Source organism: Streptomyces sp. AK08-02 (assembly GCF_033795085.1).
Lineage (GTDB): Bacteria > Actinomycetota > Actinomycetes > Streptomycetales > Streptomycetaceae > Streptomyces > Streptomyces echiniscabiei.
The window spans coordinates 57,672-173,014 of record NZ_JARAZV010000018.1 but is presented as its reverse complement, the minus strand read 5'-3'; the positions used below and the strand labels follow the sequence as shown (position 1 = coordinate 173,014).

Genomic DNA, 115,343 nt, shown 5'->3' with positions numbered 1-115,343 from the left:
GACCCGGCCCAGCCGCGCCGACTTCACTCTGATCACGTCGGTGACGGCGGTGGAGCCGCAGCCGGACGGGCCCACGCGCCCGCAGCCCGAGCACGCCCGGATCCTGCGGCTGTGCGCGCGGCCCGTCGTGGTGGCGGAACTCGCGGCCCATCTGGACCTGCCGGTGAGCGTGGTCGTCATCATGCTGTGCGACCTGCTGGAGGCCGGCCGGATCACCGCCCGGTCCCCGAGGCAGATCTCGCGCACCACGGACATGGACCTGCTCAAGAAAGTGAGGGACGGCCTTGGCCGGCTCTGACCCGACCCTGAACGGGACCTCGGCGCCCGACACGGTCAAGATCCTGATCGCCGGCGGGTTCGGCGTGGGCAAGACGACGATGGTCGGCTCGGTCAGCGAGATCGTGCCCCTGCGCACCGAGGAACCGCTCACGGCGGCCGGACTCGGTATCGACGACCTCGACGGTATCGAACAGAAGAGGGCCACCACCGTGGCTCTCGACTTCGGCCGGATCACCCTCAGCCACGAACTGATCCTGTACCTCTTCGGTACGCCGGGGCAGCAGCGGTTCTGGTTCATGTGGAACGACCTGGCCATCGGCGCGCTGGGGGCCGTGGTCCTCATCGACGTGCGCCGTCCGGAGTCGAGCTTCGCGGCGATCGACTTCTTCGAGCGCCGGGACATCCCGTTCGTCGTCGGGGTGAACGGCTTCCACGGGGAACATCCGTACGAGCCGGACGAGATCCGGGAGTCGCTGGCGCTGCCGGAGCACACTCCGGTCCTGCTGTGCGACGCCCGGGACCGGGACTCGTGCCGGGATGTGCTGATAGCGCTGATCGACCAGTTGATAGCGTCCGCGACCCCGGGCGGCGGCAACGCGCACACGGCCTGAAGTCACGTGTCAACGAGGCATGTGTCAGTGGGCTCCTGTGGGCAGGCTGTGAGTTCTCTGATTCTCATTCGTCGCTCAGAGTCGCCTCAGGGTCGCCCCAGATACGGCCCCGATCGTCACTGGCATGAACGAAACGAACGCGAGGGGCGTCCGGCAGCGTTCGGTCGAGATCGTGGTGCCGGTGTACAACGAGGCGCACGTACTCGCCGACAGCGTCGGCCGTCTCCACGCCTACCTCGAAGCCTCCTTCCCGTTCCCGTTCCGGATCACGGTCGCGGACAACGCCAGCACTGACACCACCTGGCGGGCGGCGACCGAGCTGACGCTCCGCCTCCCCCATGTCCACGCCGTCCATCTGGACGCCAAGGGCCGGGGCCGCGCCCTGAAGCACGTGTGGAGCCGCTCCACGGCCGACGTGGTCGCCTACATGGACGTCGACCTGTCGACGGGCCTGGCGGGCTTCCTCCCGCTCGTGGCCCCCCTTCTCTCCGGCCACAGCGACGTCGCCATCGGCAGCCGGCTGCACCGTCAGGCCGACGTGGTGCGCGGCCCGAAGCGCGAGTTCGTCTCCCGCTCGTACAACGCCCTGCTGAGGTTCGGCCTAGCGGCCCGGTTCTCGGACGCCCAGTGCGGCTTCAAGGCCGTCCGCACCGAGGTCTTCCGGTGCCTGGAGCCGCATATCCAGGACAACTCCTGGTTCTTCGACACCGAGTTGCTGGTCCTGGCCCAGCGCAACGGTCTGCGCATCCACGAAGTACCGGTCGACTGGGTCGACGACCCCGACAGCCGGGTCGACATCGTCCGCACCGCTCTGGACGACCTCAGGGGCGTACGCCGGATGCTGCGCGCCGGTCTCACCGGCCGCTCCCGGATCCCCGTACCGCGCCGCGTGCCCGCAACCCGGAGCCAGAGCCCCATCAGCGCACCTCAGCACATCAGCAGCCCTGCCCCCAGCTTGGAGTACGCGTCATGACGACCCTCGCCCCGCCGCCGACCCGCGAGAGCGGGCCCCACCACAGTCACCGGGCCGAGCCCCCGGCCTCCGACGGTGGTCTCGCGGGCCGCGCCCGGCGCCTGTTCACCGGAGCGCCGGAGGACCCGAGCTGGACCCGCCCGACCCTGTGGGCCGTCCTCGTCCTGGCGACGGCCCTCTACGCCTGGAACCTCTCCTCCATCACCGGCAACACCTTCTACGACGCGGCCGTGTACAGCGGCACGAAGAGCTGGAAGGCGTTCTTCTTCGGGGCGTTGGACTCCGGAAGCTTCATCACCGTCGACAAACCCCCCTTCGCCCTCTGGGTGATGGGCCTGTCGGCCCGTGTGTTCGGTTACGGCACCTGGCAGTTGATGCTGCCGATGGTCGCGGTGGGCACGGGCTCGGTCGCGTTGCTGCACCGTATGGTCAAGCGCGACTTCGGCCCGGTGGCGGCGACGGTCGCGGCGCTCGCGCTCACCCTGACGCCCATCACGGTGGCGATCACCCGGGACACCAACCCGGACCCGATCCTCGTCTTCCTGATGCTGCTGGGCGCGGCGGCCCTGATGAAGGCGGTGCGCACGGGCCGGCTGATGCCGCTGGTGTGGTCGGCGGTCGCGATCGGCTTCGCCTTCAACACCAAGATGATGCAGGCGTACGTCGTCCTGCCGGTCTTCTTCCTGGTCTACCTCTGGGCGGCGAACGCGGGCCTGGGCAGGCGCCTTCGCAACCTGACAGTGGCCACGGTGGCGCTGGTCGTCTCCTCCGCCTGGTGGATGGTGGTCGTCGACCTGATCCCGGCCTCCTCCCGCCCCTACATCGGTGGTTCGACCGACAACACGGTCTGGGACCTGGTGATCGGCTACAACGGCTTCGGCCGTATCTTCGGGGCGAGTTCGTCGGTGGGCTCGGCCGGCAACGGCGCGAGCTTCGGCGGCAGTTCGGGTATCTACCGGATGTTCAACGAGATCATGGGCGGCCAGATCTCCTGGCTGATCCCGTTCGCCCTGATCGCCCTGGTCGCGGGCCTGATCCTGCGCGGCCGGGCCCCCCGTACGGATGCCAGGCGGGCGGCGCTGATGCTGTGGGGCGGCTGGTTCGTCCTGCACTATCTGACCTTCGCCCTCGCCGAGGGCACCTTCCACCCCTACTACGTCACGGCCATGGCCCCGGGCATCGCGGCCCTGGCGGGCGCCGGCGGCGTCATGCTCTACCGCGCCTTCCGTGAGGGTTCCGCCGCCAAGTGGGCCTGGGTCCTGCCGGCTGCGGTCGCGGCCAGCGCTGTCTGGGCGGTCGTCCTGCTCCAGCGGGTCTCCGGCTCCGGCACCCTGTACACGGTCGCGGAGATCGTGGTGGCCGTGGCGGCCACTGTCTCGGTCGCCGGTCTGCTGGCCGGGCGGTTCATGAAGCGGCAGCGCCTGCTGGGCATCGCGGCCCTGGCGGCGGTCGTCGCCCTCCTGGCGGGCCCGGCGGCCTACTCCGCCTCGGCGGCCACCAGCTCCACCAACGGCACGAACCCGACGGCCGGCCCCAGCACGGGCGGCGGTATGGGCGGAGGCATGGGCGGCGGTGGCGGTGCTCCGCAGGGCTCCACGGGTACGAGTGGCAGCACTGGTACGAGCGACGGTGGCAGCCGGTCCATGGGGCAGCCTCCGTCCGGCAACGCCTCTTCCACCAGCGGCGGTTCGGCGGATACGGCAGCCGAGTCGGGCACCCGTCCGAGCGGCGGCGGAATGGGCGGCGGCACCCAGGTGTCCTCCGACATGATCACGTACCTCAAGAAGCACCAGGACGGCGCGACCTGGCTACTGGCGGTGGCCACCGACCAGACGGCGTCCTCGATCATTCTGGAGTCGGGCCAGCCAGTCATCTCCATGGGCGGCTGGTCGGGCAGCGACAACGCGATGACCCTGGCCAAGCTCAAGAGCCTGGTGAAGTCGGGCAAGCTGCACTACATCATCGTGAGCAGCGACACCGGCCAGGGCACGAACTCGGAGATCGCCACCTGGGTGAAGAAGCACGGCACGGCGGTCAACTCCTCCGCCTACAGCTCCACTTCGACGACCAGCTCGTCGACCTCCACATCCACGTCGACCAGCAGCGGCCTGTACCGCCTGGACGCGTCCGACGTCGACTGACCGACCTGCTCCGTACAGCCTCGCGGGCGGGCCCCCGGAATCACTCCGGGGGCCCGCCCGCCGACGTCTGCCGGGAGCCGCCTCGGCAACTCAGGTCACAGGCGGTTGAATTCCACTCACAGACCGTTCACAGGCAGTACCGGACCAGCCACTCGTCCGCGTTGTACGTGTCCTTCGCCGGATCCGGCGCGGACGCCGGCTGCGCCGCCACCATGTCCTCCACGCGGATCCGCTCCGGCAGCTGTCCGAAGCGTGCCTGGCGGACCGCCTCGGCGGTCTCCGGGGCCCGTGCTTCGAGCCTCGCTTCGGCCTTCGCCCCGGTCTTCGCTTCGACCTTCACCTCGTACGTCATCCCGATCCCCGTTCGCCTGGAGCCGACCGTGGTTCCAGCGTACGTGGGCGCCCGCCTATTCCGCGTATGCCATCAGCAGCCCCGCGAGGAGCGCGGTACGGGCGGGCACGTGGGCCAGCAGGACATGTTCGTCCCGGGCGTGCGCACCCCCGCCCACCGGGCCCAGGCCGTCCAGCACCGGGCGTCGCAGCGCGGAGACGAAGTTGCCGTCGCTCGCCCCGCCCACGCCCGTCCCACGGATCGGCAGGCCCAGCTCGGCGGCCACCGACCGCGCCCGTTCGAGGACGAGTTCGGAGGCGGGCGTCGGTACCATCGCCGGGCGGTTCCAGCCGCCGGAGACGGACACCCGTACCCGGGGATCAGAGGCTGTGAGGGCGGCCAGTTCGGTGTCGACGCGGGCCGCCTCGGCCGGGTCGGCGATGCGTACGTCGACACCGCAGCGGGCGTGTCCGGCGATGACGTTGCGTCCCGTACCGCCGCTGATCACCCCGACGTTGACCGTCGTACCGTGCTCCCGTGAGCCCAACTCCGCTATGCGGGTGACCAGTTCGGCGAGGGCGTGCACGGCGCTCGCGCCGCCGTACGGGTCGAGGCCGGCGTGTGCCTCCACCCCCTCCACCGCCACCTCGAAGAGGCCGACGCCCTTGCGGGCCGTCTTCAGGTCCCCGTCGGGACCCGCCGCCGGCTCGCACACCAGGGTGGCCGCCGCCTGCTCGCTGAGCCGCTCGATGTGGGGCCGGGAGAAGGGGCTGCCGATCTCCTCGTCCCCGTTGAGGAGCAGGCGGACCGTGGGACGCGGCAGACCGCGTTCACGCAGCAGACGCAGCGCCCAGATCGCCTGCACCAGGCCGCACTTCATGTCGAAGGCACCCGGCGCGCTCACCCGGCCGTCGTCGGTCACGGTGAACGGCCACGCGGTGAGGGTGCCGGCCGGCCACACGGTGTCGTAGTGGGCGAGCAGCAGCACCGTGGTCTCGGAGGTGCCCCGGTAGAGAAGTTCCAGCACGTCCCCGTGTTCGCCGGCGTCGTGGCGCACGGCCTCGTCCGGCGGGCCGAGCCGCCGAAGCGCCCGGTCCTCGATGGCGGCGAGCCCGGCGCTCAGCAGTTCCCTGTCGTCGCTGGGGGTCTCGCACTCGACCAGTGTCCGCAGGTCGTCGATCATCTCGGGCAGGGCGGTACGGGCCAGGGACTCGATGTCGCGCGGTGACACGGGCAGCTCCTCGGACGGTGCGGGACGACGCGGGACCACGCCAGGCGGCATGGCAAACCCGGTAGCTACCCAGAAACCCGGCAGATCATGAACGCCCGAGGCCGGTGCGGACCACCGCTGCCGCGCGCCGTGCGGACCCCGAAAGTTTCACGGAGATTGCGCGAACCCTTGACGCGCCCAGCCCGAGTGCGTAGATATGACTGCGCAGTCATGACAGCGCAGTCAGAAATCCGGCGAGCGTTGTCCTACCCTCAGTCCACGGCAGCCACCGTCATCCTCCGGCCACCGTGGGCACCGGCCACCGGGAGTCACCGTGACACGACAGACAGGACGGGGCGCGACCTCGTCGACACCCCGCAGTGTCGACGTGGCGCGACTCGCGGGGGTCTCCCAGAAGACCGTGTCCAGGGTCTTCAACAGCGAGCCCTACGTCTCCGAGGACGTACGGCGCCGTGTTCTCCAGGCCGCCGAGGACCTCGGCTACCGGATGAACAACGCCGCCCGGGCACTCGCCTCCGGGCGGACCAGATCCATCGGCGTGGTCACGCTGGGCACCGCCCTGTACGGGCCCGCCTCGCTGCTCATGGGTATCGAGCGCGCCGTCCGGGACACCGGATACGCGCTGCGCGTCGTCAACACGATGGAGGGCGACCCCTCGGGCATCGCCGGCGCCGTCGGCTCACTCCTCGAACAGGGAGTGGACGGCATCGTCGTCTCCGAACCGATCGACGAGGGTACGAGCGCGGCGGGACTCTCCGTCGACGTGCCGGTCCTGGTCATCGGCGCACCGACCCCCTTCGCCACCTCCCGCCCGGTCACCTCGGGCGGCGGTGCGGACCTGCTGACCCGGGCCGCGACCCAACACCTGCTGGATCTGGGTCATGTGACGGTCCATCACCTGTCGGGACCGCCGCGCTGGTACGCGGCAAGGGACCGGCTCACCGCCTGGCGGGCCGCCCTCGCGGCCCACGGGGCACCCGAACCGCCCGTCGTCGTCGGTGACTGGTCGGCCGCCTCCGGATACGCGGCGGGCCGCCAACTCGCCGCCGACCGGACGGTGACCGCCGTCTTCGCCGCCAACGACGACATGGCCATCGGGCTGATCCGGGCCCTGACGGAGGCCGGCCGGCGCGTGCCGGACGACGTCAGCGTGGTCGGGTTCGACGACATCCCGGTCGCCGCCTACATCAGCCCGCCGCTCACCACCGTGCGCCAGCCCTTCGACGCCGTGGCGCAGGAAGGCCTCAAACGGCTCCTGCACGCCATCGAGAACCCGGACGCGGATCCCCTGCCGCCGAGCGACCCACCGGTCGACCTCGTCGTACGGTCCTCCACCGCACCCCCGCCCCACCGGTAGCCGCACCGCACCGACAAAGGCCGGTCAGCCCCACCTGCGGCCCCTCCCCGCTTCTCCGTCTTCCCTTCCCTCTCTCCACTCCCTTCGCCCCGGCCGGAGTTCACCATGCGCAAAAACATCGCCTCTCCCTCTGCCATCAGCCGTCGCCTCCTCCTCACCGCGGCCGGCGCCGCCTCGCTCGGCGCGGCCCTGACCGCCTGCGGCGGGGGCGGCTCCGGCAGCGGATCGTCCTCGTCGAAGCCGGTCAGCCAGGCCGACATCGACAAGGCGATGAAGACCCCGACCGAGCTGACGTTCTGGACGTGGGTCCCGGAGATCGCGCAGGAGATCGCCCTCTTCGAGAAGAAGTACCCGGCGATCAAGATCAAGGCCGTCAACGCCGGCCAGGGCACCCCGGAGTACACCAAGCTGCGGACCGCCCTCAAGGCCGGCAGCGGGGCCCCGGACATGGTCCAGATCGAGTACCAGGCCATCCCGACCTTCACGATCACCGACAGCCTCCTCGACCTGCGGCCGTACGGCGCCTCCGCCCTCAAGTCGCAGTTCGTCGACTGGACCTGGAGCCAGGTCAGCGGCAGCGGCGGCGAGGTGTGGGCGGTCCCGCAGGACACCGGCCCGATGGGCATGCTGTACCGGCAGGACATCTTCGACAAGCACGGCATCGAAGTCCCCAAGACCTGGGACGAGTTCGCCGCGGCCGCGCGCAAGCTGCACAAGGCCGACCCGGACGTCTACCTGACCAACCTCGCCGCCAACCAGGTCGCCGCGTGGCACGGGCTGCTGTGGCAGGCGGGCGGCAAGCCGTACGTCACCTCCGGCAAGAGCGACATCGCGATCAGCGTCGACGACGCGGTGTCCAAGAAGCTCGGCGCGTTCTGGGGCGGCCTCGCGCAGGAGGGGGTCATCGGTGTCGAGCCGGACTTCACGGACTCCTGGTACGCCGCGCTCAACAAGGGCAAGTACGCCACCTGGATCGTCGGCGCCTGGGGCCCGGCCTTCCTCTCCGGCTCGGCCAAGGACACCGCGGGCAAGTGGCGGGCGGCGCCGCTGCCGCAGTGGGACGCGGCCAAGCCGAGCGCCGGCAACTGGGGCGGCTCGACGACCGCCGTGATCCGTTCCACCAAGAACCCCATAGCGGCGGCCGAGTTCGCCAAGTTCCTCAACAGCGACCCCGAGAGCGCGAAGATGTTCGCGACGAAGCAGTTCTTCTTCCCGGCCACCAAGGCGCTGCTGGCGGACGCGAGTTTCAGCGGCGCCACCCCCGCCTTCTACGGCGGCCAGAAGGTCAACGAGGTCTTCGCCGGCATCAGCGACCAGGTCGACCCCGCGTTCCAGTGGCCGCCGTTCCTCGACCAGGTGGCCACCGACTGGACGGAGACCGTCGGCCGTTCGCTGGCCAGAAAGACCGACACGGTCGCCGCGCTCGCCGGCTGGCAGACGCGGATCACCACCTTCGCCAAGAGCCAGGGCTTCACCGTGAAGGCGGCACCCTGACATGGCCAGGCCTCTCGCACGGACGCGGTCGGCGGGCCCGCTGTTCATCGCCCCCTTCATGGTCCTGTTCCTCCTCCTCTTCCTCGCCCCGCTCGGCTACGCGGCCTATCTGAGCCTGTTCCAGGAGAAGTTGGTCGGCGGCACGTCGTTCGTCGGCCTGGACAACTACCTCACCGCCGTCAAGGACCCGCAACTGCGCGACGGCGTCATCCGGGTGGCGACCTTCTTCGTGATCCAGGTCCCGGTGATGCTGCTGCTGGCCCTGCTCTTCGCCCTCGCCCTGGACAGCGGCCTGCTGCGGCTGTCCAAGGTGATCCGGCTGGGCATCTTCGTGCCGTACGCCGTCCCGAGCGTGGTCGCCACCCTGATGTGGGGCTACCTCTACGGCCCGGACTTCGGCCCGTTCGCCCAGCTCAGCGACAAACTGAGCCTGCCCGCCCCGCACTTCCTGACCGACAGCTGGATGCTCGGCAGCCTGGCGAACATCGTCACCTGGGAGTTCGTCGGCTACAACATGATCATCCTGTACGCGGCCCTGCGGACCATTCCGACGGACCTGTACGAGGCCGCCGCCCTGGACGGGGCGGGGGCCTGGCGGATCGCCTGGTCCATCAAACTCCCGGCGCTGCGGCCCGCGTTGACGCTCACCCTGCTGTTCTCGGTGATCGGCAGCTTCCAGCTCTTCAACGAACCCAACCTGTTGATGAAGATCGTCCCGGACGTCATCGACAGCTCGTACACCGCCAACCTGTACGCCTACACGCTCGCCTTCACCAGCCAGCAGATCAACTACGCGGCGGCCGTCTCCTTCCTCCTAGGCCTGCTGATCGTGATCATCTCGTACGCCTTCCTGCTCACCGCGAACCGCAGGAGGCCCGCGTGACCACCACAACTCCCCCCGCGACCGGCCTGGTTCGTACGCCGGACCGGGCGCCCAAAGCCCCGAAGCAGCGGCGCGGGCGGCGCTCCGGCCGTCGCAGCACACCCCTGACGATCGCCATGCTGGCGGTGCTCGCCTACTTCCTCCTCCCGCTCCTCTGGCTGCTGATCGCCTCCACCAAGAGCACCCGTGATCTGATCAACAGCTTCGGTCTGTGGTTCTCCGACGCCCCGCAACTGCTGACGAACATCCGCGACACCTTCACCCAGGACGACGGCGTCTTCCTGCACTGGCTGCTCAACACCCTGCTGTACGCCGGTGTCAGCGCCGTCGGCGCCGCGATCCTGGCGGCCGCGGCGGGGTACGGGTTCGCCAAGTTCCGCTTCCGCGGGAACGGCGCCGCCTTCAACCTCGTGCTCGGCGCGGTCATGGTGCCGGCGACGGCCCTGGCCATTCCGACGTACCTGCTGTTCGCCAAGGTGGGCCTGGTGAACACGCCGTGGGCGATCATCCTGCCCTCGCTGGTGAGTCCCTTCGGGCTGTATCTGATGCGGGTGTACGCGCAGGACGCGGTGCCCGACAGCATCCTGGAGGCCGCCCGGATGGACGGGGCCGGCGAGTTCCGGATCTTCGGCCAGATCGTGCTGCGGCTGCTGGCGCCAGGCCTGGTGACAGTGCTGCTGTTCACGCTCGTGGCGACCTGGAACAACTACTTCCTCCCGCTGATCATGCTCAACGACCCGGACCTGTACCCGATCACGGTCGGCCTCTCCTCCTGGGCCGCCCAGGCGCAGAACGGCGGGGCGGGCGCCAGCAGCGACATGCTCGCGCTGGTCGTGACGGGGTCGATGATCTCCGTGGTCCCGCTCGTCGTGGCCTTCGTACTGCTCCAGCGGTACTGGCAGAGCGGCCTGGCCACCGGCGGTGTCAAGCAGTAACTCCCGTCCCAGCCAGACCAGTTGCCCACTTCCCCTTCCCCCACTGGAGGTTGACTTCATGGCGGTCCTGCCCGCCCGCGTCCTCTTCGGCGCCGCGTACTACCACGAATACGAGCCCACCCACGGTCCCGAGTACCGTCCCGGTCAGCAGCTCAAGACCGACCTCGACCTGATGGCGGACGCCCGCTTCACCGTGATCCGGGTCGGCGAGTCGGTCTGGTCGACCTGGGAGCCGGAGAACGGGAGCTTCGACCTCGACTGGCTGGAGCCGGTGCTCGACGGTGCCCATGAGCGCGGTATCGCCGTGGTCCTCGGCACACCGACGTACGCCGTGCCGCCGTGGCTGGCCCGCCAGTACCCGGAGATCACCGGCGAGCGGGCCACCGGGGAGCGGATCGGCTGGGGCGCCCGGCAGGAGGTCGACTTCACGCACCCCGCGTTCCGGTTCCACGCCGAGCGGGTGATCCGGAAGATCGTCGCCCGGTACGCCGACCACCCGGCGGTCATCGGCTTCCAGGTCGACAACGAACCCGGCAACGAACTCCTGCACAACCGGGGCGTGTTCGAGCGCTTTGTCGACCATCTCCGGGCGAAGTACGGGGACATCGAGACCCTGAACCGCGAATGGGGCCTCGTCTACTGGTCGCACCGCCTGTCCACCTGGGCCGACCTGTGGACCCCGGACGGCAACGTACAGCCCCAATATGACGTCGCCTGGCGGGAGTTCCAGGCCCGGCAGGTCACCGAGTTCATCGGCTGGCAGGCCGACATCGTCCGCGAGTACGCGAAGGCGGACCAGTTCGTCACCACCTGCATCTCGTACACCCGCCCGGCGGTGCAGGACGACGAGCTGACCGACCGGCTCGACATCGCGTCGGGCAACCCGTACTACGACATGCAGGACGGCCTCGCGCTCCCCGACCGTACGCCGGACGAGCACGCGCAGCGCTGGAGGACGACGGGCGTGTGGTCGCTCTACCAGACCGCCGACTGGATGTTCTCCTCCAAGCAGGCCCCGTTCCTGGTCACCGAGACGAACGCCTCGTCCATCGGCGAGCCGTGGCACAACCGCCCCGCCTTCGACGGCCAGTGGCGCCAGGCCGCCTGGGCGCTGGTCGGGCGCGGGGCCAGGATGGTCGAGTACTGGCACTGGCACACCCTGCACTTCGGCGCCGAGACGTACTGGGGCGGCGTCCTTCCGCACAGCGGCCGGCCCGGGCGTACCTACGCCGAACTGGCCACCCTGGGCGCCGAGTTGGACACGGCGGGCGCGCTGGTCGCCGGGCTCGAACCGGATGCCGACATCACGATGGTCTACTCGACGCCCAGCAAGTGGCTGATGCAGAAGTACCCGCCGCTCGCGACGGCCGAAGGCGACCCGGACGACACCGCGTACCACCGGATCTTCGACCCGTTCTACCGGGGCGCCTTCGACGCCGGCCGCCAGGTGCGGATCGTCCACGCCCGCCAGCTCCACGACCCGAGCGGTGACCGGGAGAGCCTGACCCCCGAGGAGGCGGTGAGCCGTCACCCGGTCCTGGTCGTCCCGGCGCTGTACGTCGTCGACGACACGACCCTCGACTGGTTCGCCGCGTACGCCCACGCCGGCGGCCACCTGGTCCTCGGCCCGCGCACGGCGTACGCCGACCACGAGGCGCGGGCCCGCCACGAACTCGCCCCCGGGCGCCTGGTGGACGCGGCGGGCGTCAGTTACGACGAGTTCAGCAACCTGACCGCCGGGATCCCCGTCCGTGCCGTACCCGGCGGTCCGTTCCGGCTGCCGGACAGCGCGACGGCGTCGCACTGGGTCGACGGTCTCACCGTCACCGACGCCGAGCCGCTGGTGACGTACGACCACCCGCACTTCGGCCGCTGGCCTGCGGTCACCACCCGCCGCCACGGCGCGGGCCGGGTGACGTACGTCGGGACGGTGCCCGGCCGCGACCTGGCCCGGGAGCTGGCCTCCTGGCTGACTCCCACCGCCCGCAGTGTCTGGGGCGGCCTCCCGGCCTCGGTCACGGCGACCACCGGTACGGCCGAGGACGGGCGGCGGGTGCACATCGTCCACAACTGGAGCTGGGAGCCGGCGCGGATCACGGCACCGGCCGACCTGACGGACGTACTGAAGGACAGCCCGGTCCCCGGGGGCACCGAGCTGGAGCTCGGCGCCTGGGACGTCCGGGTGTTCAGCACGGAGGCCTGAAGGCACTCCGAGCACCGTCCGACCACCGAAGGGCCTGCTGTCGTCACCCGACGACAGCAGGCCCTTCGGTGTCGTCACGGCACGAACGGCGGGCTGTCGGCGGGCGCGTGGTGTAGCGGGCTACACCACGCATCCGGGAGAACGGTCCCTCGTGGCGGCGAGCGCGCGCGGGGATCGTTGTCGGCAGAGACCGGCCCCACTCGTACCTGCCGAAGGAAAGTCCGTGAAGTCGCTGCTCGCCGCCATGAAGTCGTTCCTCACCAATCTCCTGCTGTGGTCGTCCTTCGCGGGCGGCCTCGCCGCGAGCACCGCGTCCGGCACCGTCCTCGACGGCACGGCGAAGAGCGTCGCCACCTACGCCGGTATCGCCGTCTCACTGCTGGCGGGCTCACGGATCGCCAGGAAGCCGAAGATCAAGGCGTTCCTGTCGAAGCCGTCCACACTCTGGTTCCTGTTCCTCTTCAACGGCGGCGTGGCCGCGTTCAGCTACTTCGCCATGGACGGCGTGAAGGGGATCGCCACCGCCGCCGGAATGGGCCTGGTCTCGCTGGGCGCGGCGGGCGGGCTGGTCTCGGGCCGGAAGCCCCGGAAGACACGGACGGCCCCCGCGCCGGTGGAGCAGCGGTCCTGGGCCTGACCCGCCCGAGCACCGAAGTCCTGGTCGGCCCATAAGCGAACCCATAAGTGAACCCATAAGTGAAGGGACCCCTTGACCATGTTTTCGAACCGCCGCCATGGCCGTCGCGGCACCGCTGTCGCCGTCGCCGTCGCCGCCGTCACCCTGACCGCCGGACTGCTGACCGGCTGCGAGGACCTCGACAACTCCCTGGACTGCCTCGGCAACGCCGACACGATCTCGGACAGCGTCAAGGCGATCCACGAGGCCGGCTGGGACGCGGTGAAGGATCCGTCGAAGACCGACGAGTCCATCGACACCATCGACAAGAACCTGGACAAGATCAACAAGGAGACGGACGACAGCGAGGTCGACAAGGCGGCCGACGATCTGGACAAGGCGATAGACGACTACAACAAGTCGATCCTGAACGGCGACACGACCCCGGACTCCAGCAGGATCGACGCGGCCGCCGACCGGCTGAAGGACGTCTGCACGTCATAGGAAGGTCGTGGGAAGGTCGCGGGAAACGCGTCTGGGGCCCTGCCGCCGTACGGCGGCAGGGCCCCAGACGCTTCTCGCTTCCCGGCACTCAGCTCTCTTGGGGCGCCAGCCGCAAGGAGATGCTGTTGATGCAGTACCGCTGATCGGTCGGGGTCGGATACCCCTCACCCTCGAACACGTGTCCGAGATGCGATCCGCACCGAGCGCACCGCACCTCGGTCCGCACCATGCCGTGAGTCCGGTCCGACAGCAGTTCGACCGCGTCGGTGTCCTTCGGGTCGAAGAAGCTCGGCCAGCCGCAGTGCGACTCGAACTTCGTGTCCGAGGTGAACAGTTCGGCCCCGCAGGCCCGACAGGAGTAGACGCCCGTCGTCTTGGTGTCCGTGTACTCACCCACGAAGGCGGGCTCCGTGCCGGCCTGACGCAGGACCGCGTACTCGGCCGGCGTCAGCTCCGCGCGCCACTGCTCGTCCGGCTTTTCGACGTCGTACGACATGAAGCTCAGCCCCTTACTGCGAAAGTCACCGCGAATGTCACCGCGAGAGTCACTGCGGAACCGTGGACGTCACCGCTCCAGGCGGTCCAGGATCCGCGGGCCCAGGTCCGTCACATCACCCGCGCCCATGGTGAGAACGAGATCACCGGGCTTCGCCATTCCCGCGATCGTCTCGGGCACCTCGGCCTTGTCGGACACGGCCGTCACGTCGGCGCCCGCGGCCCGCGCGGCGTCGATGATCAGCGCGCTCGTCACACCGGGGACCGGGTCCTCACGGGCCGGGTAGATGTCGAGGACGACCGACGCGTCCGCGAGCGCCAGCGCCTGCCCCATCTCCTTGCCCAGCTCCTGGGTACGGGAGAAGAGGTGCGGCTGGAAGACCACCAGGATGCGCGCGTCGCCGACCGCGGCCCGCATCGCCTCCAGGTCCGCCGTCATCTCGGTCGGGTGGTGCGCGTACGAGTCGACGACCTGGACGCCCGCCGCCTCGCCCTTCAGCTGGAGGCGCCTCTTCACGCCCGTGTACGCCGCCAGGGCGGGGGCCAGCTCGCCCGCGGGCACGCCCAGCGCGACGCCCGCCGCCAGCGCGGCCACCGCGTTGTGCGCGTAGTGCCGGCCGGGGACGGAGACGGTGAAGGTGAGCTCCTCGCCGCCCAGCAGGACGGTCACCTCGCTCTTCAGCCCCTGCGCCACGACGGACAGCACCCGCACGTCCGCGTCGGCCGCCTCCCCGTACGTCACCACCCGCACGGAGTCCGGCAGGCGCCGCGTCAGCTCACGGGCGCCCTCCTGGTCGGCGGCGATCACCAGCGTCCCACCGGGCACGATCCGGCCCGCGAACGTCTCGAAGGACTCGTAGATCTCGTCCATGGAGGCGTAGTTGGCGTGGTGGTCGAGTTCGACGTTGAGGACGATCGCGACCTCGGGCGCGTACTTGTGGAAGCTGCGGTCCGATTCGTCCGCCTCGGCCACGAAGATGTCGCCGTCGCCGTGCAGGGCGTTCGAGCCGGGCGCGTCCAGGTCGCCGCCGATCGCGTACGACGGGTTCAGCCCCAGCTCGCCGAGCGACACCGCCAGCATGGACGTCGTGGTCGTCTTGCCGTGGGTGCCCGCGACCGCGATCGGCCGCAGACCGTCCATCAGCCGGGCGAGCGCGTCCGAACGGTGGACCACCGGGATCCCCAGCTCCGCCGCGCGCGCCAGCTCCGGGTTGTCCGCGCGGATCGCGGAGGAGACCACGACACAGGTGGCGTCGACGGCCAGATGCCCGGCCGCGTGCCCGATGTGCACGGTCGCGCCCAGCGCCCGCAGCGCCGCCGCGGTCTCGGACTCCCTGGCGTCGCTGCCGGCCACCACGGCACCGCGCTGCGCGAGGATCTTCGCGATCCCCGACATCCCGGCGCCTCCGATGCCGATGAAGTGCGGTCGGTCCATGGCGGCAGGAAGGCCGGGTGCCATGTGTCTCTCCCAGTGCGTGGTACGTACGGCGAACGTTCGAGGAGCCAGCCTATTGCCTCCGAAATGAGGGCGCCCGCATCTCCCCGAGGGTCACACCTTGCTGTGCGAGAACAGCTTCAGCACAGGCACCCCCACCTTGTGCCGGGCCCGGGAGGCCCAGTCCCGGTGGAAGAACTCCTCCACGTAGTGGGGATCGGTCAGCACGATGACCTCGTCCGCCTCGATCTCGTCGACCAGAGCCCGCAACGCGTCGAGCGGATGGTCCTCGACGATCCGCCCCTCCGCCTCGTGGCCGGCCGCTCGCAGCGCCGCCAGCGACACCTCCAGCGCCTGCTCCCCCATCGCCGCCGCGTCCTTGCCCTCGGGGGTCTCCCGCTCGTGCGCCGCCTCGTCGAGCTCGCCCAGCGCGATGTCGTCGATGGCCCGCAGCAGTCGGTCGGCCTGGTCGCCCCGGGGCTGGAGCAGCACGTGGAAGGCCACGTCCTCATCGCCGTGCAAGGTGGTGACGAACTCCACGTCGGCGGACGTCAGGGCCTTTTCGATCATCAGTACGCTTGTGAACACGACAGGCGCCCTTCTCGTCCTTGGGCCGTTCGTAGGCCCCTGCTGAAACCATCCTGCCCCGTGATCGCACGGGGACTGCGAAATTTAGTGTGCCCAGCGAAAGACAAACGGAACGACAGATTCCGCATCGTGTCGGGGCGAGCGTGCCCCGGCGCGTCAGGAGCGTTGATAGCGGCTGAACAGGAAGCCGGACTCCTCCAGCAAGGACACCAGTTCGAAGCGGCGGGGCACCGGCACCGCGGGCCCGCCCGAGATCCGCTGGGCGTCCCCCACGGTGAGCATCGGGGAGATCGTCAGGCACAGCTCGTCGAGCACCTCGGCCGCCACCAACTGCCCCAGCAGCCGTGGCCCGCCCTCGGCCAGCAGCCGGGTGTGCCCGAGGTCGGCGAGGGCCCGCACGGCACGCGCCGGGTCGACGCCCATGCCGTCACCGGCGACTACCACCCGGGCGCCCGCCTTCTCCGCGGCCGCGACGCGGTCGGGGGCGGCGGCCGCGCCCGTGAGGATCAGGGTGGGCACCAGGGGCGAGGTGAACAGCGGGAGCGCGTAGTCCAGCTCCAGGCTCGCGCTGACGATCGCGATCGCCGCGGCCTGCGCCTGTCCGGCCGCCTCGCGGGCCGCGGCGAACTCCGCACGCGCGCGTGCCGGGCGGTACCCCTCCTGGCGTACCGTTTCCGCACCGACCAGGACCACGTCCGCCAGTGCCCGCAGGGTGCCGAAGATCCGCATGTCACAGGCGGAGGAGATGGGCTGGGACCGGCCGTCGTGCTGGGCGGCACCGTCGAGCGTGGACACCATGTTGGCGCGCAGCCAGGCTTCCCGGCGCTCGTTCGTCCGCTCGGGGTAGGCGTACGCGGCGGCCAGCTCGTCCAGGCTCCACTCCCGGTCGACCGCCCTGCCGCCGCCGGGCGGATCACCGGTACCACCGGCCCGCGCGGCCCCTCCGGAGGCGTCGGCCACTGTCTCTTCGGTCACAGGGAACAGGCGTCGCATGCCAGGCAGTCTGGCACGGGGCCCGGTGCCTGTCCGGCGGGCCGGGCCGGTGAGCGAGCGGGGGCCACGGGGCGCACCACGCCCAACTGCGGCGTTGCCGTCGCAGGTCGGTGTTCCGCGGCCCGGCCCTCCGCCACCTCACGGCCGTACGCGGCACACTCCACCCGCGCGCACGGCGGCGCCCCGCGGATCCGGGCCCACCGGGTCCCCCGGGCAGGCTTTAGCATGGTGAACCGTGCATACCACCCCCGCCGCCTCCGGTTTCGGTCCGATAGCCGACGCGGTCCCGCTGTCCCTGTGCGTCCGTGAGCCGCATGTCCCCGCGGACCGGCTCGTCGCCGAGATGGTGCCGCCGCCCCGGTTCGACTCGGTGCGCTTCGGGACGTACGACCCGGACCCGAACCAGCCGAGCCAGACCGAGGCCGTGCGGGTCCTCGACGGCTTCGCGGGCGGGCTCGGCGGGGCGCACGCCGTGGGAGGCGGCAGGCGGGGGTTCTTCGGGTTCGGGAAGGTCAGGCCCGCCAAGGTGCCGGCCGGCCCCCGGGGCGTCTACCTCGACGGCGGCTACGGCGTCGGCAAGACCCACCTCCTCGCCTCCCTCTGGCACGCCACCCCGGCGGAGCCCGCGCTCAAGGCCTTCGGCACCTTCGTGGAGCTGACGAACCTGGTCGGCGCCCTCGGCTTCCAGAAGACCGTCCAGACCCTGTCCGGTCACCGGCTGCTCTGCATCGACGAGTTCGAACTGGACGACCCGGGCGACACCGTCCTCGTCTCGACCCTGCTCGGCAAGCTCGTCGACGCGGGTGTGGCGCTCGCCGCCACCTCGAACACCCTGCCGGGCAAGCTCGGTGAGGGGCGGTTCGCGTCGGCCGACTTCCTGCGCGAGATCCAGGGCCTGTCCGCCCACTTCCGCGCGCTGCGCATCGACGGCGAGGACTACCGCCACCGGGGGCTGCCCCAGGCCCCGGCGCCCTACTCCGAGGAGCAGGTGACCAAGGCCGCGTACGCCACCGAGGGCGCCTCGCTCGACGACTTCCCGCAGCTCCTCGCCCACCTCGCCCGGGTGCACCCCAGCCGGTACGGCGCCCTCACGGACGGCCTGAAGGCCGTGTGCCTCACCGAGGTGCGGCCGGTTCCGGACCAGTCGACGGCGCTGCGGCTCGTCGTGCTCGCCGACCGGCTGTACGACCGCGAGGTGCCGGTGCTCGCGTCCGGTCTGCCCTTCGACCAGTTGTTCAGCGAGGAGATGCTGAACGGCGGTTACCGCAAGAAGTACTTCCGCGCGATCTCCCGCCTGACCGCGCTGGCCCGCGACGCCAAGGGCCTCGTAGAACCCTCGTGACGCCCCGAGAGGCGCGCGGCCCTGATCCGCGGATCATGTGAACTTCCGCAGGTCAACGATCAGTTCACGTCATCCCACTACCGCTTTTCAGGCTCTCTTCAGCCTGAAACGTTAAGTTAACCCTGCAAACAACTTCGCAGGGTTAACGTGTTTCTTGACCCGCGGTTGACCAATCGTTGACGTGCGCAAGAGATCGCCGAACGCCTGAAGGGGGGCATGTGTTCCGAGGTACCACGGCCCGGAGCGTGATCGCCCTCCTCGTCGCCGCCCTGCTGACACTCCAGTTCTTCGCTCCCTCGGCGTCCTTCGCATCCGCGCACACAGCTCGTCACGCCGAGGCCAAGAGCGAGCCCAGAAACAAACCCAGGGTGACATCCCAGCGCGACGAGTACGTCACCTGCGGTGACGGCGGTCGGCATCACGACCCGAGCCTGCCGCTGCGCACCCGCGACCGGCACCGTGTCGTCGACTCGGGACCCCAGGTGCCCGAACGTCCGCTTCTCTCGGTGGACCCCGCGGCCCCGGCCGGTCCGGACAGACGTGTCGCGTCCCGCCATCAGGAACCCAGATCGCCGGCCGCGCACACCCCGGCGGCGCTCCAGGTGTTCCGCTGCTGACAGTCGGACGTCCCCCCACTCCCTGTCAGCACGTCCGACTGTCATGTACGTCCGACGCGCCTTCGAGGCGCGCCAGGAGGAGTCACCACATGCAGCCCCTCATCGAGAACGCCCGCACCTTCGGTCAGCGCCCCGAGGAGTTCGCGAAGCTCGCCGAAGGCCAGTCCCCCCAGGTCCTGTTCATCACCTGCTCCGATTCCAGGGTCGTCCCGGCCCTGATCACAGGCGCCAGGCCGGGTGAGCTCTTCGAGCTGCGCACCGCGGGCAACATCGTCCCCCCGTACGCCTCTGCCCGCCCCACCGGCGAGGCGGCCACCATCGAGTACGCCGTGGAGGTCCTCGGCGTCAGCGACATCGTGGTCTGCGGTCACTCGCACTGCGGCGCCGTCGGCGCCCTGGTGCGCGGCGACGACCTCACCGCCGTACCCGCCGTACGCGACTGGCTCGCGCACGCGGCCGACGCCCCCGGGGCCACGGCCCCGTCCGACACCGACGACCCGACGGTCGCCTCGGCCGTCCAGAACCACGTCCTGACACAGCTGTTGCGACTGCGCTCCTACCCCTGTGTGGAACAACGCCTCGCCAAGGGCCGACTGCGGTTGCGCGGCTGGTACTACGAGGTCCACACCGGGTCCGTGCGCGAACACCGCGCCGCCACCGACGCGTTCGAAGCGCTGTGAGGGCCGCCATGAACATACGTACCGTGTCAGCCAAGGTCCCTCATCTGCGGCAGGACTTCGCCGCCTCACTCGTCGTGTTCCTGGTCGCCCTGCCGCTGTGCGTGGGCGTCGCCGTCGCCTCGGGTGTGCCGGCCGAACTCGGGCTGGTCACCGGCATCGTGGGCGGCATCGTCGCCGGACTCCTGCCGGGCAGCAGCCTCCAGGTGTCCGGGCCCGCCGCCGGCCTCACCGTGCTGGTCTTCGAGGCCGTACGGGAGCACGGGCTGCCCGCGCTCGGGGTGATCGTGCTCGCCGCCGGGCTGCTGCAACTCGCCATGGGCGCCCTGAAACTGGGGCGTTGGTTCCGGGCCATATCGGTGTCCGTCGTCGAGGGCATGCTGGCCGGGATCGGCCTCGTGATCATCGCCGGGCAGCTGTACGCGGCGGCCGGGCTGAAGGCTCCGGCCGCCGGTCTGGACAAGATCACCGGGCTGCCCGAGGCCGCCGCGAAGGCGGCGGGGAGCTCCGGCGCGCTGGCCTCGCTCGCGGTGGGCGCGGGCACGATCGCCGTGATCGTGCTCTGGCAGCGGCTGCCCAGGAAGGTGCGGGCGGTGCCCGGCGCGCTCGCCGCGGTGGTCCTGGCGACCGTCGTCACCCTTGTCCTCAGCCTGCCGGTGGCGACCGTCGAGGTGAAGGGCCTGCTGGACGCCGTCCAGCTGCCCGGGCTCGGCGCCTTCGGCGAACTCGGCAGTCTGAGCGTGCTCGGCACGGTCGTGGCGTTCACCCTGATCGCCTCCGCCGAGAGCCTGTTCAGCGCCGCCGCCGTGGACCGGCTGCACGACGGTCCGCGTACCCAGTACGACAAGGAACTGATGGCGCAGGGCGCCGGCAACACCGTGTGCGGGCTGCTGGGCGCGCTGCCGATGACCGCGGTGATCGTGCGCAGCTCGGCGAACGTCCAGGCGGGGGCGCGGACCAAGGCGTCCCGGGTCATGCACGGCGTGTGGCTGCTGCTGTTCGCTGCGCTGCTGCCCGGCGCGCTGGCACTCATCCCGCTGCCCGCGCTGGCGGGCATACTCGTCCACGCGGGCTGGAAGCTCATACCGCTGCGCGGGATCGCCTCGCTCTGGCGGGAACACCGGGGTGAGGCACTGATCCTGGTGGTCACAGCCGTGTCGATCGTGGCCGTGAACATGTTCGAGGGTGTGCTGATCGGTCTCGCCCTGTCGGTGGCCAAGACCGCCTGGGAGGCCTCGCACCTCAAGCTGGAGGTCATCGACAAGGGCGCCGGGCCCGTCCAGGCGTATCTGTCGGGCAACGCGACCTTCCTGCGGTTGCCGAAGATCCTCGACAGCCTGGAGGCGCTGCCCGAGGACCGGCCGATAGAGCTGGACCTGTCGGGCCTGCACCATCTGGACCACGCCTGCCGTACGGCCCTGGAGAGCTGGGCGGAGCGGCACAGCGCGGTCGGCACCGAGCCGGTCAGGATGATGACGCCGGTGCCGTAGCCTCCGCGTCTCTCGTCTGCCGGGCTGCCCGGTACGGGGCTCGACCCGAGCCCCGTACCGGGCATATCTTTTATTGAGGGTGCCTGTCGGCACCTACGGGACGACTGCGAGAGGTCGTCGTCATGCTTGAGGAACTGCTGGCCGCAGGCGCCGCCGCCGCAGGCGCGGGGCTGGTCTACGTCGGGGCCGCCGCACGGGTCGTCAAGCAGTACGAACGCGGCGTCGTGTTCCGGCTCGGCCGTCTCACCGGAGAGGTGCGGCCGCCCGGCTTCACGTTGGTGGTCCCGTTCGTGGACCGCCTGCACAAGGTCAACATGCAGATCGTCACCCTGCCGGTCCCGGCTCAGGAGGGCATCACCCGGGACAACGTGACCGTGCGCGTGGACGCCGTCGTCTACTTCAAGGTCGTCGACGCGGCGAACGCGATCGTCCAGGTGGAGGACTACCGGTTCGCCGTCTCACAGATGGCGCAGACCTCGCTGCGCTCCATCATCGGCAAGAGCGACCTCGACGATCTGCTGTCCAACCGGGAGCAGCTCAACCAGGGGCTGGAACTGATGATCGACAGCCCGGCCATGGGCTGGGGCGTCCAGATCGACCGGGTCGAGATCAAGGACGTCTCCCTGCCGGACACCATGAAGCGCTCGATGGCCCGCCAGGCCGAGGCCGACCGGGAACGCCGGGCGCGGATCATCAACGCGGACGCCGAGCTGCAGGCCTCGAAGAAGCTCGCGGAGGCCGCCGAAGTGATGTCCGAGCAGCCCGCCGCACTCCAACTCCGGCTGCTCCAGACGGTGGTGGCGGTCGCGGCCGAGAAGAACTCCACGCTCGTCCTGCCCTTCCCGGTGGAACTGCTCCGCTTCCTCGAACGGGCGCAGACCCAGCAGCCCCCGCCAGGTGGGTCACCCGGCTGAGGCGCGCTTCGCGCGTGGTTCCCGAGGCCCGCACGGCGTGATACACACGGCAAGGTCACAGTCCTGTCCGCCAGCAGGAAGGTCGCCCCCATGTCCGCATTCGGCACGCCCGAACTCGACGGCCCCTCAACAGACGCTCCCAGCAAGGCCGTTGACGTCTCCTCCACCTCCCGGCGCCAGATCCTCGCCCGCACCGGCGCCCTGGGGGTCGGTATCGCCTTCACCGGAGCCCTCTCCGAACTCTTCGCCGGTACGGCCGCCGCCCAGGAACTGGGCCACTCCGGCTACGGCCCCCTGATCCCCGACCCGAAGCGCCTGCTCGACCTGCCGAAAGGTTTCCGCTATCGGGTCCTGTCCCGCGAGGGCGACCCCCTGCGCTCCGGTGAGGGCCCCGTTCCCTCCAACCACGACGGAATGGCCGCCTTCGCGGGCCGCCACGGCCGGGTCCACCTGGTCCGCAACCACGAGAACCGCGTCACCGCCAGAACTCCGGTCCCGACCGTCAAGGGCCTCACCTACGACCCGATGGGCAAGGGCGGCTGTACGTCCCTCACCCTCGACCGGGACGGCGACGTCCTCGACGAGCGGGTCGCCATCGCCGGTACGGCCGTCAACTGCGCGGGTGGGCCCACCCCTTGGGGCACCTGGCTGACCTGTGAGGAGACCGAGGACAAGGCCGGGACCAACGGCTACACCAAGGACCACGGCTTCATCTTCGAGGTCGACGGGGCCGACCCGCACCGCACCGGCGCCGTCCCGCTCACCGCGATGGGCCGCTTCCAGCACGAGGCGATCGCCGTCGACCCGAAGAGCGGCATCGTCTACGAGACCGAGGACGCCTTCCTCAAGCCCTTCGGCCTCTTCTACCGCTTCCTGCCCAAGAGGCCGCTGGGCGGGGTGGGTTCACTGCGCGCGGGCGGCCGGCTCCAGGCGATGCGGGTGCCGGGCGTACCCGACCTCTCCTCGATCCAGGAGCCGGGTGCCTGCTTCGACGGCGTCGAGTGGGTGGACGTACCGGACCCGCTGGCCGCCCAGACCCCCGTCCGGCTCCAGGACTTCGGCCGCAAGGGCATCACACACGCGCAGAAGCTGGAGGGCTGCTACTGGGGCGGCCGGTGCGTGTACTTCGTGTCGTCGTTCGCCCACGCGAGCGACGGCTCGGCGGCGACCCACTTCGGCCAGATCTGGCGCTACGACCCGGCCGCGCGCCGCCTCACCCTGGTCATCGTCTTCGGCCCGGACACGGACGTCCAGCTGCCCGGCGAGTCACCGGACAACATCTGTCTCGCCCCGAGCGGCGGCCTGATGGTCTGCGAGGACGGGGACGGCGCCCAGCACGTGTACGGCGTGACGCGCGGGGGCGAGGTGTACGCGATGGCCCGCGGCGCCCAGAACATCGGCACCGAAAGCGCCCCCGAGTGGGGCGAGTTCGCGGGCGTCACCTTCTCTCCCGACGGCGGGACGATGTACGTCAACTGCTACACGCCGGGGACGACCTTCGCGGTGCGGGGTCCCTGGAAGCGATAGCGGGTGCCCCCTGAACGGGACATGGCGGGCAGGCCATTAACCTGTCCGCCATGAACGTACCGGGGGACGTGGTCGACGGCAGGTTCGAGCTGCTGGAGCGGCTCGGCAGTGGCGGAATGGGCACGGTGTGGCGGGCCCGCGACGCTGTGCTGCACCGCGAGGTCGCGCTGAAGGCGGTACGGGTCATGCACGACCCGGCGACGTCCGACATCGTGCGGGAGCGGGTGATGCGCGAGGCTCGGGCGCTCGCCCGGCTCAGCCACCCGCAGGTCGTCACGGTCCACCAGATCATCGACGCGGACCCGCAGCCCTGGATCGTCATGGAGCTGGTGCCCGGCGTCTCGCTCGACAGGCGCCTGGAAGCGGGCCCGCTGACGCCGGTGGAGGCGGCGCGGATCGGCGGCCAGGTGCTGGAGGCGCTGCGCGCCGCGCACGCGGCGGGCGTCCAGCACCGGGACGTGAAACCGGCGAACATCCTCCTGCGCGAGGACGGGAGCGCGGTCCTCACCGACTTCGGGATCGCCGCACTCCAGGGCGCGACGGCCCTGACGATGACCGGCGAGCTCATCGGCTCCCCCGAGTACATCGCCCCGGAACGCATCCGTGGCCCCTCGGACGACCCGGCCGCCGACCTGTGGTCCCTGGGAATCGTGCTGTACGTGTGCGTGGAGGGCGTGAGCCCACTGCGCCGCGAGACCTCGCTCACGACCCTGGCCGCCGTCCTGGAGTCCGAGGTCCCGCCGCCGTCCCGCGCCGGTGCGCTGGCCCCCGTACTCGAAGCGCTGCTCGACCGGGACCCGGCGGCACGTCCCGACGCGGGCCGGCTGGCGGAGATGCTGGGGCGGGTGGCGGCGGGCGGAACCCCGAGGTCCCTTCAGCGGACGCCGACGGCGCCCTCGCCTGTGCCTTCGGGGCACGTACCGGAATCCGGTGGGACCGCTCAGTACTCCGCGACCATGGCGACCGACGCGGGCCGGCGCGAGGACGGCCGGGGCCTCGGGCTGTCGCCGCGCCGCCGTAAGCGGATCGCCGTGTCCGCCGTGCTCGCGGTCGCCGTCGCCGCCGCCGCTGCCTTTCTCGCCCCGCGTCTCCTCGACGAGAACGGCTCGGACGGGGCGTCCGGTCCGAAACCCTCGCCCTCCGCCTCGGCCACCGGGCGCACCGTGTCCGAGCGCTGGATCGCCCAGCTCCACTCCGAGCCGGTCGACTCCGGGACCGGCGCCCGGGACGCCCAGCTCGCCAGGGTCAGGAAGTCGGTGCCGGAGGCGGTGTACGTGCGCAGCGACGCGTACGCCTCCCTGCGGCCGGGTTACTGGGTGATCTACGCCCCCGGCCCGTTCACCGACGGCAGGGCCGCGCTGTCCTTCTGCGACGAACGCGGCCTGACGACGGCGGACGCCTGCGTGGGCCGTTACCTGAGCACCAGCGCCACCGACTTCGCCGACCTGTGCCGCCCGCCCGCCGACCGGCCCACGGGGCGCTGCACACGCGACTAGAAGGCCCGCACGCCCCGCTTACGCTGGTGCCATGGCCGACGAACACGAGAGCGACCCCGGCGGGCCGCCGTACGCGGAGTGTGTGCTGTGCCGGGAGCCGACCGAGTACCCGAGGGCGCGGAAGGGCATCACGCTCTGCCCGGTGTGCGAATGGCAGGAGGCGCAGCGGTCGGCCTGCTCAGGGTGAGCGGCGTGAGGTGAGCACGCAGGCCACTGCCGTCGCCGTCACCGCGAGCAGCGCCGCGCCGGCCGGCGGCAGCAGGGGGACGGGGACCGTGCCCGAGCGCGAGCCGGTCACCAGTGAGGTGATCGCCGCCTTGGCCGGGGAGCCGGTCACCACCATCGCCAGCAGCGCGCCGAGCATCATCGCCGGCACCGCCCGACCCGGCGAGCGAAGCAGCGGCCAGGTCGTGAGCGCGCCGACGGCCGTGCCGAGCAGGGCGCACGCCAGGGCGGCGAGCAGCCCGGCTCCACCGGCCGTGAGGGGATCCACCCTGACCTGGTGGTCGACGCTCGTATGGTCGCTGATCAGGGTCACCACAAGGGTCGCGGCCGTGCCGAGCGCCGCCGAGGCGGCCAGCGCCACCAGGAGACAGGCGAGGTGTGCCCGTGCCGGGCCTGCTGCCGCGGCCACGGCGGCCCGTGCGGCGGGCGGCTCGTTGGCCGCGCAGATCCGCACCAGCCAGGCGGCCACCGGCAGGACGGCCGCCGCGGCATAGCCGAGCGAGTCCAGCACCGGCTGCCCGCCCTGCACCCCGACGGCCAGGAACACCGCGTACAGGATGAACGGCGGCAGCCAGCGCTGCGAGCGCACGAGCAGGGCCGCTTGGTAACGCAGCAGGGCGGTCATCGGCGGCTCTCGTCGGTGGCGAGCGGTGCCGGTCCGTCGGTGCCGGCGGGTGTTGTGGTCCTGTCGGCGGTCTCCGGTTCGACGCTCACCACGTGCCAGGGCGGGCGGGCCGTGAGCAGGGCGCGCAGGACGATGTCCGAGTGGGTCCCGGGGACGCCGATCCGGTGGTGGCCGGCCGCACCCGTCTCCGCGCTCGACGTCGCCCAGCGCAGGGCCTCGGCGGGGGGCTGTGCGCCCGGCGGTCCTTGCGCCTCGACGACCAGGTGCGGGCCGGGGTGATCCGTCGAACCGGCTTGTGCCGTACGGAGTTCGAGGCCGCCGTCGATCACGGTGTACGTCGCGTCGGGCGCCCCCGCGAGGCGGCCCGGGTCGTGGTCGACGAACACCACCGAGGCGCCGGAGGCGGTGCGTTCGGCGACGACCCGCTCCAACTCGCCCCGGGCTGCGGCGTCGAGGCCCGTCCAGGCCTCGTCGAGGACGAGCAGGTCCGGGTCGGCGAGGAGGGCCTGCGCGACGGCGACCTTCTGGCTGCTGCCCTTCGACAGCTGCGCCATGGGCGTGCGGGCGTACGCGTCGGCGCCGAGCCGCTCCAGCCACTCGTCGGCGGCACCGGCGGCGGCCGTACGGGAGAGTCCGTGCACGGCGCCGAGATGCGTGAGGTAGCCGTGCGCCGTGAAGGGGAGCGCCGAGGGGAACCGTTCGGGGACGTAGGCGGTGCGGGGGCGGCCTGTGATCCTGCCCTCGGTGGGGGCGTCGATGCCGGCGAGCACGCGCAGGAGGGTGGACTTGCCGGTGCCGTTGGCGCCGTCGACGCGGGTGAGGGTGCCGGGGGCCAGGTCCAGGTCCACACCGCGCAGGACCCAGGGGCCGCGGATGCCGTAGCGGCGGCCCACACCGTCCAGCCGAAGCGTGTGTCGCATGCGGTCCCCGTTCCTCTCCCCCGGAAGAGCCGATCTTCCGCCTGGCAGACTGAAGGACGTGACCAATGACCCGGCCGTTCCCGGCGACAGCCCTTTTCGCTCCGAGCGCTCACCTCGCGACGAGGCCCCGCAGTTCGTTCTCCCCCTCGTCGCCCGGATCGAGAAGGCCTCGCCGCCCGCTCGTACGGACGCGCTGGAGACCGCCGCGCGAGCCGTTCTCGTGATCCTCGGCGACGAGCGGTCGGCCGGGGACGGGGAGTGGGCGCAGGCCATGCTGGACTGGCAGGACGCCCGGATCCGCAAGGTCGTGCGGCGGGCGCGCGGGGCCGAGTGGCGGCGGGCCGAGGCGCTGCCCGGTATCACGGTCACCGGCAAGTCGGCCGAGGTACGGGTCTTCCCGCCCGTGCCGCTGGACGGCTGGCCCAAGGATCTGGCCCGGCTCCAGGTCTCCGGCACCGACCTGGACGATCCGGAGCCGCCGCTCCCCCCGGACCCGGCCGTACCCGTCCTCTGGCTGAACCCGGAGCTGGACATGTCGGCGGGCAAGGCGATGGCCCAGACAGGACACGGCGCCCAACTGGCCTGGTGGGAACTGTCGGACGAGGCCCGCGTGGCCTGGCGCGACGCCGGTTTCCCACTCGCCGTCCGCACGGCGGAGCCGGACCGGTGGCGCGAACTGACCTCCGGCGACCTCCCATTGGTCCGTGATGCCGGTTTCACGGAGATCGCGCCCGGCTCGGCGACGGTGGTCGCGGACCACCGCCCCCTGGGTCGCACAGGGTTCAAACATCTTCGTTGAACATCCCCGGGTCGCCGCCCGTACCTTCAGTCGCTGGCCACGTAACACCTGCCCAACGACCAGTTGGTTTCTCCGGGAGGCTCCCTTGCCGCGCTTCAACCACTCGGCCCTCGTCATCGCGGCCCTGACCACGACGATCGCCGCGCTCTCGTTTCCGGTGTGGTCCTACGCCGACCGTTCCGGCACCGGAGTGGCGAACACGGCCGCCGGCACGGTGAACACCCAGTGGGGGCCGCTGACCGCCTCGGACCGCAACCTGATCGTGCGCGTCCGGCTGGCCGGACTGTGGGAAGCGCCCGCCGGAGAGAAGGCGATGGACAAGTCCAGCAGCGCCTCTGTCAAGGCGGCGGCAGACCACCTGCTGGTGGGCCACAGCGACCTGGACGAGCGGGTGCGGAAGGTCGCCGCCCAGCTCAATGTCGAGCTGCCCAACCAGCCGAACGAGGCGCAGCAGGGCTTCCTGGCCCAGATGGACGCCGCCCAGGGCAAGGAGTTCGACCGGGTCTGGGCGAGCCTCCTGCGGAAGGCACACGGCACGATCTTCCCGGACATCGCGACGATCCGGAACCAGACCCAGAACTCGCTGGTGCGTCAACTGGCGACGGACACCAACCAGACCGTGCTCGACCACATCACGATGCTGGAGAAGACCGGAGCGGTCGACTTCGACGCCATCGCCAACGGCACGATCTGACTCGTGTACACGTGACGGCGACCCAGGCCCGTTCGGTGTCCTGACCGCTTCTCACGTACGTCCCCCACCAGCCACGTATCAGTCCCCAACGACCAGTTGGGTTCCCCCGGGAGGCTCCCTTGCCCCGCAAGAACGGCACGTTCCTCGTCGGCCTGGCCATCGCAGGCACCATCGGCGCGCTCGCGTACCCCGTGTTCTACTCGTACCCGCACCGCAACGACGCCGCGAAGGCCGCCGCGGTCACCGGAACCGGAGACACGGTGAACACCCAGTGGGGGCCGCTGACCCCCCTGGACCGCGAACTCATCGTGCGTGTCCGGCTGGCCGGACTGTGGGAGATGCCCGCGGGACAGCAGGCGATGACGAAGTCCAGCAATCCCGCAGTCAGGGAGGCGGCCCAGCACCTGATCACGGGCCACACCGACCTCGACAAGCGGGCACGGAGCATCTCCCAACAGCTCGGCGTCCCGATCCCCAACCAGCCGAACGCACAGCAGCAGGGCTTCCTGGACCAGATGACGGCGGCCTCGGCCGCTGACTACGACAAGGTCTGGGCGAACCTCCTGCGGCAGGCGCACGGCAACATCCTTCCGGTCATCGCGACGGTGCGGAACCAGACCCGCAACACTCTCGTGCGTCAGCTGGCCTCGGACACCAACCAGACGGTGCTCGACCACATCACGATCCTGGAGAAGACCGGCCAGATCGACTTCCAGAAGATCGCCGAGAAGGCCGCCGGGCCCAGCGCCAGTCCGACCGGTCCGCCGCCGCCGGTCCCGGGAGTGGTGCCGCCCGTCCCGCCCGCGGTGGAGCCGACCGGCAACCCCGTACTGTCCTCGAAGCCGTCGCCGCCGGCATCCGGCACGATCAACACCATCCGGCCGGAGGCCCCGGACCCCAACAAGGTCGCCCAGGGCCAGTAGGCGGACGGGAACGGGCGGGCGCAAGCTCAAATGTTGCTCTGAAGGTCGCCCGGGAGGGGTTCGAACCCGGGGACCCGGGCCATCACTCCGTGGACCGAGAGGTCGCAGAAGGGGAGAGGGAGGCGGACGATGAGGCGAGCGGGGCAGCCGGGACAGCTGGGCACGGGCATCGGGTGGCGGCCGGAGATCGCGGACGCCGTGGAGGCCATGCCGGGCATCGACTGGGTCGAGGCCGTGGCCGAGAACCTCTGCCCCGGCCATCTCCCCGAGTCGCTGCTGCGGCTGCGTGAGCGCGGCGTGACGGTCGTCCCGCACGGTGTCTCCCTCGGTCTAGGCGGCGCCGACCGGCCCGCCGAGGACCGGCTCACGGCGCTCGCCGAGCGGGCCGGGGCACTGGGCTCACCCCTGGTCACCGAGCACATCGCGTTCGTCCGGGCCGGAGGTCCGCTGACCGCGTCCCCGCTGCTGGAGGCCGGGCACCTGCTGCCCGTGCCCCGTACCCGGGACGCGCTCGACGTGCTGTGCGAGAACGTCCGTATCGCGCAGGCCGCGCTGCCGGTGCCCCTCGCGGTCGAGAACATCGCCGCGCTCATCGCCTGGCCCGACGACGAGCTGACGGAGGGCCAGTTCCTGTACGAGCTGGCGGACCGGACCGGCGTACGCCTCCTCGTCGACGTCGCCAACCTGCACACGAACCACGTCAACCGGGCCGAGGACCCGGCGAAGGCCCTGGCCGAACTGCCCGTCGAGGCCATCGCGTACGTCCATGTCGCGGGCGGCTTCGAACGGGACGGCGTCTGGCACGACAGCCACGCCCACCCGGTCCCGGACGCCGTTCTCGACATCCTCGCCGATCTGGCCTCCCGGGTCGCGCCGCCCGGGGTGCTGCTGGAGCGGGACGACAACTTCCCCGACCCGGGCGAGCTGGAGCGGGAACTGGACGTGATCCGGCGCACGCTGAAGCGGGCCGGCACGACGGAGTCGGCCGGTGTACGCCGGACCGCTTCCGTGACCACGCCGACGGCGACACCGGCAGCGGCGACGGCGACGGCGACGGCGACGGCGACGGCGGAAGTGCCCGTGGCTGAGGACCTTCCCGACTCCGCCCCGGCCCGCCAGCGCGTCGCCCTCGCGCAGGCCGCGCTGCTCTCCGCGCTCGTCGCGGGGACGCCCGTGCCGGAGGGGTTCGACCGGGTGCGGCTCGGGGTGCAGTCGCGGGCGCTCGGGGCCAAGCGGGCCGATGTCGTGGCGAAGGTCGCGCCGGAGCTGCCCGAGATCCTCGGGGCGGAGTACCGGCCCGCCTTCCTCGCGTACGCGCACGGGCACCCCATGTCCGACGGTTACCGGCGTGACGCGCTGGACTTCGCCGCGCACCTGCTGCTCGGCGGGCAGCCCGAGACACCCGGGAGCACGGAGAGCCGACGGCTGCTGCGCGAGTGGTGGCTCGACCGCTCGGGCCCGGCCCCACGCTCCCAGCGCCCCACGGCCCGGCTGGCCCGGGCCACCCGCCGCGTACTCCTGCGCCGCTGACGCACGGGGGCACCGAGCGACGAACGTCACTCCCCCCGCGTACGCCGTCCCACCTGCCGCCGCCGGGCGGGCACCTCCGCCTCAATCCCCGCAAACTGTGCGGGGGTTAACAGGACCGCCCAATGCGTGGCACTTCGCCGTACGACTTGATGGCATTCGCCCATGTATGTGTAAGGCCGACGCTCCGTCATCAGACGTCCGCGCCCTCCTCCGCAGCCGTCTTCGCTCGTACCGCAGTCGGCGTAGAGGTCGCAGTACGATGCCAACTCCGTGCCCGAAGCGCATTAGCGTGCGGTGCCGCGACAGGAGGCAAGGCACCATGCGATCCACCCAACGTTCCGGTCTCGGCGGTACCGGGCTCATCGTCGCGGGGCTGGCGGCGACCCTCGTAGCACTGATCTTCCCGGTCTGGTCGTACACCGACCGTTCCGGTACCGGCGTGGACGTGCTCAACGCGCAGACCGTGTCGACGCGGTTCGGTCCGCTGTCGGCGCTCGACCGCGACTTCCTCACCAAGGTCCGGCTGGCGGGGCTGTGGGAACAGCCCGCCGGTCAGCAGGCGCAGTTCCGCGGCACCACCGAGGCCGTACGGATCGCGGGCCGGCGCCTGGTCGAGGGCCACACGTTTCTCGACGCGCGGGTCCGGGACGTAGCGTCACGGCTCGGGCTCGCGCTGCCCGACCAGCCGAACGATCAGCAGCGCGAATGGCTCAGCATCATGAACGCGGCCCAGGGCGAGGACTTCGACCGCGAGTTCGCCAATCTGCTGCGGATGGCGCACGGCAAGGTGTTCTCCGTCGTCGCGCAGGTCCGCGCGAGCACCCGCAACTCCCTGGTCCGCGCTCTCGCCGACGACGCGAACAGGACGGTGCTCGACCACATCCAGGTCCTGGAGGCCACCGGGTACGTCGACTTCGACGCCCTCGCGAACGGGATGGCAGCCGCGAGCACCCCGCCGCTCACGTACTCCCCGGCCCCGCCCGGCCCGACGTCCGCACCCGCGCCGGCCGTGCCGGTGACGCCGTCGCCGGTCGCGACCTATCCGCTGCCGCCTCCGGCGACGAGCCCGCCGGCGGAGGTCGGCGAGGTGGTGGAGTTCACGGAGCCCGCGGAGCCTTCCGAGGAGCCCTGAATCGGCCACCGCCCATACGTCTCGTACCGGCCATACCTCGTCCATATCCTGAAAGCCCATGGCGTTTCAGGCACCCTTCGCATAGAACAACGGCATGTTCTGGTCCTTCCTCCTGCTGCTGGCCTGGATCGCCGCCGGTACGGCGTGCGTCCGGCTGTGTCTTGCCGCCGTGCACGCGGCTGCCGCCGACCCGGACGCGGGCCCCGGCGGACGCGGGCGTGACCTGACGCTGTACGAGGCCGCGTTCCTGTCCGGCGGGCCGGCGCGGGTCGCCGATCTCACGCTGGTGTCGATGGCCCGGCAACGGCGGCTGCTGCTCGCCCACACCGGCTGGGCGACCGTCGTGGATCCGAGCGGGCGCGACGAGATGGAGCGGTCGGTGATCGGCGCGATCGGGCCGGAGGGGCAGTCGCGCATCGCCCCGGTACGGACGGCCGCCGCGGGCACGGAGGCCGTACGGGGACTCGCGGACCGGCTTGTCGCGGCGGGCCTGGCCGTGCCCGACGGCGCCCGGCGCGGGGTCGCGTTCGCCGTCCGTCAGGTGCGGGCCGCGGCGCTGGCCGTCGCGGTCCTGGGCGCGGTGGCGCTGGTGCTGCCGGGGCGGGGCAGCGTGCCGCGCGACCTGGTCGCCCTCTGGTTCGCGCTCCCCCTGGTCCTCGCCCTGAGCTGTCTCGCCGTCGCCCGGATCGAGGTCCACCCGTACTCGCGCTGGGCGTCACCGGCCGGGCAACGCCTCCTCACCGCACTGACCCGCCGGACCAGGAGCACCGCTCCGTACGGCGCCGGCGACGAACACACGTACCTCACCTCGGTCGCCGTACTCGGGGTCCGCGCGGTCGACGAGCCCGATCTGCGCGCCGCCTTCGCGCACCGGGAGCCCCAGGACATCCTGCGCGAACGGCTGCGCTGACCCGGCTGCCGCACTGTCTCCGGCGCCCCAGGGGTGAGCGGGGGGCGCACAGGAGTGCTCGTGGCGACACCGGGCGGCCGGTGCTTGCCTTCGTCGACCACCGCCCGAAACATCCCTTCTGTTGCCACCGAAGGGATACGCGATGCGAGCTGCCGCCCTCTACTCGGCTGCCGGGTCCTTGCTGCTGACCACTCTGGCCGCCGCCCCGGCGGACAGCGCCCCGGGCCTGCCCGGCCGCCCGGGAGGCCCCGGGTCGGCGGAGTTCCGGGGTTCCGTGCTGGCCGCCGCGCGCGCCGAGGCGGCCGGGATCCGCTTCGGCGAGTGCCCGGCGGAGGAGGAACTCCCGGACAGCGTGCGCTGCGGCACCGTCACCGTGCCGCTGGACTACGCGCACCCCGACGGCAAGCAGATCAGACTCACCGTCAGCCGGACGGAGGCGACCGGCAGGAACCCGCGCGACCCCGAGCACCGGGTGGAGCGCCAGGGCGCCCTCGTCTACAACCCGGGCGGCCCCGGCGCCTCCGGGATGTTCTTCCCCATGATCGGCGTCATCCCCGAGTGGAAGCGCATCGCGGGCGCGTACGACCTGGTCGGGTACGCCCCGCGCGGGGTGGCCCGGTCGGCGCCGCTGTCCTGCAAGGACCCCGAGCACTTCTTCAAGGGGCCCACGCAGGCACCGGTGCATCCCTCGGAGTCGTACAAGAGGGAGCGCGTCGCCGAGGCGAAGGCGTACGCGCGCGGGTGCGCCGAACGCTCGGGGAGCGCGCTGCGCCACTATCACTCCCTCAACAACGCCCGCGACCTGGACGTCCTGCGGGCCGCGCTCGGCGAGGACCGGCTGACGTTCATGGGCGCCTCGTACGGCACCTACTTCGGGGCGCTGTACGCGACGCTGTTCCCCTCGCACGTACGCCGGATGGTGTTCGACTCGGTGGTGAACCCCGACCCGGGCCAGATCTGGTACCGCAACAACCTCGACCAGTCGACCGCGTTCGAGAGCCGCTGGGCGGACTTCCGGGCCTGGGCCGCCCGGCACGACGACGTGTACGGGCTGGGCGCCACGCCGGCGGCGGTGCTGCGGAGCTACGAGAAGGCGGCGGCGCGACTCGCCGCCGAGCCGGCCGGCGGGAAGGTGGGGCCGGGACAGTTGCAGGGCGCGTTCCTGCAGGCCGGGTACTACGACGACTACTGGCCGCACCGCGCCCACGCCCTGTCCGCCTACCTCAAGGGTGATCCGCAGCCGCTGATCGACCAGGCGGCGCCGGTGACGGAGGCGGCCGTCGAGGCGGAGAACGGCAACGCGGTCTACACGGCCGTCGAGTGCAACGACGCGCCCTGGCCGACGAGTTGGCGGGTCTGGGACCGGGACAACACCCGGCTCGCGCGCACGGCGCCGTTCGAGACCTGGGACAACGCGTGGATGAACCTGCCGTGCGCCTACTGGCCGGCGCCCCGGCAGACGCCCCTCGATGTGCGGACCGGGCCGGGTGACCTGCCACCGGTGCTGATCCTGGCGGCCGAGCGGGACGCGGCGACGCCGTACGCGGGCGCCCTCGAACTGCGGCGCCGGCTGCCCGGTTCGGCCCTGGTGACCGAGCGGGGCGCGGGCACGCACGGCATCGCGGGCGGCCCGAACCGGTGCGTCAACGACTACCTGGACGCCTATCTGCTGGCGGGCCGGCTGCCCGGCCGGAGCGCGGAGTGCGCCCCGCATCCGGAGCCACGGCCGACGGCCTCGGTGGGCCGCTCCCAGAAGGCACCCAGCGGGAACAGGACGGCCGCGCGCGGCGCGTGAAGGGGTCGCCCGTCGACGAGACGGGCGACCGGCCGACCGACGGCCTCTCGACAGCCGGATGCCGCGTCCCCGGGGACGCGGCATCCGGCTGTCGCCGCCCCGCGGCGGGCCCGGTTCCCGGCCGACCGCGGCGTACGGCCTCCGGTCAGGCGAGACCGGCGATCAGCTCGCCGATGTCCTTTCGGCGGCCCGTGTAGAACGGGACCTCTTCACGGACGTGCATGCGGGCCTCGGAGGCGCGCAGGTGACGCATGAGGTCGACGATGCGGTACAGCTCGTCGGCCTCGAAGGCCAGCAGCCACTCGTAGTCGCCGAGGGAGAACGAGGCGACCGTGTTGGCGCGCACGTCCGGGAATCCGCGGGCCATCTTGCCGTGGTCGGCGAGCATCCGGCGGCGGTCCTCGTCGGGCAGCAGGTACCAGTCGTAGGAGCGCACGAACGGGTAGACGCTGATGTAGTTCCGGGGCGTCTCGTCGGCCAGGAACGCGGGGATGTGCGAGCGGTTGAACTCGGCGGGGCGGTGCAGCGCCATGTTCGACCAGACCGGCTCCAGTGCACGCCCCAGCCTGGTGCGGCGGAAGAGGTTGTACGCCTCCTGGAGCTGGTCCGCGGTCTCGGCGTGCCACCAGATCATCAGGTCGGCGTCGGCGCGCAGCCCCGAGACGTCGTACGTGCCACGGACGGTCACGTCCTTCGCGGCGAGCTGGTCGAAGAGCTCCTGGACCTCGTCGCCGTAGCCCGTGCGGTCCTCGGGCAGGACGTCCTTCAGCTTGAAGACGGACCACAGGGTGTAGCGGATGACCTCGTTGAGGTCCTTGGCCAGCTTGCCCTTGTTCGGGATGCGGGCCGCGTCGGTGGTGGGGGCGTCGTCACTCATGTGCCTATTCTCCCGCTCCGCCGGGCGCGCTTCGCACCGGGCCCGTCTCCAGGGCGTCCACCGCCGCGTACGCGCTCGCGATGCAGGCGGGGATGCCGACCCCGTCGTACGCCGCGCCGCACACGGCGAGGCCCGGGAGCTTGGCGATGTGTTCGCGGATACGGTCCACGCGAGCGTGGTGGCCGACGGGGTACTGGGGCAGGCCGTCGTCCCAGCGGGTGACCCGGGTCTCGACGGGGGCCGCGGTCAGTCCGGTCGCCTCCCTGAGGTCGTGACGGGAGACGTCCACCAGATCGGCGTCGGGGCGCTGGAGGATCGCCGTCTCGGCGTACCGCCCCACGGAGGTCCGCAGGACCAGCAGGTCCGGGTTCTCCTCGTCGATCCAGCCCCACTTCCGGGAGGCGAACGTCGATGCCTTGATGGTGCGGCCGTCGACGGGCGGGACGAGGAAGCCGCTGCCTTCGGGGAGGGTGATGTCGGCGCGTCGGTAGGCCAGGGTGATCAGGGCCATCGACGCGTACTCCACGCCGGCGAGTTCGGCCGCGGCGGCCGGTGCCTCGGCGCGCAACAGCCCGGCGGCCACGGGGGTCGGTACGGCCACCACCACCCCGTCGGCGTCGATGACGCGCTCCCCGGCGACGACCCGCCACCCCGTCCCTGTCCCGTCTGTCCCGGCCGTCCGGCGCAGCTCGGTCACGGGTGCTCCGGTGACGATCTCGCCGCCCCGCGCGCGGACCGACTCCGCGACGGCGAGCGGCAGTTGGCCCACGCCTCCCCGGATGCCCATGAAGACCGGCCCGCCCTGCTGGGGGGCGGCGGCCATCCTGGCCTGGATCTCGCGCACGCCCTCGGTCAGGGACGCGTGCCGCCTGGCCGCCTCGAAGAGCTGCGGTACGGCCGAGCGCATCGAGATGCGGTACGCGTCGCCCGCGTAGACCCCACCCAGCAGTGGTTCGACCAGCCGGTCGACGACCTCGCGGCCGAGGCGGGCAGCGACGAACTCCCCCACCGCCACGTCGTCGCCGACCTCCGTGCGCGGCAGGTCGGCGTCGCGCCCGATCCGGGCCAGCCCCTCGTCGGAGAGGACACCGGCCAGGGCGGAGGCATTGCCGGGAACGCCCATGACGTGCCCCTTGGGAAACGGCCGCAGGGCGCCCCTGGTCCAGATCGAGGCGGTGGAGGTGGCGGGCGGCTGGAGGCGGTCGTCGAGGCCCACCTCGCGGGCCAGCGCGACGGCTTCCGGTCTGCGCGCGAGCATCGACTCGGCGCCGAGATCGACCCGCGCGCCCGCGATCTCGCCGGGCAGCAGCTTGCCGCCGACGCGGTCGGACGCCTCCAGGACCGTGACTCTCGCGCCCCGGTCCAGCAGCCGGTGGGCGGCGGCCAGACCCGCGATCCCGCCCCCGATGACGACGACATGCCCGGCACCCGCACGGGCCTCCACTGCGCTCATGCGTCAACCCTGCCAGACCGCACTGACAGTCCCGTCGGCGGACGGCGGTCCCCTTGTCCGGCGCGAGTCCCGACCGTGACCACTTCGGGACCGTGACAGGCCAACGTCCCGGCCCCTTCGGGCGTCGAAGGAGCGTCAGTCGTGCACCACGACGGCCCAACGACAGCCCTCGGGGGGAATCACCAATATGAACACCGCGCGCACACGCCGTACACGTCCCGTTCAGGCCCTGGCGGGCATCCTTCTCGCCGCGTCCCTCGCGCTCACCGGTTGCAGCGGCGGCGCCAACGACTCCAGCGCGACCAGTGACTCGGGCGCCGTCGCGAAGGGAGCGGCCCCCGGCGCCCTGGAGGACCAGGCCGGGTCCGACAGCAGGGCCGGCGGCAAGGGCAGCGGCGCCCAGGCCAGTACGGCGCCCCAGACGGCCACCGGCCCGCACATCATCCGTACCGTGTCCGTCTCCGTCCAGGTCAAGAACGTACCGAAGGCCTTGGCCAAGGTTCGTGCCACCGCGGAGAACGCCGGCGGTTTCGTCGGCAGCGAGATGACGACTCTCGACGAGGAGGAGGGCGGCGAGAGCACCGACGTCGTCCTGCGGGTGCCCGTCGGCGAGTACGAGCGGGTGCTCGACGCCCTGGAAGGCACCGGCAAGCTGCTGCACCGGGAGGCGGAGGCGAAGGACGTCACCGACCAGGTCGTCGACGTGGAGAGCCGCATCACCACTCAGCGCGCCAGTGTGAACCGCATCCGGGAGCTGATGGACAGGGCCACCAAACTCTCCGACGTGGTCACCCTGGAGGGCGAGTTGAGCCGCCGTCAGGCAGATCTGGAGTCGCTGCTCGCCCGCCAGGCGTCCCTGAAGGACCGCACCTCCCTGGCCACGATCAACCTCTCCCTGTCGGAGAACCCGGCCAAGGAGTCCGACGAGGACGACGACCCGGGCGTCCTGGACGCCCTCGCGGGCGGCTGGAGCGCGTTCGTGTCGATGCTGCGCTGGATCGTGGTCGCCCTCGCCGCGGTGCTGCCGTTCGCCGCGGTGGCGGCCCTGCTGGTGTTCGCCTGGCTGCGTCTGACCCGAGCCCGCAGGCAGCGTCCCGCCCCGGCGACGGCCACGGGCCCCGCACCGGCGACCTCCCTGCCGACCGCTCCCCCGGCACAGCCCGACGGACCGGACCGGCACTGACCGTTGACCGGTCCTTCCCAGGAGTGAAACGCGGGGTACCCGTAGCGTGTTCGTATGAGTATGAGCGAGGGCCGTACGAACGACACGAAGCGTGGAACCGAGCGTCTGATGGTGATCGGCGGCGACGCGGCGGGCATGTCCGCCGCGTCGCAGGCGCGTCGGCTGAGGACGCCCGAGGAGCTGGAGATCGTCGCGTTCGAGCGCGGCAACTTCACCTCCTACTCGGCGTGCGGCATCCCCTACTGGGTGAGCGGCGACGTCCCGGAGCGGGACCGGCTGATCGCCCGCTCGGCAAAGGAGCACCGGGCCCGCGACATCGACCTGCGCATGCGTACGGAGGTCGTGGAGATCGATGTCCCGGGCCGCCGGGTACGCGCGCGTGACCTGGAAACAGGCGCCGAGTCGTGGACGTCGTACGACAAACTGGTGATCGCCACCGGCGCCCGTCCGATCCGCCCCTCACTGCCGGGTGTCGACGCCCCCGGGGTGCACGGCGTACAGACCCTGGACGACGGCCAGGCGCTCCTGGACACCCTGACCACCACCGGGGGCCGGCGCGCGGTCGTGGTCGGCGCGGGCTACATCGGTGTGGAGATGGCCGAGGCGCTCATCAAGCGCGGCTACGAGGTGACGGTCGTCAACCGCAGCCCGGAGCCCATGTCCACGCTCGACCCCGACATGGGCCGCCTGGTGCACGAGGCGATGGAGGGCCTGGGCATCACCATGGTGAACGACGCCGAGGTCACGAAGCTGCTCACCGGCGACGACGGCCGGGTCCGCGCGGTCGCCACCGAGGACGCCGAGTACCCGGCGGACGTGGTGGTGCTGGGCATCGGCGTCCGCCCCGAGACGACGCTCGCACGGGCGGCGGGGCTCCCCGTGGGCGACCACGGCGGGCTCCTCACCGACCTGGCGATGCGGGTGCGCGGCCACGGGAACATCTGGGCGGGCGGCGACTGTGTCGAGGTCCTGGACCTCGTCTCCGGCCGGCAACGGCACATCCCCCTCGGCACGCACGCCAACAAGCACGGCCAGGTCATCGGCGCGAACGCCGGTGGCGGCTATGCCACGTTCCCCGGTGTCGTCGGCACCGCCGTGAGCAAGGTCTGCGACCTGGAGATCGCCCGCACCGGCCTGCTCGAGAAGGACGCGCGCCAGGCCGGTTTCCGGTTCGCGTCGGTCACCATCGAGTCGACGAGCCGGGCGGGCTACTACCCGGGCGCGGCCCTGATGACGGTGAAGATGCTCGCCGAGCACCGCACGGGCCGTCTTCTCGGCGTGCAGATCGTCGGCCGCGAGGGCGCGGCGAAGCGGGTCGACATCGCCGCGGTTGCCCTCACAGCAGGCATGACGGTGGAACAGATGACAGCCCTGGACCTGGGCTACGCCCCGCCGTTCTCCCCGGTCTGGGACCCGGTCCTGGTGGCGGCCAGGAAGGCGAGCACGGCGGTACGCGAGGGCACTTCTTGACCAACGTGCAGCCGGCCGGCCCAGGGGCGCGGGGAACTGCGCGACCAGCCACGGCGGACCCGCACCCGGCAGCTCACAGCACCCCCAAGGGGCTACGCCGTCCCGTTGATCCGATCAATGGCCTGCCGGGCCTGCTCCCCCGGCGGCCGGGACGGCAGAGCCGACACGGACGCGGACGTCGAAACCGCCGGAGGCTGCTGCGCCGGCTTGGCGTGGGCACCCAGCCCACTGGACCTCAGCCGATGGCTCACCGCCTCGTCGAGCGACACCGGCCGCTGCATCTGCGTGGCCAGCCGCCCAGCCTCCTGGCCGAGGCGGGCCACGTCCTCCCAGGGCAGGTGGACCACCAGTGCGAGTTCGGCCTCTCCGTTCGGCAGAGCCTGTACCGACTGCAGCGGAGGAGTAACTCGGTCGTTCATCGCCTGTTCCTCACGTCGTCCCCGCGACCCGCCTTCGTCGTGTCGCGGACGTTGAGGACAGATACGGACACACGGACAGCCGCGTTCACCGATTCACGAGACGCATCGCGGGCAGTACTTCCTTGTGGTCATCCCCGTCCATGACGTGAACCCCGCGAGTCGCACCCCCTGGGTCACGTACGCGCTGATCGCCGCCAACGTCCTGGTGTTCCTCTCCATGCCCGGTACAGCGGGCTCGGTGACGGGCGAGAGCGGCCTGGCACAGCTGTGCCATCTGCAGGCCTTCCTGGACCACTACGCGGCCGTCCCCCAGGAGCTGATCCACCATCGGCTGCCGCGCCTCGTCCCGACGGGCGAGGCCGGGATCGGCAGCGGCGGGCCGGGCTGTGTGATCGGCCCGCCCGGCTACGACAAGTCCCCCGCGCTCTCCGTGTTCACGGCGATGTTCCTGCACGGCGGCTGGCTGCACCTGCTGGGCAACATGCTGTTCCTGCTGATCTTCGGCAACAACATCGAGGACCGGATGGGTCACGTCCGCTTCGCGCTCTTCTACGTCGCCTGCGGGTACGCGGCGTCCTACGGGTTCGCCCTCGCGAACTCCGATTCGAGCGACCCCCTGATCGGCGCCTCCGGGGCCATCGCCGGTGTCCTGGGCGCCTATCTGGTGCTGTATCCGAAGGCCCGGGTGTGGGTCCTCGTACCGTTCCTGGTCTTCCTGCCGCTACGGCTGCCGGCCTGGCTGGTGCTGGGCTTCTGGTTCGCGCTGCAGGCGGTGTACTCGTCCGGCGAGGGCGTCACCGAGGCCGGCACCGTCGCGTACGCCGCCCATGTCGTCGGCTTCCTCGCGGGCATGCTGCTCGCCTGGCCGCTCAGGGCAGGCACCCCGCCACCGCCGGAACCACGCGGCCTCCTCTGGGGCAGACGGGCACGGCCGGGCCTGTAGGCACGGCCGGGCCTACAGGCTGGGGGTCCTCCCGGACGGGATCCCTCGCGGGAGCCGGTCAGTTCCGCGGGTCAACGGGTCGCCCGGACTGCCGGATTCCCGGCCCCCCTCCCCTGTCCCTACCCCTGCCGCACCCTCAACTCGCTCAGCGCCCGCAGCGGAAACACCGGCCGGTGCCGTGGGGGGAGCCCCGGTGCCAGAGTCAGATCGGGCATCCTGGCGGCGACGGCCTGGATCGCGATCTCCAGTTCTGCGCGGGCGAATCCGGCTCCGAGGCAGAAGTGGATGCCGTGCCCGAACGCGAGATGCGTGGCCGACCGGCTGCCCGGACTGAACGCGGCCGGACACGCGTGGGAGCGACTGTCCCGGCCGGCCGCTCCGTAGAGCAGAAGCAGCCGGCTCCCCTGGGCCAGGTGGACGCCGCCGACCGCTACGTCACGGACCGCGGTCCGGTACATGCCGGCCAGCGGACTGTCGAACCGCAGCCCCTCCTCGACGAGGTCCCGGGTGGAGATCGTCCCGTCGACGACCTCGGCCCAGCCGCCGGGTGACCGGAGCTGCTGGAAGAGGATCGTGCCGAGCGCCTCGGCACAGGTCATGTGACCCGCGAAGATCAGTGTGGGGACCTGGACGGAGACCTCGTCGGCGGTGAGTGTGTTGCCCGCCCTGCCCTCGTGGAGCAACTCGCTGATCAGGTCGTCCTGCGGTGAGGCGAGTCGCTCCCGCACGAGTGAACGGGCGAACGCTCCGAACTCCATCAGCCCACTGGCGTGTTCACGCAGCTGGTCGGGATCGGTGTCGCCCCGCAACATCATGAGTTCGATGCGTTGCTCGGACCAGGTGCGGCAGCGGGCGAGGTACTCGTCCGGGATCCCGAGCCGCCGGCAGATCACCTCAAGAGCGTACGGAACGGCGAACGCCGAGATGAAGTCGAACTCCGGCGCGACCGCGGCACGCTCGACGAGGTCGGCGGCGATCGCACGGATCGTGGGTTCGAACGCTCTGACCCTGGCCGGTGTGAACCCGGCGTTGAGCACTTCCCTGATCCTGGCGTGCTCGGGAGGGTCGAGTGAGCCGACGGCCACCGCGTCGGCGCCTCGCCAGGTGCGGAACATCCGGCTCACGTCCTCGGGCAGCTCGACCGCGGGGCGGGGGTTGTGGTCGCGCGCCGAGAAGCTTCGGTCGTCCCGCAGCACGGCGACCATGTCCTCGCGCCGGGTGACGCACCACGCGTCGAGCAGAGGAGCGTAGAAGACGGGCTCCGCGTCTCCGATGTCGGCCAGGAAGGAGTACAGGTCGTCGCGATGTGCGCCATACGGGTCGAACGGCCTGCCCTCGTGCAGCTGCTCAGAATCGGCCGTTATAGCCATTTCACCTCGCCAGGTATTTATCTGCCATTGAATACCGGCTCAATAGCCGGACCAGCAGCCACTGCCATTCCACAGGATAGTCCAGTACCGGACTCGCGCCGTTTTCTTTGGGGTTTTTCCTAAAGTCGGAAACGATCACGCCACGCCGTTGACACGGCCGAAGGCGGTCGTTCAGGATGGCGGTCGGAACGATCACGCTTATTCCGGGGCCATTCCGGGGCTGGGAAGACAATTACGGAAAACATCCAATGCGATGCCGATTTTCCGGTGGTTCAATTCGCGAAACGCCATGTGCGCAGGTCCGATTCCGAGCAGGAATCGGGAAGACCTGCGACCGGAGGGGAATCCCGATGAGCACACTCGACACCTCGCCGCCCGGGCTCCGAGCCCTTCTGTCACCGGGGACGGTGCGGTCCACGGTATTGCCCGTCATGCGGCAGCAGGTTTCCACGCTGGAACCGACCCTGGCCCGGATCTGCTCCTACCACCTCGGCTTCGTCGACGAACACGGAGACCCCAGCGGTGCGGGGGGCAAGATGACCCGCGCCGCCCTCCTGACGGCGGCGGCCGACGGAGTCGGCCTGCGGCCGACGGATGTGCGGTCCCAGGCGGCGGCATTGGAGTTGCTGCACAACGCGACCCTGATCCACGACGACATCATCGACGGGGACGAGCTGCGTCGCGGACGCCCAGCCGCATGGAAGCTGTTCGGCACCAGTGCGGCCATCCTGGCCGGGGACGCGATGCAGACCCTTGGGCTGCGGATGGTCGTCGACGACCCAGGCCCCGGCCGTGCGGAGATCGCCGGCGTGTTCACCGAGGCCTTCGGTCTGGTGCTCGCGGGCCAGGCTCGCGAACTCACCGCCCGGCTGGATTCGGGCACCGGCGTCGCGGAGTACGACCGAATCGTGGCGGAGAAGACGTCCGCGCTGCTGGAGTGCGCACTGGTGACGCCCGCGCTGCGGGCGGGCAGCCCGAAGCACGTCCTGACCGCTCTGCGCGGCGCGGGCAGGCATCTGGGTCTGGCCTTCCAGATCCTCAACGACGTCGAGGACATCTGGGGTGACCCCACGGTGACCGGGAAGCCCGTCCGGAGCGACATCCTGCGGCGCAACCCGTCCCTTCCGGTGCTGGTGGCCCTGTCCGCCGACAGCCCGGCCGGCGAGCGCCTGCGCCGGCTGTGGCACTCCGACAGCACCACGGTGGCGCACCTGCGGGAGATGGCCGACCTCACCGAGGAGGCCGGCGGCCGGCGCACGGCCGAGCAACTGTCCCGCGGCCATCTGGACTCGGCCCTGGAGCACCTCGGACGAGCCGAGCTGTCCCCGGCCGCGGCCACCGAACTGACCGGCCTGTTCGACCGCATCGTCCATCGCACGGCATGACCCTCGACTCCCCGACAAGGTGGTCCGAACCTCGACTCCGGCGGAGGCCGTCAGTGAGTACCCCAGCTCAACTGCCTTTCGAACAGACGAATGTGCTGCGCCTCGCGCCAGGGCTGCGCGCGCTCCAGGCCCAAGGAACGGTCCATCGGGTGCGTACCGTCGAGGGCCACGGGGCGTGGCTGGTCACCGGTCACAGCCAGGTGGCGCGGTTGCTCGACGACGACCGGCTCAGTCGCTCCCACCCCGATCCGGAGGCCGCGGCCAAGGACCGCGGGGCGGCTCTTCTCGCCGGCCTGCTCGGCGGCTTCGCCACCGACCACGCCCGGTTGCGGGCGCTGCTGGAGCCGCACTTCTCACCCGAGCGGATGCTGGCGCTGCGGCCCTACGTCGAGAAACTGACCGGGCGGCTCCTGGACGGACTGGCCGAGCGGAAGCCGCCGGTGGACCTGCGCGAGGCGTTGGCGCTGTCGCTGCCGATCCAGGTGATGTGCGAGTGGCTGGGCGTGCCCCAGGAGGACAAGGACCGGTTCGGCGGCTGGACCCAGGACGCCGCCAACGTCGGTGACCCGGTCAGGTCCAGGCAGGGACTGGGCGGGTTGTTCGGCTACTGCCGCCAACTCGTCGCCGACAAGCGGCGGAATCCTGGCGACGACGTGATCTCCAGGATCTGCGCGACCGAGGGGATCAGCGACGACGAGGTCCTCGGGCTGACGGCGTTGCTGCTGTTCGGCGGTTACGAGACCACGGTGGCCCGGATCGGCACCTGTGTGCTGCTGCTGTTGTCCGACCCCGAGCAGTGGCAGGCGTTGCTGGACGACCCGGGCCTCGTCCCCGGCGCGGTCGAGGAAACCCTGCGGAGGTCGATGCCGAACCCGCACAACGGCGGCATGCCCCGTTACGCGGTGACGGACTTCGAGATCGGCGGGGTCACCATCCGGACCGGCGACTTCGTGCTGCTGAACATCATCGCGGCCAACCACGACGAGACCGTCTTCGTCCACCCCGACCGGGTCGACGTCACACGCGACACCTCGGGCAGCCTCGCGTTCGGGTACGGCGCCCACACCTGCGTGGGTGCGGCGCTGGCGCGGATGCAGCTGCAGGTGGTGCTCACTCAGCTCGTCGCACGCTTTCCGACCATGCGTCCGGCTGTCGATGTGGAGGAGCTGAGGCTGCGCCACGACACGCTGATCGGCGGATTGGTCCAACTTCCGGTGACATGGTGAGGGGGATCCCGGTGCTGCACAAGATATCCGTGGGCGCGGTGACGAAGAGCCCGGATTCGGTCCGGGCGTATCTCCTTCTGATGCGACTGGACAGGCCCACGGGGTACGTCCTCTACCTGCTTCCAGGTCTGTGGGCCGTCTTCCTCGCCTCCGGGCGACGACCGGACCTGCTGACGGTGGTGGTGGTCGCTGTCGCCGCGGTGCTGGTGCGCGGCGCGGCATGCGCGGTCAACGACGTGGTCGACAAGGACGTCGACGCCAGAGTCGCCCGCACCGTCTCGCGTCCTGTCGCGTCGGGGACGATCAGCGTCGGCAACGCGCTGCTGTTCGCCGCCGCGCAGGCCGTGGTCGCACTGCTGGTCCTGGCGGTGGCGAACGTGGAGACAGCGCTGGTCGTCGGGGCCTCGTACCCGTTGATCGTCGCGTACCCCTATATGAAGCGCGTGTTCTTCTGGCCCTCGGCGTTCCTCGCGTTGGTGATGAGTGTCTATGTGCTGATCGGCTGGACGTCGGTGACCGGGAGCGCCGACTATCCGCTCGCGGTGTTCGGCCTGTACGCCTGTGGGGCCTTCTGGACCCTGATTCACGACGCCATCTACTCCCATCAGGACAAGGAATACGACCGGAAAATCGGTGTCAGGTCTTCCGCCCTGCTGTTCGGCAAGGCCACCAAGGCGTGGCTGGCGGTTTTCATCGTGCTCAGCGTGAGTGGCGTCTTGTGGGCCGGTTCCCGGACAGAAATGGGGCCGGCGTTCTATCCGATCGTCGCGTGCGCGGGAATTTTTCTTTCCTATCTGGTCGTACGGGTTGACCTGGATGATCCGAAATCGTGCTGGGACACCTTTGTCGCCAACAGTTTCTACGGCTGGATCATTCTCGCGGCAGTGATCGCCGGGCAGTTCACATGAGAGGAGGAGCGCGTGTGACGGATTCGATGTGGCAAGGAACCGACGTCGACCTGGACGCCTATCTGTCCCGCGTGGGACACCGGGCCGACGTGGCCCCGGATCTCGCCACGCTACGGGGCCTGCACGCCGCCCACGTCGACGCCATCGCCTTCGAGAACCTCGACGCGGTGCTCGGGAGGCCGACGGTGTCGTTGGACCTGGCCGACATCCAGGAGAAGATCGTGCGGCACGGCCGCGGCGGCTGGTGCCTGGAGCAGGTCGTGCTGGTGGCGGCCGTACTGGACCGCGTCGGGTTCACGTTCACGGCGTTCGCCGGCCGGACGCGGATCCGCACCGGGAGCAGGTTCGGGCCGGCCCTGCATGTGGCCCTGTGCGTGGAACTCGACGGCGAACGCTGGCTCTTCGACGTGAGTTTCGGTGCGTACGGGCCGCACGCGCCGATCCGGCTCGCCGAGAACTCGCGGCTGGAGGGCGACTGGCCCTTCGATCTGGTGCGGGAACCGAGTGGTGAACAGGTGCTGCGGTTCCTGCGGCCCGAGGGTCCGGCGGAGCTCTACGGTTTCACCACCGACGTGCGCTATCCGTCGGACTTCGAGCTCCTCAACCACTTCTGCCTGACCCACCCTCGCTCACCGTTCAACCGCCGGATGGTCCTGCAACGTACTCAGGCCGAGGTGAGGCATCTCCTCGTCGGCACCACTCTCACGGAAATACGTCCCGGGGAGCCGGCGACCTCCCGGGAACTCGACAAGGACGAGGCGCTTTCCGCTCCCGAGGAGATCTTCGGGATCACCTTGGAACCGGGTGACTTCCAGGCGCTCTGGAAAACCTTGGACGGTCCATGATGCGTACCTTGCTGCTGGACAACTACGACTCGTACACCTTCAACCTCTACCAGTTGATCGCCGACATCAACGGCCGGGAACCGGTCGTCATGGTCAACGACGATCCGGCGTTGGCCGGCCTGCGGCTGGAGGACTTCGACAACATCGTCGTCTCGCCCGGCCCGGGCCGGCCGCAGCACGCCCGCGATGTCGGCCTCCTCGGCGACCTGTTGCGCCGCACCACGCTCCCTGTGCTGGGCGTCTGCTTCGGCCATCAGATGATCGGGCACCTGGCGGGAGCGTCGGTGGCCGCCGCGCCCGAACCGAGACACGGGCACCTCGCCAAGATCTCCCACGAGGGAGATCCGCTGTTCGCCGGAATTCCGCGTGAGTTCGTCGCGGTCCGCTACCACTCGCTGTGCGTGCGGGAGCCCCTGCCCGAGGAGCTCATAGCCACCGCGTGGGCGGACGACGGTGTACTCATGGCGCTGCGTCACCGCGATCTGCCGCAGTGGGGCGTGCAGTTCCACCCCGAGTCGATCGCTTCCCAGTACGGGCGCGAGATACTGCGGAACTTCGCCGGACTGACCCGCCGGACGCAGAACGGGCAGCGTCCGTCCACCACCGTCATCGACACCGGAGCCCACACCGATACCCGCACCGCCATCCACACCCGCACCGCACTGTCCGACGACCCGCTGTCCGGCGCGGTCGAGGAACTGGGAATCATCAGCACGGTCGTGCCGACCGCCGCCGATTCCGAGGCCGTCTTCCTCAGGCTCTTCGACAACACCCCGTACTGCTTCTGGCTGGACAGCAGCCGGGTGGAGGAAGGCCTGTCCCGGTTCTCGTTCCTCGGCGACACGTCGGGTCCGCTCAGCGAGGTCCTGACCTACCGGACCGGCAGCGGGGCGGTGGAAGTGCGCGACGCGAACGGCGTCCACAGAGCCACCGGCAGCGTGTTCGACGTTCTCGAACAGCGGTTGCGTGAACGGCGTGTCCCCGACTCCGACCTGCCGTTCGACCTGACCGGCGGCTACGTGGGCTACTTCGGCTACGAGCTCAAGGCCGAGTGCGGGGCCCCGGGCCGCCACACCGCCGAAACACCGGACGCCGTCTGGATGTTCGCCGATCGCGTCATCGCGGTCGACCACCAGGAGGGACTGACCTACCTGGTGGCCGTCCACAACGAGGAGACCCGGCGAGACGCACAGGAGTGGGTGGAACGGACGTCCGCGATCCTGAGGGGCCTCGCCCCGGCCGACGCCGAGCCGCCGGGCGAACCCGCCGCCGGCCCGCCCCCGAATGCCGAGGAACACCTCAGCCGCGGCCGGAACCAGTACCTGGCGGACATCACGGAGTGCGGGCGGCAGCTGACCCAGGGCGAGAGCTATGAGATCTGCCTGACGAACAAGCTGCACATGCCGTTCCATGACGACGACACGTCCTTCTACCTGAGGCTGCGCCGGGCGAACCCGGCACCGTACGCCGCGCTCCTGCGTCTCGGCGACGTCACGGTCTTCAGCTCCTCGCCGGAGCGGTTCCTGCGCATCGAGAGAGACCGCACGGTCACCAGCAAGCCGATCAAGGGCACGGCCCCTCGCGACGCCGACCCGGTGCGCGACGCCGAGCTTGCCGCCACCCTCGCATCGAGCGCCAAGACACAGGCCGAAAACCTGATGATCGTCGACCTGTTGCGCAACGACCTCGGCCGGGTGTGCGAGGTGGGCAGCATCGAGGTCGACCCGTACCTGGCCGTCGAGAGCTACGAGACCGTGCATCAACTGGTCTCCACTGTTCGTGGACGGCTCAGTGACGGGGTCAGCGCGATGGACTGCGCCCGGCAGTGCTTCCCGGGCGGGTCGATGACGGGGGCGCCGAAACTGCGCACCATGGAGATCATCGACCGCCTGGAGACGGAGGCGCGGGGTGTCTACTCCGGCGCCCTCGGCTACTTCGGCCTCTCCGGCGGTACGGATCTGAACATCGTGATCCGCACCGCGGTCCGCGTCGGTGACCGGTTGACCATCGGGGCCGGCGGGGCGATCGTGCTGGACTCCGACTCGGACGAGGAGTACGAGGAGATGCTGCTCAAGGCGGCGGCGTCGCTCCGTGCCTGGCGGGCGCCGGCGGTGTCGGACGTGAGCGGCTCCCACCGATGAACACGCCGATGGACACAGCGACGAACGCCGCGACGAGCACAGCGACCGACCAGGGCGTCCGCCGGTGGTGGGACGCCGACGGCGGATGGTCGGCGGCCGACGCGTCCGGGACGGTGCTGGTCATCGACTCCTGGCTCGTGGACGAGGGGCGGGTTCGGGGACTTGCCCGGCACGCCGAACGCTTCGGTCCGGCCTGTGCCCGGTTCTCCGAACCGGCGGCGGAACGGACGAACCGGTTCCTGCGGGCGGTCGCCGAGTCGTTGCCCGCGCGAGGGCGCTGGTTTCCTCGCGTCGAACTCGTGGAGACCGGCTCGGGAACCCGGCTGCGGATGTGGGTGCGCCCCGCGCCACCGCGTACCACGACCGTCCGGTTGTGGACCGCGCCGGGACCCGACCGCCGACGGCTGCCGGCCGTCAAGGGCGCCGACCTGGACCATCTGGCCGCCCTGCGCGCCGCCGCGGCCGCGGCGGGAGCCGACGAGGCGCTGCTGGTCTCGCCGGCAGGGCAGGTACGCGAAGGGGCGTCAACGAGCGTCGTCTGGTGGCGGGGTGACACGCTGTGCGGGCCACCACCCGGCCCCGGCCTGCTCCCCGGGATCACCCGCGCCCTGCTAGGCGAGCTTGCCGGTACGGCAGGGCACCGGGTCGTCACCGAGCAGGCCACCGCGGCTGATCTCGCCGACGTGCCCGTCTGGACGCTGAACGCCCTGCACGGCATCCGGCCGGTCACCGAGGGGCTGGGCCGGTTCCGGGACACGGACGCCGAAGCGGCCGAGCGCTGGCAGTCACGCCTGACCGCGCTCGCGGTTCCGGTCGACGCCTCCCTGATTCCTGTGGTGCACCCATGAGGAGGTTTCCCGATGACCGCTGCCCGTGAAGAGCGCGAGTACGAGCGCGACCTGCTGGTGCAGCTGACGCGCCGCTGGGGGAAGCGGGTGGCCGTCAAGAGGGACGAGCTCGACCTCGACGGTCACTTCGACGCGGCGCTGCCGGACTTCCCCGAACACCTCGTGCCGGTGCTGTACCTGCCGGGTGCCGACCGGCTCGACCGGGACGCTCGCGAACGCATCCTGTCCGCGGCGTGGATCTCGTACAACGCCAAGACCGCGGCCATCGAGGACGAGATCATCCTGCCGGCCTGCCGGTTGATGCTCCAGGAACGGATCCCCGTCCGCCGCGACGACATCGCCGTCGACGCGCTGCACCAGACGATCATCGACGAGCACTACCACATCCTCATGTGCCACAACGCCGTCGGCGTCACCCGTAGGCGGCGCGACATGGCGGACGTACGGTTCGCACCGGGTGTCTGGTCGGTCGTCCAGGGACGGGACTCGGTCCGCGCCGGGCTGTCCGGGTTCGACCGTGACATCGTCGACATCGCGTTCTCCCTCGCCGCCGAGACGACGATCAGCGGGTTCCTCTCCACACTCGCCACCACCCAGGAGATCCAGCCGATGAACCGGATCACCACCGATCTGCACCGGCGGGACGAGAGCGGACACGCGGTGGTGTTCCGCGAGTTGTGCGGCTCGCTCTACCAGAACCTGGACGGCGCCCAGCAGCGGGCGTTCCGCGAGGCGCTCGTCACCGGGCTGACCGCGTTCCGCTCCGCCGACCTGGAGCCCTGGGTGACTGTGGCGGCCCAGGGCGGCTTCGAGATCGACACCGGCATGCTGGGCGAGTGGGCCGCGTCCCGCCCCGTGCCCGCGCGGGACACGGGACCGTTGCAGGTGCTGCTCGACGACCTGGGCATCGGCGACGACCTCGCCGAGATGGTCCAGGGCTGACCGCCCCGCACCGCCCAGCCAGAGAAGCGGACGGAGATCATGTTGTCCCTCACCGGCGAAGCCGCCGCGCACTGGCGGACACTCGTCGCCCATCAGCGGCCCGAGTGGCCCAGCCCGGCCGAGCTCGGCGACGTGGTGGACCACCTGGCAGCCCTGCTCCCGTTGGTCCCGCCCGAGGACTGCGACGTGCTCACCGCCCGACTCGCTCAGGCGGCGGAGGGCAAGGCGTTCCTGCTGCAGGGCGGCGACTGCGCCGAGCGCTTCGACGGTCTCTCGACGCGGACGATCCACGGCAAACTGCGCCTGCTGGAGCGGATGGCCGTGATCCTGACGTACACGTCGGCGGTACCGGTGGTCAAGGTGGGCCGGATGGCCGGACAGTACGCGAAGCCCCGGTCCCGGCCGACCGAGACCGTCGACGGACGCACGCTGCCGGTGTACCGGGGCGACGCGGTGAACGGCATGGGCTTCAGCCCGGCCGAACGACTGCCGGACCCGGCTCGGCTGCTTCGGATGTACGACGCCTCGCGCTACACCCTGGACGTCATGCGCGCGTTCGCCCGTGGCGGCGCAGACCCGCGCGAACTGCACAAGGAGAACCAGGACTTCGTCTCACGCTCACCTGCCGGTGAACGCTACGCGGAACTCGCCGGTCGAATCGGCCGGGCACTGTCCGCCGGCGAGGCGTGCGGCGACGATCCGTCGCGCATCACGGAGTTGTTCGCCAGCCACGAGGGACTGCTGCTCGACTACGAGGCCGCGCTGACCCGCCGCGACCCGCGTTCCGGCCGGAGGTACGCGGGCAGCGGCCACATGCTGTGGATCGGCGACCGCACCAGACAGCTCGACAGCGCCCACGTCGCCTACTTCGCGACCATCGACAACCCGATCGCGGTGAAGCTGGGCCCTGCCACCGCGCCCGAGGAGGCGCTGGCCCTGATCGACCGCCTCGACCCCGACCGTCGGCCGGGCCGGCTGACGTTCATCGTGCGCATGGGGGCGCACCGCGTGCGGTACCTGCTGCCGAAGCTCGTGGAGGAGGTGACGGCTTCCGGCGCGCCGGTGGTGTGGGTGTGCGATCCGATGCACGGCAACACCTTCGAGGCGCCCAGCGGGCACAAGACCAGGCGGTTCGACGACATCCTCGCCGAGGTCGCCGGCTTCTTCGAGGTGCACCGAGCGCTCGGCACCCACGCCGGCGGACTGCACGTGGAGCTGACCGGCGAAGACGTGACCGAGTGCGTCGGCGGCGGCGCCGAACTGGGTTTCGACGACCTGCACCGCAGATACGAGTCGGCGTGCGACCCGCGCCTCAACGGAGGCCAGTCGCTCGATCTGGCCTTCCTGGTCGCCGAGATGTTCACCTCCGCGACCAGGGGCGCGAGTCACGGCAATTCTCCCGCCTCGTTCGGCGCGTGAAACCAGCTCCCATTTCGATTATGCGCACATACTTCACGCGGTCTTGACGAAATGATTGAGACATAACCAAAATACAGTGCAGTGAACGACTGATCCGTGGACGCTCGCCGAGTCTGTCGGCGCATTACGCGCATTACCGACCGACGCCGGGGACATGCCGTCGGCAATCCGAGCGGGGACAGCATCTCAAGCCGGACAAAACCCTCACCTGCCCCCGAAAGAGTGTTTCCTTTGCTTATACGTCTTGTGACAGCCGACACACGGCTGACAACACTCAAAGATCAATTGACAGAATACGGGTCCACCGTCGAGATCGCCTCTTCCGGTGAGGCCGCACTGCGCGACCTGGCCCGGGCCGACCTGCTGCTGCTCGATCTGGACATCGCGGACCGCGACGGCCTGGACGTCTGCCGCGAGATCAGGGAGCTGAGCGACCTGCCCATCCTCTGTTTCACCTCCCGGACCCAGGAACTCGACCGGGTCCTGGCCTTTCAGGCCGGCACGGACGACTGCCTGGTCAGGCCTTTCGGACTGCATGAGCTCAGGGCGCGCATCGAGGCCATCACCCGTCGGCTTCAGGGCGCGTCGACCTCACAACCGTCGAGGGTGATGGAACACGGCCCCCTGCGGATCGTCGCCGAGTCACGCGAGGTGTGGATGCGCGACCGTCTCGTGCCCCTCACCCGCAAGGAATTCGACCTGCTGTTCCTTCTCGCCTCCCGGCCCCAGGGCGTGATGTCGCGCCGACAGCTCCTCGACGCGGTGTGGCGTGACACCTGGTCCGGTCCTGGCAGGACTCTCGACAGTCATGTGAGCAGTATTCGCCGAAAGCTGGGTTCACCTGACTGGATCACGGCAGTCCGCGGCGCGGGATTCATGTTCGGCCGGGAAATCCGGCCGTGACGTCGACCGTGTCTCGCACTGTTTACATAAATCTCGCTTGAAGGCGGAGACCCTGGGAAATAAACCCGTCAGTGAAACTGATCGACCGGAGGTTTGCCTTGCGAGTCCTTCTGCTGGAAAACGATGAGGTCCTGGCCGTCTGTCTTGCGAAGCAGATCCGCCGATCCGGTCATGAGCTGCACAACGTCACTTCCGTAGAGGACGCCCTACGCCGTTTGCCTGGGTTCGATCTCGTCATACTCGATCTCGACACCACCGACGTGGACGGCCTGGAAGCCTGCCGACGCATCAGGGCCGTCTCCGACATCCCCCTCATCACCACCACCGGCCACCACTCCGAGCTCATCAGAGCCCTCGCGTTACGGCAGGGGGCCGACGACTGTCTGGACAAGCCCTACGGCTTCCGGGAGTTGATGGTCAGGATGGCCGCGGTGATGCGGCGTTTCCGGCTGCAGCCCCACGTCGACGGGAACCTGTCGTTCGGTCCGCTGCGGATCGATCCGGACATGCGCAGAGTCACGCTCGACGATCGGGTCGTCGAACTGACCCAGAAGGAATTCGGCCTCCTACAACTGCTCGCGTCCCGCCCTGGCGTGGTGGTGTCCCGCCAGGAACTCATGACGAAGGTCTGGGGCGACACCTGGAACAGCACCGGACGCACCATCGACACCCATGTCAGCAGTCTGCGCGGCAAGCTCGGTGACGGCTGTTGGATTGTGACGGTGCGCGGCGTCGGTTTCCGCTTCGTCGCCGAACCGACCGTCATGCCCGAAGCCGCCGCCGTCGTCGTCGGCAGCAGCAGCAGCAGCAGCAGCAGTTGACTGGAGTGCGCCGCTAGGCCCCGCGCCGGACATGTTCCCGGTCCGTCAGGCATTCCTCCAGGAACGCGAGAGCCCGCAGGTGATAGGCCCTGGCCGCCCACCCCAGGCTGATGTTGTGGCCGGCTCGGGGAAGGCGGTCGACGACCACCCGGGACGCGGCGAGCAGACCCGTCATCTCCTTGAGGGTGGCCTCGTCGTGGAGCCACCACCGTTCGAACTCGGCATAGGTGAAACGGACCGGGACCCGTACCCCGGCCGCGATGGCGGCGAAGGAGTCGGGCCACCGCACGGCCTCCGCCTCCTCCCGCACCGGCATGGCGGTGACCAGCCGTTCGGCCAGGCGGAACGTGCCGGGTGGGTACAGCTGGAGCGGTCCCCAGTGCAGCCGTGTCGTACGGCGGCCGTGGAAGCCGCCGAGAGCGCGGACGTCGATCGCACGGCGGTGGCCGATCCCTGACAGGTCGAGGCCGAGGAGCCGGCCGCCGGCCCCGGCGTCCCGGGCCGCGCCTGCGAGGGCGAGGGCGACCGTGCCGCCGTAGGAGTGTGCGACCAGGAACACGCCTGCCCCGGTGGTGTGAGCGGCGGTGAAGTCACCGAGGGCGGCGTGCAGCGTGTCGGCCTGTTCGCCGAGGTCTTCGCCCTGCGGGAGCGCGGCTGCGGAGAGCCCGTACCCGGGGCGGTCGACAGCCAGCACCGCGAACCCCAGTCGCGCCCCGAGCGTGAGGAGGGACAGGCTCGGGTGGGCCTTGCCGTGGAAGTACCCGGCGCGCATGCCGCCACCGTGAAGGGCGACGACGACAGCCCTGGGCGGTATGTCGCGCGGCTGCGCCAACAGCGCCGACAGCTGGGTGTGGCCCGCGTCGAGGACGATCTCCCGCACGTCGGAATCGGCGGGGTTCGGCAGGGAGACCGCGGGTACGACGGGCATCGGAGCTCCAAGGGACGGCGGCATCAGTCGATGCCCCGAACGATGTGCGGTTCCGTCGAGTCGGTCTCGTCCTCTCCCGCCAGGAGGGCCCCCGGTACGAAGACCGGGAGCGGGTCGGACGCGGCCGCGGCCGTGGCCATGGCCATGGCCGTACGGGTGCGGGGCGCGGGCTGATGCGGCTGATCGGTGGTCATGGCAGATCCCCTCGGTGGGAATTACGGCGGCCTGGTCAGGTTCCGTACGGAGTCCTCGTCCGGGCCTCGGACAGCGCGTTGCCCCACCAGACGAGCTGGTCCAGCAGGGTCTCCGCGGCGACCGTGGCCGCCTGCGGCTCCTTCAGGGCGCCGGTCTCGTCGAACTGCTCCCAGCAGTTGTGGAAGCTCACCACGTCACGGACGGTCACCGCGTGCAGCTCGGCGAAGACCGGACGCAGCTGTTCCACCGCGCGCAGGCCGCCGGCCAGTCCGCCGTAGGAGACGAAGCCGACGGGCTTGGCCCGCCACTGCGTGTTGTGCCAGTCGATCAAGGTCTTGAGCGAGGACGGGAAGCTGTGGTTGTACTCGGGTGTCACCACGATGAAGGCGTCCGACTCCGCCAGTCCCGGTGACACCTTCGCCAGTTCGGCGGCCACCTCGGCGCCGGGGCTTTGGGACAGCGAGTGCGGCAGCTCGTGCTCGGCGAGGTCGAGCAGGTGGACGTGCAGTTCCTCGCGCTCCTTGGCGATCGAGGTGATCCAGTTGGCGACGGTCGGACCGAACCGGCCTTCCCGGACACTGCTGTTGATCACTACGAGACGCAGAGGGACGGCAGACATGGATACCTCTCTATTATTGATTCTATTGTTCTTTATGGCCTTTTCCCTTCGCCGCGGACGGCACGAGGCCCAGCAGCGCGACGGCGAGGACGACCACGACGGCTGCCCGGTCTCCGGCGCCCGACACGGCGACCGCGGCGACCACGGCCGGAACCAGGGCCGCCGCGACTTGGACGGCGGTCTGGTACAGGCCGATGGCGGCCTGCCGGTCGTGTTCCGCCACCCGCGAGGTCGCCTGCATGTTCAGCGCCGCGAAGGCCAGCACGAACCCGGCGCCCATCAGCAGCATCGACGGCAGTACGTCGGTGGTGTAGCGGACGGTGGGACCGGACGCACGCAGCAGGTACAGCAGACAGGCCGCGGGCGGGCAGAGCGCTCCCAGGGCGATCAGCCGGGCGGTGCCGAGGCGGTTCACCAGCCGCCCCGTCACCAGCGCGGTCACCGCCACCGGGGCGCTCGCCGGCAGGAAGGCCAGCGCCGTCTGCCAGGGGGACCAGCCCTCGTACGTCTGCAGGCGCACCGTGGCGAGCAGCAGCAGGCCCAGATAGGAGCCGTTGAGGGCCGCCGCGCCCACCATCGAACGGACCAGCGTGGCGTTCCGCAGCACGTCGAGGCGGACCAGGGGCCGCGGCGCGCGTCGCTCGGCGGCGACGAAGGCGGCTGCGAGCAGGGCCGCGAGCGCGAACGGAACGATCGTCCGCGGGGCGGACCAGTCGGCCTGAGCCGCCGTCACTGTTCCGTACACGAGCGTCAGCAGCAGTCCGGCGAAGGACGCGGCGCCCGCCACGTCGAAGGACCGCCGTGCCGACGGGCGGGGTTCGTCGGCGGGCACGAGCCGCACTCCGAAGGAGAAGAGGACGAGCACGACGGGGGCGGGGAAGAGAAGGGCCCACCGCCAGTCCGCTCCGGTGAGCAGTCCGGACAGCAGCAGGCCTGAGGTGAATCCGGCGGCGCCGAAGAACGCGTAGACCGAGACCGCCCGGTGACGGTCCGGGCCCTCGCGGAACGCGGCGGCGATGATGGCCAGCCCGGTGGGGGCGGTGAGCGCGGCACAGAAGCCCTTGACGAACCGCATGGCGACAAGGAGCCACGGCTCGCTCGTGAGCCCGGACACCACGGAGGCGGCGGCGAAGGCGACGAGCGCGGCCAGATAGATCCGGCGGCGTCCCAGCAGTTCCACCACCCGGGCGCCGAACAGCAGCAGTCCGCCGAACCCCAGGGCGAACCCGCTGACCAGCCACTGCAGGCCGGTCAGCGACAACCGGAGGTCCTGGCCGACCGAGGGCAGCGCCACGATCACCACGGACACTTCGAGCGCGTCGATGAGTATGTTGCCCGCCAGTACGATCAGCAGGCCCCATTGCCCTGGGCTCCAAGGCCCTGGCGTCCACTGCTCCGGAGTCCGCCGCCCGGCGTCCGGCGTGGGACCGGAGCGTCCTGTGGTCATCGGTCCGCCTCAGCCGAGCAGAGTTCCGCCGCTGGCGTCGATGAAGGCGCCGGTGACCCACCGTGCGTCGTCGGAGGCGAGGAAGGCCACGACGTCGGCGATGTCCTGCGGCTCCCCCACCCGCCCGAAGGCCGACAGCTGTGCCATCTGCTCGACGGCCTCGGGGATGTCGAAGACCGGGCTGCCGTTGCGGGTGATGCCCGGCGCGACGCTGTTGACGGTGATGCCGCGCGGGGCGAGGAACTTGGCGAAGTGCAGGGCGAGTTGTTCCAGCGCGCCCTTGGTCATCGCGTACGCGATCTCGTCGGGGTTGGCGACACGGGTGAGGCCCGAGGAGATGTTGATGATCCGGCCACCTTCGGTGAGGTTGGTCAGCGCCCGCTGAATGACGAAGAACGGCGCCCTGGCGTTGACCGCGAACAGCCGGTCGAACTTCTCCGGGGTGGTGTCCTCGGCGGAGACCCCGCCCATGACCCCGGCGTTGTTGACGACGATGTCCAGATCGACCGATCCCGTACGCTCCTTCAGCCCCTGTTCGAGGGCGAGGAACAGCTCATGGACATCACCGGGAACCCCGAGTTCGGCCTGGACGACGAAGGCCCGGCCGCCCTCCTTCTCGATCGACGCGACGACGTCCTCGGCCGTCGGCACACCGGTGGAACAGTGCACCGCGACGAGGGCCCCCTCCCGGGCCAGCCGCGTGGCGATCGCGCGGCCTATGCCCCGGCTCGATCCCGTGACCAGTGCCGTCTTGCCGTTGAGCCTGCTCATGTCGTGTCTCCGTTCAACTGGGGTGTTCTGTTCAACTGGGGTGTTCTGTCCGGTACTTGTGTGACCGGGGTGGGCCGGCTCGCCGAACCACGTGCGCAGGGCGGCGACCAGGGGCCGCGGGCCGGGCGGTCCGGCCGAGGCGATCCAGGCGACATGGCCGTCCGGGCGGACGAGCACGGCGTCGGGGCCGGGGAGCGGGCCGAGGGAGTCCGGTTCGGCGGCCACGGTGTCCACCCGGTCCGCCCAGGGGGCGGCGGCCGTGCGCAGGAGCGCGTGGTGCTCCGGGTCGCCGTAGGCGTCGATGAGAAGGCCTCGCCCGGAGCGCATCGGGTGGTCGTGCGCCAGGCGGGCGCCCAGCAGTGGATGCCCGCTCGCGTCGACGTCGTAGCGGATGTCCAGACCGGAGATCATCCCGGCCAGGTGGCGTCGGGCGGGTTCGTGGGCGATGAGTTCGGCGAGTACGGAGCGGGTGGCCTCCACCTCCGGGCCGCCGAGCAGCAGTGTCGCCTGGGCGTTGATGTTCCCCAGGACCTGTCGGCCGACCGTGTGGCGTTCGGCGTGGTAGGTGTCGAGGAGTCCGTCGGGCGCCCGGCCGGTGATCCGGAGAGCCAGTTTCCAGCCGAGGTTGACGGCGTCCTGGAGGCCGAGGTTGAGGGCCTGGCCCCCGATGGGCATCTGCTGGTGGGCCGCGTCGCCGGCGAACAGGACCCGGCCGTGCCGGTAGGCGGCGAGTTGGCGGGAGGCGTCGCCGAAGGCGTTGACCCAGATCGGGGTGCCGTGGGAGATGTCCTCGCCGGTGACGCGCAACCAGGCGTCGCGGATGTCGGTGAACTCCGGTTCGCCGGTACGGTGTCCGGCCGGGCCGTCGAACTCGTGCACCATGACCCGGGTGATGCCCTGGGGGCCGCGGGCGGCGATGGCCAGGCCCCGCTCCAGGCGCTGGAAGTGCCGGGCGGGTATCTCGATGCCGTCGATGTCCGCCCGGATCAGTTCCCGGCCCGCGTCATGTCCGGGGAACTCGGCCCCGACAAGGCTGCGTACGGTGCTGTGCTCGCCGTCGCAGCCGACGACGTACCGTGCGCCGATGCGCAGCGGGCCGGCCGGGCCCGACACCTGCGCCTCCACCGCGTCCCGGCGGAGCGTCAGTGCGGTCAGTTCGTGTCCGCGCCTGAGTCGGGCGCCCAGGGACAGCGCCCAGTCCTGGAGGACCGCCTCGGTGTGGACCTGGGGGGACTTCCACTGACCGGGACAGGGGCCGGGCAGGGTCAGGTCCAGCGGGATGCCGCCGAAGTGGCCCACGGTGTGGTTGGGCAGACTCCCGAAGCGGTCCAGCAGTCCGCGGGCTGCGAGGATCTCCATGGTGCGGGCGTGCAGGGTCGAGGCCCGCGACTCGGTGGTCGGCTCGGTCCTGCGCTCCACCACCACGACGTCCGCGCCGCCGAGCCGCAGTTCCCCGGCGAGCATCAGTCCGACGGGGCCCGCTCCGACGATGACGACGTCGCTGTCCAGGCCGTCCACGCTCAGCGCTTGCTCTCGGCGTGGTGCTTGGCCTGGTTTTCGGCGTGGTCCTTGGCGTGGTTCAAGGTGGCACGGCTGTTGGTGCTCAGGGCGCCGTGCACGTAGGCGCGAGCGTCCGCGACGGTCGCTCCGGGGCCCAGGACGGCTGTGATGTTGGCGGTGTTGAGAACGACGGTGTGCTGCGAGGAGGCGGCGACGCCGTCCTCGTTGTCGGTGAAGGTCCAGTAGCCGGTGTGCAGGGTCATCAGCGCGGGCAGGGTGACCTGCTTGTAGGCGATCTTGTGGTGGGGGAAGGCCACCCGGTAGGACTTGGTGGTGTGCGTCGACCCGTCCTTCGCACGGGTGTCCATCTCCAGGGTCTGCAGCCCGGGGGTGTCCTCGGTGAAGCGGACGGAGGCCACATGCGGCAGCCGCCGCGCCCACAGCCCGGCCTCGTTGACGAAGTCGAAGGCGTCCTTGGCGGAGCCGTCGATCTGGACGGTGTCCTCGAAGGAGAAGGTCAGCTCTTCGGCGGCGTGGGCACGTTCGACGTTGGTCTTCAGCGCGGCCAGTTCGGACCGGGAGTTGCGGTCGACGGCCTCGTCGATCCACTTCAGGCTGTCGGGGTCGTCGTCGATTGCCCGGTAGTCGTGCAGCAGACGGACCCGGGAGGCGGTCTCGGACAGCGGCTCGATGATCCAGGTACCGCCCATCGCGGCGACCGGTGGGGCGGAGACCTCCTGCCGGAACGTGATCCGCGACCGCCCCGGGTCCAGGGTGCGGCGCGACGTCCAGTTCTTCGCCTCACCGTTGGCGGTCGCCCAGATCCGGATGCGTTCCTTGCCCTCACCGAGCCCGACGTGGTCGACATGGATGGTGGGCGGGAAGATCTGCGGCCAGTTCTCCACCTCGGCGATCAGCCGGTAGACGGCGGCGGCCGGAGCCTCGACGCCGATCTCGTGCTCGACCTCGCGGAAGTCCTGCTGAACCATGCTGTTCTCCTCTTTTCCGGAAAGGGGCAGGAAAGGGCAGGAGCGGGAAGGGCACTCAGAAGTTGCCGAGGCCGCCGCACACGTTGAGGGCCTGCGCGGTGATGGAGGCCGCGGTGTCGGAGACCAGATAGCCGACCAGGCCGGCGACCTCCTCCGGGCTGGAGTAGCGGCCGAGCGGGATCTTCGCGGAGAACTTCTCCATGATCGCGGCCTCGGTGGTGTCGTAGGCGGCTGCGTAGCCCTGCCGGACGCGCTGGGCCATGGGCGTCTCGACATAGCCGGGGCACACCGCGTTGACGGTGATCCCGGTCGGCGCGAGTTCGTTGCCCAGGGCCTTGGTGAAGCCGACGACACCGTGCTTGGACGCCGAGTAGGGAGCGCCGAGCACCACGCCCTGTTTGCCGGCCGTCGAGGCGATGTTGACGATGCGGCCACGGTCCTTGTGGCGCATACCACCGGAGTTGAGCACCTCGTGGGTCAGCCGGAAGACGCTGTTGAGGTTGGTGTCGATGACGTCCTGCCACAACTCGTACTCGATGTCGGCGGTGACCCCGCCGCCGCTGCGGCCCGCGTTGTTGACCAGTACGTCGACGGTGCCGAACCGGTCGACGGCGGCCCGGACGAAGGCGCGCACATCGACCGCCGAACGGACGTCGAGGATCGCGCCGTCGACATCCAGACCCTCCGCGCGCAACTCCTTGACCGTGGCGGCGACGTTGTCGGCGTTACGGGCCCCGATGAACACCTGATGGCCCTGACCGGCCAGCAACCGGGCCACGGCGAGCCCGATACCGCTCGTCGCGCCCGAGACCAGTGCGACCCGCGTCGGTGCGCCGACGGCGTCCTGCTGTTCGGAGACAGAGGTGACAGTCATGTTGCGTGCTCCCGGACTCGGATCAGGCCGCGGCTGCGGCGAGGTGGGTGTTGACCAGGTCGATGAGCGCACGCGGCGTCGTGGCGTCGGCCAGCGCGGACTCGTCCAGGGCGATGGCGTACTCGCGCTCGATGCGGCTGCCGGTCTCCAGCAGGGCGAGGGACTCGTAGCCCAACTGCTCGAACTCCATGTCGAGGATCTCGGCGTCGAGGTCGACGCCCTCGTCGGAGCCCGCGCCTTCGAGGAGGATCCGCTTGAGATCGGTGAGCGTGAACGGAGACATGAACTGAGACATACCGGTTCCCTTCGGTGTGTTGTGGTGCGGTGGTCGGGTGAGCCGAGGCGCCCCGTGGCGCGCCAGCCGGTCAGGCGGTCAGGCGGCTCGTACGACAAGCGCCGAGTTGAAGCCGCCGTGACCGCGGGCCAGTACCAGCGCGGTGCGCACCGGCATGGACCGCGCCTCACCGGTGACCAGGTCGAGGTCGTGGCCGGGGGCGGGTTCGGCGTTGGTGGTCGGCGGGACGACGCCGTCCCGGATGGCCAGCAGCACCGTCGCGACATCGAGGGCGGCGGCACCGGAGTAGAGGCGGCCGGTCATCGTCTTGGGCGCGGTCACCGGGACGCCGCGCGGGCCGAAGACGGCGCGGATCGCCTCCGCTTCCACCCGGTCCAGTTCCGGGACCGCCGCCGCGTCCGCGAAGACCACGTCGATGTCTCCCGGCTGGGCTTCGGCGTCCGTCAGGGCCAGCTCGATCGCCTTGCGCAGTCCGGGTTCACGGCCGGTCTTCGGCGCGGGGTCGAACGTGGCGGCGTAGCCGGCGATCTCGCCGTAGACGCGGGAGCCGCGCCGCCGGGCCGACTCACCGTCCTCCATGATCAGGATGGCGCCGCCCTCGCCGGGCACATGCCCCCGGGCCTCCGCGTCGAACGGGACGTAGGCGCGGGTGGGATCGTCGCAGGTGCTCAGCCGGCCGCCGGCGAGCTGGGCCACCCAGCCCCAGGGACAGACCGAGGCGTCCATACCGCCGGAGACGACGAGCGGTGTCCCCTTACGGATCTGGCGCCGGGCCTGCGCGATGGCGTCCAGTCCCCCGGCCTGGTCGCTGACGACCACTCCGCTGGGGCCCTTCATTCCGTTGCGGATGGAGATCTGGCCGCTGTTGACGGCGTAGAACCAGGCGAAGGACTGGTACGCGCTGACGTACTCGCTGCCCTGGCCCCACAGCTTCTGGAGCTCGTTCTGGCCGAACTCGAAGCCGCCGGAGGAGCTGGCGGTGACGACGCCCATGTCGAAGGCCGGGAGTTCGCCCGGCCTGACCCCGGCGTCCGCCAGGGCCCATTCCGCCGCCGCCAGCCCGAGCTGGGTCATCCGGTCGGTCTGCGGGATCAGCCGGCCGGGGATGTGGTCCCGCGCGGTGAATCCGGGTACCTCTCCCGCCAGTCGGACGGGGTAGCCGCTCGGGTCGAAGCGGGTGATCCTGCCGATACCGCTCCGGCCGGCCAGGGTGGCCTCCCAGTAGTCGTCCGCCCCCAGTCCGTTGGGCGCGGCGACGCCCAGGCCGGTGACCACGGCGGAGGGGCTCATGCCGCGCTCCGGTCGGGCCGGGCCAGCACCATGGCACTCTGGAAGCCGCCGAAACCGCTGCCTACGGTGAGCACCGCGTCCGTGAGCTGGTCACGTGCTTCGAGGGGGACGTAGTCGAGGTCGCACTCGGGGTCGGGGGTTCGCAGGTTCGCGGTCGGCGGCACGACCGCGTTCTCCATGGCGAGGGCGGAGGCGGCGATCTCGATGGCGCCGATCGCCCCGAGGGAGTGCCCGACCATCGACTTGATCGAGCTGACCGGGGTCCGGTACGCGTGGTCGCCCAGGCTCCGCTTGAACGCCGCGGTCTCGTGGCGGTCGTTCTGCTTGGTGCCGGAGCCATGGGCGTTGATGTAGTCGATACGGTCGCCGGGCATCCGTGCCTCGTCGAGCGCGACGCGGATCGCCTCGGCCATCTCCACGCCGTCCGGTCTGAGACCGGTCATGTGGTAGGCGTTGCTGCGCGTGGCGTACCCGGCGATCTCGGCGTAGACATGGGCGCCGCGCCGTCTGGCGCTCTCCAGTTCCTCCAGGACGAACACCGCCGCTCCCTCGCCCAGCACGAACCCGTTGCGGGAGCCGTCGAAGGGGCGGGACGCCCGTTCCGGTTCGTCGTGCCGGGGTGTGGTCGCCTTGATGGCGTCGAAGCACGCCATGGTGATCGGGGAGATCGGCGCGTCCGTCGCACCGGCGATCATGACGTCGGCGGAGCCCTCACGGATCACCTCGACGGCGTGGCCGACCGAGTCCAGGCCCGAGGTGCAGCCGGTGGACACCACCGTGCTGGGGCCCTGGGCGCCGACCGCCCACGCGACCTCGGCGGTGAAGGAGCTGGGCACAAGGTAGTCGTAGAGATGGGGTACGGCGTACTCGTGGTCGACGAGTGCCAGCCTGCCGCCGTCACTGACGATCCGGTACTCCTGGTCGAGGCCCGTCGTGGCGCCCACTGCGCTGCCGACGGTGACGCCGACGCGGTACGGGTCGTGGGAGTCGAGTTCGATCCCGCTGTCGGCGACCGCGCCGCGCGCCGCGACGACAGCGAACTGCGCTGCCCGGTCCATCCGCCGGACCTCCTGCGGACTCAGACCGTGGGCCTCGGGGTCGAAGTCGATCTCCGCCGCGACCCGGGAGCGGAAGGGAGAGGGATCGAAGAAGGTGATGCGGCGGGTCGCCGTGCGTCCCTCGCTCAGCAGGCTCCAGAAGTTCTTGACGCCGACACCGCCCGGAGCGAGGACATCCATGCCGGTGATGACGACCCGTCGCCCGGTCATGACACCTCCCAGCTGTAGAAGCGGGTGGCCATGGCATCGGCCGGTGAGCGCCAGGTCGCCGGGTCGTAGGCCTCGATGAAGGGCTTCAGGGCGTCGCTTATCCCGATGAACCGCGGGTCCGTCTTGGCCTCCTCGATGAGCCGGTCCCCGTTGTCCTCGTCGAAGTCCTGGAGGTGGAAGTAGAGCCCCCGGTACGAGAACAGCTGACGGCGCCGCGTGCCCATGCGACGGGGCATATCCGACTCGTCGAAGGCGCCGAACAGCCGTGCGACGTCCGCGCTGGAGCCGGGCTCCATCCGGGCCACAATCAGGGTGCTGTGCATGGATTTCCTTTCGTGTCCTGCTGTTTCCGGTGTCCTGCGGCAGCCGTGCGGGGCCGTGGGGCTAGCGGGCGGGACCGAACCAGCGGTCCAGAGCCATGGGGAGGTCGCTGTGGCAGCCGGGGGCGGCCCAGGCCACGTAGCCGTCCGGGCGGATCAGGACGGCGGTGGTGCCCGCCGGGAGACCGTTGCCGGTGGCGTCCTTCGGCTGTGCGGTCACGATGTCCACGCGGTCCCCCCACCCGCCGGCGCGGCGCCGCAGTTCCGCGCTGTCCGCCAGATCGAGCAGGACGCCGCGCCCCGTACGCAGAACCTGCGTGCTGCTGTCGGCGGTGCCGCCGGACAGCTCCAGGTGCGGCATGCGGCGACCGAGCAGCGGGTGCCGGCCTCCGGCGACCGGGTAGTGGACCTCCAGACCGCTGACCATCCCGGCGAGGTGCCGGCTCACCGGCAGATAGGTGATCAGCTCGGTCAACACGTCGCGCAGTGGCTGCACTTCGGGACCACTGAGGAAGAGCAGGCCCTGGGCCTGGGTGTTCATCAGCAGCCGTTCGCCCACCGGGTGGCGCTCGTCGTGGTAGGTGTCCAGGAGGGACTCGGGTGCCCGGCCCCGCACCACGGCGGCGAGTTTCCAGCCCAGGTTCACGGCGTCCTGGATGCTGGTGTTCATGCCCTGGCCGCCGGCCGGGAGATGGATGTGCGCGGAGTCGCCCGCCAGGAACACACGCCCCTGCCGGTACCGGGTCACCTGGCGGGTGGCGTTCCCGAAGGAACTCACCCACACCGGCTCGCCGTACGAGATGTCGTCGCCGGTGAGCCGCTTCCAGGCCGCCGCCACCTCGTCGTACTCGGGCGGGGCCTCCCGCCGCTGCGGAGGCGTGCCCCGTTCGCAGACGATGAGCCGGGTGACGCCACCGGGAAGCGGGCCGACCATGACCATGCCGCCGGGGAGCGTCTCACCGACCATGCGCGGCTGGAGGTCGAGCCCCTTCACGTCGGCGAGGAACATCTCCATCGTGGACGGTGTGCCCGGGAAGTCGAAGCCCATGGTCCTGCGCACGACACTGCGTCCGCCGTCGCAGCCCACCACATAGCCGGCGGTCAGCCGGTGCACGCCGTCGGGGCCGTCGACCTCCACCTCCACGAGATCGCCGGTGTCCTTGAGGGAGAGCAGCTCGTGCCGGCGCCGTATGTCCCCGCCCAGCTCCTCGACCCAGTTCTCCAGCACCGTCTCCGTCTGGGCCTGCGGCACGGTCTTCGCGGCCTGGTGTGCGCCGTCGAGCACCCCGAAATCGACGGGGAGACCACCGAAGTGGCCCTGGTTGCTGATCTCGATCTCCCCGAACCGGGACAGCAGTCCCCGCTGGTCGAACACCTCCATGGTCCGCGCGGTGAACCCCAGGCCCCGGGACTCGCCGGTACGTTTCTCCAGCCGCTCCAGGACGATTACGTCGACTCCGGCCAGCCGCAACTCTCCGGCGAGCATCATTCCGGCTGGTCCCGCTCCGACGACCACTACTTCGGCGTCCATATCTCCTCCTCGATGACTGCGACAAGGATTCGGCGAAATTCCGACAGATTCCGGGCACACGGGCTCGACACGACCCGCGGAAAAGAATTCCGGTCCGGCTCGGGGAAGCAATGGCCGAGGTTTTTCGGATCCCCGAAATGCGAGAATGGGTAACTGAAAGAAATCTTCCTCGCCATTTCAGGGACGGGTCAAGGAGCCGATTCAAGAGACCGGTGAGGAATCATCAGACAAACGTCAAGAATCGACTGAGACCCAGCGATGTGTCAGAGGAATGTCAATACGGGACCAGGCCGAGGGCGTGGTCGTAGCGGCTGACGGTGACGCTCACCGGTCCCGGCCGGCCGTACGCCCCGGCGAGTGCGTCGACGTGCGCCTGGGCGCTCTCCCCCTCGACGTGGTCGAGGACCCTTCTGCCGTCGGTGCTCAGGTGGAGGTGCGCGGAGATGCCACCGGGGTACGCGTCCGGCTCGTTCTCCAGCGACTCCACCGTCTCCAGGGCGGCATCGGCCCAGGCGCGCTGCCGGTCCGGGTCGGGTCCCTCGAACTTGACGTCGACGACCACGACACACCCGGGCCCCCCCGTGTCACCGCCCCGGACGGCGCTCCGGTAGTGCCGGTACCGGCCGAGCCCCAGCCGCTCGATGCCGGGCACGAGCAGGTCGATCTCGTCGTTGCGCTCCTGCCGACGGGTCTCCACGAAGGCCTCGTAGGCCTGCTCGGTCGTCCACTGCGAGTAGTGCATCAGGGCTTCGCCGTCGCGCCCCGCGTAGACGTGATAGCCGAGCAGGCCGGCGGTGGGCCAGGGCCGCCGCTGCCAGGTGTCGGCGATGGCCTCCACGGTCTGCCGCTGGCGCAGCGGAGTGTGCACACGCCAGTGGCTGAAGAACGGGGCACCGACGCGAGGGTCGGTGAGGTCCGGATGGCTTTCGGTACGACGTGTCATGTCGGTCATCGTGCAACCCCGCCCCTGAATAGGGTCAAGCAGCCGATTCGAGCCGCCTGTTCGGGAGATCTGGCCGCCCGTGAACGACCGGATCCGCAACACCGGCCGGAACCACGGCGGTTCCGTGCCCTGGCGGCTCCGGGACGGTGAACCCGGCGGAGGTGGCCGAGGAGACGGGGCCGGCTACGCGCCGTCCCGCTCGGCGATCCGCGCACACCCGGTCATCCCTGCAGGGCCTCGGCGATCATCGCGGCTGTCAGCATCTGCGCGCCCCTGCCACTGGTCGGGTCGCAGCCGGTGATGTCCTCGATCCGCCTCAGGCGGTAGTCGAGCGTGCTGCGGTGGATGAACATGCTGCGGGCCGCCTTGTTCCGGCTGTAGTCGGAGTCGACGAAGGCGGTCAGCGTCTCCCACAGGACCTTGTGCGCCCGAAGTGGCCTGATCATCGCGGCCAGGTCGGTCCGCACCTTCTCGTTCAGGGTGACCGCGTACTCGACCAGCACGTCCGACATCGTGTACGCGCCGCTCGGGCGCAGTCCCGCCATCACCAGCTTCAGCACACAGGACGCTTCTTTGAACCCGTCGACGAGATGTGCCCTGTCCCGTTCGGCGGTCGCGAGCCAGCTCCTGCCGCCGAGGCACTCGGTCAGCCGCTTCACCGAGCGTTCGCCGCTGCCTGGACCGCCTGCCGGGACGAAGAGAACGACGTTGCCGTCCCGGTGCGTCAGCAGCGTGTCCTGACCCGACACCGAGCACAGCGCGTCCTCCTCGCGGCCGGGCTCCGCAAGCCTCACCGCGGCGATCAGATATCGAGGAGCAAGCCCTGCGAACACGTCCGCGGGCAGCGGACGACCGTCGGCGAGGTCACCGGCCAGGTCACGCGAAGCATCTGTAGTGGATCTCTGCTGGTATCCGTCGAGGAAGTCCTGCAACAGGCGCCCCCCGGCGCGCACGATGGCGGCCAGCTTCGGATCACCTGCCGCCGCCCTGGTCAGCAGCTCGACCAGTTCGTCCGGCTCGTTACCGGTCCACTCCCGCCCTGCGGCCCGCACCTTCGCCCTGAAGTCAGCGACCCTGTCCTCCTCCGGCGTCGAGCAGAAGGCCTCGACCGGAGATAACGACCTGCCTGCCGTTTGGATCATTTCTCATCTCATCTCCCCGAATGGCACGTTTGCCCCCACTTGGGGCCAGGAAAGACAAAGCGATCCGGCACTGCCGGGACCTGCCACGACCATTGACGGCGACGTCGGAGAAAATTCACTCACCGAAGCAGTGGGGGTTTTCGGCACGACACTCTCCACTCATGTCCATGAGGGCGCATCGGAGCCAGTGGGGGGTACTCCGATCATGGAAATGCTAACACGGTTACTTTAACCTTGTAACATATTACCCGCCGGTCACGGTCTGGGTAGCCGGTCAATCAACGCCACAACCCGGTACATATCCGGACGAACAAGACCCGCATGCCGCAAAAATGGGAGGGAATTCCGAGGCGGGCGGAAAATGCCGGGGCACGCCTGGTGCGCCGGTGACAAAGGATGAGTGGGACACCTAGGATGCCAATCAAGTAGGTCCTCACTCTGTATTTCACCGATTACGGTCCTGGCCTGGTCGGCTGTACGGGATGGATGGGTGACATGGACAATCCTCAGAACGGCTTGAAGAACTGCATTCGCCGCTCGGACTGTGCCAGAAATCACGGTTGCGGCCCGAATCCCTCCGACTGGGGGCTCAGCTCGATCCAGGCCAGGATCCTGGAGGGTGTTGCGGCCGGCTTTTCCAGCGGGCGGCTCTCGCGAGAGATGTACCTCAGCTCGAAGACCATTGACTATCACGTCCGCGTCATGTCCGAGAAGCTGCAGGCGCCGAATCGTGTCGCGTTGGTTTCGAGGGCGTACGCCCTCAATATTCTGATAACAGAATCCTGGCCCCCGCGCGTCGCGTGTGAAGCCGTGGATTAGCGCACGCCGGTTCGTGAGATCACGATCCGCGTCCTGAGGGCGACGATTTCTGTCCGGCCCTTTCAGCCCCGTGGAGCTCGTTGAGTCCGCCGTGGAGGATTTCTTCTCCCGTCGGACCGGGTGCGGCCACTCACGCCTCGGCGTCCGCACCGCCCTCGATGTCCACGCCCATCTCCTCGGCGATGCGTACGGCCTCGGCCAGAAGGGTCTCCACGATCTGTGACTCCGGGACCGTGCGGATCACCTCGCCCTTGACGAAGATCTGGCCCTTGCCGTTGCCGGCGGCGACGCCGATGTCGGCCTCGCGCGCCTCCCCGGGGCCGTTGACGACACAGCCCATCACCGCCACCCGCAACGGCACCGGGAACCCCTCAAGCGCCGCGGTGACCCGCTCGGCGAGGGTGTGCACATCGACCTGGGCCCGACCGCAGGACGGACACGACACGATGTCCAGTCCCCGTGGCCGCAGCCCGAGCGACTCCAGTATCTGCGCGCCGACCTTGACCTCCTCGACCGGTGGTGCGGAGAGTGAGACACGGATGGTGTCGCCGATGCCCTCCGCGAGCAGCGCGCCGAACGCGACCGCGGACTTGATCGTGCCCTGGAACCGGGGGCCCGCCTCGGTCACGCCGAGATGCAGCGGATAGTCGCACCGGCCGGCGAGTTCGCGGTACGCCTCGATCATCACCACCGGGTCGTGGTGCTTCACCGAGATCTTCAGGTCGGTGAAGCCGTGCTCCTCGAACAGCGAGCACTCCCACAACGCCGACTCCACCAGCGCCTCCGGGGTGACGCCGCCGTGTTTGCGCAGCAGCCGCTTGTCCAGCGACCCGGCGTTCACACCGATCCGGATCGAGATGCCCGCGTCCGCGGCCGCACGGGCGATAGCGCCGACCTGGTCGTCGAACTGGCGGATGTTTCCGGGGTTGACCCGTACCGCGGCACAGCCGGCGTCGATCGCGGCGAACACGTACTTCGGCTGGAAGTGGATGTCGGCGATCACCGGGATGCCCGACTTGCGCGCGATCACCGGCAGCGCCGCCGCGTCGTCCGCCGATGGCACGGCGACCCGCACGATCTCGCAGCCCGCCGCGGTGAGTTCGGCGATCTGCCGCAGCGTGGCGTCGATGTCGACGGTGGGCGTGGTGGTCATCGACTGCACCGACACCGGCGCGCCACCACCGACCGGCACCGTGCCCACCGTGATCCGGCGGGAGGTCCGCCGCGTGGCCACCGAGAGCGGGACCTCACCCTTGCGTGGCAAGGGCATTCCCAGAGCGACGGAAGTCAATGTTCCTCCTCCGAGTGAACCGGCCAGGTGCCGGGGTCGTCGATGCCTGCCGACGCCGGTGCGGCGTCGAGGCCGGTCAGCAGTTCCACCACGACCCTGGTGATGTTCTGCGCGGTCAGCCCGCAGGCTGCGAGCACCTCGGCCCGGGAGCCGTGGCTGAGGAACCGCCTCGGGATGCCGAACTCGCGCAGTGGGGTACGTACATCGGTGTCCCGCAGCTCCTGCGCGATCGCGGAACCGACACCGCCCACGCGGCTGTTGTCCTCGACCGTGATCGCGACCCGGTGGCGGCGGGCCAGGTCGGCCAGCGCGGGGTTGACCGGCGTGACCCACCTGGGGTCCACGACCGTCACCCCGATGCCCTGTGCCCGTACGCCCTCGGCGACCGTGAGCGCGAGCCCCGCCAGCGCTCCGACCGCGACGATCAGCACGTCCAGCGATCCGGAGCGGCACAGCACGTCCAGCCCGTTGAAGGTGGCCACCGCCGGCAGGTCCTCGCCGACGGGGCCCTTGGGGAACCGCAGCAGGGTCGGACCCTCGTCCCACGCGACCGCCTCGCCCAGCAGTTCGGCCAGCCGGGTGCCGTCCCGCGGCGCCGCGATCCGCAGGCCGGGCACGACCTGGAGCACCGAGAGGTCCCACATGCCGTTGTGGCTCGGCCCGTCGTCACCCGTGACCCCGGACCGGTCGAGGACGAAGGTGACCGGGCGGCGGTGCAGCGCCACGTCCATCAGCAGTTGGTCGACCGCGCGGTTGACGAACGTCGAGTAGATGGCCACCACCGGGTGCACCCCGCCCATGGACAGCCCGGCGGCCATGGTGACCGCGTGCTGCTCCGCGATGCCGACGTCGATCACCCGGTCCGGGAACCTCCGCTGGAGCGGCAGCAGGCCGGTCGGCTCGGTCATCGCGGCGGTGATCGCCACCAGGTCCTCGCGCCGCTCGGCCAGTTCGACCAGCGTCGCTCCGAACACCGAGGTGAACGACCGGGCCGCCGACACCCCGAGCGCCTGCCCGGTGCGCGGGTCCATCGGTTTGATCGCGTGGCCCAGGTCCAGGTCGTTTGCCTCGGTGTGCGAACAGCCCCTGCCCTTGGCCGTGATCACGTGCACCACCACCGGTCTGCCCAGCGCGTGGGCGCGGCGCAGGGCGTCCTGAACAGCGGGCAGGTCGTGGCCGTCGATCGGGCCCTGGTAGGAGAGCCCGAACTGTTCGAACACTCCAGGGGTGCACCCGGCCCGCAGGTCGGCCAGGTGCTCGGCCAGGCCGCCGACCGTCGGCGCGTAGGACCGCTGGTTGTCGTTGAGCACGATGACGAGTGGCCGGTCCGGCCCGCCCGCGATGTTGTTGAGCGCCTCCCAGGCCATGCCTCCGGTCAGCGCGCCGTCGCCGACGATCGCGACGGTCGCCCGGTCGCGTCGGCCGAGGTGGGCGTCCGCCCTGGCCAGCCCGTCCGCGTAGGACAGCGCGGTGGACGCGTGCGAGTTCTCCACCAGGTCATGCTCGGACTCCTCCCGGCTCGGGTAGCCGGAGATGCCGCCCGACTTGCGCAGCCGGTCGAACCCGGCCTGACGGCCGGTGAGGATCTTGTGCACGTAAGCCTGGTGCCCGGTGTCCCACAGCAACCGGTCACGCGGGGACTCGAACACCGTGTGCAACGCGATGGTCAGCTCCACCACCCCCAGGTTGGGCCCGAGGTGTCCCCCGGTGGCGGAGACCCGCTCGATCAGGAACGCGCGGATCTCCCCGGCGAGGTCGCGAAGCTCCCCGGCGGTCAGCTCACGCAGCCGCGCCGGGTCGCGCACGGTTTCCAACAGCGACATGTCGAACAGTGCTCCTCACCGGGTGCGGCGGGCGGCCACGGCCACCCGCTCGGTCAGTTCGGACTGCCGGTCCGGCCGACGGCCTCAGGTGCCGGCCGACGCCGGCAAGGACTCTCGTACGGGTCACCACGAAGGTCGCCCGCACTCCGGGTGGTGGCCCCGACCGGTGGGACACGCGGGCCCGGTCACGGGGTGTCCGCCGCTTCGGTCAGGCGCGCGGGCGGGGAGAACACGATGTCCTCGGTCGCCACCCGGGCCACGGCCGTGTCCGCGTAACCCAGTTCCGCGAGCCGGTCGAGCAGCTGGTCGACGAGGATCTCCGGCGCGCTCGCCCCGGCGCTCACCCCGACCGTGCTCACGCCGGCCAGCCACGTGGGGTCGAAGTGAGTCACGTCCGGCACCAGTTCGGCCCGGCCGCCGAGCCTGCGCGCCACCTCGACCATCCGGACCGAGTTGCTGGAGTTGGCCGAACCGACCACCAGTACCAACTCGCACCGGTCCACGATGGCCCTGATGCCGTCCTGGCGGTTCTGGCTGGCGTAGCAGATGTCGTCGGTGCCGGGCCCGCGCAGGCCGGTGAACCTGCGCCGGAGTACGGCGATGATGTCCCTGGTCTCGTCCACCGAGAGCGTGGTCTGGGTGAGGTAGGCGACCGGTGCGTCGGGGGGAAGGTCCAGCGCCTCCGCGTCGGCAACCGTCTCGACGATGATCGTCCGGTCGGGAGCGTGCCCGAAGGTGCCCTCGACCTCCTCGTGGTCGGCGTGCCCGACCAGCAGCAGCGTCCGCCCGTCCCGGGCGAACCGGCGGGCCTCCTGGTGCACCTTGGCCACCAGCGGACAGGTCGCGTCGAGCACGTCCAACCCGCGTGCCTCCGCGTTCCGCCGCACCTGCGGGGAGACCCCGTGCGCCGAGAAGACACACACCGCGCCCTCCGGCACCTCCTGCTCGGAGTCGACGAAGCGGACACCCCGGCGCTGGAACTCGCGCACCACGTAGTGGTTGTGCACGATCTCCTTGCGGACGTAGATCGGCGCGCCGTGCTGTTCCAGCGCGAGATCGATGATGGTTATCGCCCGGCGCACGCCGGCACACAAACTCCGCGGCTCGGCCAGCAGGACCTGCTTACCGCCACTCATTCCCACTCCGTTCCGTGCCGTGGCGTCCGCGTCGGCACGCCCGGCTTCGCGTCGCCGTACAGGGCATCCACTCCGGTCGGTAGAAACCGAGTCCTTCTCAGAAGTCATGTCCGCCGTCGAGTCCCGGCTTAATAGCCGGACTCCCACACGGCTTTGGTGCCGCGCACAGCAGCCACCAATCCGCAGAATAGTCCAATCCAGGCTCCACGTCGTATCCTTTAGGGTTTTTCCCAAGGTTGGACCTTGCTCACTCCACGTAGTTGACACGACCAGGGGTGCCCTCCAGGATGGAATCCGATAGCCGCCGTCCAATTTCGAGGCGACTCCAGATTTCCCCGGTACAACCGTCCGTCGTCGCATCCGATTCCTGGAGAAGTGATCGTGACAAATCTGGATGAATTCCCTGGTTCAACCCAGACAGTGCCGACCCCTCAGGATGAGGTAAAAATAGTCGGCCAGTATTACGACGGAAAAACAGCGAAGCTTGTTCGCAAATACGGGCCCGGGCCCAGGATTCACTACCATGTAGGTTATTACCCTTCCTCCGAAGTGCCGCCTTATGCCGACGATCCGACGCCGGATGACATTCGCCGCAGCGTACGGCTTCACCAAGAGGGTCTGCTGCGGTACGCGGCCAAGATCTGGGGCGCCGAACACCGGCTTTCGGGAAGGATCCTGGATGTCGGCTGCGGTCTCGGCGGGGGCTCGATCTTCTGGGCACAGGAATACGGTGCCGACGTGACAGCGGTCACCAATGCACCGGAACACGCCCCGATAGTCGAGGGATTCGCGCGCGAATGCGGTTTGGACGGGAAGGTCCGAGCGCTGGTCTGTGATGCGATGCATCTCCCCTTGGACGGCCCCTACGACGCGGCAGTGGCCATCGAGAGCAGCGGATATTTCAACCGTCCGCAGTGGTTCGAGCGGCTGGCGCGCGTGATTCGCCCGGGCGGGAGTGTGTGCATCGAGGAGGTGTTCACCACACGCCCGCACGGGGCCGATGTGTGGGCCGAATACTTCTACACAAAACCAGCTGCGGTACACGACTACGTGGAAGCCGCTCGGGCCGCCGGTTTTGAATTGGTCGACGAAGTCGACGCCACGTCCGAGACGTCGCCGTTCTGGGAGGAGAGTGCCGCCTGGACGAAAGCGGTACTGGACAGCGACAGCGATATCTCACCGATTGCGCGCAGGGATCTGCGGATATCGCTGCTGGCGAACCAGGCGCTCGGCAGTGAATGGCGGGCAGGGGGCCTGCAGTTGGGTTTCCTGCGCTTCGAGTTGAAGTCGACGGCAGGGAGTGCCTCATGACGGTCGAACAGTCCCCGGCTCCCAGCGACGTCCGCGACGTGTACGACGGGTTCGGCCGGATCTACGGTTCCGTGTGGGGCCCCAATATCCACTACGGCTACTGGGAGAACGACGCCGACGACAGCTCCGTCGAGGTGGCCACGGACCGCCTGACCGACCTGATGATCTCGGGCCTCGGCGCGCAGGCCGGCCAACGGGTCCTGGACATCGGCTGCGGCATCGGCCATCCCGCGCAGCGGCTCGTCCGCGCCTGTGACGTGAACGTGGTGGGCATCACCGTCAGCCACGTCCAGGCCCAGGAGGCCACGGAACACGCGGCCGAGGCCGGGCTGGCCGACCGGGCCACGTTCCGGTTCGGGGACGCGATGGACATGCCCTTCCCCGACGGCTCGTTCGACGCGGCCTGGGCGTTCGAGTCGATGTGGCACATGCCCGACCGTGGCCATGTGCTCTCCGAGGCCGCCCGCGTCCTGCGCCCCGGCGGCCGCCTCGCCATCGCCGACGTCATCCAGCGCGATCCGGTCAGCCCCGAGGGACGCGTGGTCCTGGACCACATCTGCGAGAACTACGCGGTGCGCTCCCTGGGCACTGTCGACGAATACCGGGTGGCGTTGGCCGCGAACGGTTTCGTCGACGTGGAGATCCGTGACATCACCGACAACGTCATCCGCACCCTCGGGCTCATGGCCGACGCCTTCGAAACCGTCCGCGACAAGCTGGCCGATCTGGTCGGCAAGGAACGGGCCGACTCGCTCATCGACTTCGTGCGCAGGTTCGGGTCCATTCCGGAGAGCGGCTACCTCTTCCTGACCGCGGTCCGCGCGTAACGACGGTCGCCGCCCCCGTTCTCCAGCCCGGCGACTTACGGCGCGGGGCCGACGTCGAGGCCCTCCCTGGCGCTCCCCACGTACCGAGCCGTTCTCCGGGACGGGTTCGGCCCCACGGGCAGCTCTCGGGCTCGGCGCGGTCCCCGCGCGCCAGCCGCCCTCGCCGGGGAGGGAACACCCTTACCGCAAAGGGCGGTTGTCCGGCGGGGCGGCGCAATCGCTCGTCAGGACGACTCGCGAACGACCAGTTCCGTACGGAGGATGACGTGGCGCCAGGCCGCGGACGCCTCCTCCATCTCCTCCAGCAGCAGCCTGATCATGGCCCGCCCCATCTCCTCCACCGGCTGACGCACGGTGGTCAGGCGCGGCTCGGTGCTCTGAGCCAACGGAAAGTCGTCGAAACCGATCACCGCGACGTCCTCGGGCACCCGCCGCCCCGCCGCGCGCAGCGCCTGCAGCGCCCCCGCCGCCGAGGTGTCGGACGCGGCGAGGACGGCGTCGATCTCGGGGTGCCGTAAGAGGAGTTCCGCCATGGCGCGGCGCCCGCCCTCCAGGGTGAAGTCGCTCTCCGCGACCAGGGACCCCGCACCTTTCAGACCGGCCGCCTCCAGAGCGCCCTGATAACCGCGCAGTCGGCACTGCGCGACGTACATGTCCAACGGGCCCGTAATGGTGCCGATCGCCGTGCGGCCCTGTTTCAGCAGGTGGGAGACGGCGCTTCGGGCACCGCCCAGGTTGTCCGCGTCCACGTAGCTGACGTACTCGTCGCCCGACCGGCGCCCCAGCATCACGGTCGGCAACCGCGCTTCGGCGAGCATGTCAGGCAGCCGATCGCCCCCGTGCACGGACATCAGCAGAACCCCGTCGACCCGGCCGCCTCGTGCGTACTCCAGGAAGCGCTGCCGTTCGGTCTCCGAGCGGACCAGGGTCAGCATCAGCTGCATCCCGGTGTCCGCCAGCGCGTCACCGAGCGAGCGGACGATCTCCGAGAAGAACGGCTCCGCGAACTGTCTCCAGTCCGGCTCCGTCAGGACGAGGGCCACGGCGTCGGCCCGTCTTCCGGCCAGGGACCGGGCCGCGAGATTGGGCACGTAGCCCAGATCCTCCACGGCGCGTTGTACCGCCCGGCGCGTCGCCTCTTTCACACCGGCCGCGTTGTTGATGACCCGGGAGACCGTGCCCCGCCCCACCCCGGCGCGGGCGGCGACCTCCTCCAGCGTCGGCGCTCCAAGGCGTCGCTTGGCCATGACCACCTCTCCCCACCCGCGAGATCACCGATCTTACGGGCCCGGGGAACCGGCCACACGGAATCCGCAGGGGATCAACCGGCCTCGGCCGCAAGGAAGTCCATGCCGATCGACACCTTTGGCAACGGCTGGAGCTGCTTCGCCCGGCCCACCGCGACCGGACCACGCACGGGTCGCTGGGGGCCGGCGTTCCTCGCCGCCTTCGGACCTCTCGGACTGCCGGCGTTGGGCCGACCCAGGCTTCGAGAGCGTTGTGCCGGCCGGATTCCGTGAGCGTCGGGGCGACCGCCCGAAGAAGGGCCGCCCCGGCCGTTTGCTCGGCCTCTCGCCCACGGCGACACATGAGGCCGGGTGATGGCGCCCGGCGCCGGGCTCAGCGGGCCGTGTTCGTGTGGACGTACTCCACGAGGCGCGTCAGGGCGTCCGGCGGCGTGTTCGGCATGACGCCGTGGCCGAGGTTGAAGATGTGGCCCTCCAGACCCTTCGCGGAGTCGAGGACCTCACGGGTCTTCGCCTCGACGGCCTCCGTGGAGGCGAACAGGACCGTCGGGTCGAGGTTGCCCTGGAGCGCCTTGCCGGGGCCGACGCGACGGGCGGCCTCGTCGAGCGGGACGCGCCAGTCGACGCCCATGACATCCACGCCGGCCTCGCTCATGGGGGCGAGCAGCTCGCCGGTGCCGACACCGAAGTGGATGCGCGGCACGCCGTACCCCTCGACGGCCTTGAAGACCTTCTGGGAGGCGGGGAGCACCGAGCGACGGTAGTCGGCCGGGGCGAGGGCGCCGGCCCAGGAGTCGAACAGCTGGACGGCGCTGGCGCCCGCCTCGATCTGGACCTTGAGGAAGGCCGCCGTGATGTCGGCGAGGCGGTCGAGGAGGTCGGCCCAGAGCTGCGGGTCGCCGTACATGATCGCCTTGGCGTTCTCGTACGTCCGGGACGGGCCGCCCTCGACGAGGTAGCTCGCGAGTGTGAAGGGCGCGCCGGCGAAGCCGATGAGCGGGGTCGCGCCGAGCTCGCGGGTGAGCAGACCGATGGCCTCGGTGACGTACGGGACGTCCTCGGGGGTGAGGTCGCGGAGCTGGGCGAGGTCCGCGCGGGTGCGGATCGGCTTCTCGACGACCGGGCCGACGCCGGGCTTGATGTCGAGGTCGACACCGATGGCCTTGAGCGGGACGACGATGTCGCTGAAGTAGATCGCCGCGTCCACGTTGTGCCGGCGCACCGGCTGGAGGGTGATCTCGGTGACCAGCTCGGGCAGGGCGCAGGACTCCAGCATGGGGATGCCCTCGCGGACCTTGCGGTACTCGGGCAGGGAGCGCCCGGCCTGCCGCATGAACCACACGGGTGTGTGCGGCACCGGCTCGCGTCGGCACGCCTTGAGGAAGGCGGAATCCTGCACGGCGTCGTTCTTGACTGCGGCGGACGTCGTTGTCGGCTGCTGGCCCGCGGGGCTCTGGTTCGCGCTCACGACCAGAAGTCTCGCACGCCCCGCCGACAGTCCCGCGAACAGCCCTGTCGGCGGCTCCTACCGGACTGTGGTCCGTTCCACGGGTGTCTCTCCCCGCACGGAGGCCCCGTTCCCCTTAATCTTCCCCGCATGGCTGCGGCACAGGGACGACTGTCGGACGGCGCTGGCGAGATGGACGACGCGAAGGAGGGGGACCGGGATGGGGAGACGGCTCCGTTGCCCTTCCGGGCTGCCGTCGACGCGTTGCGGTCCGCGCGGCTGAGGCCGCAGATCGAGATCGAGCCGACGCGGGCGCCCCAGCGCCTCGCGCCGTTCGCGTACGCCCTGGAGGCGGCGGTCGTCGACGGCGAGGAGGATCTGGCCGACGGCCGGCTCGTCCTGCTGCACGACCCGGCCGGGCACGACGCCTGGCAGGGCTCCTTCCGCCTGGTGACGCTGGTGCGGGCCGAACTGGAGCCGGAGATGGCCGCCGACCCGCTGCTGCCGGACGTGTGCTGGTCCTGGCTGACGGGGGCGCTGCAGGCGCGCGGGCTGTCGTACGGCGAGGCCAGCGGCACGGTCACGCGCGCGAGTTCGCACTACTTCGGCGGGATGTCGGAGCGGCCGGCCGCGTCCCAGATCGAGATCCGCGCCTCCTGGACGCCGCGCGAGGGCCTGGGTGGCGTCCCGGACACCGCGTCCCACCTGGCCTCCTGGTGCGACCTGCTGGCCCAGATCGCGGGCCTGCCGCCGGCCGGCCCCGGGGACGCGTCGGTGGTGACGCTCCCTCAGCGACGCGGGCCCCAGTCCCGCTGAACCACGGCCCGATCTGCTGAACGGCCTTGCGGTCCCTGTACGGGGACCGCAAGGCCGTTCCTTTGTGCCCTCTCCATGTGCCCTCCTTCTGCCGGTATCGGCACGCCGTCTTTAGTAGCTCTTTGTCGATACGGCCACTTTCGGCCGCGTATCGACGTAGAGCGAAACCGTTCGATCTTCGGATGATCGATCGCGTGTCCGAATTGCACAGATTGTTACTCACCAGATCGTGATCTTTCTCTAAAGGAGCACAGGTTTGATGCCGAAGACCTCTGTGACCTTGAAAGCACGGTCGATCCGGTTTCACCCCCAGGACCGGATCCGTTCCGCACTCCAGGAGGCCTGGTGTCCGTTCTTCTTGAGCAGCCCGCAAGCCTGGTCGCCTACCGCCCGAACAAGCCGACCGCCATGGTGGTCGTGGCCGACCCCCGCGTCCGCTCCACCGTCACCCGCCATCTGTGGGCGCTCGGTGTGCGCGACGTGATCGAGGCCTCGTCCATCGCGGAGGCTCGTCCCCGCATCGGCAACCCCCGTGACATCTGCGTCGCAGACGTCCACCTGCCCGACGGCAGCGGGCTCACCCTGCTGTCCGAGACCCGCGCCGCGGGCTGGCCCAACGGCCTGGCCCTGTCCGCCGCCGACGACATCGGAGCCGTGCGCAACGCCCTCGCGGGCGGCGTGAAGGGCTACGTCGTCACCGGCACCCGCAACAACATCGGCCTGCCCAGCCGGCCGGGCGCGGCCCCCATCGGCGCCGGCGCCCGTATGCACCGCCGCCCCCCGGGTGCCCCGAGCCACCCGGGCGGCTACCGCGAGCTGTCCGGCCGCGAGGTCGAGGTCCTGCGACTGGTCGCCGAGGGCCAGTCGAACAAGGCGATCGGCGTCTCCATGGGCCTGTCCGCGCTGACCGTCAAGAGCCACCTCGCCCGGATCGCCCGCAAGCTCGGCACGGGCGACCGCGCCGGGATGGTGGCGGTGGCCCTGCGCACCGGAATCATCCACTGACACCGATCCCGATCACTGCTCCTGAGCCCGGCCCTGATCACTGACGCTCGACCACCGGCGATCGGCCGCTGACGACCGCTTCGCCACCACTCCTGACCGAGATGACCGACAGAATTCACTGACACGTGTGACACGTGACCGGTTTACGACCCCAAGGCGCCCGTCGACGGAACGTTCCGTCGGCGGGCGCCGTCCATACACAGATACCCTTGACAGGTGACCGAAGCCCAAGAGACCGCAGCAGACAGCTCACTGCGAACCACCGGAGGCGCTCCTCCGGACGACAACGGATCTGCTGAGGCTCCGGCGCCGGTCCCACTCCTCGATCCACGTGACGGAATTCCGCCCGTCGTCACCGACGAGCACTCGCTCGCCGAAGTGATCGCCGCGTTCGCCGCGGGCAGCGGCCCCGTCGCCGTCGACGCCGAACGCGCGTCCGGTTACCGCTACGGCCAGCGCGCCTACCTGGTGCAGCTGCGCCGCGAGGGCGCGGGCACCGCGCTCATCGACCCCATCGCCTGCCCCGATCTGTCGGGCCTCGGCGAGGCACTCGGCGACGTGGAATGGGTACTGCACGCCGCCACACAGGACCTGCCCTGTCTCCGCGAGATAGGCATGATCCCCACTCAGCTGTTCGACACCGAACTGGCCGGACGGCTGGCCGGGTTCCCCCGGGTCGGCCTGGGCGCGATGGTCGAGGGGGTCCTCGGCTTCGTACTCGAGAAGGGCCACTCCGCGGTCGACTGGTCGACCCGGCCGCTGCCCGAGCCCTGGCTGAGGTACGCGGCACTTGACGTCGAACTCCTGGTCGACCTGCGGGACGCGCTGGAGAAGGAGCTGGACCGGCAGGGCAAGCTGGAGTGGGCCCGGCAGGAGTTCGACGCCATCGCCTCGGCGCCCCCGCCGGAGCCCCGCAAGGACCCCTGGCGCCGTACGTCCGGCATGCACAAGGTGCGTCGGCGCCGACAGCTCGCCGTCGTGCGGGAGCTGTGGGAGACCCGGGACCGGATCGCGCAGCGCCGGGACGTGTCGCCGGGCAAGGTGCTGTCGGACGCGGCGATCGTCGAGGCCGCGCTCGCCGTGCCGGTGAACGTCAACGCGCTGGCCGCGCTGACCGGATTCGGGCACCGGATGGGGCGGCGGCAGCTGGAGCAGTGGCAGGCCGCGGTGGATCACGTGAAGGCGCTCACCGACTCGCAGTTGCCCCAGCCGGGGCAGCCCGTGGTCGGGCCGCCGCCGCCTCGGGCCTGGGCCGACAAGGATCCGGAGGCCGCGGCCCGGCTGTCCGCCGCGCGCGCCGGCGTCTCCGCGCTGGCCGAGCGGCTGAACATGCCCCAGGAGAACCTGATCACTCCGGACACGGTGCGGAGGGTCTGCTGGGAGCCGCCCGCTTCCGTGGACACCGACTCCGTGGCCGCGGCCCTCGCCGGGTACGGGGCTCGGGCCTGGCAGGTGGAGCAGGTCACCCCGGTGCTGGTGGAGGCACTTTCCGTCGAGGCGCCGTAGGGATGCGGTGGCTCACCTCGTCGCTCCCTTCATGAAGCCGTTGTAGATGAACCTCTGCAGCGACAGGAAAGCGATCAGGGTCGGCAGGATGACCAGGACCGCGCCCGCCGAGATCGTCTCCCAGTGGGCCGCGAAGGGGCCCTTGAAGCGGAAAAGCGACGTCGAAATCACGCCAAGATCCTCGGACGGCATATAGAGGAAGGGGATGTAGAAGTCGTTGTAGACCGTGATCCCCTTCACGATCACCACCGTGGCGATCGCCGGCTTGAGCAGCGGGAAGATGATCTTCCGGTAGATCGTGAAGGCGTTGGCTCCGTCGAGGCGGGCCGACTCGTCCAGGGAGATCGGGATCGACCGGACGAACTGCAGAAAGATGTAGATCGACACGATGTCCGTGCCCATGTAGAGGGCTATCGGCGCCCAGAGGGTGTCGAACATGCCGAAGCTGTTGACGATCTGGAACGTCGCCACCTGGGTCGTGACACCGGGCACCAGGGTCGCCACCAGGAAGAGGGCGATCACCAGCTTCCGGAAGCGGAACGTGAAGCGGTCGATCGCGTACGCCGTCATCGAGCCGATGAGGACGGTCCCCGAGACGGCGAACACCAGGACGATCGCCGTGTTGGCGAAGGCGGACAGCATCTCGCCGTCCTGGAACGCCGTCACGTAGTTGTGGAAGTTCAGCAGGTCGCCCGGCAGCGAGAGCGCCCCGCTGTCGTCCGCCATTTCCCGCTCGGTCTTGAGCGAGGTCAGGACGATCACGCCCAGCGGCAGCAGGACGACCACCGACGCGAGGACCAGGGACAGGTACACGAACGTACGGGCGACCACTCGGCGCGTCATACGAGATCCACCCTGTCGTCCGGAACGAGCCGCCGCTGCACCCAGGTCGCGGCCAGCACGATCAACAGCAGTACGACGGCAGCCGCCGAGGCGAGCCCCGTCTTGTTGAACTGGAACGCCAGCTTTACCGTCTGGATCACGAACGTCTCGGTGCCGGTCGCTCCGCCCGTCATGATGTACGGGATCTCGAAGACCGACAGCGAGCCCGAGATCGACAGGATCACGGTCAGGCTCAGCACCGGTTTGATGCCCGGCGCGATGATGTAGCGGAACTGGTGCCAGCGGTTCGCCCCGTCGAGTTCGGCGGCCTCGTACAACTCCCCCGGGACGGACTGGATCGCGCCCAGGAACAGGACGAAGTTCAGGCCCGTGTAGCGCCAGACCGAGACGCCGGCGAGCGAGGTGTTCGCCGACGTCGGTGTACCCAGCCAGGCGTGGTCCGTGTGGACGCCGAACAGGCTCAGCACCGAGTCGAGGGTGCCCCCGTCCTGGAAGAAGTAGAGGAACACGAAGCCGATCGCGACCCCGTTGATCAGGTACGGGAAGAACAGCACGCCCTTGAAGAAGTTCTGGAAACGGACGTTGAAGCTGAGGATCGTCGCGAAGTAGAGCGCGGCGACGATCTGGAGCGCGGAGGCGGCCAGGTAGTAGCCGCTGACGAAGAACACCTCGAACAGCTCGGGGCGCGTGAGGAGTTCGGTGTAGTTCTCGGCTCCCGTGTAGTGCAGTTCGGGGCTGACGCCGTCCCAGTCGGTGAAGCTGTACGCGACCATGTTGACGATCGGCGCGTAGGTGAAGGTCAGCAGCAGGGCGAGCGGGGCGATCAGGAACAGCCAGGGGGTCACGCCCCGCCACAGGCGTGCCCTGCGCGGGGGTGGTCCGGGTGTGGTGGTGGCGGTGCCGGGCGGGGGCGGTGGTTCCTTCCGCCGCGCCGCCCTTCGCCCCGCCAGGCCGGCCTCGGTGGTGTCCGTCACCGCGTCCCCACGGACCGCTGTGCCTCGGTCCAGCGCTTGCCGAGGTCCCCGAGGAAGTCGTCGAGACTGCCCTTGCGGGCGCCGCGGGCCAGGTCGACGAGATCCTGACGGTAGTCGGGGGCGTAGATGCCGACCTCCGACTCGGAGTCGATCAGCTTGAGCCGCGCTCCTTCGGAGTCGTCGACCTCGATGAACTTCACACCCGCTTCCTCGTACGGCCGCAGCACCTCGGGCAGCGGCGCGTCCTTCAGCGGGGAGATGGAGAGGTTGTCCTCCGCGTAGCCGGACTTGTCGGTGAACCAGTCGATCCAGGCGCGGGCCGCCTCCTTGTGCTTGCTGTGGACATTGACGCCCTGGTTGTAGTCGGGCCCCACCACCGCACAGAACTTTCCGCCCACCTGAGTCGGAAAGGGCATGAACCCGATGTCGGCGGGGTCGACGCCCGCCTTCTTGGCAGCGTCCTGGAACTGGACGATCGCCCAGGTGCCGAGCCACTGTGTGGCGATCTGCCCCTTCGCCATCCTGGGCTTGGACGCCTCCCAGTTGGTGGTCGTCGGGTCCTTCTCGGCGAGACCCTCGTGCACGATGTCGTACAGCAGGGTGTCGCCGACGCGCAGGTCCGCGCCCTTCGCCCACGGGTCGCTCTCGACCAGTTTCGTGGTCGCCCCCGTGTCGCAGCCGACCGATCCGTTGACGGACGTCCAGGAAGTGAGCGGCCACTGGGCCGCGAAGTTGGTGTAGTACGGGTCCGCGTCCGTCTTTGACTTGATCGCCTTCAGCGCGGTGAGGAACTCGGCGGGAGTGGTGGGCCAGTCGGTGATCCCGGCCTTCTGCCAGACCTTCTTGTTGTAGAGGAACCCCGGGGCCACCCCGACCGGGCTCTGGCCGTAGACCTTGCCGTCGACGGTGGTGAAGTCGGTGAAGCGGTACTTCCTGGCGCGCTCCGCCTGGGTGCCGAGCGAGGCGAAGAACTTCGGGTAGTCGCTCTTCTTGATCACCGCGGGGATCAGCAGGACATCGCCGTAGTTCTCCGTGTTCATACGGATCTTGACTTCGGCCTCGTAGTTGGTGAGCCCCTCGAACTCGACCTTGACCTTCGGATAGATCTTCCGGAAGTCGTCGGCGTACTTCTTCAGCGTGCCGTCCTGCACCAGGTCGGTCCGTACGGTGAGGACCTTGATGGTTCCACTCACTTTTGACGGATCGTCAGGCGCCTTCGCGTCGGCGCCCTTCGAGGTTCCCCCGGCTCCGGTGCACGCGGAGAGCAGCAGGCCGGCGGTGAGGAGTACGGGAATCGTGCGGCGGTTCATGTGCATCAGCTCCGTTCGGGACGGACGAGCACTACTGGGTTGGCTGATTCGGCACTCTGACACCATCTACTGAACCGGTAAAGTCTCTATTTCGCCAAGGGTGCCACCATGTTCTCCGCGCCTGACCCACGTGGAGATGGAACGGTTTAGGGAGTGTGCATGCTGGAGGCCACACCGCTCACCGAAGGCTGGACCGTACGGTACGAGGGGGGCGAACTGCCTGCCGTTGTCCCTGGTTGTGTACACACCGACCTGCTGGCGGCCGGGGTGATTCCGGACCCCTTCATCGGCCGGAACGAGGCAGAGGTCGCGTGGGTGGGGCGCCGGGAGTGGACGTACGAGACCCGCCTCGCGGCCGCTTCGGCGCAGGAGCAGACCGATCTCGTCTTCGACGGGCTCGACACCGCCGCCGAGATCCGGCTGGACGGTCAACTCCTGGGCCGAGTACGGAACATGCACCGCTCGTACCGCTTCGACGTGACGGGGATGACCGGGCTGCTGTCCGTCCGGTTCGCCTCCGCCTACGCCGAGGCCGAGGCCGTGCGGGAGCGGCTGGGCGAGCGGCCCGGCGCCTATGCCGAGCCCTACCAGTACATCCGGAAGATGGCCTGCTCGTTCGGCTGGGACTGGGGTCCGACCCTGGTCACCGCCGGCATCTGGCGGCCGGCACGCCTGGAGCACTGGTCGACGGCCCGGATCGCCCGGGTGCGCCCCGAGGTGACGGTCGACGAACACGGCGTGGGGCAAGTCGAGTTGGCGGTCGATGTCGAACGCACCCGAGTGGAGGCCGGGCTGATACTGGAGGCCCGGGTGAGCGGTGGCGGCCCGGTCGGTGGCGGTGAGGTCCTGGCGCGGGGCGAGGTCGACGGGACCAGCGGTGCCGTGCGGCTGGAAGTGCCGGACGTGGAGCTGTGGTGGCCACGCGAATACGGACAACAGGTGCTGTACGACGTCGAGCTGACGCTCCGTCATGGCGAGGTCCGGCTGGACGGCTGGCGGCGGCGGGTAGGGTTCCGGACCGTCGAACTCGACACCTCCCCCGACGCCCACGGGACGGGGTTCACCCTGGTCGTCAACGGGGAGCGGCTGTTCGCGCGGGGCGTCAACTGGATCCCGGACGACGTGTTCCCGTCCCGGATCACTCCGCGGCGGTACCGGGAGCGGCTCGCGCAGGCGGCCGGCGCCGGTGTGGACCTCGTCCGTGTGTGGGGCGGCGGGATCTACGAGAGCGAGGACTTCTACGACGTCTGCGACGAGTTGGGACTCCTGGTCTGGCAGGACTTCCCGTTCGCGTGCGCCGCCTATCCCGAGGAGCAACCGCTGCGCGGTGAGGTGGAGGCGGAGGCCCGGGAGAACGTCGTAAGGCTGATGCCGCATCCCTCGCTCGTGCTGTGGAACGGCAACAACGAGAACCTGTGGGGCTTCCGGGACTGGGATTGGGAGCAGCGGCTGGCCGGGGAGTCATGGGGCGAGGGGTACTACCTGGGCGTACTACCGCGTGTGGTGGCCGAGTTGGACCCCACGCGGCCCTATACGGCGGGCAGTCCCTGGTCCGGGTCCTGGGAGCGGCATCCGAACGATCCGGCGCACGGTACGCATCACTCGTGGGAGGTGTGGAACCGCGAGGACTATGCCGACTACCGGCTCGAAGTCCCGCGATTCGTGGCCGAGTTCGGATGGCAGGCACCGGCCGCGTACGCCACGATGCGGCGGGCCCTGCCGGGCGAGCGGCTCGACTCCGACTCCCCCGGCATGCTGCACCACCAGAAGGCGGACGACGGGAACGGCAAGCTGGAGCGCGGTCTCGCCCGGCATTTCCCCCTGCCGAAGGGGGACTTCGACCGATGGCACTACCTCACCCAGGTCAACCAGGCCCGTGCCGTCGCCGCCGGGATCGAGCACTGGCGGGCGCACTGGCCCGTGTGCGCCGGGACGATCGTGTGGCAGCTCAACGACTGCTGGCCGGTGACGTCCTGGGCGGCGATCGACGGGGACGGGCGGGAGAAGCCGCTCTACCACGAGCTCCGGCGACTGTACGCGGACCGGCTGCTCAGCCTTCAAGTGCACGGCGGGGAACTGGTGTTGGCCATCATCAACCAGGGGGCGGAGCGGTGGACCGGGACCGTTGAGCTGCGCCGGGCGTTCGTGGACGGGGACACGGACGGAATCGGCGAGTCGGTACGGATCCCGTTCACGGCGGAGCGGCGGGCTGTCACCGAAGTGCGGGTGCCGGGGGCGGTCGTGCCGGTGGGGGCCAAGGAGTTCCTGGTCGCGGGCGTCGAGAGAGCAGGGAGCGCAGGGAGCGCAGAGGGAGGATCGGAGGTGGCGGGGGCCGGCGAGGAGGGGCTGCGGGCGTTGTACTTTCCCGTCCCCGACCGTGAAATCCCCTATCCCCGGCCCGAGTTCGACGTGCGCGTCACCCCGGGGGCGGTCACGGTGACGGCTCGTACCCTCGTACGGGATCTGCTGCTGCAGGCGGACCGGCTGGACCCTGGAGCGCGGGCCGATCGTGGGCTGGTGACCCTGCTGCCCGGGGAACAGGTGACCATCGGGGTGCGCGGCTGGGAGACTCCGGATGCCGAGACCGCCCGATCGGCCCTGTACTGCGTGGAGCCCGCCAGATGACGGCATCGCCGACCCCCCGCGTCACCATCAAGGACGTCGCCGCGCGCGCGGGCGTGTCCAAGGGGGCCGTGTCCCTCGCGTTCAACCACAAGCCGGGACTCGCCGAGGCGACCCGGGACCGGATCTTCACCGCCGCCCGCGAGCTGGGCTGGGAGCCGAACCTCACCGCGCGGTCGCTGGCCGGGTCCCGGGTGGACGTGGTGGGGCTGGCGATCTGCCGGCCGGCCCGGCTGCTCGGGCTGGAACCGTTCTACATGGACTTCATCTCGGGCGTGGAGAGCGTCCTGACCGAGCGTTCGTGCTCGCTGCTGCTCAGGCTCGTCCGGAACCTGGAGGAGGAGGTCGGGCTTCAGGAGTCCTGGTGGCGGGGGCGGCTGATCGGCGGGGCGATCCTGGTCGACCTGAGGGCAGACGATCCCCGGGTGCCGGCCGTCGAGCGGCTCGGGATGCCCGCGGTCGCGGTAGGGCATCCGTCGTTCACCGGGAGCCTCACCTCCGTGTGGACCGACGACGCCACGGCCGTGACGGAGGCGGTGCGGTATCTGGCGGCGCTCGGGCATCGGCGGATCGCCCGGGTGGGGGGTGCGGCGGCACTCGGGCACACGAACATCCGTACGGCGGCTTTCGACGAGGCGGCGCGGGGGCTCGAGCTGGCCGGGGCGTGGCAGGTCTCGACCGACTACTCCGGCGACGCGGGGGCGCGGGCCACCCGGTCGCTGCTGTCCGCCTCGGCGGCGGACCGGCCCACGGCGATCCTGTACGACAACGACATCATGGCCGTGGCGAGCCTGTCCGTGGCCGCCGAGATGGGCCTGAGCGTGCCGGGTGACGTGTCACTGCTGGCCTGGGACGACTCACAGCTGTGCCGGTTGACGAGGCCCACACTGTCGGCGATGAGCCACGATGTGCACGGGTTCGGGGCGGATGTCGCGCGGACGTTGTTCGAGGTGATCGGCGGAGGCGGGGGCGGGTCCCATCCGGTGGCTACGCCTGTGCTCACCCCCCGGGGGTCCACCGCTCCGCCCAAGGGGTAAGGGGCTTCTCCTGCAGTGCGGATGCCGGTCCGTTGTGGCTGGTCGCGCAGTTCCCCGCGCCCCTGGGGTGGGCGTATGTAACCGGCGGTAACATGGCGGGGCCGTGTGACCTTCGCCGCTCTCGAACTCAGGGGTGTGCAGTACGGTTACTCGTAAGTAGCATAGGGCTGAGCGCCCGCTCAGCGGTTGCGTATCGCAGCAGTGCCGTCCCGCACCTTTGGAGGAGAGCCATCGTGCCTCGTACCGTCAGGGATGTCGTCTTCGTCGACGGCGTCCGCACCCCGTTCGGCAAGGCGGGCCCGAAGGGCATCTACCACGAGACCCGCGCCGACGACCTCGTCGTGAAGGCGATCCGGGAGCTGCTGCGCCGCAACCCGGGTCTCGACCCGAAGAAGATCGACGAGGTCGCCATCGCCGCGACCACGCAGATCGGTGACCAGGGACTCACGCTCGGCCGCACCGCCGGAATCCTCGCCGGTCTGCCGCAGTCCGTGCCCGGCTACTCCATCGACCGTATGTGTGCCGGTGCGCTGACCGCCGTCACCGCGACCGCCGGTTCGATCGCCTTCGGCGCCTACGACGCCGTCATCGCCGGTGGCGTCGAGCACATGGGCCGTCACCCCATGGGCGAGGGCGTCGACCCGAACCCGCGGTTCGTGAGCGAGAAGCTCGTCGACGAGTCGGCCCTGTTCATGGGCATGACCGCCGAGAACCTGCACGACCGCTACCCGCACATCACCAAGCTGCGCGCCGACGAGTACGCCGTGCGCTCGCAGGAGAAGGCCGCCAAGGCGTACGCCAACGGCAAGATCCAGCAGGACCTGGTGCCGATCTCGGTGCGCAACACGAACGACCAGGTCGGCGAGACCGGCTGGGGCCTCGTGACCGCCGACGAGCCGATGCGCCCGGGGACCACCCTGGAGAACCTCAGCGGGCTCAAGACGCCGTTCCGTGTCCACGGGCGGGTCACCGCCGGCAACGCGGCCGGTCTGAACGACGGCGCCACCGCGTCGATCATCGCGTCCGAGGACTTCGCGCGCGAGAACAACCTGCCTGTCAAGATGCGGCTCGTGTCGTACGCGTTCGTCGGTGTCGAGCCCGAGGTCATGGGCTACGGGCCGATCCCCGCGACCGAGAAGGCCCTCGCCAAGGCCGGCCTCGGCATCGGTGACATCGGTCTGTTCGAGATCAACGAGGCCTTCGCCATCCAGGTCCTCGCGTTCCTCGACCACTACGGCATCGCGGACGACGACGCGCGTGTCAACCAGTACGGCGGTGCCATCGCCTTCGGTCACCCGCTGGCCTCGTCGGGTGTGCGTCTGATGACGCAGCTCGCCCGTCAGTTCGAGGAGCAGCCGGAGGTCCGCTACGGCCTCACCACCATGTGCGTCGGCTTCGGCATGGGCGCCACGGTCATCTGGGAGAACCCGCACCACAAGGACGCCGGAGGCGACAAGTGAGCACCACCGAACTCCTCAAGGGCGCGGCCGAGCTGTTCCCCGACGAGGTCGTGACCTCGGCGCACGTACGCCACCTCGACCTGCCGTTCGGCGCCGGACGCTTCGCGCTGATCACCCTCGACAACGGCTTCGACCACACCAAGCCGACCACCTTCGGCCCGGCCTCGCTGGCGAACCTGAGCATCGCCATCGACCAGGTCGAGAAGGAGGCGTCGGCCGGCGAGATCGTCGGTGTCGGCATCACCGGCAAGCCGTTCATCTTCGCGGTCGGCGCGGACCTCAAGGGTGTGGAGCTCCTCAAGAACCACACCGACGCGCTCGCCATCGGCAAGGGCGGCCACGAGGTCTTCAAGCGCCTCGCCACTCTCGCGGTCCCGACCTTCGGCTACTACAACGGTGCCGCCATGGGCGGTGGCGTCGAGGTCGGTCTGCACTGCGAGTACCGGACGGTGTCGAAGTCCATCGCGGCCTTCTCCCTCCCCGAGGTCTTCCTCGGCCTGGTCCCGGGCTGGGGCGGCTGCACGCTCCTGCCGAACCTCATCGGCGCGGACCGCGCGGTGAGCGTGATCATCGAGAACTCGCTCAACCAGAACAAGCAGCTCAAGGGCCAGCAGGTCCTCGACCTGGGCATCGCCGACGCGCTGTTCGAGGGCGCGGACTTCCTGGAGCAGTCGCTGATCTGGACGGCTTCCGTCGTCAAGGGTGACATCAAGGTCGAGCGTCCGGCCATCGACCGCGGCGAGGCCTGGGACCAGGCGGTCGCCAAGGGCCGCTTCATCGCGGACAGCAAGGTGCACGGTGCGGCTCCGGCCGCCTACCGCGCCCTCGACATCATCGCCGCGGCCAAGAACGGCGACCTCCAGCAGGGGTACGACGCCGAGGACGTGGCTCTCGCCGACCTGATCATGGGCGGCGAGCTCCGGTCCGGTATCTACGCGTTCAACCTCGTGCAGAAGCGCGGCAAGCGTCCGGCGGGTGCGCCGGACAAGTCGCTGGCGCGTCCGGTGACGAAGGTTGGCGTGGTGGGCGCCGGCCTCATGGCCTCGCAGCTCGCGCTGCTCTTCCTGCGCCGTCTCGAAGTGCCGGTCGTGCTGACCGACATCGACCAGGAGCGCGTCGACAAGGGTGTGGGCTACGTCCACGCCGAGATCGACAAGCTGCTCGGCAAGGGCCGTGTCAACCAGGACAAGGCCAACCGCCTCAAGGCCCTGGTCACCGGTGTCCTGGACAAGGCGGAGGGCTTCTCCGACGCCGACTTCATCATCGAGGCCGTCTTCGAGGAGATCGGCGTCAAGCAGCAGGTGTTCGCGGAGGTCGAGGCGGTCGCCCCGGCGCACGCGATCCTCGCCACCAACACCTCGTCGCTGTCCGTCACCGAGATGGCGTCGAAGCTGAAGAACCCCGAGCGGGTCGTGGGCTTCCACTTCTTCAACCCGGTCGCGATCCTGCCGCTCCTGGAGATCGTGCGCGGCGAACAGACGGACGACGCCTCACTCGCCACGGCGTTCGGTGTCGCCAAGAAGCTGAAGAAGACCGCGGTGCTCGTGAAGGACGCCCCGGCGTTCGTCGTAAACCGTATCCTTACCCGCTTCATGGGCGAGATCCAGAACGTGATCGACGAGGGCACGCCGGTCGAGGTCGCGGAGAAGGCGGTCGAGCCGCTGGGTCTGCCGATGTCGCCGCTGGTGCTGCTTGAGCTGGTCGGTCCGGCGATCGGTCTGCATGTCTCCGAGACCCTCAACCGGGCGTTCCCGGACCGCTTCACGGTCTCCCCGAACCTCGCCGCCGTCGTCAAGGCCGGCAAGCGCGGCTTCTACGTGTACGACAGCGGGAAGCCCGAGCTGGACCCCGAGGTCGCCGCGCTGCTCAAGCAGGGGGATGTCGTCCTGAGCGCGGAGCAGGTGCGGGACCGGGTGCTGGACGCGGTCGCGCAGGAGATCGGGCTCATGCTCGACGAGGGGGTCGTGGCCGAGGCGCAGGACATCGACCTGTGTCTGATCACCGGTGCGGGGTGGCCGTTCCACCTGGGTGGGGTCACGCCCTACCTGGACCGTGAGGGTGTCTCCGAGCGGGTGAACGGGAAGCGGTTCCTGGAGGCTGGGGTGGCTTCCGTCCCGGCGTAGCCGGTTCGTTGTCATCGACGAGTGCCCTGTACGCCGTGGTGCGTGCGGGGCACTCGTTTCTTCGCCCCCGCCGCCCCTACCCGTCCCATCCTCGGGGGCGCTGCCCCCGAACCCCCGCTCCTCAAACTCCCCCAGAGGGGGGACCCCCAAGGGGCTGAAACCCAGCCCGTCCGGCGTTTGAGGACGAGGCCCCTTCAGGGCCGAAGCGGGGGTCTGGGGGCGGCAGCCCCCAGGGATGGGACGGGTAGGGGCGGCGGGGGCGAGGGAAACGCCTCTACACCGCCTCCCACGCCTCCAGCGCGAGCCCCGGCTCCCGCTTGCGGCGGGCCACCCTCAGCTCTTCACCGCCGAGGGCAACCGTCGCCGCGACCACCCTCCCGCTCGCGTCCTCCGTCAGCGACACCCGTGCGTCCAGGGGGAGTTGGGGGCCCGACTCGGTCCACCAGGCTCCCGCCGACTCCTGCTCCGTCGGATACGCGGCGAACGCCACCCGGCCGCTCGCCGAGCGCTGCGCGAGCAACGTGCAGTCGACCTCGTCCAGGGTGCAGCGGATCACCGACACCGGTCCGGGACCGGCCCCGGGGAGCAGTTCGACCGGCTCGCTGCCCGACCGCCAGGCGCACACCGTGTCCGACTCGTCCGTGTAGAACAGCGTCACGTGCTCGTCCGACGTGACCAGCGCCCGCAGACTGCCCTGACGGGCCGTCGCCTTCAGCGGGGCCTCGTCGAGTTCCGGGATCCAGCCGGGTCCGCCCTGCGTCCAGCGCAGGATGCCGTGGGGCGAGTTGCCGTACAGCTCGACGCGTCCGGACGTACGCGTGACGGCCGTCAACTGCTCTTCCACGTCCTCACCCTTGAGGTCGCGCCAGGGGCCCCAGCCGCCGCGCTCCTTCTGGCCTCGCATGCTGACCCCGCCCACGGCGTTCCGTACGAAGACATGGGCACGGCCCTCCGCGTCCACGGCGACCGCCGGTACGCCGGTCCAGTCGCCCTTCTGGTTCGGGTGGCCGAGCGGCGTCCAGTCGAGGGCCGCGAGGGCGGGCCGGAAGTGCGTGGTGTGGATCACACCCGCCTCGCCCTTCACGGTGGGCCGCCATGTCGCCAAGTGGGCGTACTCGTCGGCGCCTTGGCCGACGCCGAGCATGGGATGCACGCGCTGGTCGCCGCCGATGCGCCGGGGCGCGAGCCAGGGCCCGCCGGGCCGGGACTCCGCGCGGCAGACGATCCCGTCTCCCACGGCGTCGTACGTGCTCAGCCGGCCGTCGCGACCCCGTATGAGCCAGTCACCGTTGACCGACTCGGGACGGCCCGCGGCCGTGGTAGCGGAAGGAGGAACAATGGGCACTGGACTACTTTAGTGTGCTCTTACCTTTGGCGCGCCCCCCGCCCCCTCATCCGGTACCCCTGATTCCGGTCCCCCGCGTGCGACCCTGATCCTCATGGATGTCCCACTGCTCGTGATCGTCGACGCCGCGAATGTGGTCGGCTCGGTTCCCGACGGCTGGTGGCGGGACCGGCGCGGGGCGGCGGAGCGGCTGCGGGACCGGCTGGTGGCGTACGCCGAGGGCGGGTTGCCGGAGCGGGCGGGACCCGTGGAGATCGTCCTGGTGGTCGAGGGAGCGGCCCGTGGGGTCGCTTCGGTGCCGGGCGTACGGGTGGAGTCGGCGTCCGGCAGCGGGGACGACCGGATGGTCGAGCTGGTCGCCGAGTTCGCGGACCGGGAGCGTCTGGTCGTCACCGCTGATCGTGAACTACGGCGCAGGGTCACGGAGTTGGGCGCCGAGGTCGCCGGGCCCCGTACGGTACGGAAGGACTAACCCGTCGTACCGTACGGAAACCGATCATCAACTCCGTTGAACGTGCCGGTCAGTTGGTGTCCGCTGTCGCCTCCTGCTGACGTCCGAGGCGGCTGTGGGAGCGGCCGTACAGGAAGTACACGAGGAAGCCGATCGCCATCCATACGCCGAACCGGAGCCAGGTCTCGGCGGGCAGGTTCAGCATCAGCCAGAGCGAGGCGAGCACCGACAGGATCGGGATGAACGGCACCCACGGGGTCCGGAAGGCCCGGGGCAGGTCGGGGCGGGACCTGCGGAGGATGACCACGCCGATCGCGACGACCACGAAGGCGAACAGCGTGCCGATGTTCACCAGTTCGGCGAGCTCACTCAGTGGGGTGAAGCCGGCCACGATCGCGATGATCACGCCCAGCAGGATGGTCGGCCGGTGCGGGGTCCTGAACCGGGGGTGGACGTGGGAGAAGAAGGTGGGCAGGAGTCCGTCGCGGCTCATCGCGAAGAAGACGCGGGTCTGGCCGAGGAGAAGGATCATGCAGACGGTCGTGAGGCCCACGGCGGCGCCGAAGCTGATGAAGCCCGCGAACCACGGGTGCCCGGTGGCCTTGAAGGCGTCGGCGAGCGGCGCGGTCACCGACAGGTCGGTGTAGTGCTGCATGCCGGTCACCACGATCGACACCGCGACATAGAGGGTGGTGCAGATGATCAGGGAGCCGATGATGCCCCTGGGCATGTCCCGTTGCGGGTTCCTGGTCTCCTCGGCGGCCGTGGCCACCACGTCGAAGCCGATGAAGGCGAAGAACACGACGGAGGCCGCCGTGAAGATGCCCATCACACCGAAGTTGGAGGGCGCCCAGCCGAACATCAGCTGGATGAGCGGCGATTGGAGGCCGTCACCGGCCGTCACCTCCTGCGCCTTCGGGATGAACGGGTCGTAGTTGTCGCTCTTGACGAAGAAGGCGCCCGCGATGATCACCACGAGGACGACGGTCACCTTGATGGCGACGACGATCGAGGTGACGCGCGCGGAGAGCTTCGTGCCGAGCACGAGAATGCCGGTCAGCGCCAGGACCAGTGCGGCGGCGAGGATGTCGAAGCCGAAGCCGTCGGCCCCGTCCCGGCCGCTGAGCGCCTCCGGCAGATGCCAGCCGGCGTTGTCGAGGAGCGAGGTGATGTACCCGGACCAGCCGACGGCCACCACCGCCGTACCGAGCGCGAACTCCAGCACCAGGTCCCAGCCGATGATCCAGGCGGGCAGTTCACCGAGCGAGGCGTACGAGAACGTGTACGCGGACCCGGCCACCGGGACCGTGGAGGCGAACTCGGCGTAGCAGAGCGCCGCGAGGGCACAGACGACCCCGGCGACCGCGAAGGCCAGGGCGACGGCGGGGCCGGCGTTGTTCTTGGCGACCGTGCCGGTGAGGACGAAGATGCCGGTGCCGATGATGACACCGACGCCGAAGACCGTCAGATCCAGCGCGGACAGGGATTTCTTGAGCGCGTGCTCCGGTTCCTCGGTGTCACGGATGGACTGTTCGACCTTCTTCGTTCTGAAGAGGGTGCTGCTCACGGGTGTACCTCCCACGCTGTGTCGTCCCGGCCATGATCGGGAGAGGGCGTGGAGCGCCTGCCCCGGCGCGCGGAGGTTCACTCCAATAGGGGGTGCATTCACCCCGAGGTCGTGAGCGCGGTACGCCGATGGGCCGGTCCCACCACCGTGAGGAGTGGGGAAACCGGCCCATCGGGACTCAGCGGCGGGTCAGTCGCGGGCGGGTTCCACGGAGTCGACCTCGGACTGCTCGAACCGTCCGTCGATCCTGGACACCAGTCCGGTGACCTGACGGGCGATGTCCGGTGCCGTCAGGCCGATCTCGGCCATGACCTCGGCCCGGGAGGCGTGGTCGAGGAACCGCGGCGGGATGCCGAAGTCGCGCAGCGGTACGTCGACCCCCGCGTCCCGCAGGGCCTGAGCGACGGCCGAACCGACGCCGCCCACCCGGGAGTTGTCCTCGACGGTGACGACCACGCGGTGCCGCTCGGCGAGCGGCGCCATGGCCTCGTCGACCGGCTTGACCCAGCGCGGGTCGACGACGGTGGTGGAGATGCCCTGCTGGTCGAGGAGGGTCGCGATCTCCAGGCACATGGGGGCGAGGGCGCCCACGGAGACCAGGAGCACGTCCGGGGTGTCCGTCCCCGGCTCGCGCAGCACGTCCATGCCGCCCACGCGTCCCACGGCGGGTACGGCGGGGCCGACGGCGCCCTTCGAGAAGCGGACGACGGTCGGCGCGTCGTCGACCTGGACGGCCTCGCGGAGCTGGGCACGGACCTGGTCGGCGTCGCGCGGGGCGGCGAGCCTCAGGCCCGGTACGACCTGGAGGATCGACATGTCCCACATACCGTTGTGGGAGGCCCCGTCGGTGCCGGTGACGCCGGCCCGGTCGAGGACGAACGTCACACCGCACTTGTGCAGTGCCACGTCCATCAGGACCTGGTCGAAGGCGCGGTTCAGGAAGGTGGCGTACACCGCGAACACGGGGTGCACTCCCCCGGCGGCGAGCCCGGCCGCCGAGACGGCGCCGTGCTGCTCGGCGATGCCGACGTCGTAGATCCGGTCCGGGAAGGCGTCCGCGAACTTCTTCAGGCCGACGGGCTGGAGCATCGCGGCCGTGATGGCGACGATGTCCTCGCGCTCCTGGCCGAGTTTCACCATCTCGTCGCCGAAGACGGAGGTCCAGTCGGCGCCGGACGCCTTGATCGGCAGGCCGGTGTCGGGGTGGATGGGGCCGATGCCGTGGAACCGGTCGGCCTCGTCCTGCAGGGCGGGCTGGTAGCCGCGGCCCTTCTCGGTGAGGCAGTGCACGATGACCGGGCCGCCGAAGCGCTTGGCGCGGGCCAGCGCGGACTCCAGGGCCTCGATGTCGTGGCCGTCGATCGGGCCGACGTACTTGAGGCCCAGGTCCTCGAACATGCCCTGCGGGGCGATGAAGTCCTTGAGGCCCTTCTTGGCGCCGTGCAGGGTCTCGTACAGCGGTCTGCCGACGACCGGGGTCCGCTCCAGCAGATCCTTGCCCTTGGCGAGGAACCGCTCGTAGCCGTCCGTCGTACGCAGGGTGGCCAGGTGGTTGGCGAGGCCGCCGATGGTGGGAGCGTACGAACGTTCGTTGTCGTTGACGACGATGACGAGGGGGCGGTCCTTGGCGTCGGCGATGTTGTTCAGCGCCTCCCAGGCCATCCCGCCGGTGAGCGCGCCGTCACCGATGACGGCGACCACGTGGTGGTCGTCGCGGCCCAGCACCTGGTTCGACTTCGCGATGCCGTCGGCCCAGCCGAGGACCGTCGAGGCGTGCGAGTTCTCGATGACGTCGTGCTCTGACTCGGCCTGTGAGGGGTAGCCCGACAGGCCGCCCTTCATCTTCAGCCGGGAGAAGTCCTGGCGGCCGGTGAGCAGCTTGTGGACGTAGGACTGGTGGCCCGTGTCCCAGAGCACCTTGTCCTTCGGCGACTCGAAGACCCGGTGCAGGGCGATGGTGAGCTCGACGACACCGAGGTTGGGGCCGAGGTGGCCGCCGGTCTTGGAGACCGCGTCGACGAGGAAGGTCCGGATCTCCTCGGCCAGCTGGTCGAGCTGTTCCAGGCTGAGCCGGTCAAGATCGCGCGGTCCCTTGATGCGGGTCAGCAGCGGCACCCGTGCCTCCTTGCAGTAGAGCTGATCGAGCTTTCGCCGGGCGTGTCGAGTCTAGTGTTCCGCCTTCGCGACCGACGCCCGGCCTCTGCGTGATACGTCACGCGATCGGCCGTACCCAACAGTTGTGCCCGGCATCGCCATACGATGCCGGGCACAATAGTTCGAAAGTACGCCGCAGGCGCCACTTTCAGGGGCGCGGGGAACTGCGCGACAAGCCACAACGGGCCGTCAGCCGCGATGACCGCACCCCTTACGGCGCTACCGCGTCACGCACGCCCCGCGGCCTTCTGGCTCCGCCGGGACACGGAGTCGATGACAACCGCACCCAACAGCACCGCACCAGTGATCATGTACTGGATCGACGTGTTCATGTTCAGCAGGTCCAGACCCGTCTGGATCGACTGGATCACCAGCATGCCCAGCAGCGCCGACCACACGTTGCCCCGCCCACCGAAGAGGCTGGTGCCACCGATGACCGCCGCCGCGATGGCCAGCATCAGCGTGTTGCCGCCGCCGGCGTTCAGTGTGGCGGACGCCGTTACGCCGGCGAAGAACATGCCGCCGACCGCCGCGAAGCCGCCGGAGATCGCGAACACGCTGATGCGGACCATCGGCACGCTGATACCGGCACGACGGGCAGCCTCGATGCCGCCGCCCACCGCGAACACCTTGCGGCCGTACGTCGTACGACGCAGCACGAAGTCCACGATCACCAGCGTCGCCAGGAAGATCACCAGAGAGTTGGAGACACCCGCGGCGTTGTTCAGCACGGCCGCGGCCACGAAAGAAGCGACCGCGAGCGCCCCCACACGAAGCAGGATCTCGCTGTTCGGCCGGAACGGCACACCAGCCGCCCGGCGGCGGCGCTGCTCACCGAAGTTACCGACCAGGGACAGCACGACCGCGAGAGCGGCCAGCAGATACGCCCCGATGATGGCCTGGTCCATGAAGAAGGAGCTCTTGCCCAACAGGTGCACCGGACCACTGTCCGACGGAATGTTGATGGTGCCGCTGGAGCCCAACAGCCACAGCATCAGGCCGTTCCAGCCGAGGAAGCCGGCCAAAGTGACGACGAACGCCGGTACGCCGATCTTCGCGAAGAACCAGCCGTGCAGCGCTCCGATGGCGACACCGGTAAGGATCGCCAGGATCAGCGAGAGCCAGGCGTTCATGCCGTGGTTCACCACGAACACGGCGAACAGCGTGGACGCCAGACCGCTGACCGAACCGACCGACAGATCGATCTCGCCCAGCAGCAGGACGAACACCAGGCCGATGGCCAGCATGCCGGTGGCCGACATGAAGTAGCTGATGTCGGAGAGGTTGCCGGCGCTCAGGAACAGGTCGTTCTTCAGCTGGAAGATCGTCCAGATGACGATCAGGCCGACGACGACCGGCAGCGAGCCCAGCTCACCGCCCTTCACCTTGCGCTTGAACTCGGTGACATAGCCCTTGAGGCCCTCGTCGCGGACCAGCAGACGCGGGTCGACGACGGCCACCGGCGCCGCGGTCGGGTCGTCGGCGGGTGCCACCGTGTTCTGGTGCTCCGCCCCTGGGTCGGGCTTCACGGTCTTGGACGTGTCGCTCACTTTGCCGCCTCCGTGTCGCGACGCCCCGCACGACGGGTCACGGCGTTGTCCGTGGCTCCGGTGATCGCGGCGATGATCTCTTCGTGGCTCGTGGTCTTCACGGGGAAGGAACCGTTGTTCTTGCCGAGGCGCAGGACGTGGACGGTGTCCGCGACCGCCTTCACGTCGGCCATGTTGTGGCTGATGAGGATGACGCCGAGGTTGCGCTCGCGCAGCCGCTCGACCAGGTCGAGGACCTGGGCGGTCTGCTCGACACCGAGGGCGGCGGTGGGCTCGTCGAGGATGACGACCTTGGGGTCTCCGATGAGGGCGCGCGCGATGGCGACGACCTGGCGCTGACCGCCGGAGAGGCTGGCGATCGGGATGCGCACGCTCGGGATACGGATGGAGAGGGTGCTCAGCAGTTCCCGGGCGTTCTTCTCCATCGACACCTCGTCGATGACACCGCGGTGCAGCAGTTCACGGCCGAGGTAGAGGTTGCCGACCACATCGAGGTTGTCGCACAGGGCGAGGTCCTGATAGACGGTCGCGACGCCGAGTCCCTGGGCGTCGTGGGGCTTGTTGATGCTGACCGGGTTGCCCTCCCACTCGATGACTCCCTCATCGATGGGGTGGACGCCCGCGATCGTCTTGACCAGGGTCGACTTTCCTGCGCCGTTGTCGCCCACCAGGGCGACCACTTCTCCGGGGTGGACCTCCAGCTCTACGTCGGTGAGGGCCTGGACCGCACCGAACCGCTTGGAGACTCCGCGCAACGCCAACACGGGCGTAGCGGACACGTGAACCATCTCCTTCGCCGCCTGACCGGCGGGGATGCCGCGCTTGGGGAAGGCGCGGAGGGGTGTGCTCTAGGCACTGGTTTACAAGATGAACATGCGCGCATCCGCTGCCGATGGCAACGGTTCCGCCCGACACCCGGCCCGGCAGCGGGGTATGAAGGCCGGGCCGGGCGTCGGACAGGTTTTGTGGGGCCGCCGGGCGGTCATGTCCGGGTGGGTGCTCCCGTGGTGCTCGTCGAGCACGCGTGAGCGCCCACCCGGGGACCGGCGGCCTTGGTGCGCCTGTCGGCTACTGAAGACCGGCGGTCTTGCAGGCGGCGGCGAACTCGCCGGTGCAGATCTCGGCGACGGTGTAGAGCTTGTCCTTGACGACCGTGTCCGCGATGTTGGCCTTGGTGACCGACACCGGGGTCAGCAGCTGCGAGGGGACCTTGTTGCCGGAGCCGCTGGTCAGGGTCTCGGTGGCGAGCGAGTCGATGCTCTTGCCGTCGAGCAGGTTGACCGCGATCTGGGCGGCGGCGTCGGCCTCCGGCTTGAAGGCCTTGTAGACGGTGCTGGACTGGGTGCCGGCGACGATGCGCTGGATACCCGCGAGCTCCGCGTCCTGACCGGTCAGCGGGATACCGCTGATGCCCGCGCCCTTGAGGGTGTTGGCGATGCCACCGGCCATGCCGTCGTTGGCGGCGTAGACGCCCGCGATGTTCTTGGCGCCGAGCTGCGTGATGGCGGCGGACATCTTCTGGGCCGCGACGGTGTCCTTCCACAGGCCGGACTGCTCGTAGGCGATGTCGACCTTGCCGTCGAGGGCTTCGTGCGCGCCCTTCTTGAACTGACCGGCGTTCGGGTCGGCGTCGTCACCGTTGATCATGACGATCTTGGACTTCGGGGTCGCCTTGGCGCCGAGGGAGGTGAGCAGGGCCTCGCCCTGGAGCTGACCGACCTTGACGTTGTCGAAGGAGACGTACGCGGAGACCGGGCCCTGGGCCAGACGGTCGTACGCGACGACCTTGATGCCCTTGTCGACCGCCGTCTGGATGGACGTCTTGATGGCGGCGGAGTCCTGGGCGCTGACCACGATCACCTTGACACCCTTGGTGATCATGCTGCTGACCTGCTGGGCCTGCTTGGCGGCGTCCCCGGCGGCGTTCGCGTACTCGACCTTGCAGTCGGAACACAGTTCCTTGACCTTGGCCACGAAGAACGGCTTGTCGAACTTCTCGTAGCGCGCCGTCACGCTGTCGGGGAGCAGCAGACCGATGGTCTTGTCGCCGCCCGAGCTGCTGCTGTCGCTGTCGGACTTGTCGTCCCCGGCCTTGCCGCAGGCCGCCACGGCAAGGGCCATGGATACAGCAGTGGTACCGATCACGACTCTACGCATCATCGCGTTCATTCTGGTGGTGCCTCCCTGACAGGGCCGCAACGCTGCGGCCGAGGTGGCTGGAAGTCAACTCGGCCACACGTGCGACGTCAAGAAGTAAATCCTTAACGGGTTGGCAACGGCTTTGTTCGTTCTCTAGGTGAAGGCAGGAGTCGCCGCATGCAGCGTGCCGTCCAAAAGGGTCGAATCGCCCATCTCGCTCAACGCGAGAGCGAGCGCTCCGAGCACCTCCGCACGACCTCCAAGTGCCCCCGGAAGAACGGACAGTTGACGTGCCGCGCTGGGGATCGCATAGCGGCCGACAGACTCTCTTATGGGACCGAGCACCAGCTCACCGGCCTCGGCGAGATCACCGCCGAGAACCACTCTGCTCGGGTTCAGCAGATTGCAGAGATTGGCGACTCCACTGCCGATGTGTCGGCCGACGTCGGCGATCACGCGACGGCAGCCAGGGTCGCCGTCCCGCGCCAGCCGCACGACACCTTCCATGGTCAGGTCGGTCCCGTGGCTGGACTGGAGGAGCGGCAGCACGTAACGAGCCGCCGCGAAGGTCTCCAGGCAGCCCCGGTTTCCGCAACGGCAGACGGGGCCGGATTCATCAAGAGTAATATGCCCGATTTCTCCCGCTGTGCCACCCGGGCCACGGTAGATCTTGCCGCTGATCACCAGACCGGCCCCCACACCACTCGCGACCTTGATGTACGCCAGGTCGCGCACCCCCCGCCCGCTGCCCCAGACCAGCTCACCCAGGGCCCCCAGGTTGGCGTCGTTGTCGACGTGCACCGGCACGTTCAGGCGCCCGCGCAGCTCCTCTCCCGGCCTGGTCCCGATCCAGCCGGGCAGTATGGCGCTGGAGCCCAGGGTGCCCGACTCCACGTCGATCGGACCCGGTACACCCAGGCCCACACCGGCGATCTTCGACCGGTCGACGCCCGTTGCTGCGATCAGGCGATTGACCAGCTCTTCGGCCCGGTCGAAGCCCTGCGCGGCCGAGGCGTCCACGTCCACCGGCTCGGACTCCTCGGCCAGCACCTGATGGGCCAGGTTGCCGATCGCGACCCGTAGGTGCGTGTGCCCGAAGTCGACGCCGATCACAATCCCGGCGTCCCCGCTCAGCGAGACGGCCCGGGCCCTGCGGCCACCCGCCGAGGTGGGCGTGACCTCGACCGTTCCGCCGTCCTTCAGCTCCCGCACGATGTTGGACACCGTGGCCGCGGACAGACCGGTGCTCCTGGCGATCTCGGCCTGCGTCAGCGACCCGGCCAGGCGCACGGCCCGTACGACCCGTTCCAGGTTGGCTCGGTGCAGTGACGACTGCGATCCCGGAGTCTCCACGACGACCTCCTGCGCGCGGGACCGCTTCGATGAGGCCCCGTCTATGTCCAACTAGTGAACTCTAAGATGAGCCGTTCGGGTCGCCTCCCGTCAAGAGGTTGAACTGCATCCGGGGTCTTGTGCGCATAGGGACGCGCGTGCACGGTTTGTGGCATGCACGCGCGCGTACGGGGGCTGAACAACAGGTTCCGGTTACTTCAGCGCGCCCGCCGTGAGTCCGGTCACCACCTGACGCTGGAAGACGATGTACGCGGCCAGCACCGGCAGCATCGCCATCACCAGGCCGGCGAAGAGTCCCGACCAGTCGCCCTTATAACCCTGGCTGGCGGCCAGCTGCACCAGACCCTGGGTGAGGACCCGCTTGTCCGGGTCGGTGTTGAGCACCGTCGGCAGCATGTACTGGTTCCACTGGCCGAGGAAGTTGAAGATGCCCACGCTGATCAGCCCGGGCTTGGCCATGGGCAGCATGATCTGGAAGAACGTCCGGGAGTGCGAGGCGCCGTCGACGAAGGCCGCCTCCGCCACCGAGCCCGGCAGGGTCCTGAAGAACGCGGTCAGGAAGAAGACCGTGAACGGCAGCGAGTAGGCGATGTAGACCAGGATCAGCCCGTGGATCGTGTTCAGCAGGCCCATGTTGTTCACGACGTAGAACAGCGGGACCAGCGCCAGCATGATCGGGAAGCTCATGCCGCCGACGAACAGGTAATAGATGAACCGGTTGCCCGGGAAGTCGAAGCGGGCCAGGACGTACGCCGCCATCGAGCCCAGCACCAGCGTGCCGACGAGCGAACCGCCCACCACCAGGATGGTGTTGAGGAAGTAGTCGCTCATGTTGGCGTCGGTCCAGGCCCGCGCCCAGTTGTCGAAGTGCAGCTTGTCCGGCAGGGACCAGGGCGAACTGAAGATCGCGTTGTCGTCCTTGAAGGACGTCATCACCGCCCACAGCAGCGGCATCGCAACCATGAACGCCCAGAGGACGAGCATGCCGTGCGAGAAGACGTTGAGGACCCTGCCCTCCTTCTTCTCCCGCCCCTCCTTCCCGGCCGCGTTCTCCTTGCGCACGGGTCCTCCTGAGTGCTGGGGAACCGTGTCCGGCGGGGTGCTGTCGGTCGTCTTCATATGTGTCAGTACTCCAGCCGCTCGCGCCGGCCCAGCCGCATCACGAGGGCCGCGAAGGCCAGCGTGACGACGAGCAGGGCGACCCCGATGGTGGTTGCGTAGGCGGCCTGACCGTCGCGGAAGGCCTTCTGGTAGACGTACAGGACCATGACGGTCGTCGAGTAGTCCGGGCCGCCTGGGCCGGTCGTCATGATCTGGACGACGGCGAACGACTCGGCGCCCAGCGCGAGGATGCCCATGTAGACCCAGCCGGACTGCACGGTGTCCCACAGCAGCGGCAGGGTGATCCGGAAGAACGTGGTGGCCCGGCCCGCGCCGTCGAGCAGCGCGGCCTCGTACAGGTCGGCCGGGATGGACGCCATGCCCGCGGAGAACAGCACCACGAAGAAGCCGACCGTCGACCAGACCAGCACCGCCATCACACACCACAGGGCGAGGCTCGGATCGCCCAGCCACAGCGGCTGGACACTGTCGAGGCCGATGCCGCGCAGCAGCGAGTTGATCGAACCACTGTCGGGGTTGTACGCGAACGCGAACAACAGCGCGACGATCGCGATCGACAGCACCTGCGGAAAGAAGTAGACGATTTTGTAGAAGGAGGAACCGCGGACGCCCGAAATCACCGGTCCACCGCGGCGGCGCTTCCCGCCCACATTGATCATGAAGGCGAAGAACAGCGCCAGACTGATCGTCACCAGCGGCAGCACCAACGCGAACAGCAGGCTGTGCTGCAACGACTTCCAGAAGATGTCGTCGTCGAACATCCTCTTGTAGTTGTCGAGGCCCACCATCTTGAATTCCGGGCTCAGTCCGGTCCAGTCCGTGAACGAGTAATAGATGGACTGGATGAACGGCCAGATGACAAACAGTGCGTACAGCCCCAGAGGGACCGCCAGGAATCCCACGATGAAGCGGTACTTGCCGTGCTGCATTACCACAGACCCCGTTCCGTGCGCGGGTGCCGCCGCTGGTGACAGATCATCGACTTCGGATCACTGGTGCTTGTAGTGCTTGATCGACGTGTCCTTCGCGGTCTCGTCGGCGTAGCCCTGGATCTTCTTGATGGCCTCGGCCGGGGTGAGCCGTCCCGCCATCATCTCGCCGAGCCCGGACACCCCGATCTTCTCCTTCTGGAGCTGCACGTACCAGTCCTGCAGCCGCGGGTTCACCACGTTCTGGCCGGCCTTCTCCAGCGCCGCCACACCGGACTTGAGGCCCGGCGTGAGGGTGATGCCGTCGGTGCCGCCGTTGTACGCGGTGAGCGACTTGACCTTGGTGGTGAAGTTCTTCGAGGAGGCCTCACTGAGCATGATGCGCAGCTGCTCCATGCCGCCCGCCGTGTTCTTCGCCTTCGCCGGGACGATGAACGGTTCGCCGCCCGAGGCCCAGATCGTGCCGAACGGCAGCTTGTCGGAGCTGTCGATGCCGGTCGGCGCGGAGACGGCAAGGTCGAAGTCGGCGGGGATGACGTTGGCCGACTCGTTCTCGACCCAGGAGCCGTTCGGGATGAACAGCGCCTTGCCCTTGGCCCACGCGGTCTGCGACTGGATGTGGTCGAGACCGGGGGTGCCCTTGAGGACGTACCCCTTCTTGTAGAGCTCGTAGTACGCCTCGAAGCAGGCCTTGACAGCCGGGTTCTTCCAGGCGTTCGGCTCCAGGTTGTCGATGGCGTTGAGGACCTCGACGCCGCCGACCTTGCCGATCATCGCGTAGAGCGAGAAGGGCAGGTAGTACGGGTACTTGCCCGCGTAGGTCCAGCCGGCGATGCCCTTTTTCTTGGCCTTCTCGCACACGGCGAGCATCTCGTCCCAGGTCTCCGGGTACGTGGCGTCGAGGTTGTCCAGGGCCTTCTGGGAGTACCAGACGCCGTACACCGTGTAGGCGTAGTACATGATCCAGACCGGGTCGCCCTCCAGCTGGCCCATCTCGACGATGCCCGGCCGCAGTGTGTCGCGGACCTTCTTGTTCGGGTCGTCGAAGGACGGGGCGTCGAGCAGTGGGGTGAGGTCGGCGAGCTGGTTCTTGCCGGCCAGGACACCCATGTCCATCTGCTCGGCGCCGGAGTTGTCGATCAGGTCCGGCGGAGTCCCCTGGTTGAAGCGGGGCTGGAGCGTGGACTGGATCTTCTGGGTGGCGGAGAACTTGACCTTCGCCTTGGGGAAGTTCTGCTCGTAGACCTTGACCGCGTCCTCGGCGTACTCCTTGCCGAAGCCGCCGTCGAAGAGCACGAACTCCAGCTGGGCGGTGTCGTTGACGGCCAGCGGGTTCTGGGCGGTCTTCTTGCCCGCCTTGGCCTTGTCCTCGTCTCCTCCGCCGCTGCTCGCACAGGCGGACAGGAAGCTCATCGTGGGGACGGAGACCAGGCCGAGTGCCGCGGACCGCAGAATCAGGTCGCGGCGGCCGAGGCCGTTGACGGGGGTGGTGCCGGTCATGCGCTCGGGGGTGCGGCTCTCGTCGGAGGTGGATCCCATGCTCAAGTCCTCGCCTTCTCCAGGACTCAGGCGGTGAACCGGATCCTCCCGGCACCGCGATCGGGTCGAACTGGGTCGTGCAGGAAGTACTTAGTGCGTGATGTGCCCTGATCGGAGGAAAAACCCGGTAGGCCGCGCGTTCGGCACGTCAAACCACCCTTCCGGCTCCCCTCGCACCGGGCGTCGACCGGTCGAACAGTGGCAGATGCCGACAGGTATAGTCCACTTCCCGTCAAAGGGGCAAGATCGAATGCAGGGTTGGCCGCGGGTCTTTTCCGAGTTGAGACCTCGCGGAAATATGTGGACCGGGCCCATCTCTTTGCCTGGGAAATTCGCGATATTGGGCCCGAATGCCACACCCAACACCCTTGACACCACTGGTCACTTCACTCCCTACTGGTTCCTGCGCAGCCAAGGTGACAACGTTGTCCAGCGGTAGGGAGGGTGCTCTCGTATGCGGCAGGGAGTTCGGTACAGGGCTCGGTACGGATGGGCGTTCGGATCAATTCCGGCCATCGCTGCGATGTTCGCACTGGTGATCGGCGGGCAGGGTGCGGCGACCGCTCTGCCGGGCCGCGCACCGGCCGCCGACCAGGAGTTCGTCTCCTCGTTCGAGGCCGGTGACGCGGCGCCGGACTGGCTGAACACTGTCGACACCGGGCCGGACGGCACGAAGCGGGCCTCCGGTGTCGACGGCGGGTACAGCAGCGGCATCCCGGGCAACGCGACCGATCACGTGACCGACGTACGGGCGAGCGGCGAGAACACCGGCGGGGGCGAGGTGAAGGAGAACCTCGTCGACGGGGTGCCGGGCACCAAGTGGCTCACCTTCGCGCCGAACGGCTGGGCGGAGTTCGACCTGGACGAGCCGGTCAGGGTCGTCACCTACGCGCTGACCTCGGCCAACGACCACGCCGAGCGCGACCCCGCCGACTGGACCCTCCAGGGCTCGGCGGACGGTACGACGGGCTGGCGGACCCTCGACACCCGCGCGGGTGTGTCGTTCACCGAGCGGTTCCAGACCAGGTCGTACGACCTGTCGTCGCCTGCCGCCTTCCGGCACTTCCGGCTCGACATCGGACGCAACAACGGGGGCGCCATCACGCAGCTCGCCGATGTCCAGTTCTCGACGGGCGGCGGCGACGCGCCGGTACCCCGGGACATGCTGTCGCTGGTCGACAACGGCCCGAGCGGCTCACCGACCGCGAAGGCCCGCGCCGGTTTCACGGGCAAACGGGCGCTGCGGTACGCCGGTACACACCGGGCGGACGGGCGGGCGTACTCGTCCAACAAGGTGTTCGACGTGAACGTGGCCGTCGAACCGGACACCGAACTGTCGTACCGGGTCTTCCCGTCGATGGCGGACGGCGATCTCGACTACGACGCCACGAACGTGTCGGTGGACCTGGCCTTCACGGACGGCACGCTGCTGAGTGAGCTGTCGGCCCTCGACCAGCACGGCTTTCCCCTGACGCCCCGGGGGCAGGGCGCGGCGAAGGGGTTGTACGTCAACCAGTGGAACCATGTGGCCTCGCGGATCGGGACGGTGGCGCGGGGAAAGACCGTCGACCGGGTGCTGGTGGCGTACGACTCGCCAACCGGGCCCGCGAGGTCCCGCGGCTGGCTCGACGACGTGGCGCTGCGGACCGTCGCTCCCGAGCCGCCACGGGAACACCTGTCCGACTACGCGGTGACGACGCGGGGCACCAACTCCAGCGGCGGCTTCTCGCGGGGCAACGACTTCCCGGCGACAGCCGTGCCGCACGGTTTCAACTTCTGGACGCCGGTGACCAACGCGGGCTCGCTGAGCTGGCTGTACGACTACGCGCGGGCCAACAACGCCGACAACCTGCCGACGATCCAGGCGTTCAGCGCGAGTCATGAGCCGAGTCCCTGGATGGGTGACCGGCAGACCTTCCAGGTGATGCCGTCCGCCGCCGCCGGCACCCCGGACACCGGCCGTGCGGCACGGGCGCTGGCCTTCCGGCACGAGAACGAGACCGCCCGGCCCTACTACTACGGGGTGCGGTTCGAGAACGGCGTCAAGGCCGAGATGACGCCGACCGACCACGCGGCGGTCCTGCGCTTCACCTACCCCGGCGCCGACGCGAGTGTCCTGTTCGACAACGTCACCGACCAGGCGGGCCTGACCCTCGACCCGGAGAACGGCTCCTTCACCGGCTACTCGGATGTGAGGTCGGGGCTGTCGGCGGGGGCGACCCGGCTGTTCGTGTACGGGGTGTTCGACGACGACGCGGTGGTGACGGAGGGGTCGTCGAGCGGGGTCAAGGGCCGTCTCCGGTTCGAGCCGGCGCCGGACGGGACCGTGACGCTGCGGATCGCCACCTCACTGATCAGCGTCGAGCAGGCCAAGGCCAATCTGCGGCAGGAGATTCCGGACGGTACGTCCTTCGAGGCGGTACGGGCCGGCGCGCAGCGGCAGTGGGACGGGCTGCTCGGGAAGGTCGAGGTGGAGGGGGCGACGCCGGACCAGCTGACGACGCTGTACTCCAGTCTGTACCGGCTGTATCTCTACCCCAACTCCGGCTTCGAGAAGGTCGGTTCGAAGTACCAGTACGCGTCTCCGTTCTCACCGATGCCGGGCCCCGACACCCCGACGCACACCGGGGCGAAGATCGTCGACGGCAAGGTGTACGTCAACAACGGCTTCTGGGACACGTATCGGACGACCTGGCCGTCCTACTCGCTCCTGACACCTCGTCAAGCGGGCGAGATGGTCGACGGGTTCGTGCAGCAGTACAAGGACGGCGGCTGGACCTCGCGGTGGTCCTCCCCCGGGTACGCGGACCTGATGACGGGGACCTCGTCGGACGTGGCGTTCGCCGACGCGTATGTGAAGGGCGTCGGTTTCGACGCGAAGTCGGCGTACGACGCGGCCGTGAAGAACGCCACGGTCGTGCCCCCCATGTCCGGCGTGGGCCGTAAGGGCATGGCGACCTCGCCCTTCCTCGGCTACACGAGCACCGAGACGCGCGAGGGCCTGTCGTGGGCGCTGGAGGGCTACCTCAACGACTACGGCATCGCCCGGATGGGCCAGGAGCTGTACCGGCAGACGGGCGGGCAACGGTACAAGGAGGAGTCCGAGTACTTCCTCAACCGGGCCCAGGACTATGTGCGGTTGTTCGACAGGAGGGCCGGCTTCTTCCAGGGGCGGAACGCGCGGGGCGACTGGCGGGTGGAGTCGTCGGCGTACGATCCGCGCGTCTGGGGCCACGACTACACGGAGACGAACGGCTGGGGGTACGCCTTCACCGCCCCGCAGGACAGCCGGGGTCTGGCCAATCTGTACGGCGGCCGGGCAGGCCTGGCGGACAAGCTCGACGCCTACTTCGACACCCCGGAGACGGCCTCACCGGAGTTCGTGGGCTCGTACGGCGGGGTCATCCACGAGATGACGGAGGCCCGGGACGTCCGGATGGGCATGTACGGCCACTCCAACCAGGTTGCCCACCACGTCACCTACATGTACGACGCGGCCGGCCGGCCCTGGAAGACGCAGAAGAACGTCCGCGAGATCCTCTCCCGCCTCTACACGGGCAGCGAGATCGGCCAGGGCTACCACGGCGACGAGGACAACGGCGAGCAGTCGGCCTGGTACCTGTTCTCGGCGCTCGGCTTCTACCCGCTGGTCATGGGCAGCGGCGAGTACGCCGTCGGCTCCCCGCTGTTCACGAAGGCGAAGCTGCACCTGGAGAACGGCCGGGACCTGGTGGTCGAGGCCCCGGACAACAGCGCCCGGAATGTGTACGTGCAGGGGCTGAAGGTCAACGGCCTTCCGTGGACGTCGACTTCGCTCCCCCACTCGATCGTCTCCCAAGGTGGAACCCTGGAGTTCGACATGGGCCCCGAACCGTCGAACTGGGGGGCGTCCAGGAACGCGGCGCCGGTCTCGATCACCCAGGACGACGAGGTGCCGACACCACGGGCGGATGTGGTGGAGGGTGAGGGCGCGCTGTTCGACAACACGTCGGCGACGGACGCGACGGTGAGGTCCGTGAGCCTGCCGGTCGCCGGTGCGACGAAGGCCGTTCAGTACACGCTGACGTCCTCGGACCGGACCGAGGCCCCGACGGGCTGGAAGCTGCAGGGTTCCTCCGACGGCACGAACTGGGCGACCCTGGACCGGCGTTCGGGCCAGTCGTTCCGGTGGGACCGGCAGACCCGGGCGTTCTCGGTGGCTTCCGGGGGCTCGTACGAGCGGTACCGACTGGTCCTCGACGGTGAGTCGACGCTGGCGGAGGTGGAGTTGCTGGGCTGACCACCACGTCCAACGCCCGCTTCACCAGTCAGGGATCGGGGAAGCGGGCGGGGAGGCGGGGCAGCAACCGGCGCAGGGCGTCGGCGTGTTGGTGGACGCGCTTGAGCATGGAGCGCCGGTTGTGGACTGAGCGGGGTACGTCCTGAGGTGGGCCGCAACCGGTGGCGGTGTAGATGTCCTCCAGCCACACAGCTCGTCCCCTCGTACCGTCCGGCGCGATCGGGTTCAGATGTGTCGACACGCCGGGTTCAGGTCGTCCCGAGTGGATCCAGAGGCACACCTCCAGATCCGCGCGGCGGTAAGTCAGCCCCAAGTGGTCCTCGTTCGGCTCGGCGAAACCCTCGTTTTCGACGAGGAACGCGAAGGCAACACGCGCCTCGGACCTGAACTCCGCAGGAAGGTTGGGCCGTTGCCCCATCCAACGATGGTTGCGCGCCACGCCGTGTCCCACAAGAGGCGGCGACCGTCAGCCGGTCGCGAGGGTGAAGACGTGCAGATCTGCGTCCGCCGGGAGCCGCACGCTCGCGATGCTCCGGCCCGCCGGTGCCTGGAACGGCCTCGTCGCGAAGACGTACGTCCCGACCGGGTCCCGGCCCGCTCCCGAGACGTTCCGGTACGGGGTCCGCGCGACGACCTCGTTGCCGTACTGGACGGTGCCCGTGCCGCCGCCCAGTGTCCAGTCGGTAAGGGCGAGTTCGACCGGGTCGGTGGTGCCGTCCGTGTAGGTGACGGTCGCCGTCGTCCGCTGGTTGCCGAAGACCGCGCTGCCGATGAACGACAACTGGGTTGCCGGAGGCGGGAGTTGGATCGTCTGGGCGGTCGCCGACGCGTTGTCGGGGCGGCCCGGCGGCGAGGCCGGCCAGGTGAAGGCCAGGCCCGTCGCCAGCCTGCCCCGCGTGCCCGGGGTAAGGCCCGCCGCTGCCAGGGCCTGGCGCGAGTAGCTCCAGCCGCCGCCGTCGTAGTCGGCCTCCGTGTGGTCGCCGGTGTCGTCGGAGGTGCCGGTGTTGTCGTAGGCGGCGAGGAGGGATCCCGGGGCGGCCACCGTCAGGGAGATCGGCTGCTCGTACGCCGTGGCCGTCGATGTCACCTTGACTCTCGCCTCGTAGAAGCCCTCCGCCACGGTGGGCGGCACGGCGAGCGTGATCCGCTGTGCGCCACCGACAACCTTGCCGGAGGCGGGCGTTGCCGTCATGCCGGTCGGTGTCTCCACCTCGAAGCGCACCTCCGGGCCCGGGGCGGCGGCACTAAGGGACAGCGCCCGGATGTCCACGCCCGCGCTGCCACCCGGTGCGATCGTCGCCTTGGTGGGGCCGACGCCGATCTGGTACGGCTGCTCCCCCGCCCGGAAGGACGGCGGGGCGTCGGACGGAGCGGCGCCCCAGGTGGGGTTCGGGGTGGCGGCGAGGGTGTAGTCCAGGGTGCCGCCGCGCCGGACGAAGGACGCCGGGAGCCAGGGGCGGTCGCTCGTTCGGCCGTTGACGGCGAGGGACTGGACGTACGGTGCATCCGCCGCCGCTCCCTCCGCACGGATCGAGATGTCGTTGCCATGCGGGCGGTTGATCTCGGTCCTCGGGAACAGGGGCGAGGCCAGGACCAGTTCGGCCCTGGACGGCACCTGTGGGTACATGCCGAGCGCGGCGAAGACGTACCAGGAGGACATCGCGCCCAGGTCGTCGTTGCCGGGGATGCCGTCCGGGCGCGTCGACCAGAGCCTCGTCATCGCCGCGCGGACCGTCTCCTGTGTCTTGTACGGTGCGCCCGCGTAGGCGTACAGGTAGGGGACGTTGACCGAGGGTTCGTTGTCCAGCTCGGACTTCTCGCCGCCGCTGCCGGTGAGCGCCCAGCTGCCGTCGGCGTGGTGGAAGAAGGCGTCCAGGCGGTCGACCGCCGTGGCGGTGCCGCCCATCGCCGCGAACAGGCCCGCCGGGTTGTGCGGGACCATCCAGGTGTACTGGGCCGCCGTACCCTCGACGAAGCCGTTGCCGGTGGCCGGGGTGAAACCGGGGACCCAGCTGGCGTCCACCTTGCGGTTGGTGATGTAGCCGCCACTCGGGTGGGCCGCGATGTCGAAGTTGTTCTGCCACCACTGGGCGCGCTTCATGAAGGTGTCCGCCGTCCTCGTCCGCCCTGCAGCGCGGGCCAGTTCGGCGAGGGCGAAGTCCGCGCCCGACATCTCCAGCGTCTCTGCGGCGCCGCCCCACGCGTTGGACACGGACGGCATGTAGTGGTGCGCCAAGTAGGCGTCCAGGGAAGGGCGTTGGCCGACCGACAGGACCGGTCTGCCGGCCGGTGACAGATCCTGGCGGGTCGGGGTCGTCGCCGCCCGCAGCAGTGAGTCCAGCGCGCCCCGCAGGTCGAAGTTCCTGCCGCCGAAGGCGCGGATGCCGGCCAGGGTGGCGGGCGAGGGGTCGCCGTTCATGACGTGGGTGCCGCTCGCGCCGTGCAGCCAGCGGTCCCACAACCCGCCGTTCTGGCGGGCGAGTTCGTAGAGGGACTGGGCGATGTCCGAGCCGGTGTCGGGGTCGAGGAGGGTGAGCAGCTGGACCTGGGAGCGGTATACGTCCCAGCCGGAGAAGGTGCCGTACTGGTGGTCGTGGCTCGCGCGGACCAGATGGACCTCGCCGTCGGCGCCCCGGTATCGGCGGTCGGTGTCGCTGATGACGTTCGGGTGGAGAAGGCAGTGGTAGAGGGCGGTGTAGAAGGTGGTGCGCTCGGCTTCCGTGCCGCCGCCGACCTTGATGGCGGCCAGCCTGTCCCGCCAGGCCTGCCGGGCCGCGGACTCGACCGAGGCGAAGGAGCGGTCCTGCGGGTTCTCGGCCGCGAGGTTGGCCTCCGCGCCTGCCCGACTGACGTACGAGATACCGACCTTGACGCCCACCGGGCCCGCGCCGGGCTCGAACTCCACGTAGCCGCCCGCCCCTTTGCCCGCCACGGGTCGGCCGCTGTTCGCGGTGAAGCCACCTGTTCCGCCGGACGCGGAGGTGGTACCCGGGCTCAGCCGGTCGTCCTGCCAGGTGCCCGTCGCCCTGAAGTCGCGGTCGAAGCGGGCCGTGAAGTGGAGGGTGTAGTAGGGGCGTCGGCCTTCCGGGTCGAGGTGGCCGCAGAAGTTGCCGGAGGTGACCGAGCCGGAGACCGTGCGGGCGGCGGGGTCGATCGTGACCGTCGAATCCGTCGAGCCCACCTCGGAGTTGGCGGTACGGATCAGCATCGACGCCGGTCGCCCGGGCGGGTAGGTGAAGCGTGCGGAGCCTGTGCGGGTGGTCGCGGTGAGGTCGGCGGTGACCCCGGACGCCATACTCACCGTGTAGCGGCCGGGCTCCGCCGTCTCGTCGGCGTGGCTGAAGTCGGCCGCGTACACCGCGTCCTCGGTGTCGCTCGCCGGGGAGGAGGTGACCTGGCCGGCATACGGGAAGAACGGGATGTCACCGCTGCCGCCCGCGCAGCCCGTACCGGACATGTGGGTGAGGCTGAACCCTCGGATGCGGTTGGCGTCGTAGTGGTAGCCACCGGGGGCCGCCGTCCGGGTGGCGTCGCCCCGGGTGTTCTCCGGGCTCCAGGAGAGCATGCCGAACGGGACGACCGCGCCCGGGAAGACATCGCCGCCGTTCCTGGTGCCGATGAGCGGGTCGACGTACGGGGTCGGATCCTCGACCAAGAGGTTCGCCGCTGTCGCCGCTGTCGCCGCCGGCGTCGGGGCGGGGAGGCCGAGGAGCGCCAGGGCGGCGGCCAGCAGCAGGGACGCAGGGCGGACACGCATGACGCGGCCCCTCCTCCTTCGGACGGGTCGCGCACCACAGGTCGCACAAGCCGCGGGGACAGTGACGTGCGCCAGCGGTACCACGGGAGGGCGTGCGCCTCCGAGAAGACACGCACGCGGGTCACGCGCGCGGGGTACCGGGTGTACTCCTGCGGGGGAGCAACCGGCTTGACGATGTTGTCCGTTGGGGCGATAGAGTGATGTTCGGACCACCGGACAACGTTGTCTCGTCCGGTGGGCCACCCCCCGAATACGCACTTCCCCGGGCCTCATCCCCCGTGCGGGCCCGGCTCGCGGACCCGGTGGCCTACAGCCACCGGGTCCGCCCTGAGCGGTCTCTCAGTCGCGGTGCGGCCCCGCCGGTCTAACCGACCCGGCAGGGCAGGGTAGTTGCCGTATCACCACCCGAGCCTCGGACGACGTACCCGAACGTCGTGGTTCTGCCCGGATCCAGCGAGCCGTTCCAGTTGGCGTTGTGGACCATCACCGCCTGGCCGTTGTACGTCGCGTTGCCGTTCCAGAGGCTGTCGACAGCCTGGCCCGCCGGGAGCGACCAGTCGACCATCCAGCCGAGCATGGGCACGTTGCCGGAGTTGGTGACGGTCACCTCGGACTGGTAGCCGCCGTTCCAGCTGCCCGTCGTACGACGAGTGGCGGTGCAGGCGCCGGGCGGGGGCTCGGTGGGCGGGTTGCCGGGGTCCTTGATGCCCGTCACCTCGCCGTTGCCGCCGTCGAAGACGACGTCGGAGCATGAGTAGAAGGTCTCCGCGCTGTCGGAACGCTGCCACACCATGTAGATGAGGTGACGCCCGGACTTGTTCGCCGGAAGCTTGCCGTTCCAGGAGTAGTTGGCCTCGACGTTGCCCGGGGTGCCGTTGAGCGGCGGGTGGTCGACGCTCAGGAACGGCTGGGACTCCAGCGCGTCCCAGGTGAGGGTCTTGGTCGGGTCGAAGCCGTCCTTGGTGATGTAGACGTAGAACCAACCCGGGTGCGCCGCCCACGCGTTGTACGAGAAGTCGACGTTGGCGCCCGAGGTGAGGTGGGTCAACGGCCAGTCGGCGCTGGGGGTGTTGAACCCGGTGAAGTTGGTGTTGCCGCCGCTGCACAGCTGGCCGTCCGGGACGAAGCCCCGGGTGCGGCCCGCGCCGTCCGAGCGCAGCACCGAGAACCAGTTGTAGAACGGCGTTGTCCCGCTGACCTGTTGGGCCGTCTTGCAGGCCGGGTTGATCGCCTTGATCTCACCGGTGTCGGTGAGTGCGTCCTCCCAGCACAGGAAGGTACGGCTGCCGGGTTTCATCGGGGTGCCGTGGGCCTCCGCGTCGCCGCCCGCCGTGACGACCAGACCGAGGGCCGGGATCGCGGTGAGCAGGGCCAGGAGGACGAGGAGGAGGGCTCTGCCCCGGGTGGGGAGCGGTAATCGGCGTGGGGTGCGGGGGGAGGGTGGGGAGGTTGATGCTAATGTCAGGTCCATGTCATGATCTCCTTCAGTCGTACGCGGTGCGCCGTACGTCGTGCGGTACGTACGGAACGTGCGGGTGAAGGGGCGCGCCCGACTGGGGGCGCGCGTGCTGCGCGATGCGCACGGGGTGATGCGTGGGGGTGGCACGTGGG

Annotated in this window: 98 protein-coding genes (1 of these 98 only partly in view); 51 read left to right on the top strand and 47 right to left on the bottom strand. The window is 69.9% G+C overall.

Translation table 11 applies throughout. The features are described from left to right. The 4 genes from PV734_RS34265 to PV734_RS34250 all read left to right on the top strand — a co-directional run. Nucleotides 1-298: the 3' portion of a DUF742 domain-containing protein gene (locus PV734_RS34265; protein WP_319095843.1), read on the top strand. The gene continues 59 nt to the left of window position 1, outside the view; 298 of the gene's 357 nt are visible here — the last part of the coding sequence; its start codon lies beyond the left edge, outside the window; its stop codon occupies nt 296-298. Then, nucleotides 285-890, top strand: coding sequence for a GTP-binding protein (locus PV734_RS34260; RefSeq protein WP_319095844.1), 606 nt, complete (start codon nt 285-287; stop codon nt 888-890). Before PV734_RS34265 ends, PV734_RS34260 begins: the two co-directional genes overlap by 14 nt. A gap of 124 nt (nt 891-1,014) precedes the next feature. Then, entirely contained in the window at nt 1,015-1,863 is an 849-nt protein-coding gene (locus PV734_RS34255) for a glycosyltransferase family 2 protein (protein ID WP_319095845.1), read from the top strand. Further along, nucleotides 1,860-4,004: an ArnT family glycosyltransferase gene (locus PV734_RS34250; RefSeq protein ID WP_319293419.1), complete on the top strand. Its 2,145-nt coding sequence runs from the start codon at nt 1,860-1,862 to the stop codon at nt 4,002-4,004. Before PV734_RS34255 ends, PV734_RS34250 begins: the two co-directional genes overlap by 4 nt. Nucleotides 4,005-4,131: 127 nt before the next feature. On the opposite strand, the gene PV734_RS34245 is transcribed toward PV734_RS34250, so the two are convergent. Further along, nucleotides 4,132-4,356: a hypothetical protein gene (locus PV734_RS34245; protein WP_319293418.1), complete on the bottom strand. Its 225-nt coding sequence runs from the start codon at nt 4,354-4,356 to the stop codon at nt 4,132-4,134. Between the two features lie 55 nt (nt 4,357-4,411). Then, the gene (locus tag PV734_RS34240; protein WP_319293417.1) at nt 4,412-5,566 is read right to left on the bottom strand and encodes a M20 family metallopeptidase; all 1,155 of its coding nucleotides are present in this window, start codon (nt 5,564-5,566) and stop codon (nt 4,412-4,414) included. Between the two features lie 313 nt (nt 5,567-5,879). Here PV734_RS34240 and PV734_RS34235 point away from each other — a divergent pair, with 313 nt between their 5' ends. The 7 genes from PV734_RS34235 (at nt 5,880) to PV734_RS34205 (ending at nt 13,558) form a co-directional block, all read left to right on the top strand. Beyond that, complete coding sequence (locus PV734_RS34235) at nt 5,880-6,923, top strand: LacI family DNA-binding transcriptional regulator (RefSeq protein WP_319095849.1); 1,044 nt, start codon at nt 5,880-5,882, stop codon at nt 6,921-6,923. A 105-nt stretch (nt 6,924-7,028) separates the two neighbouring features. Then, nucleotides 7,029-8,417: an ABC transporter substrate-binding protein gene (locus PV734_RS34230; protein ID WP_319095850.1), complete on the top strand. Its 1,389-nt coding sequence runs from the start codon at nt 7,029-7,031 to the stop codon at nt 8,415-8,417. Between the two features lies 1 nt (nt 8,418). Then, on the top strand, nt 8,419-9,300 hold the full coding sequence (locus PV734_RS34225; RefSeq protein ID WP_319095851.1) for a sugar ABC transporter permease: 882 nt from the start codon (nt 8,419-8,421) through the stop codon (nt 9,298-9,300). After that, a complete protein-coding gene (locus tag PV734_RS34220; protein WP_415924310.1) occupies nt 9,297-10,235 on the top strand; it encodes a carbohydrate ABC transporter permease in 939 nt (312 codons plus the stop codon). The genes PV734_RS34225 and PV734_RS34220 overlap by 4 nt, the downstream gene beginning before the upstream one ends. Before the next feature lie 58 nt (nt 10,236-10,293). After that, nucleotides 10,294-12,438: a beta-galactosidase gene (locus PV734_RS34215; protein ID WP_319095852.1), complete on the top strand. Its 2,145-nt coding sequence runs from the start codon at nt 10,294-10,296 to the stop codon at nt 12,436-12,438. Between the two features lie 223 nt (nt 12,439-12,661). After that, complete coding sequence (locus tag PV734_RS34210; RefSeq protein ID WP_319095853.1) at nt 12,662-13,075, top strand: hypothetical protein; 414 nt, start codon at nt 12,662-12,664, stop codon at nt 13,073-13,075. Between the two features lie 78 nt (nt 13,076-13,153). Beyond that, a complete protein-coding gene (locus PV734_RS34205; protein ID WP_319293416.1) occupies nt 13,154-13,558 on the top strand; it encodes a hypothetical protein in 405 nt (134 codons plus the stop codon). An 88-nt stretch (nt 13,559-13,646) separates the two neighbouring features. Here PV734_RS34205 and msrB read toward each other — a convergent pair whose 3' ends face one another. From msrB to PV734_RS34185, 4 genes are all read right to left on the bottom strand, one after another. Next, nucleotides 13,647-14,054 carry a peptide-methionine (R)-S-oxide reductase MsrB gene (gene msrB / locus PV734_RS34200; RefSeq protein WP_319095855.1) on the bottom strand — a complete coding sequence of 136 codons (408 nt, stop codon included), beginning with the start codon at nt 14,052-14,054 and terminating at the stop codon, nt 13,647-13,649. Between the two features lie 69 nt (nt 14,055-14,123). Continuing rightward, entirely contained in the window at nt 14,124-15,512 is a 1,389-nt protein-coding gene (gene murC / locus PV734_RS34195; RefSeq protein ID WP_319293415.1) for a UDP-N-acetylmuramate--L-alanine ligase, read from the bottom strand. A 90-nt stretch (nt 15,513-15,602) separates the two neighbouring features. Next, the gene (locus PV734_RS34190; RefSeq protein ID WP_319095857.1) at nt 15,603-16,076 is read right to left on the bottom strand and encodes an indole-3-glycerol phosphate synthase; all 474 of its coding nucleotides are present in this window, start codon (nt 16,074-16,076) and stop codon (nt 15,603-15,605) included. Nucleotides 16,077-16,232: 156 nt separating this feature from the next. Next, nucleotides 16,233-17,069 carry a pyrimidine reductase family protein gene (locus PV734_RS34185; RefSeq protein WP_319095858.1) on the bottom strand — a complete coding sequence of 279 codons (837 nt, stop codon included), beginning with the start codon at nt 17,067-17,069 and terminating at the stop codon, nt 16,233-16,235. Nucleotides 17,070-17,304: 235 nt separating this feature from the next. On the opposite strand from PV734_RS34185, the gene zapE reads away from it, so the two are divergent. The 8 genes from zapE (at nt 17,305) to PV734_RS34145 (ending at nt 25,319) form a co-directional block, all read left to right on the top strand. Then, on the top strand, nt 17,305-18,411 hold the full coding sequence (zapE, locus tag PV734_RS34180) for a cell division protein ZapE (protein WP_319095859.1): 1,107 nt from the start codon (nt 17,305-17,307) through the stop codon (nt 18,409-18,411). Nucleotides 18,412-18,629: 218 nt separating this feature from the next. After that, a complete protein-coding gene (locus PV734_RS34175) occupies nt 18,630-19,028 on the top strand; it encodes a hypothetical protein (RefSeq protein ID WP_319095860.1) in 399 nt (132 codons plus the stop codon). An 89-nt stretch (nt 19,029-19,117) separates the two neighbouring features. After that, entirely contained in the window at nt 19,118-19,708 is a 591-nt protein-coding gene (locus tag PV734_RS34170; protein WP_319095861.1) for a carbonic anhydrase, read from the top strand. Nucleotides 19,709-19,716: 8 nt separating this feature from the next. Next, the gene (locus tag PV734_RS34165; RefSeq protein WP_319095862.1) at nt 19,717-21,195 is read left to right on the top strand and encodes a SulP family inorganic anion transporter; all 1,479 of its coding nucleotides are present in this window, start codon (nt 19,717-19,719) and stop codon (nt 21,193-21,195) included. A gap of 122 nt (nt 21,196-21,317) precedes the next feature. Beyond that, nucleotides 21,318-22,109, top strand: a complete 792-nt coding sequence (locus PV734_RS34160) for a slipin family protein (RefSeq protein ID WP_319095863.1) — start codon at nt 21,318-21,320, stop codon at nt 22,107-22,109. A gap of 90 nt (nt 22,110-22,199) precedes the next feature. Further along, complete coding sequence (locus PV734_RS34155; RefSeq protein WP_319095864.1) at nt 22,200-23,636, top strand: alkaline phosphatase PhoX; 1,437 nt, start codon at nt 22,200-22,202, stop codon at nt 23,634-23,636. A 50-nt stretch (nt 23,637-23,686) separates the two neighbouring features. Next, nucleotides 23,687-25,132, top strand: a complete 1,446-nt coding sequence (locus tag PV734_RS34150; protein WP_319095866.1) for a serine/threonine-protein kinase — start codon at nt 23,687-23,689, stop codon at nt 25,130-25,132. Nucleotides 25,133-25,163: 31 nt separating this feature from the next. Then, complete coding sequence (locus tag PV734_RS34145; RefSeq protein WP_319095867.1) at nt 25,164-25,319, top strand: hypothetical protein; 156 nt, start codon at nt 25,164-25,166, stop codon at nt 25,317-25,319. Here the strand turns inward: PV734_RS34145 and PV734_RS34140 are convergent. Together PV734_RS34140 and PV734_RS34135 are read right to left on the bottom strand one after the other, a co-directional pair. Beyond that, the gene (locus PV734_RS34140) at nt 25,311-25,982 is read right to left on the bottom strand and encodes an ABC transporter (protein WP_319095868.1); all 672 of its coding nucleotides are present in this window, start codon (nt 25,980-25,982) and stop codon (nt 25,311-25,313) included. The two genes, PV734_RS34145 and PV734_RS34140, sit on opposite strands and share 9 nt — an antisense overlap. Further along, nucleotides 25,979-26,902: an ATP-binding cassette domain-containing protein gene (locus PV734_RS34135; protein WP_319095869.1), complete on the bottom strand. Its 924-nt coding sequence runs from the start codon at nt 26,900-26,902 to the stop codon at nt 25,979-25,981. Before PV734_RS34135 ends, PV734_RS34140 begins: the two co-directional genes overlap by 4 nt. A gap of 58 nt (nt 26,903-26,960) precedes the next feature. On the opposite strand from PV734_RS34135, the gene PV734_RS34130 reads away from it, so the two are divergent. From PV734_RS34130 to PV734_RS34100, 7 genes are all read left to right on the top strand, one after another. After that, nucleotides 26,961-27,701, top strand: a complete 741-nt coding sequence (locus tag PV734_RS34130) for a peptidyl-tRNA hydrolase (RefSeq protein ID WP_319293414.1) — start codon at nt 26,961-26,963, stop codon at nt 27,699-27,701. An 85-nt stretch (nt 27,702-27,786) separates the two neighbouring features. Further along, nucleotides 27,787-28,395 (top strand): DUF4142 domain-containing protein, encoded by a 609-nt coding sequence (locus PV734_RS34125; RefSeq protein WP_319095871.1) that lies wholly within the window; start codon nt 27,787-27,789, stop codon nt 28,393-28,395. Between the two features lie 119 nt (nt 28,396-28,514). Beyond that, nucleotides 28,515-29,318, top strand: a complete 804-nt coding sequence (locus PV734_RS34120) for a DUF4142 domain-containing protein (protein ID WP_319095872.1) — start codon at nt 28,515-28,517, stop codon at nt 29,316-29,318. A gap of 129 nt (nt 29,319-29,447) precedes the next feature. After that, nucleotides 29,448-30,848, top strand: a complete 1,401-nt coding sequence (locus PV734_RS34115; protein WP_319293413.1) for a DUF692 domain-containing protein — start codon at nt 29,448-29,450, stop codon at nt 30,846-30,848. A gap of 319 nt (nt 30,849-31,167) precedes the next feature. Continuing rightward, nucleotides 31,168-31,980 (top strand): DUF4142 domain-containing protein, encoded by an 813-nt coding sequence (locus PV734_RS34110; protein WP_319293412.1) that lies wholly within the window; start codon nt 31,168-31,170, stop codon nt 31,978-31,980. Between the two features lie 94 nt (nt 31,981-32,074). Next, on the top strand, nt 32,075-32,890 hold the full coding sequence (locus tag PV734_RS34105) for a TIGR04222 domain-containing membrane protein (protein WP_319095875.1): 816 nt from the start codon (nt 32,075-32,077) through the stop codon (nt 32,888-32,890). A 142-nt stretch (nt 32,891-33,032) separates the two neighbouring features. Next, entirely contained in the window at nt 33,033-34,685 is a 1,653-nt protein-coding gene (locus PV734_RS34100) for an alpha/beta hydrolase (protein ID WP_319293411.1), read from the top strand. Nucleotides 34,686-34,830: 145 nt separating this feature from the next. On the opposite strand, the gene hemQ is transcribed toward PV734_RS34100, so the two are convergent. Together hemQ and hemG are read right to left on the bottom strand one after the other, a co-directional pair. Next, on the bottom strand, nt 34,831-35,562 hold the full coding sequence (gene hemQ / locus PV734_RS34095; RefSeq protein ID WP_319095877.1) for a hydrogen peroxide-dependent heme synthase: 732 nt from the start codon (nt 35,560-35,562) through the stop codon (nt 34,831-34,833). A 4-nt stretch (nt 35,563-35,566) separates the two neighbouring features. Continuing rightward, nucleotides 35,567-37,015 (bottom strand): protoporphyrinogen oxidase, encoded by a 1,449-nt coding sequence (gene hemG, locus PV734_RS34090; RefSeq protein ID WP_319095878.1) that lies wholly within the window; start codon nt 37,013-37,015, stop codon nt 35,567-35,569. Nucleotides 37,016-37,202: 187 nt separating this feature from the next. On the opposite strand from hemG, the gene PV734_RS34085 reads away from it, so the two are divergent. Further along, a complete protein-coding gene (locus tag PV734_RS34085; RefSeq protein WP_319095879.1) occupies nt 37,203-38,198 on the top strand; it encodes a DUF4349 domain-containing protein in 996 nt (331 codons plus the stop codon). Nucleotides 38,199-38,252: 54 nt separating this feature from the next. After that, nucleotides 38,253-39,668, top strand: a complete 1,416-nt coding sequence (locus PV734_RS34080) for an FAD-dependent oxidoreductase (RefSeq protein WP_319095880.1) — start codon at nt 38,253-38,255, stop codon at nt 39,666-39,668. 92 nt (nt 39,669-39,760) lie between these two features. Here the strand turns inward: PV734_RS34080 and PV734_RS34075 are convergent, their stop codons facing one another. Continuing rightward, the gene (locus tag PV734_RS34075) at nt 39,761-40,087 is read right to left on the bottom strand and encodes a hypothetical protein (protein WP_319095881.1); all 327 of its coding nucleotides are present in this window, start codon (nt 40,085-40,087) and stop codon (nt 39,761-39,763) included. 124 nt (nt 40,088-40,211) lie between these two features. On the opposite strand from PV734_RS34075, the gene PV734_RS34070 reads away from it, so the two are divergent. Further along, entirely contained in the window at nt 40,212-41,030 is an 819-nt protein-coding gene (locus tag PV734_RS34070; RefSeq protein ID WP_319095882.1) for a rhomboid family intramembrane serine protease, read from the top strand. Between the two features lie 119 nt (nt 41,031-41,149). Here the strand turns inward: PV734_RS34070 and PV734_RS34065 are convergent, their stop codons facing one another. After that, complete coding sequence (locus tag PV734_RS34065; RefSeq protein WP_319293410.1) at nt 41,150-42,400, bottom strand: cytochrome P450; 1,251 nt, start codon at nt 42,398-42,400, stop codon at nt 41,150-41,152. 431 nt (nt 42,401-42,831) lie between these two features. Here PV734_RS34065 and PV734_RS34060 point away from each other — a divergent pair, with 431 nt between their 5' ends. The 10 genes from PV734_RS34060 to PV734_RS34015 all read left to right on the top strand — a co-directional run bounded on the left by PV734_RS34060 (nt 42,832) and on the right by PV734_RS34015 (nt 53,838). Next, a complete protein-coding gene (locus PV734_RS34060; protein WP_319293409.1) occupies nt 42,832-43,785 on the top strand; it encodes a polyprenyl synthetase family protein in 954 nt (317 codons plus the stop codon). Between the two features lie 53 nt (nt 43,786-43,838). Further along, nucleotides 43,839-45,011: a cytochrome P450 gene (locus PV734_RS34055; protein WP_319293408.1), complete on the top strand. Its 1,173-nt coding sequence runs from the start codon at nt 43,839-43,841 to the stop codon at nt 45,009-45,011. A gap of 11 nt (nt 45,012-45,022) precedes the next feature. Then, complete coding sequence (locus tag PV734_RS34050) at nt 45,023-45,919, top strand: UbiA family prenyltransferase (protein WP_319095886.1); 897 nt, start codon at nt 45,023-45,025, stop codon at nt 45,917-45,919. Nucleotides 45,920-45,933: 14 nt separating this feature from the next. Next, nucleotides 45,934-46,764: an arylamine N-acetyltransferase family protein gene (locus PV734_RS34045; RefSeq protein WP_319293407.1), complete on the top strand. Its 831-nt coding sequence runs from the start codon at nt 45,934-45,936 to the stop codon at nt 46,762-46,764. Further along, nucleotides 46,764-48,905, top strand: coding sequence for an aminodeoxychorismate synthase component I (gene pabB, locus PV734_RS34040; RefSeq protein ID WP_319095958.1), 2,142 nt, complete (start codon nt 46,764-46,766; stop codon nt 48,903-48,905). The genes PV734_RS34045 and pabB overlap by 1 nt, the downstream gene beginning before the upstream one ends. 8 nt (nt 48,906-48,913) lie before the next feature. Further along, entirely contained in the window at nt 48,914-49,753 is an 840-nt protein-coding gene (locus PV734_RS34035; RefSeq protein ID WP_319095888.1) for an aminotransferase class IV, read from the top strand. 12 nt (nt 49,754-49,765) lie between these two features. Then, nucleotides 49,766-50,695, top strand: a complete 930-nt coding sequence (locus PV734_RS34030; protein ID WP_319095889.1) for a diiron oxygenase — start codon at nt 49,766-49,768, stop codon at nt 50,693-50,695. Nucleotides 50,696-50,734: 39 nt separating this feature from the next. Further along, on the top strand, nt 50,735-52,114 hold the full coding sequence (locus PV734_RS34025) for a class II 3-deoxy-7-phosphoheptulonate synthase (protein ID WP_319293406.1): 1,380 nt from the start codon (nt 50,735-50,737) through the stop codon (nt 52,112-52,114). 222 nt (nt 52,115-52,336) lie between these two features. Next, entirely contained in the window at nt 52,337-53,017 is a 681-nt protein-coding gene (locus PV734_RS34020) for a response regulator transcription factor (protein WP_415924312.1), read from the top strand. 71 nt (nt 53,018-53,088) lie between these two features. After that, entirely contained in the window at nt 53,089-53,838 is a 750-nt protein-coding gene (locus tag PV734_RS34015) for a response regulator transcription factor (protein ID WP_319293404.1), read from the top strand. 13 nt (nt 53,839-53,851) lie between these two features. Here PV734_RS34015 and PV734_RS34010 read toward each other — a convergent pair whose 3' ends face one another. The 14 genes from PV734_RS34010 to PV734_RS33945 form a co-directional block, all read right to left on the bottom strand. Further along, entirely contained in the window at nt 53,852-54,766 is a 915-nt protein-coding gene (locus PV734_RS34010) for an alpha/beta hydrolase (RefSeq protein WP_319095893.1), read from the bottom strand. Nucleotides 54,767-54,789: 23 nt separating this feature from the next. Beyond that, on the bottom strand, nt 54,790-54,960 hold the full coding sequence (locus PV734_RS34005; protein WP_319095894.1) for a hypothetical protein: 171 nt from the start codon (nt 54,958-54,960) through the stop codon (nt 54,790-54,792). Between the two features lie 35 nt (nt 54,961-54,995). Next, nucleotides 54,996-55,580 carry an NAD(P)H-dependent oxidoreductase gene (locus PV734_RS34000; RefSeq protein WP_319095895.1) on the bottom strand — a complete coding sequence of 195 codons (585 nt, stop codon included), beginning with the start codon at nt 55,578-55,580 and terminating at the stop codon, nt 54,996-54,998. A 22-nt stretch (nt 55,581-55,602) separates the two neighbouring features. Beyond that, nucleotides 55,603-57,027: an MFS transporter gene (locus PV734_RS33995; RefSeq protein ID WP_319293403.1), complete on the bottom strand. Its 1,425-nt coding sequence runs from the start codon at nt 57,025-57,027 to the stop codon at nt 55,603-55,605. Nucleotides 57,028-57,036: 9 nt separating this feature from the next. Further along, nucleotides 57,037-59,316 carry an SDR family oxidoreductase gene (locus PV734_RS33990; RefSeq protein WP_319293402.1) on the bottom strand — a complete coding sequence of 760 codons (2,280 nt, stop codon included), beginning with the start codon at nt 59,314-59,316 and terminating at the stop codon, nt 57,037-57,039. A 2-nt stretch (nt 59,317-59,318) separates the two neighbouring features. Next, complete coding sequence (locus PV734_RS33985; RefSeq protein ID WP_319293401.1) at nt 59,319-60,287, bottom strand: aromatase/cyclase; 969 nt, start codon at nt 60,285-60,287, stop codon at nt 59,319-59,321. Nucleotides 60,288-60,342: 55 nt separating this feature from the next. Then, a complete protein-coding gene (gene fabG, locus PV734_RS33980; protein WP_319095899.1) occupies nt 60,343-61,161 on the bottom strand; it encodes a 3-oxoacyl-ACP reductase FabG in 819 nt (272 codons plus the stop codon). A 22-nt stretch (nt 61,162-61,183) separates the two neighbouring features. Further along, a complete protein-coding gene (locus PV734_RS33975) occupies nt 61,184-61,456 on the bottom strand; it encodes an acyl carrier protein (protein ID WP_319095900.1) in 273 nt (90 codons plus the stop codon). Between the two features lie 78 nt (nt 61,457-61,534). Continuing rightward, nucleotides 61,535-62,746 carry a ketosynthase chain-length factor gene (locus PV734_RS33970; RefSeq protein ID WP_319095901.1) on the bottom strand — a complete coding sequence of 404 codons (1,212 nt, stop codon included), beginning with the start codon at nt 62,744-62,746 and terminating at the stop codon, nt 61,535-61,537. Continuing rightward, on the bottom strand, nt 62,743-64,014 hold the full coding sequence (locus PV734_RS33965) for a beta-ketoacyl-[acyl-carrier-protein] synthase family protein (RefSeq protein ID WP_319095902.1): 1,272 nt from the start codon (nt 64,012-64,014) through the stop codon (nt 62,743-62,745). Before PV734_RS33965 ends, PV734_RS33970 begins: the two co-directional genes overlap by 4 nt. Beyond that, entirely contained in the window at nt 64,011-64,337 is a 327-nt protein-coding gene (locus PV734_RS33960) for a TcmI family type II polyketide cyclase (RefSeq protein WP_319293400.1), read from the bottom strand. Before PV734_RS33960 ends, PV734_RS33965 begins: the two co-directional genes overlap by 4 nt. A 61-nt stretch (nt 64,338-64,398) precedes the next feature. Continuing rightward, nucleotides 64,399-65,865: an FAD-dependent monooxygenase gene (locus PV734_RS33955; RefSeq protein ID WP_319293399.1), complete on the bottom strand. Its 1,467-nt coding sequence runs from the start codon at nt 65,863-65,865 to the stop codon at nt 64,399-64,401. A gap of 274 nt (nt 65,866-66,139) precedes the next feature. Beyond that, nucleotides 66,140-66,808 carry an antibiotic biosynthesis monooxygenase gene (locus PV734_RS33950; RefSeq protein WP_319293398.1) on the bottom strand — a complete coding sequence of 223 codons (669 nt, stop codon included), beginning with the start codon at nt 66,806-66,808 and terminating at the stop codon, nt 66,140-66,142. 221 nt (nt 66,809-67,029) lie between these two features. Continuing rightward, the gene (locus tag PV734_RS33945; RefSeq protein WP_319095906.1) at nt 67,030-67,950 is read right to left on the bottom strand and encodes a helix-turn-helix domain-containing protein; all 921 of its coding nucleotides are present in this window, start codon (nt 67,948-67,950) and stop codon (nt 67,030-67,032) included. A gap of 495 nt (nt 67,951-68,445) precedes the next feature. Between PV734_RS33945 and PV734_RS33940 the strand changes: the two genes are divergently transcribed. Then, nucleotides 68,446-68,769: a helix-turn-helix transcriptional regulator gene (locus PV734_RS33940; protein WP_319095907.1), complete on the top strand. Its 324-nt coding sequence runs from the start codon at nt 68,446-68,448 to the stop codon at nt 68,767-68,769. Nucleotides 68,770-68,899: 130 nt separating this feature from the next. Here the strand turns inward: PV734_RS33940 and ispG are convergent, their stop codons facing one another. The 3 genes from ispG to ispH all read right to left on the bottom strand — a co-directional run bounded on the left by ispG (nt 68,900) and on the right by ispH (nt 73,019). Further along, complete coding sequence (gene ispG, locus PV734_RS33935) at nt 68,900-70,060, bottom strand: flavodoxin-dependent (E)-4-hydroxy-3-methylbut-2-enyl-diphosphate synthase (protein WP_319095908.1); 1,161 nt, start codon at nt 70,058-70,060, stop codon at nt 68,900-68,902. Next, nucleotides 70,057-71,883, bottom strand: a complete 1,827-nt coding sequence (locus tag PV734_RS33930; protein WP_319293397.1) for a 1-deoxy-D-xylulose-5-phosphate synthase — start codon at nt 71,881-71,883, stop codon at nt 70,057-70,059. Before PV734_RS33930 ends, ispG begins: the two co-directional genes overlap by 4 nt. Before the next feature lie 185 nt (nt 71,884-72,068). Further along, nucleotides 72,069-73,019 (bottom strand): 4-hydroxy-3-methylbut-2-enyl diphosphate reductase, encoded by a 951-nt coding sequence (gene ispH, locus PV734_RS33925; RefSeq protein ID WP_319095910.1) that lies wholly within the window; start codon nt 73,017-73,019, stop codon nt 72,069-72,071. Between the two features lie 381 nt (nt 73,020-73,400). Here ispH and PV734_RS33920 point away from each other — a divergent pair, with 381 nt between their 5' ends. Both PV734_RS33920 and PV734_RS33915 read left to right on the top strand, forming a co-directional pair. Further along, the gene (locus tag PV734_RS33920; protein ID WP_319095912.1) at nt 73,401-74,330 is read left to right on the top strand and encodes an SAM-dependent methyltransferase; all 930 of its coding nucleotides are present in this window, start codon (nt 73,401-73,403) and stop codon (nt 74,328-74,330) included. Next, nucleotides 74,327-75,157, top strand: a complete 831-nt coding sequence (locus PV734_RS33915; protein ID WP_319095913.1) for a methyltransferase domain-containing protein — start codon at nt 74,327-74,329, stop codon at nt 75,155-75,157. The genes PV734_RS33920 and PV734_RS33915 overlap by 4 nt, the downstream gene beginning before the upstream one ends. A 224-nt stretch (nt 75,158-75,381) precedes the next feature. Here PV734_RS33915 and PV734_RS33910 read toward each other — a convergent pair whose 3' ends face one another. Both PV734_RS33910 and hemE read right to left on the bottom strand, forming a co-directional pair. Then, nucleotides 75,382-76,404, bottom strand: a complete 1,023-nt coding sequence (locus tag PV734_RS33910; RefSeq protein ID WP_319095914.1) for a LacI family DNA-binding transcriptional regulator — start codon at nt 76,402-76,404, stop codon at nt 75,382-75,384. A 373-nt stretch (nt 76,405-76,777) separates the two neighbouring features. Next, nucleotides 76,778-77,872 carry a uroporphyrinogen decarboxylase gene (gene hemE / locus PV734_RS33905; RefSeq protein WP_319095915.1) on the bottom strand — a complete coding sequence of 365 codons (1,095 nt, stop codon included), beginning with the start codon at nt 77,870-77,872 and terminating at the stop codon, nt 76,778-76,780. Between the two features lie 129 nt (nt 77,873-78,001). Here hemE and PV734_RS33900 point away from each other — a divergent pair, with 129 nt between their 5' ends. The 3 genes from PV734_RS33900 to PV734_RS33890 all read left to right on the top strand — a co-directional run bounded on the left by PV734_RS33900 (nt 78,002) and on the right by PV734_RS33890 (nt 81,178). Continuing rightward, nucleotides 78,002-78,667 (top strand): DUF3000 domain-containing protein, encoded by a 666-nt coding sequence (locus tag PV734_RS33900; RefSeq protein WP_079061316.1) that lies wholly within the window; start codon nt 78,002-78,004, stop codon nt 78,665-78,667. A 345-nt stretch (nt 78,668-79,012) separates the two neighbouring features. Next, complete coding sequence (locus PV734_RS33895; protein WP_319095917.1) at nt 79,013-79,672, top strand: response regulator transcription factor; 660 nt, start codon at nt 79,013-79,015, stop codon at nt 79,670-79,672. 216 nt (nt 79,673-79,888) lie between these two features. Further along, nucleotides 79,889-81,178 (top strand): ribonuclease D, encoded by a 1,290-nt coding sequence (locus tag PV734_RS33890; protein ID WP_319095918.1) that lies wholly within the window; start codon nt 79,889-79,891, stop codon nt 81,176-81,178. Nucleotides 81,179-81,190: 12 nt separating this feature from the next. Here PV734_RS33890 and PV734_RS33885 read toward each other — a convergent pair whose 3' ends face one another. From PV734_RS33885 to PV734_RS33875, 3 genes are read right to left on the bottom strand one after another with little or no spacing between them, the layout of a single operon-like run. Continuing rightward, complete coding sequence (locus PV734_RS33885; RefSeq protein ID WP_319095919.1) at nt 81,191-82,021, bottom strand: carbohydrate ABC transporter permease; 831 nt, start codon at nt 82,019-82,021, stop codon at nt 81,191-81,193. Next, nucleotides 82,018-82,995 (bottom strand): carbohydrate ABC transporter permease, encoded by a 978-nt coding sequence (locus tag PV734_RS33880; protein WP_415924309.1) that lies wholly within the window; start codon nt 82,993-82,995, stop codon nt 82,018-82,020. The genes PV734_RS33885 and PV734_RS33880 overlap by 4 nt, the downstream gene beginning before the upstream one ends. Then, on the bottom strand, nt 82,992-84,305 hold the full coding sequence (locus PV734_RS33875; RefSeq protein ID WP_319095920.1) for an ABC transporter substrate-binding protein: 1,314 nt from the start codon (nt 84,303-84,305) through the stop codon (nt 82,992-82,994). The genes PV734_RS33880 and PV734_RS33875 overlap by 4 nt, the downstream gene beginning before the upstream one ends. Nucleotides 84,306-84,464: 159 nt before the next feature. Between PV734_RS33875 and PV734_RS33870 the strand changes: the two genes are divergently transcribed. The 4 genes from PV734_RS33870 (at nt 84,465) to PV734_RS33855 (ending at nt 91,547) form a co-directional block, all read left to right on the top strand. Then, nucleotides 84,465-86,930 carry a glycosyl hydrolase 2 galactose-binding domain-containing protein gene (locus tag PV734_RS33870; RefSeq protein WP_319293396.1) on the top strand — a complete coding sequence of 822 codons (2,466 nt, stop codon included), beginning with the start codon at nt 84,465-84,467 and terminating at the stop codon, nt 86,928-86,930. Continuing rightward, on the top strand, nt 86,927-87,964 hold the full coding sequence (locus tag PV734_RS33865; RefSeq protein ID WP_319095922.1) for a LacI family DNA-binding transcriptional regulator: 1,038 nt from the start codon (nt 86,927-86,929) through the stop codon (nt 87,962-87,964). Before PV734_RS33870 ends, PV734_RS33865 begins: the two co-directional genes overlap by 4 nt. Before the next feature lie 233 nt (nt 87,965-88,197). Next, a complete protein-coding gene (locus PV734_RS33860; RefSeq protein WP_319095923.1) occupies nt 88,198-89,424 on the top strand; it encodes an acetyl-CoA C-acyltransferase in 1,227 nt (408 codons plus the stop codon). Continuing rightward, the gene (locus PV734_RS33855) at nt 89,421-91,547 is read left to right on the top strand and encodes a 3-hydroxyacyl-CoA dehydrogenase NAD-binding domain-containing protein (protein ID WP_319095924.1); all 2,127 of its coding nucleotides are present in this window, start codon (nt 89,421-89,423) and stop codon (nt 91,545-91,547) included. The genes PV734_RS33860 and PV734_RS33855 overlap by 4 nt, the downstream gene beginning before the upstream one ends. 274 nt (nt 91,548-91,821) lie before the next feature. Here the strand turns inward: PV734_RS33855 and PV734_RS33850 are convergent, their stop codons facing one another. After that, nucleotides 91,822-92,892 (bottom strand): hypothetical protein, encoded by a 1,071-nt coding sequence (locus PV734_RS33850; RefSeq protein WP_319293395.1) that lies wholly within the window; start codon nt 92,890-92,892, stop codon nt 91,822-91,824. A gap of 94 nt (nt 92,893-92,986) precedes the next feature. On the opposite strand from PV734_RS33850, the gene PV734_RS33845 reads away from it, so the two are divergent. After that, complete coding sequence (locus PV734_RS33845) at nt 92,987-93,364, top strand: NTP pyrophosphohydrolase (RefSeq protein ID WP_319095927.1); 378 nt, start codon at nt 92,987-92,989, stop codon at nt 93,362-93,364. A gap of 49 nt (nt 93,365-93,413) precedes the next feature. Here PV734_RS33845 and PV734_RS33840 read toward each other — a convergent pair whose 3' ends face one another. The 9 genes from PV734_RS33840 to ngcE form a co-directional block, all read right to left on the bottom strand. Then, complete coding sequence (locus tag PV734_RS33840; protein WP_319095928.1) at nt 93,414-94,910, bottom strand: amino acid permease; 1,497 nt, start codon at nt 94,908-94,910, stop codon at nt 93,414-93,416. 189 nt (nt 94,911-95,099) lie between these two features. Further along, nucleotides 95,100-97,025 (bottom strand): 1-deoxy-D-xylulose-5-phosphate synthase, encoded by a 1,926-nt coding sequence (gene dxs, locus PV734_RS33835; protein ID WP_319095929.1) that lies wholly within the window; start codon nt 97,023-97,025, stop codon nt 95,100-95,102. A gap of 266 nt (nt 97,026-97,291) precedes the next feature. Beyond that, nucleotides 97,292-98,614, bottom strand: coding sequence for an ABC transporter permease subunit (locus PV734_RS33830; RefSeq protein WP_319095930.1), 1,323 nt, complete (start codon nt 98,612-98,614; stop codon nt 97,292-97,294). Then, nucleotides 98,611-99,402, bottom strand: coding sequence for an ATP-binding cassette domain-containing protein (locus PV734_RS33825; protein WP_078507121.1), 792 nt, complete (start codon nt 99,400-99,402; stop codon nt 98,611-98,613). Before PV734_RS33825 ends, PV734_RS33830 begins: the two co-directional genes overlap by 4 nt. A 280-nt stretch (nt 99,403-99,682) precedes the next feature. Further along, the gene (locus tag PV734_RS33820; RefSeq protein WP_319095960.1) at nt 99,683-100,771 is read right to left on the bottom strand and encodes a sugar ABC transporter substrate-binding protein; all 1,089 of its coding nucleotides are present in this window, start codon (nt 100,769-100,771) and stop codon (nt 99,683-99,685) included. 135 nt (nt 100,772-100,906) lie between these two features. After that, nucleotides 100,907-102,106 (bottom strand): ROK family transcriptional regulator, encoded by a 1,200-nt coding sequence (locus tag PV734_RS33815; RefSeq protein ID WP_319095931.1) that lies wholly within the window; start codon nt 102,104-102,106, stop codon nt 100,907-100,909. Nucleotides 102,107-102,298: 192 nt separating this feature from the next. Then, nucleotides 102,299-103,225, bottom strand: a complete 927-nt coding sequence (locus PV734_RS33810; RefSeq protein WP_319095932.1) for a carbohydrate ABC transporter permease — start codon at nt 103,223-103,225, stop codon at nt 102,299-102,301. A gap of 5 nt (nt 103,226-103,230) precedes the next feature. Beyond that, nucleotides 103,231-104,157: a sugar ABC transporter permease gene (locus PV734_RS33805; RefSeq protein ID WP_319293394.1), complete on the bottom strand. Its 927-nt coding sequence runs from the start codon at nt 104,155-104,157 to the stop codon at nt 103,231-103,233. A 60-nt stretch (nt 104,158-104,217) separates the two neighbouring features. Then, on the bottom strand, nt 104,218-105,696 hold the full coding sequence (gene ngcE, locus PV734_RS33800) for an N-acetylglucosamine/diacetylchitobiose ABC transporter substrate-binding protein (protein ID WP_319293393.1): 1,479 nt from the start codon (nt 105,694-105,696) through the stop codon (nt 104,218-104,220). 523 nt (nt 105,697-106,219) lie between these two features. On the opposite strand from ngcE, the gene PV734_RS33795 reads away from it, so the two are divergent. Then, complete coding sequence (locus PV734_RS33795) at nt 106,220-109,975, top strand: GH92 family glycosyl hydrolase (protein ID WP_319293392.1); 3,756 nt, start codon at nt 106,220-106,222, stop codon at nt 109,973-109,975. Nucleotides 109,976-110,003: 28 nt separating this feature from the next. On the opposite strand, the gene PV734_RS33790 is transcribed toward PV734_RS33795, so the two are convergent. From PV734_RS33790 to PV734_RS33780, 3 genes are all read right to left on the bottom strand, one after another. Then, entirely contained in the window at nt 110,004-110,393 is a 390-nt protein-coding gene (locus tag PV734_RS33790) for a hypothetical protein (RefSeq protein ID WP_319293391.1), read from the bottom strand. Nucleotides 110,394-110,441: 48 nt separating this feature from the next. After that, nucleotides 110,442-113,732: a GH92 family glycosyl hydrolase gene (locus PV734_RS33785; RefSeq protein WP_319293390.1), complete on the bottom strand. Its 3,291-nt coding sequence runs from the start codon at nt 113,730-113,732 to the stop codon at nt 110,442-110,444. 364 nt (nt 113,733-114,096) lie between these two features. After that, entirely contained in the window at nt 114,097-115,203 is a 1,107-nt protein-coding gene (locus PV734_RS33780) for a lytic polysaccharide monooxygenase (RefSeq protein ID WP_319095938.1), read from the bottom strand. Nucleotides 115,204-115,343: the final 140 nt, after the last annotated feature.

Excerpts from the sequence above, each read along its gene's own strand:
- PV734_RS34255 (WP_319095845.1), top strand. The coding sequence starts at position 1,015 with ATGAACGAAACGAACGCGAGGGGCGTCCGGCAGCGTTCGGTCGAGATC.
- PV734_RS34250 (WP_319293419.1), top strand. The coding sequence starts at position 1,860 with ATGACGACCCTCGCCCCGCCGCCGACCCGCGAGAGCGGGCCCCACCAC.
- PV734_RS34245 (WP_319293418.1), bottom strand. The coding sequence starts at position 4,356 with ATGACGTACGAGGTGAAGGTCGAAGCGAAGACCGGGGCGAAGGCCGAA.
- PV734_RS34230 (WP_319095850.1), top strand. The coding sequence starts at position 7,029 with ATGCGCAAAAACATCGCCTCTCCCTCTGCCATCAGCCGTCGCCTCCTC.
- PV734_RS34225 (WP_319095851.1), top strand. The coding sequence starts at position 8,419 with ATGGCCAGGCCTCTCGCACGGACGCGGTCGGCGGGCCCGCTGTTCATC.
- PV734_RS34215 (WP_319095852.1), top strand. The coding sequence starts at position 10,294 with ATGGCGGTCCTGCCCGCCCGCGTCCTCTTCGGCGCCGCGTACTACCAC.
- PV734_RS34205 (WP_319293416.1), top strand. The coding sequence starts at position 13,154 with ATGTTTTCGAACCGCCGCCATGGCCGTCGCGGCACCGCTGTCGCCGTC.
- msrB (WP_319095855.1), bottom strand. The coding sequence starts at position 14,054 with ATGTCGTACGACGTCGAAAAGCCGGACGAGCAGTGGCGCGCGGAGCTG.
- murC (WP_319293415.1), bottom strand. The coding sequence starts at position 15,512 with ATGGCACCCGGCCTTCCTGCCGCCATGGACCGACCGCACTTCATCGGC.
- PV734_RS34185 (WP_319095858.1), bottom strand. The coding sequence starts at position 17,069 with ATGCGACGCCTGTTCCCTGTGACCGAAGAGACAGTGGCCGACGCCTCC.
- PV734_RS34170 (WP_319095861.1), top strand. The coding sequence starts at position 19,118 with ATGCAGCCCCTCATCGAGAACGCCCGCACCTTCGGTCAGCGCCCCGAG.
- PV734_RS34165 (WP_319095862.1), top strand. The coding sequence starts at position 19,717 with ATGAACATACGTACCGTGTCAGCCAAGGTCCCTCATCTGCGGCAGGAC.
- PV734_RS34160 (WP_319095863.1), top strand. The coding sequence starts at position 21,318 with ATGCTTGAGGAACTGCTGGCCGCAGGCGCCGCCGCCGCAGGCGCGGGG.
- PV734_RS34155 (WP_319095864.1), top strand. The coding sequence starts at position 22,200 with ATGTCCGCATTCGGCACGCCCGAACTCGACGGCCCCTCAACAGACGCT.
- PV734_RS34150 (WP_319095866.1), top strand. The coding sequence starts at position 23,687 with ATGAACGTACCGGGGGACGTGGTCGACGGCAGGTTCGAGCTGCTGGAG.
- PV734_RS34145 (WP_319095867.1), top strand. The coding sequence starts at position 25,164 with ATGGCCGACGAACACGAGAGCGACCCCGGCGGGCCGCCGTACGCGGAG.
- PV734_RS34140 (WP_319095868.1), bottom strand. The coding sequence starts at position 25,982 with ATGACCGCCCTGCTGCGTTACCAAGCGGCCCTGCTCGTGCGCTCGCAG.
- PV734_RS34135 (WP_319095869.1), bottom strand. The coding sequence starts at position 26,902 with ATGCGACACACGCTTCGGCTGGACGGTGTGGGCCGCCGCTACGGCATC.
- PV734_RS34115 (WP_319293413.1), top strand. The coding sequence starts at position 29,448 with ATGAGGCGAGCGGGGCAGCCGGGACAGCTGGGCACGGGCATCGGGTGG.
- PV734_RS34110 (WP_319293412.1), top strand. The coding sequence starts at position 31,168 with ATGCGATCCACCCAACGTTCCGGTCTCGGCGGTACCGGGCTCATCGTC.
- PV734_RS34105 (WP_319095875.1), top strand. The coding sequence starts at position 32,075 with ATGTTCTGGTCCTTCCTCCTGCTGCTGGCCTGGATCGCCGCCGGTACG.
- PV734_RS34100 (WP_319293411.1), top strand. The coding sequence starts at position 33,033 with ATGCGAGCTGCCGCCCTCTACTCGGCTGCCGGGTCCTTGCTGCTGACC.
- hemQ (WP_319095877.1), bottom strand. The coding sequence starts at position 35,562 with ATGAGTGACGACGCCCCCACCACCGACGCGGCCCGCATCCCGAACAAG.
- hemG (WP_319095878.1), bottom strand. The coding sequence starts at position 37,015 with ATGAGCGCAGTGGAGGCCCGTGCGGGTGCCGGGCATGTCGTCGTCATC.
- PV734_RS34085 (WP_319095879.1), top strand. The coding sequence starts at position 37,203 with ATGAACACCGCGCGCACACGCCGTACACGTCCCGTTCAGGCCCTGGCG.
- PV734_RS34080 (WP_319095880.1), top strand. The coding sequence starts at position 38,253 with ATGAGTATGAGCGAGGGCCGTACGAACGACACGAAGCGTGGAACCGAG.
- PV734_RS34075 (WP_319095881.1), bottom strand. The coding sequence starts at position 40,087 with ATGAACGACCGAGTTACTCCTCCGCTGCAGTCGGTACAGGCTCTGCCG.
- PV734_RS34065 (WP_319293410.1), bottom strand. The coding sequence starts at position 42,400 with ATGGCTATAACGGCCGATTCTGAGCAGCTGCACGAGGGCAGGCCGTTC.
- PV734_RS34060 (WP_319293409.1), top strand. The coding sequence starts at position 42,832 with ATGCGGCAGCAGGTTTCCACGCTGGAACCGACCCTGGCCCGGATCTGC.
- pabB (WP_319095958.1), top strand. The coding sequence starts at position 46,764 with ATGCGTACCTTGCTGCTGGACAACTACGACTCGTACACCTTCAACCTC.
- PV734_RS34035 (WP_319095888.1), top strand. The coding sequence starts at position 48,914 with ATGGACACAGCGACGAACGCCGCGACGAGCACAGCGACCGACCAGGGC.
- PV734_RS34030 (WP_319095889.1), top strand. The coding sequence starts at position 49,766 with ATGACCGCTGCCCGTGAAGAGCGCGAGTACGAGCGCGACCTGCTGGTG.
- PV734_RS34025 (WP_319293406.1), top strand. The coding sequence starts at position 50,735 with ATGTTGTCCCTCACCGGCGAAGCCGCCGCGCACTGGCGGACACTCGTC.
- PV734_RS34010 (WP_319095893.1), bottom strand. The coding sequence starts at position 54,766 with ATGCCCGTCGTACCCGCGGTCTCCCTGCCGAACCCCGCCGATTCCGAC.
- PV734_RS34005 (WP_319095894.1), bottom strand. The coding sequence starts at position 54,960 with ATGACCACCGATCAGCCGCATCAGCCCGCGCCCCGCACCCGTACGGCC.
- PV734_RS34000 (WP_319095895.1), bottom strand. The coding sequence starts at position 55,580 with ATGTCTGCCGTCCCTCTGCGTCTCGTAGTGATCAACAGCAGTGTCCGG.
- PV734_RS33995 (WP_319293403.1), bottom strand. The coding sequence starts at position 57,027 with ATGACCACAGGACGCTCCGGTCCCACGCCGGACGCCGGGCGGCGGACT.
- PV734_RS33985 (WP_319293401.1), bottom strand. The coding sequence starts at position 60,287 with ATGGTTCAGCAGGACTTCCGCGAGGTCGAGCACGAGATCGGCGTCGAG.
- fabG (WP_319095899.1), bottom strand. The coding sequence starts at position 61,161 with ATGACTGTCACCTCTGTCTCCGAACAGCAGGACGCCGTCGGCGCACCG.
- PV734_RS33975 (WP_319095900.1), bottom strand. The coding sequence starts at position 61,456 with ATGTCTCAGTTCATGTCTCCGTTCACGCTCACCGATCTCAAGCGGATC.
- PV734_RS33970 (WP_319095901.1), bottom strand. The coding sequence starts at position 62,746 with ATGAGCCCCTCCGCCGTGGTCACCGGCCTGGGCGTCGCCGCGCCCAAC.
- PV734_RS33965 (WP_319095902.1), bottom strand. The coding sequence starts at position 64,014 with ATGACCGGGCGACGGGTCGTCATCACCGGCATGGATGTCCTCGCTCCG.
- PV734_RS33960 (WP_319293400.1), bottom strand. The coding sequence starts at position 64,337 with ATGCACAGCACCCTGATTGTGGCCCGGATGGAGCCCGGCTCCAGCGCG.
- PV734_RS33955 (WP_319293399.1), bottom strand. The coding sequence starts at position 65,865 with ATGGACGCCGAAGTAGTGGTCGTCGGAGCGGGACCAGCCGGAATGATG.
- PV734_RS33950 (WP_319293398.1), bottom strand. The coding sequence starts at position 66,808 with ATGACACGTCGTACCGAAAGCCATCCGGACCTCACCGACCCTCGCGTC.
- PV734_RS33945 (WP_319095906.1), bottom strand. The coding sequence starts at position 67,950 with ATGATCCAAACGGCAGGCAGGTCGTTATCTCCGGTCGAGGCCTTCTGC.
- PV734_RS33940 (WP_319095907.1), top strand. The coding sequence starts at position 68,446 with ATGGACAATCCTCAGAACGGCTTGAAGAACTGCATTCGCCGCTCGGAC.
- PV734_RS33930 (WP_319293397.1), bottom strand. The coding sequence starts at position 71,883 with ATGTCGCTGTTGGAAACCGTGCGCGACCCGGCGCGGCTGCGTGAGCTG.
- ispH (WP_319095910.1), bottom strand. The coding sequence starts at position 73,019 with ATGAGTGGCGGTAAGCAGGTCCTGCTGGCCGAGCCGCGGAGTTTGTGT.
- PV734_RS33915 (WP_319095913.1), top strand. The coding sequence starts at position 74,327 with ATGACGGTCGAACAGTCCCCGGCTCCCAGCGACGTCCGCGACGTGTAC.
- PV734_RS33910 (WP_319095914.1), bottom strand. The coding sequence starts at position 76,404 with ATGGCCAAGCGACGCCTTGGAGCGCCGACGCTGGAGGAGGTCGCCGCC.
- PV734_RS33900 (WP_079061316.1), top strand. The coding sequence starts at position 78,002 with ATGGCTGCGGCACAGGGACGACTGTCGGACGGCGCTGGCGAGATGGAC.
- PV734_RS33885 (WP_319095919.1), bottom strand. The coding sequence starts at position 82,021 with ATGACGCGCCGAGTGGTCGCCCGTACGTTCGTGTACCTGTCCCTGGTC.
- PV734_RS33875 (WP_319095920.1), bottom strand. The coding sequence starts at position 84,305 with ATGAACCGCCGCACGATTCCCGTACTCCTCACCGCCGGCCTGCTGCTC.
- PV734_RS33870 (WP_319293396.1), top strand. The coding sequence starts at position 84,465 with ATGCTGGAGGCCACACCGCTCACCGAAGGCTGGACCGTACGGTACGAG.
- PV734_RS33865 (WP_319095922.1), top strand. The coding sequence starts at position 86,927 with ATGACGGCATCGCCGACCCCCCGCGTCACCATCAAGGACGTCGCCGCG.
- PV734_RS33845 (WP_319095927.1), top strand. The coding sequence starts at position 92,987 with ATGGATGTCCCACTGCTCGTGATCGTCGACGCCGCGAATGTGGTCGGC.
- PV734_RS33825 (WP_078507121.1), bottom strand. The coding sequence starts at position 99,402 with ATGGTTCACGTGTCCGCTACGCCCGTGTTGGCGTTGCGCGGAGTCTCC.
- PV734_RS33820 (WP_319095960.1), bottom strand. The coding sequence starts at position 100,771 with ATGCGTAGAGTCGTGATCGGTACCACTGCTGTATCCATGGCCCTTGCC.
- PV734_RS33810 (WP_319095932.1), bottom strand. The coding sequence starts at position 103,225 with ATGAAGACGACCGACAGCACCCCGCCGGACACGGTTCCCCAGCACTCA.
- PV734_RS33805 (WP_319293394.1), bottom strand. The coding sequence starts at position 104,157 with ATGCAGCACGGCAAGTACCGCTTCATCGTGGGATTCCTGGCGGTCCCT.
- ngcE (WP_319293393.1), bottom strand. The coding sequence starts at position 105,696 with ATGGGATCCACCTCCGACGAGAGCCGCACCCCCGAGCGCATGACCGGC.
- PV734_RS33795 (WP_319293392.1), top strand. The coding sequence starts at position 106,220 with ATGTTCGCACTGGTGATCGGCGGGCAGGGTGCGGCGACCGCTCTGCCG.
- PV734_RS33790 (WP_319293391.1), bottom strand. The coding sequence starts at position 110,393 with ATGGGGCAACGGCCCAACCTTCCTGCGGAGTTCAGGTCCGAGGCGCGT.
- PV734_RS33785 (WP_319293390.1), bottom strand. The coding sequence starts at position 113,732 with ATGCGTGTCCGCCCTGCGTCCCTGCTGCTGGCCGCCGCCCTGGCGCTC.
- PV734_RS33780 (WP_319095938.1), bottom strand. The coding sequence starts at position 115,203 with ATGGACCTGACATTAGCATCAACCTCCCCACCCTCCCCCCGCACCCCA.